The 115,343-nt window shown below is 44.2% G+C and carries 114 protein-coding genes and 1 tRNA gene (2 of these 115 only partly in view); 58 read left to right on the top strand and 57 right to left on the bottom strand.

What is annotated here, in order from left to right:
* From VF412_RS10580 to VF412_RS10555, 6 genes are all read left to right on the top strand, one after another.
* Positions 1-1,049, top strand: partial view of a sigma 54-interacting transcriptional regulator gene (locus VF412_RS10580; RefSeq protein WP_331339211.1) — the 3' portion only. The gene continues 508 nt to the left of window position 1, outside the view; 1,049 of the gene's 1,557 nt are visible here — the last part of the coding sequence; the start codon falls outside the window, past its left edge; its stop codon occupies positions 1,047-1,049.
* 64 nt (positions 1,050-1,113) lie between these two features.
* The gene (locus tag VF412_RS10575; RefSeq protein WP_331339210.1) at positions 1,114-2,616 is read left to right on the top strand and encodes a protein-arginine deiminase family protein; all 1,503 of its coding nucleotides are present in this window, start codon (positions 1,114-1,116) and stop codon (positions 2,614-2,616) included.
* Between the two features lie 9 nt (positions 2,617-2,625).
* Entirely contained in the window at positions 2,626-3,075 is a 450-nt protein-coding gene (locus VF412_RS10570; protein WP_331339209.1) for a hypothetical protein, read from the top strand.
* 171 nt (positions 3,076-3,246) lie between these two features.
* The gene (locus VF412_RS10565) at positions 3,247-4,116 is read left to right on the top strand and encodes a hypothetical protein (RefSeq protein ID WP_331339208.1); all 870 of its coding nucleotides are present in this window, start codon (positions 3,247-3,249) and stop codon (positions 4,114-4,116) included.
* 53 nt (positions 4,117-4,169) lie between these two features.
* Positions 4,170-5,207: an aminoglycoside phosphotransferase family protein gene (locus VF412_RS10560; RefSeq protein ID WP_331339207.1), complete on the top strand. Its 1,038-nt coding sequence runs from the start codon at positions 4,170-4,172 to the stop codon at positions 5,205-5,207.
* Positions 5,204-6,199, top strand: coding sequence for a nucleotidyltransferase family protein (locus tag VF412_RS10555; RefSeq protein WP_331339206.1), 996 nt, complete (start codon positions 5,204-5,206; stop codon positions 6,197-6,199). Before VF412_RS10560 ends, VF412_RS10555 begins: the two co-directional genes overlap by 4 nt.
* Here the strand turns inward: VF412_RS10555 and VF412_RS10550 are convergent, their stop codons facing one another.
* The 4 genes from VF412_RS10550 to VF412_RS10535 form a co-directional block, all read right to left on the bottom strand.
* Positions 6,200-7,396, bottom strand: coding sequence for a DUF1343 domain-containing protein (locus VF412_RS10550; protein WP_331339205.1), 1,197 nt, complete (start codon positions 7,394-7,396; stop codon positions 6,200-6,202). It abuts the gene before it with no gap.
* Positions 7,397-7,517: 121 nt separating this feature from the next.
* Positions 7,518-8,495 (bottom strand): hypothetical protein, encoded by a 978-nt coding sequence (locus tag VF412_RS10545; protein WP_331339204.1) that lies wholly within the window; start codon positions 8,493-8,495, stop codon positions 7,518-7,520.
* Positions 8,496-8,506: 11 nt separating this feature from the next.
* On the bottom strand, positions 8,507-10,030 hold the full coding sequence (locus tag VF412_RS10540; protein WP_331339203.1) for a hypothetical protein: 1,524 nt from the start codon (positions 10,028-10,030) through the stop codon (positions 8,507-8,509).
* An 84-nt stretch (positions 10,031-10,114) separates the two neighbouring features.
* On the bottom strand, positions 10,115-12,346 hold the full coding sequence (locus tag VF412_RS10535; RefSeq protein WP_331339202.1) for a Tad domain-containing protein: 2,232 nt from the start codon (positions 12,344-12,346) through the stop codon (positions 10,115-10,117).
* Between the two features lie 149 nt (positions 12,347-12,495).
* Between VF412_RS10535 and VF412_RS10530 the strand changes: the two genes are divergently transcribed.
* The 3 genes from VF412_RS10530 to VF412_RS10520 all read left to right on the top strand — a co-directional run bounded on the left by VF412_RS10530 (position 12,496) and on the right by VF412_RS10520 (position 16,036).
* Positions 12,496-13,362: a hypothetical protein gene (locus VF412_RS10530; protein ID WP_331339201.1), complete on the top strand. Its 867-nt coding sequence runs from the start codon at positions 12,496-12,498 to the stop codon at positions 13,360-13,362.
* Positions 13,363-13,373: 11 nt separating this feature from the next.
* Positions 13,374-14,486 (top strand): beta-N-acetylhexosaminidase, encoded by a 1,113-nt coding sequence (nagZ, locus tag VF412_RS10525; protein WP_331339200.1) that lies wholly within the window; start codon positions 13,374-13,376, stop codon positions 14,484-14,486.
* 122 nt (positions 14,487-14,608) lie between these two features.
* A complete protein-coding gene (locus VF412_RS10520; protein WP_331339199.1) occupies positions 14,609-16,036 on the top strand; it encodes a TonB family protein in 1,428 nt (475 codons plus the stop codon).
* 104 nt (positions 16,037-16,140) lie between these two features.
* Here VF412_RS10520 and VF412_RS10515 read toward each other — a convergent pair whose 3' ends face one another.
* Entirely contained in the window at positions 16,141-16,269 is a 129-nt protein-coding gene (locus VF412_RS10515) for a hypothetical protein (protein WP_331339198.1), read from the bottom strand.
* Positions 16,270-16,305: 36 nt separating this feature from the next.
* Positions 16,306-17,115: a hypothetical protein gene (locus VF412_RS10510; RefSeq protein WP_331339197.1), complete on the bottom strand. Its 810-nt coding sequence runs from the start codon at positions 17,113-17,115 to the stop codon at positions 16,306-16,308.
* A gap of 10 nt (positions 17,116-17,125) precedes the next feature.
* On the opposite strand from VF412_RS10510, the gene VF412_RS10505 reads away from it, so the two are divergent.
* The gene (locus tag VF412_RS10505) at positions 17,126-18,232 is read left to right on the top strand and encodes a M23 family metallopeptidase (RefSeq protein ID WP_331339196.1); all 1,107 of its coding nucleotides are present in this window, start codon (positions 17,126-17,128) and stop codon (positions 18,230-18,232) included.
* Here the strand turns inward: VF412_RS10505 and VF412_RS10500 are convergent.
* Positions 18,229-19,518, bottom strand: coding sequence for a hypothetical protein (locus tag VF412_RS10500; RefSeq protein ID WP_331339195.1), 1,290 nt, complete (start codon positions 19,516-19,518; stop codon positions 18,229-18,231). The genes VF412_RS10505 and VF412_RS10500 overlap by 4 nt on opposite strands.
* Before the next feature lie 131 nt (positions 19,519-19,649).
* Between VF412_RS10500 and VF412_RS10495 the strand changes: the two genes are divergently transcribed.
* The 5 genes from VF412_RS10495 to VF412_RS10475 are packed head-to-tail and all read left to right on the top strand — an operon-like array spanning position 19,650 to position 25,497.
* Positions 19,650-20,531 (top strand): UTP--glucose-1-phosphate uridylyltransferase, encoded by an 882-nt coding sequence (locus tag VF412_RS10495; RefSeq protein WP_331339194.1) that lies wholly within the window; start codon positions 19,650-19,652, stop codon positions 20,529-20,531.
* Positions 20,532-20,545: 14 nt separating this feature from the next.
* A complete protein-coding gene (locus VF412_RS10490) occupies positions 20,546-21,400 on the top strand; it encodes a hypothetical protein (RefSeq protein ID WP_331339193.1) in 855 nt (284 codons plus the stop codon).
* Positions 21,397-23,433, top strand: a complete 2,037-nt coding sequence (priA, locus tag VF412_RS10485) for a replication restart helicase PriA (protein WP_331339192.1) — start codon at positions 21,397-21,399, stop codon at positions 23,431-23,433. Before VF412_RS10490 ends, priA begins: the two co-directional genes overlap by 4 nt.
* A 41-nt stretch (positions 23,434-23,474) precedes the next feature.
* Positions 23,475-24,308, top strand: a complete 834-nt coding sequence (locus VF412_RS10480) for a CFI-box-CTERM domain-containing protein (protein WP_331339191.1) — start codon at positions 23,475-23,477, stop codon at positions 24,306-24,308.
* 55 nt (positions 24,309-24,363) lie between these two features.
* Positions 24,364-25,497 (top strand): FAD-dependent oxidoreductase, encoded by a 1,134-nt coding sequence (locus tag VF412_RS10475; protein WP_331339190.1) that lies wholly within the window; start codon positions 24,364-24,366, stop codon positions 25,495-25,497.
* A 55-nt stretch (positions 25,498-25,552) separates the two neighbouring features.
* On the opposite strand, the gene VF412_RS10470 is transcribed toward VF412_RS10475, so the two are convergent.
* Both VF412_RS10470 and VF412_RS10465 read right to left on the bottom strand, forming a co-directional pair.
* Complete coding sequence (locus tag VF412_RS10470; RefSeq protein WP_331339189.1) at positions 25,553-26,521, bottom strand: fatty acid desaturase family protein; 969 nt, start codon at positions 26,519-26,521, stop codon at positions 25,553-25,555.
* 145 nt (positions 26,522-26,666) lie between these two features.
* Positions 26,667-28,007, bottom strand: a complete 1,341-nt coding sequence (locus VF412_RS10465) for an ATP-binding protein (protein ID WP_331339188.1) — start codon at positions 28,005-28,007, stop codon at positions 26,667-26,669.
* A 300-nt stretch (positions 28,008-28,307) separates the two neighbouring features.
* Here VF412_RS10465 and rpsB point away from each other — a divergent pair, with 300 nt between their 5' ends.
* The 13 genes from rpsB (at position 28,308) to VF412_RS10400 (ending at position 39,525) form a co-directional block, all read left to right on the top strand.
* On the top strand, positions 28,308-29,237 hold the full coding sequence (gene rpsB, locus VF412_RS10460) for a 30S ribosomal protein S2 (RefSeq protein ID WP_331339187.1): 930 nt from the start codon (positions 28,308-28,310) through the stop codon (positions 29,235-29,237).
* Positions 29,238-29,393: 156 nt separating this feature from the next.
* Positions 29,394-30,323: a translation elongation factor Ts gene (gene tsf / locus VF412_RS10455; protein ID WP_331339186.1), complete on the top strand. Its 930-nt coding sequence runs from the start codon at positions 29,394-29,396 to the stop codon at positions 30,321-30,323.
* Position 30,324: 1 nt separating this feature from the next.
* A complete protein-coding gene (gene pyrH / locus VF412_RS10450) occupies positions 30,325-31,038 on the top strand; it encodes a UMP kinase (RefSeq protein WP_349259003.1) in 714 nt (237 codons plus the stop codon).
* Between the two features lie 13 nt (positions 31,039-31,051).
* A complete protein-coding gene (frr, locus tag VF412_RS10445; RefSeq protein WP_331339184.1) occupies positions 31,052-31,618 on the top strand; it encodes a ribosome recycling factor in 567 nt (188 codons plus the stop codon).
* 13 nt (positions 31,619-31,631) lie between these two features.
* A complete protein-coding gene (locus VF412_RS10440) occupies positions 31,632-32,381 on the top strand; it encodes an isoprenyl transferase (RefSeq protein ID WP_331339183.1) in 750 nt (249 codons plus the stop codon).
* Complete coding sequence (locus VF412_RS10435) at positions 32,335-33,186, top strand: phosphatidate cytidylyltransferase (RefSeq protein ID WP_331339182.1); 852 nt, start codon at positions 32,335-32,337, stop codon at positions 33,184-33,186. Before VF412_RS10440 ends, VF412_RS10435 begins: the two co-directional genes overlap by 47 nt.
* A 76-nt stretch (positions 33,187-33,262) precedes the next feature.
* Entirely contained in the window at positions 33,263-34,939 is a 1,677-nt protein-coding gene (rseP, locus tag VF412_RS10430; protein WP_331339181.1) for an RIP metalloprotease RseP, read from the top strand.
* 11 nt (positions 34,940-34,950) lie between these two features.
* Entirely contained in the window at positions 34,951-35,640 is a 690-nt protein-coding gene (gene tsaB / locus VF412_RS10425) for a tRNA (adenosine(37)-N6)-threonylcarbamoyltransferase complex dimerization subunit type 1 TsaB (RefSeq protein ID WP_331339180.1), read from the top strand.
* Between the two features lie 11 nt (positions 35,641-35,651).
* Positions 35,652-36,623, top strand: coding sequence for a P-loop NTPase (locus VF412_RS10420; protein ID WP_331339179.1), 972 nt, complete (start codon positions 35,652-35,654; stop codon positions 36,621-36,623).
* A gap of 8 nt (positions 36,624-36,631) precedes the next feature.
* Positions 36,632-37,255, top strand: coding sequence for a helix-turn-helix domain-containing protein (locus VF412_RS10415; protein WP_331339178.1), 624 nt, complete (start codon positions 36,632-36,634; stop codon positions 37,253-37,255).
* A 7-nt stretch (positions 37,256-37,262) separates the two neighbouring features.
* Positions 37,263-38,252 carry an RluA family pseudouridine synthase gene (locus VF412_RS10410; RefSeq protein ID WP_331339177.1) on the top strand — a complete coding sequence of 330 codons (990 nt, stop codon included), beginning with the start codon at positions 37,263-37,265 and terminating at the stop codon, positions 38,250-38,252.
* Complete coding sequence (gene pgeF, locus VF412_RS10405; protein WP_331339176.1) at positions 38,252-38,950, top strand: peptidoglycan editing factor PgeF; 699 nt, start codon at positions 38,252-38,254, stop codon at positions 38,948-38,950. Before VF412_RS10410 ends, pgeF begins: the two co-directional genes overlap by 1 nt.
* The gene (locus tag VF412_RS10400) at positions 38,947-39,525 is read left to right on the top strand and encodes a DNA-3-methyladenine glycosylase (RefSeq protein WP_331339175.1); all 579 of its coding nucleotides are present in this window, start codon (positions 38,947-38,949) and stop codon (positions 39,523-39,525) included. The genes pgeF and VF412_RS10400 overlap by 4 nt, the downstream gene beginning before the upstream one ends.
* 26 nt (positions 39,526-39,551) lie before the next feature.
* Here VF412_RS10400 and VF412_RS10395 read toward each other — a convergent pair whose 3' ends face one another.
* On the bottom strand, positions 39,552-40,076 hold the full coding sequence (locus VF412_RS10395; protein ID WP_331339174.1) for a hypothetical protein: 525 nt from the start codon (positions 40,074-40,076) through the stop codon (positions 39,552-39,554).
* 236 nt (positions 40,077-40,312) lie between these two features.
* Between VF412_RS10395 and VF412_RS10390 the strand changes: the two genes are divergently transcribed.
* Positions 40,313-41,548 (top strand): hypothetical protein, encoded by a 1,236-nt coding sequence (locus VF412_RS10390; protein WP_331339173.1) that lies wholly within the window; start codon positions 40,313-40,315, stop codon positions 41,546-41,548.
* Positions 41,549-41,640: 92 nt separating this feature from the next.
* Here VF412_RS10390 and VF412_RS10385 read toward each other — a convergent pair whose 3' ends face one another.
* Together VF412_RS10385 and VF412_RS10380 are read right to left on the bottom strand one after the other, a co-directional pair.
* The gene (locus tag VF412_RS10385) at positions 41,641-42,015 is read right to left on the bottom strand and encodes a DUF333 domain-containing protein (RefSeq protein WP_331339172.1); all 375 of its coding nucleotides are present in this window, start codon (positions 42,013-42,015) and stop codon (positions 41,641-41,643) included.
* 2 nt (positions 42,016-42,017) lie between these two features.
* A complete protein-coding gene (locus VF412_RS10380; protein WP_331339171.1) occupies positions 42,018-43,118 on the bottom strand; it encodes a hypothetical protein in 1,101 nt (366 codons plus the stop codon).
* Between the two features lie 118 nt (positions 43,119-43,236).
* Between VF412_RS10380 and VF412_RS10375 the strand changes: the two genes are divergently transcribed.
* Together VF412_RS10375 and VF412_RS10370 are read left to right on the top strand one after the other, a co-directional pair.
* On the top strand, positions 43,237-45,306 hold the full coding sequence (locus VF412_RS10375) for a hypothetical protein (protein WP_331339170.1): 2,070 nt from the start codon (positions 43,237-43,239) through the stop codon (positions 45,304-45,306).
* Positions 45,275-47,239 carry an adenylate cyclase gene (locus VF412_RS10370; protein ID WP_331339169.1) on the top strand — a complete coding sequence of 655 codons (1,965 nt, stop codon included), beginning with the start codon at positions 45,275-45,277 and terminating at the stop codon, positions 47,237-47,239. Before VF412_RS10375 ends, VF412_RS10370 begins: the two co-directional genes overlap by 32 nt.
* Before the next feature lie 18 nt (positions 47,240-47,257).
* Here the strand turns inward: VF412_RS10370 and VF412_RS10365 are convergent, their stop codons facing one another.
* From VF412_RS10365 to VF412_RS10265, 21 genes are all read right to left on the bottom strand, one after another.
* Positions 47,258-47,488 carry a hypothetical protein gene (locus VF412_RS10365; RefSeq protein ID WP_331339168.1) on the bottom strand — a complete coding sequence of 77 codons (231 nt, stop codon included), beginning with the start codon at positions 47,486-47,488 and terminating at the stop codon, positions 47,258-47,260.
* Positions 47,489-47,497: 9 nt separating this feature from the next.
* The gene (locus VF412_RS10360; protein WP_331339167.1) at positions 47,498-48,130 is read right to left on the bottom strand and encodes a hypothetical protein; all 633 of its coding nucleotides are present in this window, start codon (positions 48,128-48,130) and stop codon (positions 47,498-47,500) included.
* A 20-nt stretch (positions 48,131-48,150) separates the two neighbouring features.
* Complete coding sequence (locus VF412_RS10355; RefSeq protein WP_331339166.1) at positions 48,151-48,588, bottom strand: hypothetical protein; 438 nt, start codon at positions 48,586-48,588, stop codon at positions 48,151-48,153.
* Positions 48,589-48,598: 10 nt separating this feature from the next.
* The gene (locus VF412_RS10350) at positions 48,599-49,519 is read right to left on the bottom strand and encodes a hypothetical protein (protein ID WP_331339165.1); all 921 of its coding nucleotides are present in this window, start codon (positions 49,517-49,519) and stop codon (positions 48,599-48,601) included.
* 21 nt (positions 49,520-49,540) lie between these two features.
* On the bottom strand, positions 49,541-51,145 hold the full coding sequence (locus VF412_RS10345) for a hypothetical protein (RefSeq protein ID WP_331339164.1): 1,605 nt from the start codon (positions 51,143-51,145) through the stop codon (positions 49,541-49,543).
* Positions 51,146-51,312: 167 nt separating this feature from the next.
* A complete protein-coding gene (gene pstB / locus VF412_RS10340; RefSeq protein WP_331339163.1) occupies positions 51,313-52,080 on the bottom strand; it encodes a phosphate ABC transporter ATP-binding protein PstB in 768 nt (255 codons plus the stop codon).
* 4 nt (positions 52,081-52,084) lie between these two features.
* Entirely contained in the window at positions 52,085-52,954 is an 870-nt protein-coding gene (gene pstA / locus VF412_RS10335) for a phosphate ABC transporter permease PstA (protein WP_331339162.1), read from the bottom strand.
* Positions 52,954-53,913, bottom strand: coding sequence for a phosphate ABC transporter permease subunit PstC (pstC, locus tag VF412_RS10330; RefSeq protein ID WP_331339161.1), 960 nt, complete (start codon positions 53,911-53,913; stop codon positions 52,954-52,956). The genes pstA and pstC overlap by 1 nt, the downstream gene beginning before the upstream one ends.
* Before the next feature lie 3 nt (positions 53,914-53,916).
* Positions 53,917-54,927 carry a phosphate ABC transporter substrate-binding protein PstS gene (gene pstS, locus VF412_RS10325; protein ID WP_331339160.1) on the bottom strand — a complete coding sequence of 337 codons (1,011 nt, stop codon included), beginning with the start codon at positions 54,925-54,927 and terminating at the stop codon, positions 53,917-53,919.
* A 282-nt stretch (positions 54,928-55,209) separates the two neighbouring features.
* Positions 55,210-55,285 (bottom strand) — tRNA-Phe (locus tag VF412_RS10320).
* A gap of 57 nt (positions 55,286-55,342) precedes the next feature.
* The gene (locus tag VF412_RS10315; protein WP_331339159.1) at positions 55,343-56,506 is read right to left on the bottom strand and encodes a cystathionine gamma-synthase; all 1,164 of its coding nucleotides are present in this window, start codon (positions 56,504-56,506) and stop codon (positions 55,343-55,345) included.
* A gap of 8 nt (positions 56,507-56,514) precedes the next feature.
* Positions 56,515-57,561, bottom strand: coding sequence for a cysteine synthase family protein (locus VF412_RS10310; RefSeq protein WP_331339158.1), 1,047 nt, complete (start codon positions 57,559-57,561; stop codon positions 56,515-56,517).
* Between the two features lie 6 nt (positions 57,562-57,567).
* Positions 57,568-57,777: a hypothetical protein gene (locus VF412_RS10305; RefSeq protein WP_331339157.1), complete on the bottom strand. Its 210-nt coding sequence runs from the start codon at positions 57,775-57,777 to the stop codon at positions 57,568-57,570.
* Between the two features lie 25 nt (positions 57,778-57,802).
* Positions 57,803-58,240: a hypothetical protein gene (locus VF412_RS10300; RefSeq protein ID WP_331339156.1), complete on the bottom strand. Its 438-nt coding sequence runs from the start codon at positions 58,238-58,240 to the stop codon at positions 57,803-57,805.
* On the bottom strand, positions 58,228-58,965 hold the full coding sequence (locus tag VF412_RS10295; RefSeq protein WP_331339155.1) for a hypothetical protein: 738 nt from the start codon (positions 58,963-58,965) through the stop codon (positions 58,228-58,230). The genes VF412_RS10300 and VF412_RS10295 overlap by 13 nt, the downstream gene beginning before the upstream one ends.
* Before the next feature lie 512 nt (positions 58,966-59,477).
* Positions 59,478-60,131: a hypothetical protein gene (locus tag VF412_RS10290; protein WP_331339154.1), complete on the bottom strand. Its 654-nt coding sequence runs from the start codon at positions 60,129-60,131 to the stop codon at positions 59,478-59,480.
* A 27-nt stretch (positions 60,132-60,158) separates the two neighbouring features.
* Positions 60,159-60,935, bottom strand: a complete 777-nt coding sequence (locus VF412_RS10285) for an MlaD family protein (RefSeq protein ID WP_331339153.1) — start codon at positions 60,933-60,935, stop codon at positions 60,159-60,161.
* Positions 60,936-60,969: 34 nt separating this feature from the next.
* Positions 60,970-61,689 carry an ABC transporter permease gene (locus VF412_RS10280; protein ID WP_331339152.1) on the bottom strand — a complete coding sequence of 240 codons (720 nt, stop codon included), beginning with the start codon at positions 61,687-61,689 and terminating at the stop codon, positions 60,970-60,972.
* Positions 61,686-62,465: an ABC transporter permease gene (locus VF412_RS10275; RefSeq protein ID WP_331339151.1), complete on the bottom strand. Its 780-nt coding sequence runs from the start codon at positions 62,463-62,465 to the stop codon at positions 61,686-61,688. The genes VF412_RS10280 and VF412_RS10275 overlap by 4 nt, the downstream gene beginning before the upstream one ends.
* On the bottom strand, positions 62,462-63,193 hold the full coding sequence (locus tag VF412_RS10270; protein WP_331339150.1) for an ABC transporter ATP-binding protein: 732 nt from the start codon (positions 63,191-63,193) through the stop codon (positions 62,462-62,464). Before VF412_RS10270 ends, VF412_RS10275 begins: the two co-directional genes overlap by 4 nt.
* Positions 63,194-63,588: 395 nt before the next feature.
* Positions 63,589-64,350 carry an ABC transporter ATP-binding protein gene (locus VF412_RS10265; protein ID WP_331339149.1) on the bottom strand — a complete coding sequence of 254 codons (762 nt, stop codon included), beginning with the start codon at positions 64,348-64,350 and terminating at the stop codon, positions 63,589-63,591.
* A 210-nt stretch (positions 64,351-64,560) separates the two neighbouring features.
* On the opposite strand from VF412_RS10265, the gene mdh reads away from it, so the two are divergent.
* The 3 genes from mdh to sucD are packed head-to-tail and all read left to right on the top strand — an operon-like array spanning position 64,561 to position 67,559.
* Positions 64,561-65,505: a malate dehydrogenase gene (gene mdh, locus VF412_RS10260; protein WP_331339148.1), complete on the top strand. Its 945-nt coding sequence runs from the start codon at positions 64,561-64,563 to the stop codon at positions 65,503-65,505.
* Between the two features lie 12 nt (positions 65,506-65,517).
* Positions 65,518-66,681 (top strand): ADP-forming succinate--CoA ligase subunit beta, encoded by a 1,164-nt coding sequence (gene sucC / locus VF412_RS10255; RefSeq protein WP_331339147.1) that lies wholly within the window; start codon positions 65,518-65,520, stop codon positions 66,679-66,681.
* A 5-nt stretch (positions 66,682-66,686) separates the two neighbouring features.
* On the top strand, positions 66,687-67,559 hold the full coding sequence (sucD, locus tag VF412_RS10250) for a succinate--CoA ligase subunit alpha (RefSeq protein ID WP_331339146.1): 873 nt from the start codon (positions 66,687-66,689) through the stop codon (positions 67,557-67,559).
* Between the two features lie 69 nt (positions 67,560-67,628).
* Here the strand turns inward: sucD and VF412_RS10245 are convergent, their stop codons facing one another.
* On the bottom strand, positions 67,629-68,540 hold the full coding sequence (locus tag VF412_RS10245; RefSeq protein ID WP_331339145.1) for a hypothetical protein: 912 nt from the start codon (positions 68,538-68,540) through the stop codon (positions 67,629-67,631).
* A gap of 192 nt (positions 68,541-68,732) precedes the next feature.
* Between VF412_RS10245 and VF412_RS10240 the strand changes: the two genes are divergently transcribed.
* The 4 genes from VF412_RS10240 to VF412_RS10225 all read left to right on the top strand — a co-directional run bounded on the left by VF412_RS10240 (position 68,733) and on the right by VF412_RS10225 (position 71,616).
* Positions 68,733-69,254, top strand: a complete 522-nt coding sequence (locus VF412_RS10240; RefSeq protein WP_331339144.1) for a hypothetical protein — start codon at positions 68,733-68,735, stop codon at positions 69,252-69,254.
* A 152-nt stretch (positions 69,255-69,406) separates the two neighbouring features.
* A complete protein-coding gene (locus VF412_RS10235; RefSeq protein ID WP_331339143.1) occupies positions 69,407-69,895 on the top strand; it encodes an ankyrin repeat domain-containing protein in 489 nt (162 codons plus the stop codon).
* A gap of 11 nt (positions 69,896-69,906) precedes the next feature.
* Positions 69,907-71,352, top strand: coding sequence for a catalase (locus VF412_RS10230; protein WP_331339142.1), 1,446 nt, complete (start codon positions 69,907-69,909; stop codon positions 71,350-71,352).
* Positions 71,353-71,406: 54 nt separating this feature from the next.
* The gene (locus VF412_RS10225) at positions 71,407-71,616 is read left to right on the top strand and encodes a hypothetical protein (protein WP_331339141.1); all 210 of its coding nucleotides are present in this window, start codon (positions 71,407-71,409) and stop codon (positions 71,614-71,616) included.
* On the opposite strand, the gene VF412_RS10220 is transcribed toward VF412_RS10225, so the two are convergent.
* Positions 71,600-72,820, bottom strand: a complete 1,221-nt coding sequence (locus VF412_RS10220) for an MFS transporter (protein ID WP_331339140.1) — start codon at positions 72,818-72,820, stop codon at positions 71,600-71,602. The genes VF412_RS10225 and VF412_RS10220 overlap by 17 nt on opposite strands.
* A 168-nt stretch (positions 72,821-72,988) precedes the next feature.
* Here VF412_RS10220 and VF412_RS10215 point away from each other — a divergent pair, with 168 nt between their 5' ends.
* Positions 72,989-74,146: an AGE family epimerase/isomerase gene (locus tag VF412_RS10215; RefSeq protein ID WP_331339139.1), complete on the top strand. Its 1,158-nt coding sequence runs from the start codon at positions 72,989-72,991 to the stop codon at positions 74,144-74,146.
* Here the strand turns inward: VF412_RS10215 and VF412_RS10210 are convergent.
* Positions 74,143-75,198 (bottom strand): type II secretion system protein, encoded by a 1,056-nt coding sequence (locus VF412_RS10210; RefSeq protein WP_331339138.1) that lies wholly within the window; start codon positions 75,196-75,198, stop codon positions 74,143-74,145. The two genes, VF412_RS10215 and VF412_RS10210, sit on opposite strands and share 4 nt — an antisense overlap.
* A 325-nt stretch (positions 75,199-75,523) precedes the next feature.
* Here VF412_RS10210 and ndk point away from each other — a divergent pair, with 325 nt between their 5' ends.
* The 6 genes from ndk to VF412_RS10180 are packed head-to-tail and all read left to right on the top strand — an operon-like array spanning position 75,524 to position 81,577.
* Positions 75,524-75,949, top strand: coding sequence for a nucleoside-diphosphate kinase (gene ndk / locus VF412_RS10205; RefSeq protein WP_331339137.1), 426 nt, complete (start codon positions 75,524-75,526; stop codon positions 75,947-75,949).
* 3 nt (positions 75,950-75,952) lie between these two features.
* On the top strand, positions 75,953-77,095 hold the full coding sequence (locus VF412_RS10200) for a class I SAM-dependent RNA methyltransferase (RefSeq protein WP_331339136.1): 1,143 nt from the start codon (positions 75,953-75,955) through the stop codon (positions 77,093-77,095).
* A 27-nt stretch (positions 77,096-77,122) separates the two neighbouring features.
* Positions 77,123-77,890, top strand: coding sequence for a tetratricopeptide repeat protein (locus tag VF412_RS10195; RefSeq protein ID WP_331339135.1), 768 nt, complete (start codon positions 77,123-77,125; stop codon positions 77,888-77,890).
* A complete protein-coding gene (locus VF412_RS10190; protein WP_331339134.1) occupies positions 77,890-79,053 on the top strand; it encodes a helix-turn-helix domain-containing protein in 1,164 nt (387 codons plus the stop codon). Before VF412_RS10195 ends, VF412_RS10190 begins: the two co-directional genes overlap by 1 nt.
* A gap of 41 nt (positions 79,054-79,094) precedes the next feature.
* Complete coding sequence (locus VF412_RS10185) at positions 79,095-80,372, top strand: ArnT family glycosyltransferase (RefSeq protein ID WP_331339133.1); 1,278 nt, start codon at positions 79,095-79,097, stop codon at positions 80,370-80,372.
* Positions 80,369-81,577 carry a hypothetical protein gene (locus tag VF412_RS10180; RefSeq protein ID WP_331339132.1) on the top strand — a complete coding sequence of 403 codons (1,209 nt, stop codon included), beginning with the start codon at positions 80,369-80,371 and terminating at the stop codon, positions 81,575-81,577. Before VF412_RS10185 ends, VF412_RS10180 begins: the two co-directional genes overlap by 4 nt.
* Here VF412_RS10180 and VF412_RS10175 read toward each other — a convergent pair.
* Positions 81,567-81,878, bottom strand: coding sequence for a 2Fe-2S iron-sulfur cluster-binding protein (locus VF412_RS10175; protein WP_331339131.1), 312 nt, complete (start codon positions 81,876-81,878; stop codon positions 81,567-81,569). The two genes, VF412_RS10180 and VF412_RS10175, sit on opposite strands and share 11 nt — an antisense overlap.
* A 69-nt stretch (positions 81,879-81,947) precedes the next feature.
* Between VF412_RS10175 and VF412_RS10170 the strand changes: the two genes are divergently transcribed.
* Positions 81,948-82,565, top strand: coding sequence for a 3'-5' exonuclease (locus tag VF412_RS10170; protein ID WP_331339130.1), 618 nt, complete (start codon positions 81,948-81,950; stop codon positions 82,563-82,565).
* A 62-nt stretch (positions 82,566-82,627) separates the two neighbouring features.
* Here the strand turns inward: VF412_RS10170 and VF412_RS10165 are convergent, their stop codons facing one another.
* The 3 genes from VF412_RS10165 to VF412_RS10155 all read right to left on the bottom strand — a co-directional run bounded on the left by VF412_RS10165 (position 82,628) and on the right by VF412_RS10155 (position 85,588).
* Positions 82,628-84,247 carry an NAD+ synthase gene (locus VF412_RS10165; protein WP_331339129.1) on the bottom strand — a complete coding sequence of 540 codons (1,620 nt, stop codon included), beginning with the start codon at positions 84,245-84,247 and terminating at the stop codon, positions 82,628-82,630.
* Positions 84,244-84,597, bottom strand: a complete 354-nt coding sequence (locus VF412_RS10160; protein ID WP_331339275.1) for a DUF2203 domain-containing protein — start codon at positions 84,595-84,597, stop codon at positions 84,244-84,246. Before VF412_RS10160 ends, VF412_RS10165 begins: the two co-directional genes overlap by 4 nt.
* Positions 84,598-84,727: 130 nt before the next feature.
* Complete coding sequence (locus VF412_RS10155; RefSeq protein ID WP_331339128.1) at positions 84,728-85,588, bottom strand: hypothetical protein; 861 nt, start codon at positions 85,586-85,588, stop codon at positions 84,728-84,730.
* Positions 85,589-85,619: 31 nt separating this feature from the next.
* Here VF412_RS10155 and VF412_RS10150 point away from each other — a divergent pair, with 31 nt between their 5' ends.
* Positions 85,620-86,867, top strand: a complete 1,248-nt coding sequence (locus VF412_RS10150; protein ID WP_331339127.1) for an O-linked GlcNAc transferase — start codon at positions 85,620-85,622, stop codon at positions 86,865-86,867.
* Here the strand turns inward: VF412_RS10150 and rimO are convergent.
* The 3 genes from rimO to VF412_RS10135 are packed head-to-tail and all read right to left on the bottom strand — an operon-like array spanning position 86,864 to position 89,440.
* Positions 86,864-88,237, bottom strand: a complete 1,374-nt coding sequence (gene rimO / locus VF412_RS10145; protein ID WP_331339126.1) for a 30S ribosomal protein S12 methylthiotransferase RimO — start codon at positions 88,235-88,237, stop codon at positions 86,864-86,866. The two genes, VF412_RS10150 and rimO, sit on opposite strands and share 4 nt — an antisense overlap.
* Positions 88,234-88,887 carry an outer membrane lipoprotein carrier protein LolA gene (locus VF412_RS10140; RefSeq protein WP_331339125.1) on the bottom strand — a complete coding sequence of 218 codons (654 nt, stop codon included), beginning with the start codon at positions 88,885-88,887 and terminating at the stop codon, positions 88,234-88,236. Before VF412_RS10140 ends, rimO begins: the two co-directional genes overlap by 4 nt.
* Positions 88,888-88,894: 7 nt before the next feature.
* Complete coding sequence (locus VF412_RS10135) at positions 88,895-89,440, bottom strand: hypothetical protein (RefSeq protein ID WP_331339124.1); 546 nt, start codon at positions 89,438-89,440, stop codon at positions 88,895-88,897.
* 209 nt (positions 89,441-89,649) lie between these two features.
* Here VF412_RS10135 and VF412_RS10130 point away from each other — a divergent pair, with 209 nt between their 5' ends.
* On the top strand, positions 89,650-90,450 hold the full coding sequence (locus tag VF412_RS10130; protein WP_331339123.1) for a protein-glutamine glutaminase family protein: 801 nt from the start codon (positions 89,650-89,652) through the stop codon (positions 90,448-90,450).
* Between the two features lie 84 nt (positions 90,451-90,534).
* On the opposite strand, the gene VF412_RS10125 is transcribed toward VF412_RS10130, so the two are convergent.
* From VF412_RS10125 to VF412_RS10095, 7 genes are all read right to left on the bottom strand, one after another.
* Positions 90,535-91,005 (bottom strand): 23S rRNA (pseudouridine(1915)-N(3))-methyltransferase RlmH, encoded by a 471-nt coding sequence (locus VF412_RS10125; protein ID WP_331339122.1) that lies wholly within the window; start codon positions 91,003-91,005, stop codon positions 90,535-90,537.
* A gap of 2 nt (positions 91,006-91,007) precedes the next feature.
* Positions 91,008-92,036 (bottom strand): nicotinate (nicotinamide) nucleotide adenylyltransferase, encoded by a 1,029-nt coding sequence (nadD, locus tag VF412_RS10120; protein ID WP_331339121.1) that lies wholly within the window; start codon positions 92,034-92,036, stop codon positions 91,008-91,010.
* Positions 92,036-93,067, bottom strand: coding sequence for a GTPase ObgE (obgE, locus tag VF412_RS10115; RefSeq protein ID WP_331339120.1), 1,032 nt, complete (start codon positions 93,065-93,067; stop codon positions 92,036-92,038). The genes nadD and obgE overlap by 1 nt, the downstream gene beginning before the upstream one ends.
* A gap of 144 nt (positions 93,068-93,211) precedes the next feature.
* A complete protein-coding gene (rpmA, locus tag VF412_RS10110; RefSeq protein WP_331339119.1) occupies positions 93,212-93,472 on the bottom strand; it encodes a 50S ribosomal protein L27 in 261 nt (86 codons plus the stop codon).
* 29 nt (positions 93,473-93,501) lie between these two features.
* Entirely contained in the window at positions 93,502-94,071 is a 570-nt protein-coding gene (gene rplU, locus VF412_RS10105) for a 50S ribosomal protein L21 (protein ID WP_331339118.1), read from the bottom strand.
* A 207-nt stretch (positions 94,072-94,278) separates the two neighbouring features.
* Positions 94,279-95,913 carry a hypothetical protein gene (locus VF412_RS10100; RefSeq protein WP_331339117.1) on the bottom strand — a complete coding sequence of 545 codons (1,635 nt, stop codon included), beginning with the start codon at positions 95,911-95,913 and terminating at the stop codon, positions 94,279-94,281.
* 57 nt (positions 95,914-95,970) lie between these two features.
* Positions 95,971-97,491 (bottom strand): Rne/Rng family ribonuclease, encoded by a 1,521-nt coding sequence (locus VF412_RS10095; RefSeq protein WP_331339116.1) that lies wholly within the window; start codon positions 97,489-97,491, stop codon positions 95,971-95,973.
* A gap of 237 nt (positions 97,492-97,728) precedes the next feature.
* Here VF412_RS10095 and VF412_RS10090 point away from each other — a divergent pair, with 237 nt between their 5' ends.
* Positions 97,729-98,823 carry a type IV pilus twitching motility protein PilT gene (locus tag VF412_RS10090; RefSeq protein ID WP_331339115.1) on the top strand — a complete coding sequence of 365 codons (1,095 nt, stop codon included), beginning with the start codon at positions 97,729-97,731 and terminating at the stop codon, positions 98,821-98,823.
* Between the two features lie 34 nt (positions 98,824-98,857).
* Here the strand turns inward: VF412_RS10090 and VF412_RS10085 are convergent, their stop codons facing one another.
* Positions 98,858-99,376, bottom strand: coding sequence for a hypothetical protein (locus VF412_RS10085; protein ID WP_331339114.1), 519 nt, complete (start codon positions 99,374-99,376; stop codon positions 98,858-98,860).
* Positions 99,376-99,873, bottom strand: a complete 498-nt coding sequence (locus VF412_RS10080; RefSeq protein ID WP_331339113.1) for a hypothetical protein — start codon at positions 99,871-99,873, stop codon at positions 99,376-99,378. Before VF412_RS10080 ends, VF412_RS10085 begins: the two co-directional genes overlap by 1 nt.
* A gap of 138 nt (positions 99,874-100,011) precedes the next feature.
* Here VF412_RS10080 and deoC point away from each other — a divergent pair, with 138 nt between their 5' ends.
* From deoC to VF412_RS10045, 7 genes are all read left to right on the top strand, one after another.
* Positions 100,012-100,674 (top strand): deoxyribose-phosphate aldolase, encoded by a 663-nt coding sequence (deoC, locus tag VF412_RS10075; RefSeq protein WP_331339112.1) that lies wholly within the window; start codon positions 100,012-100,014, stop codon positions 100,672-100,674.
* A complete protein-coding gene (locus tag VF412_RS10070; RefSeq protein ID WP_331339111.1) occupies positions 100,674-101,993 on the top strand; it encodes a thymidine phosphorylase in 1,320 nt (439 codons plus the stop codon). The genes deoC and VF412_RS10070 overlap by 1 nt, the downstream gene beginning before the upstream one ends.
* A 27-nt stretch (positions 101,994-102,020) precedes the next feature.
* A complete protein-coding gene (locus VF412_RS10065; protein ID WP_331339110.1) occupies positions 102,021-102,836 on the top strand; it encodes a purine-nucleoside phosphorylase in 816 nt (271 codons plus the stop codon).
* A gap of 200 nt (positions 102,837-103,036) precedes the next feature.
* A complete protein-coding gene (locus tag VF412_RS10060) occupies positions 103,037-104,263 on the top strand; it encodes a S8 family peptidase (RefSeq protein ID WP_331339109.1) in 1,227 nt (408 codons plus the stop codon).
* Between the two features lie 221 nt (positions 104,264-104,484).
* Positions 104,485-106,050 (top strand): acyl-CoA carboxylase subunit beta, encoded by a 1,566-nt coding sequence (locus VF412_RS10055; protein ID WP_331339108.1) that lies wholly within the window; start codon positions 104,485-104,487, stop codon positions 106,048-106,050.
* Between the two features lie 15 nt (positions 106,051-106,065).
* Positions 106,066-107,568: an acetyl-CoA carboxylase biotin carboxylase subunit gene (gene accC, locus VF412_RS10050; RefSeq protein WP_331339107.1), complete on the top strand. Its 1,503-nt coding sequence runs from the start codon at positions 106,066-106,068 to the stop codon at positions 107,566-107,568.
* A 1-nt stretch (position 107,569) separates the two neighbouring features.
* The gene (locus VF412_RS10045; RefSeq protein ID WP_331339106.1) at positions 107,570-108,097 is read left to right on the top strand and encodes an acetyl-CoA carboxylase biotin carboxyl carrier protein subunit; all 528 of its coding nucleotides are present in this window, start codon (positions 107,570-107,572) and stop codon (positions 108,095-108,097) included.
* Positions 108,098-108,214: 117 nt separating this feature from the next.
* On the opposite strand, the gene VF412_RS10040 is transcribed toward VF412_RS10045, so the two are convergent.
* The 4 genes from VF412_RS10040 to VF412_RS10025 all read right to left on the bottom strand — a co-directional run bounded on the left by VF412_RS10040 (position 108,215) and on the right by VF412_RS10025 (position 110,507).
* Positions 108,215-108,619, bottom strand: coding sequence for a hypothetical protein (locus VF412_RS10040; protein WP_331339105.1), 405 nt, complete (start codon positions 108,617-108,619; stop codon positions 108,215-108,217).
* A gap of 131 nt (positions 108,620-108,750) precedes the next feature.
* Positions 108,751-109,512 carry a twin-arginine translocase subunit TatC gene (gene tatC, locus VF412_RS10035; protein WP_331339104.1) on the bottom strand — a complete coding sequence of 254 codons (762 nt, stop codon included), beginning with the start codon at positions 109,510-109,512 and terminating at the stop codon, positions 108,751-108,753.
* Positions 109,509-109,856 carry a twin-arginine translocase TatA/TatE family subunit gene (locus VF412_RS10030; RefSeq protein WP_331339103.1) on the bottom strand — a complete coding sequence of 116 codons (348 nt, stop codon included), beginning with the start codon at positions 109,854-109,856 and terminating at the stop codon, positions 109,509-109,511. Before VF412_RS10030 ends, tatC begins: the two co-directional genes overlap by 4 nt.
* 18 nt (positions 109,857-109,874) lie before the next feature.
* Complete coding sequence (locus VF412_RS10025; RefSeq protein ID WP_331339102.1) at positions 109,875-110,507, bottom strand: hypothetical protein; 633 nt, start codon at positions 110,505-110,507, stop codon at positions 109,875-109,877.
* Between the two features lie 286 nt (positions 110,508-110,793).
* On the opposite strand from VF412_RS10025, the gene VF412_RS10020 reads away from it, so the two are divergent.
* The gene (locus tag VF412_RS10020) at positions 110,794-112,155 is read left to right on the top strand and encodes a lytic transglycosylase domain-containing protein (RefSeq protein ID WP_331339101.1); all 1,362 of its coding nucleotides are present in this window, start codon (positions 110,794-110,796) and stop codon (positions 112,153-112,155) included.
* On the opposite strand, the gene VF412_RS10015 is transcribed toward VF412_RS10020, so the two are convergent.
* On the bottom strand, positions 112,152-114,758 hold the full coding sequence (locus tag VF412_RS10015; protein WP_331339100.1) for a pitrilysin family protein: 2,607 nt from the start codon (positions 114,756-114,758) through the stop codon (positions 112,152-112,154). The two genes, VF412_RS10020 and VF412_RS10015, sit on opposite strands and share 4 nt — an antisense overlap.
* 16 nt (positions 114,759-114,774) lie before the next feature.
* Between VF412_RS10015 and hemW the strand changes: the two genes are divergently transcribed.
* Positions 114,775-115,343, top strand: the 5' portion of a protein-coding gene (gene hemW / locus VF412_RS10010; RefSeq protein WP_331339099.1) for a radical SAM family heme chaperone HemW. Its footprint extends 613 nt past the window's final position; 569 of the gene's 1,182 nt are visible here — the first part of the coding sequence; its start codon is at positions 114,775-114,777; its stop codon lies beyond the right edge, outside the window.

Genomic DNA, 115,343 nt, shown 5'->3' with positions numbered 1-115,343 from the left:
AGATCGTGACTCTTCACTTAGAAATCTCTTCTCGTGAAGACCGCATTAAAGAATTGAATAAAGAATTGGGCAACAGATTTAAATACGACAACATGATCGGTAAATCTAAGCCAATGCAATCTTTGTACGCTTTGCTTGATAAAATCAAAGGTGCAGATTCAACAGTTCTAGTTCAAGGGGAAAACGGTACTGGTAAAGAGTTGATCGCGAAATCGATCCACTACAACTCAAACCGTAAAGACAAACCTTTCATCATCCAAAACTGTTCTGCATTCAATGACAACTTGTTGGAATCAGAATTATTCGGTCACATCAAGGGATCGTTCACTGGCGCCTTGAAAGACAAAAAAGGTCTTTTCGAAATGGCCGACAAAGGAACATTCTTCCTGGATGAGATCGGTGATACTTCACCACAAATGCAAGTTAAGCTTCTTCGCGTATTGCAAGAAGGCACTTTCATGCCAGTAGGTGCGACAGAGTCTAGAAAAGTAGACGTGCGTATCGTGGCGGCGACGAACAGAAATCTAAAAGAAATGGTTGAGCAAGGTACATTCCGTGAGGACTTGTACTACCGCTTGAACGTTATCAACATCCGAGTTCCACCTCTTCGTGAAAGAAAAGAAGATATTCCGTTCTTGACGGATTTCTTCCTTAACAAAATTCATGAACAACAAGGTGGTCAAAAACGTCAGTTGACGAAACGTGCCTTGGAAAAATTGTATGATTATCCATGGCCAGGTAACGTGCGTGAATTGCAAAATGAAATCGAAAGACTTTGTGTTCTTTCTGGCGACGAAACAAAATTGATGGCTGAACTTCTTTCACCAAAAGTTTTGGAAGCTGGCGAGAAAAACAAAGTTCAGGGCTCTCGTTTGCAAGGTAAGTTGAAAGATGCGTTGGAAGACCTCGAGCGCGAAATGATTCGCGAAGGCCTTCGTCGCACAGGTTGGAATAAATCCAAGCTTGCAAAAGAACTTGGCATCAGCCGTGCGGGTCTTATCATGAAAGTTGAAAAATACGGCCTTGATAAACGCAAAATCGCTCGCTAACCCGAGCTGATAAATTTAACATCCAGAAGGGGCTTTAAAAGCCCCTTCTTTTTTGGACGTCCTTATGTCGGTACTGAAAATTTTCGTCTCTGCTGCACTTCTTAGCTTCGCGCTTTCCGCCAGGGCTCGCCCTGCGTGTGAAGATATCAACGTCAATGACCCTTCTGTTCCCGAGTGCCCAACAAGTGGTTCGACTCTTCTGCCTGAAACATATCCTTTGATGGCGGCCGTTGTAAGTGACAGTGACGGCGGCTCTGAATGGGTTCGCTCTTATGTGATGAATGTGCTTAAAGCACAATCAAAGAATCCTCCGCAATTTATTCTTCCTGTCAGCGATGAAACTTATAGCTCTGTTGTTGCTGCTATTAAGAAACAAGCGCCGAATGCAGCCACCGCGCAAAAATGGTTGAGTTCTTTAACCCAAGTGCCTGGCGATCGATACAACTGGCAACAGGATTACTTTGAATCTTTCTTTGATAAGAAAACTGGCAAACCTGTCGTACGCAAAGTACAAGGTTATGATCGTGACGGAAACAGCTTCTTGAATCTTTCAACGGGTCTTCAAAAGAACTGCAATATCACGACAGATGGAATTCTGCCGACGCCAGGTGAAGGCGACAATGGAATCCGCCCGGGCTATTATGGCGGTAATATTGAAGCCCTGGGTGACTTCTGTGTTTTAGGCGACGACCACTTCGAGGGTCATGAGTGGGATGACTATCACAAGCAATTTTGCGGCAGCGATAAAAACGTTATTAAAGCTCCGACAAGCTTCTTGATGGTTGGTCACGCTGATGAAATGTTTAAGACTGTTCCAGTTCCAGGCAAAAAAGCTCCGTGCAATATCGCGGTTGCCGTAGCCTCCCCTCGCAAAGCTGTCGATTTAATGAGGGCCAATCCTAGCGAAAAGACCTTTGATTTCATGGGTTCTTTAAAGGGTCACGATCTGACAGATCGCATGCGCTCGACATCTTACGCACGAGCTTGTCATATGATTAACGGTGACGTTCAGCAAATCGATACTCGAGATAACGGTGCTGTTTCTTTGTTCTATTCTTTACTTAATAAAATGGCTTATGCGGGCACTATCATCGGCGGAACAACTGACGAAGACGCCCTTCGCTGCGCTAATATTAAAAATGGCGATTTCGTGAGGGCCTTCGAGCAGGATTCAGAACTCAATCAGTTCAATAAAATTGTTCAATCACAGATGGACTCTTTCATTGCTGACGTTAAAGCCAAGTTTAAAGAAAGAAATCACTGCGAACCACAGATCATTGAACTTCCCTATTTATTCCAAGGCAGTGTCGTCAAAGAAAATGGTAAAGTAACAATCGAGGAAGGAACGGGTCTTTCTATCTTCCCAAATCCTTCCAATGGCGAGGTTGTGGGATCTACCATGATTCTGCCCGATCCTGCGAATTCAACATTTAGAAAATATATTTCTTCTGAATATCAAAAGCTAGGATTGAAGACTTCTTACGTGGATACGCAGTTTGCGCATTCTCTTTACGGAAACCTTCACTGCTCTTCACATGCACTTCGCTATTGCAGGCCGAAGAGATAAAAGGTGCTTATGAAAATCATCTTCTTCGCCTTCTCTTTACTGACTTCCACTTCCGCTTTCGCCAAAGTTATTGTTTGCAATGGAGCAGCTGAAGGACAAACACTGACGATGGAACTTACTTCCAAACGCCAAGGGTTCTTGCTCATTAAAAATGCTCAAGGCGAGAAGACTTCATGCGAGCTTTCAGTGCTCAGCTTGCAAGACAATCGCAAAGGCCTTGTTTCAATAATCATGACTCAGTTCGTGCGCGAATTTCAGTGCACACCGAAGACATCTTTGGAAAGTTCGATCCCGAAGACGCTGGATTTCCGCTTGAACTTTGATCGGCATGGCAAAGTTCACGGCGACTTCAAATGGAAGTCTTACTCGCCTCATGTGAAATGCGAAGTCACTCAACTCGATCTGCAATCAGTCGGAATGCCTGCGGCACCCGGTGCCCTTAAAGGTCCTCCGCCCTAAAGAAATTACCTTGTTGAATTAAAAGTAGCGATGTTTTGAGGTCTAAAATGCCGCTCTTTTTTCGTGCAGGTGCACGACCTATCTATTTGAAATCTTGCGCTATTCCACAAACTCGCCCCAGTTGGCATTGCCTTTGTATATTGGAATCTGTGAGTAAGGGGTGCTTGGTCTATGCAGAACTCAACGTTAGATAGTTCATTCGTGAATCGCTTGAAGCAAATCCTAGCAAGTCGCTATGGGAAGGGGTTGCAGATTCGTCAATTGATGGATCTTTCTGAGCTTGAATCCGAAGAGGAAGTTTTCACGCGGGGGCGTGACCTTCATGTACCTATTAAAGTGAACGGGGCATTTTTAGGTACAGCCGTTGTTCCTTCTGCAGACGACCTGAATTCAGAAAAACGCCAAGGGGTGGCTCAACTTATCCGCATGGTTTTGGAACCTGCGATGTACAAATGGTACCTCGATCAACGCGAGGCCAATCTTGCCGAAATCAGCAAGGCGAATGTGTCTTTGGATAACGTTCATCTGTTCGCCGAAGAAATGCCTTCTATCGAAGAACTTATTGAAGAAAATGAAGACCAGGTCCAAAGCCCAGGTTTTGAATTGATCTCTCAACTGATTCATTTGGAAGGTCATTCAGACACCACAAACAAGAAAGTCGCTTTGCAGCTGCATGAGATGACAGGACGTTGGGCATTCGTTCCGTTCAACGATATTAAAGGCCAACTTCATTCAGCTTTTGATATTTCTAAAATGGGCGGCATGACGATCTTCATCGAAAATGCAGACCAACTGAATGCCGCTGAACAAGAGCTCTTAATGGAATACCTTGCTGAAGAGCGTGGCTCTGAAGAACCTCTAATTATTACGAGCTCTAAGCTGAGTGCTGATGAACTTGAAAACATGGAAGGTCTTTCCTCAGCCTTGGTCGATGAGTTGACTGTGAATGCATTCGAAGTCGATCGCGCTCCGTTGACAATGCAAGGTTTGAAAGAGGTCCTCGAGCTGTTCTTCATTAAAGACGGACCCATCGACGCCTAGTCCATCCAGGGAATCCCAGCGAGGATTTCCTCTTGAAAATCAAATGAGTGTCTGTGAGAATTTTTCTTATGGTCACTCATGATGAATATTTAGTTCCATTCTTAGATCGTTCCCTGGGCTCTAACGCTTACAAAGTTTTCTCTTTGGCGGGGGATGCTTCCAATCGCCGTTATTATCGCGTCGTCCTTGATCATCAGTCTTGGGTATTGATGCGTTGGGAACCATTCGATCCCAAGAATTATCCGTTCATCAGTGTTTTGAATCACTTTGCAAAAAACGGTGTTCATGTTCCAGAGATCATCTCGATGTCTCCCGAAGAGGGCCTAGTTCTTCTTGAAGATCTTGGCGATTTGACCTTGGAAAGAAAATTCTGGGAAAGCCAACAACAAGAAGCCTCCATGGATTTCTATAAAATGGCCGTCGATGAAATTGTTAAGATTCATCACCCTGCTACTTTGGACCGATCTGACGATTGCATAGCATTCAAGATGCAGTTTGATACAGAAAAATTCCTCTGGGAAATGAACTACGGCAAAGACAATCTTCTTTCTGGGGTTTTGAAATTTCCATTTTCAGAAAAAAGCAATAAGGAAATCTCTGACATCTTCCTTGATATCTGTTCGAAACTTCATCAAGAACCAAAACGCATCGCTCATCGCGACTATCACTCTCGAAATCTGATGATCAAGCTTGATCAAATGGAAGTGATTGATTTCCAAGATGCTCGCCTGGGTCCTATTCAGTATGACCTTGTCAGCCTCATGCGTGACTCTTATGTCGACATGAATGACTCGATGGCAAAGACTTTGATCAATTATTATCTTGATCAGTCGAAACCCTACTTACCAAAAGACTTCTCGCGCGAGCACTTTGATCGCATCTACGAATTGCAATCAATTCAACGTTGTTTTAAGGCTTGTGGAAGTTTTGCTAGCTTCTATCACCTTCGCCAAGACAAACGTTATTTAAAATATCTTTCCGGAACTCTTCGTCGTGTGATGAAAGCCATCAATGAATTTCCTGAATACAAAGTATTTGCGGATATCTTGATTGATTCAGGTGCGTTGGAAAGAAAGTACGAATCTTTATGAATGTAATGCTATTGGCGGCAGGCGAAGGCACCCGTCTTCGTCCTTACACGAATCAGTTGCCGAAACCGGCTATTCCTTTTTTGAATCTGCCACTAGCTTCACACTCTTTGGGCTTCTTGCGTGATCTCGAGATCAATAAGCTCGTCGTTAATACATTTCATCTTCCTGAAAAAGTTCACACTCTTTTCCACAAGATTCCCCACAATGCGAAGTCCCTGCATTTTTCTGACGAGGTCGGAGAAATTTTAGGGAACGGCGGTGGCCTTGGAAAAGCTCGTGAACATTTCCAGGGAGATGGCGATTTTATCATGATGAACTCGGATGAAGTGATTCTTCCGAAAGATTCTGAATGTGTGAAAAAAGCGATTGCCCAACACAAAGCTAGTGGTGCCATTGCTACGATCATGGTTATGGATCATCCAGGCGTAGGCACTCAGTTCGGCGGCGTTTGGGTTGATGAAAAGAATCAAGTAAAAGGCTTCGGCAAAACTGCTATCGAAGGAGCTAAAAAAGCTTGGCACTTTATTGGTGTACAGATTCTTTCCGAGCGCATTTTTCAATATATTCCCACTCAAGGTGCTTCGAATATTCTGTATGACGTTGTGGCCGTTGCTATTGCAAACGGCGAAAAAGTGGAATGCTATCCTTTTGAAGCCACGTGGTTCGAAACGGGAAATCCTAAGGATTTCTTGGAAGCCTCTGAAAAGTGTCTGAATTATTTGATGGATGCAGAAAATATTCTTGAACGCTCTGCCCTAGAGTGGACACTGAAACGTTATTCAAATTCGAAAATGATCTCGCAAAACTTTGAAGGTGCTCACTTGCACTTTTCAAGTGAGGCACGCATTGATACAACTTCTAAGTTTTCTGGATTTGTTTGTATGGCAGAAGGCAGTCGTTTGCCGTACGGATGCAACCTGAAGAATGTCGTTGTTGGCGAGGGCGTTCATGTCGCCCCCGGCACGCAAGCAGAAAACACTCTGCTTTTATAATTACTTATAAAGAAGATATTTCTTACTTTCTTTCACCCAAGATTTTTCATCTTTGGCTAGCTGCTTATCCAAATCAGCCGGCTTGGAATTTTTATTTTCAATCCAATCTTTAAGCGCAGGTCCACCATTGATCACATTGAAAGCCAATTTATCTTTCACGTATTCATAAGCGAAATCTCGATAGATTGGATAGTCAGGATAAAGCTCTCGAATCACTTTCAGCATCAATGCCACCAAACGGAATGGTTTAAACTGCGCATGATTGTAAGCATCGCAATCTGTGTGGAATTGAAATCCGTGACACAGTTTTCCTTGATGCTTGTGGAAAGTGGGCTCAAAGAAGCACTCCCGCAAGATAACACCCTTGTGCCATTGCGGAGCTTTCTTTTTCATCTCTTTCAAAACTTTTCCGAAGTCGATGTCAGAGGCACCGATGATTTCCAATGCCCTTGTTGTTCCACGACCTTCTGATAAAGTTGTTCCTTCGATAAGGACAGTGCCCGGATATGCGCGAGCCATGTTCAATGATGCCGCATTTGGTGATGGATTTACCCAAGGACGTTTGATGTCCCAGCCAAAACCTGGCGCTTTATTTGGCGCATAACCTTTCATCTTGATGATGTCGAGCTCAAGGCTTAGTTGATAATGATCTTTGAAGTAAAGTGCCAGCTCGCCCACAGTCAGACCGTGACGCATAGGAATTGGAGCAGCCCCAACGAAAGACTCCCAGCCTGGAAGCATGCGGAAACCTTCAATCACGCGACCCGCCGGATTCGGACGATCCAGAATGATCATTCTTTTATTCAATTTTGAACACTCTTCCATCATGTAAAGCAACGTCGTGATGAAAGTGTAGATACGACAACCCAAATCTTGAAGGTCGAAAAGAACAACATCGAAGTGTGACATCATCTCAGCTGTCGGCCTTCTGACTTCACCGTACAAGCTGAAGATAGGGATTTTTAAAACAGGATCTACGAAGTCAGGGCTTTCCACCATGTTGTCTTGCTTATCGCCACGAACTCCGTGCTGAGGTCCGAAGGCGCATGTGATGTTCAGCTTTTTTGAAAGAAGATCTAGGCTGTGCCGAAGTTCAGAATCAACACTAGCAGGATGGCAGATCAAGCCAACTCGTTTGCCTTTTAAAGATTTCAAACGTTTCGCATCAGATAAGAGAACTTCAAGACCCAATTTCATAACTAGCAATTCCTTTTCGTTATTAGTCTAACGAGAAATTGCTCATTGGGTATTATTTTTTAAAAATTTCGACTGAGGATTGTGAACTGAGTGTTTTGTTATACTCACTCAGCCCATAGATTTACTTTTGAAGGGCAAGGTCTGCAGCACCAAAGAAAGAGTCTTGGCTTTCTTTCACTTTATAACGACGACTCATCATCAAGAAAATGCTATCAGCGGCCACACCAATTGGTTCGCCGTTATAATTCTTCGACATACCTGAAAAGCTTGAAGGATCACGACCGCTGTTTTTTCCAAGTCCAGTTCCCGCCATACGACCACCACCCATTCCTGGATCGCCGCTGCTTGAGGATGAGCCACTACTCCCACCGCCGCCAGCGCCACCGCCATCTTCATAGCCGTTTTCTTTAGTGGCCGCCGCGATGTTTGGATTTACTTTTTCGAGTTTTGCCAGAGCTTTCTTTTCAGCTTCGGCATTGGCAGCCATTGCGCCAGCGATAGCGCCCTGAGGAATGCCGGCAGCGGCCATATTGCTCGCCGATGAAAGATCCGATGCTGAATATGTTTTATCGCCAACAGTAAAGGCACCTGTTTTGGGATTATAAATACCCTGTGCCTCAAGAGTTTTTAACGTAGAGCCCACTGCCTGATAGTTTGGATCTTTAACCGCCGCAGATACATAGGGATTAGAGGAGTCTGTTCCACCAGAGGGATTCAACCCACCGAATCCGTCCGTCGCAAAGCCTGTGGCGTCCGCAGTCCCAGCGGCTGATCCATGCTCGTTACCTTGGGCAATGTTAGTAAGACCCATACTTACCATCAATACTCCCGCAGCCACTTCGCCCCAGTTTTCGCTTGAACTACCTGCCTTAATCATCATCCCACCCATGACAACTTCAGCACCGCCAGTCACATAGTTCAACGCCTGAGCCATCCCATTGCCGCTACTAGACTGATTTGCACCTTGATTCACCGTTGGTTGAGAATCTTGTGTGGCTGTCGTGGTTGTACCCGTTGCGAGACCACCGGCCGCGCCTGCCTCATAGGAACTTATAAGAATGCTGACAACACAAAGAGTTGATACTATTTTTTTATTCATAAGAACCAACCTTAGTTATTAAGAAGAGTCGCATTATTATCACGGTAACGATCTTTAACTTTTTCCCAGTTCGATTTGCCGCCTTGGCCAGTAACCTCTTTGGTCCAAGCCTGTGCGCCTGCGGCTTTATTCGGGTCTTTTTCTCCTCCAGGAAGATACGGACGATACTGAGAACTAGAGGATCCAGATCCTCCACCAATTCCCCAGCTTCCACCGCCACCGCCGCCTCCAGCGCCACCTAGAATATTCGCATTCAATGCTTTTTTCGCATTGGAACTATCAGCAGCAGATCCACTGCCTGTTCCACCGCTGCCGCCACTTAATGCGCCACTACCACCGCCGACTGGCGCTCCAGCCCCTTGAGCCGACGAATCACCCGTATTAGTGTTTGTAAGACCATCTGTTCCTGTTGAGGCAAGGTCGGCAGATGTCAGGCCACCAGTAGAGCTCGTCGTTCCTGCATTCGGAGAAGAAACTGCCTGCATAGCTGCGGTTGTACTTTGTCCTGATTTTTGAAGAGTGTTATCACAACCCGCCAATCGAGGATTTGCTTTACAAATACACTCTGGCAACTGTGCATTCGCCGCAATTGAACAGGTATCAGTATTTGTCGCAGTCGCCGAAGCCGTGCCGTTCGTATTGCTATCACATTTATTACTTTGCGCGAGTGATTTTGCCATAGACGCTAAACCAGCGACCGCCGAGAAAGCAAGCTCCGCATATTTTCCCTGACATACCTTCGCTTTTCCAGCTACCGACTTATTATTGGCTTCTTTAATCTCTGCTTCGATAGCATCTTTAAGAGGCTGAAGGTGGGCATTATAATTAGCCAAAGCACTATTGCAGGTCGTATCGGACGGATTTGCACATATTGGCTTGGCCGTTTCTAATTGTTTTTTCATATCTGCTACTGCATCGCGAGCTTGGACACAAGAATATCCACATCCCGCTTTCATCGCGCCGCAAACTGCTGTGTACGCAGTCATAGCATCCTGTGCGATACCAAGTGCTTTTGAGAAAGTACTGCAGGAATCATTTACTGCAATACCAGCCAAAGATGCTAACGGATTAATTGTTGTAATCGCTTTCTGAATAAGTGGACTGAAGTTTTCCAAACATGCGCAGGCAGCATAATGCTGTCTATCAATACAGTTTCCTATATTTTCAGCGAAGGCAATGCTGTCTTTTTCTATTGCTGCGCTTATAGCCGCAACAGATGGAATTTGCTTCCCAGCTTTTGCAAGAGCATTTGCAGGACCTGTGATGTCTGCACCATTTTTATCAATAGCTTCACCGGCTCCGTCTATCCCTCCTGTATCGCATAACTGTGCTCCCCCGGAGTCGACCTGAGAATCCATTTGCGAATACTGAGAAGGATCTGTTGCTGGTACCGGAGTAGCGCCGTAACTTACATCGTCACCCATTTTCGTAGCGCCTACTTCAGCAAAAGAAAGAGAACTCGTCGCTGTTATCGTGACGAACATACCAAAAATAGCAGTAAAAGTAGTGAGTCTAAACACACTTAACTTTTTCATAAGATTCCCCTATGCCCTAACTAATCGGCCAAAGGTCTTACAATCTTAAAGAATTTCTCAACAATCTCAGAACGAGACGTTTAATTAGAAGTCGTCCGGTGGAGGGTTAAGTAAACCACCTGTAGTATTATCGCCGCCAAGATGCAGATTTGTAGCTTTTAAAAAATCAGAAGAGACCATCTTCACAGAATAGCCGGTACTTCCTCCCACCACACAGTTCCCCGGCGTAGGCACACCGTCAGCGGGCTGAGTCGCACATTTCCCAAAATGATCCGTGTTGAGTGAGTAATCAACCAAGTCCTTACCTGTCCAGCCCGTTAGCACATTTGCCCAATCAAGAATCGTGTAAGTAAACTTTGACGTTATCGGTAACAAGGGTTGGGTAGTCTCTGAAGTCTTTGCGAAATTTTGAACCTCCGCAATCTGGTCTTTCACAGAAAAAGTTTTGAAATTATAAGATCCTTTATTAAAGTTAGCGTGAAAGCCAATATCAGGTCGCAAGCTCGCACGAATTGATGATGCTTTCTTCGACATGAATCCCGGACCAAGTTTAGCAAAGTAGTTATTGTAGTAATCAGGTTCAATAGAGTAGTAAGTCGCATCGAATGCATTTGGTACTACTGCTGACATTTCGAGTTCTCTCATTGTTGAAGGAGCATCATTTGTCGCATTCCAAGCCAAAATGTCGCCTGTTCCCTGGGTAAATTTAAATGGAAGAGCATCCCAGTCCGCAAAGCTGGGGGCACTGTCTCCTTGATATAATCCGTTAGCGCCGAAACTTATATTTCCATTTCTCCATGACGGATCTAATTGATAAATTGAGCGCGAATAGTAACCGATCATCATGGCCGACTTCAATCCATATGGATCACCAACATAACGGCTGTAATTAGCAGCTCGCACGGCTTTATCTTTAGCCGTAGTCAAACCACCAATATTAGCAATATCAGTGACCCGCGGTGGAACAAGTGCATCTGTTTTTTCTGCACCGGATGCTGATTGTGACTCTGTCGGATTCCATTGATTTGTATACCACGGGCCGACTCTTCCCCCGAACGGTTTGAAAAATGCTCTTGCAGAAAGAGTCACTTTATCAAAAGGACTGAATGGGATTTTCGGCTGGGTTGATGCGCTGACACCAAAATAGGCTACGCACCATGGATTCTTCTCAACACCTAGCGAGAAGTTGTAGGTGTCTGTTAATGTTTTCGTATATCCAACATATGGAAGAAGTTGTTTTATTGCCGCAGTCAATTCGGCAATGTAAGGATCGCCATAGTGGAACGGAACGCCAGAAGTCGCAGCCGGATTGTTCGCAGCATTTTCATCGCCATTAAATTCTTTTCCTACTGGTTTGATTTCCAGATGATTGCATTGAGTATCAATATAATTAAAACCAGGATAAATTTTTATCGGCCTCAGCCACTTGGTAGGACTGTTGTCATCTCCAGTAGACCCACAACTCGAATGAGCCAACGAATTATAAACTTTAAATTTTGTAATGCCTTCTCTATTTGGTGCAGTTAAATTATTTTGAAAAGTAGTTTGAGTTCCTGCCGCTACGCTATCACCGTTAATATCAGAAAAATCATCAGTGCTTGAACTCATATCTTTCGATATCGCATTCATCACGAGCATGCGATCCCTCTGGTCCGCATTATAAGCCACCACAAATTTAGCCAGCATCATGTAATTATAAGAACCAAAAACCTTGCAGCGATTTGTCGCGTCCTCTAAAAGCTTTGTCGAAACTGCATTCATCGTGGCAGAGACCTGCAAGAAACCAAAAACTCTAGGCGGACTAAAGAGCTTTACTCCGCTCATCGTAGCCATATCACGACAGGTATTTTCTTTCGGTGGCATGGGTTTAAAAGGAATGTAAGTAACGCAGAATGAGGGGGCCTCTTGATAATCATCCATCGTAGGTTCCGAAGTATACACAGTGTCGATAGCCCTTTGATCATTTAAGTGCCCCGACGATCCACCCTCAGTTCCCGTCTTCTGCCATGGATTATAATTCCACTCCCCCGCACTGCCCAACATACGATAGCGCCATGCGAGCAGCTTCCAGCTTTGGCGAATTTGATAATTCATGTGCGCAATCGCATTTAAATTTTCGGCTTGTTTTGAAGCACCATAATAGGCAGCAAGGTCCACAGAGTTTTGTAGATTGATTTTGTGATGAACCAAAAGACCGACGTTAACGACCATCGCGAAAAATAAAAACAAAACTTGAAATACCAAAGCAACAAACAAAGCGACTTGGCCGTTGCGATTTTTAAAACGTAAAAAAGGAGAGCGATGGTTTTTCTGCATTGCGCTTTCTACTTTGGTGAAGCCAAAGTGTAGATAAACATTGTCTCTTATCGTCTAATGAGAGGCAATAACTCGACCTCGAAAACTTTGACTTGTTCTATAGTGAGATGACAGACTTTTAGCCATAGTTCTAAGGAAGGAACTCGACCATGGTCCGTGCGTATGCTGTCATTCTTTTAGCCATTCTTATTGTGCCTTTAAACTCCCACGCAGAAATTCTTTTCGAAGGATATTCCAAGATTCTTTCGGGGGACCAGCACATTGGTTACGTAGTTAGTCGTTATGAATTTGATTCAAAAAAGAAGCAATTCATCTCTACTTATCTTTTGAAAACGGGAAAAGGAAATGGCGAAGTCACCGAAAGCCTTCATGCTGTTGCTGACTCTGAGCTCGCTCCTATTTCCTACGAGTACACAACTCTTGCAGGTAAAGATGCAAAGACAATCGATGCACGCTTTAAAGCCGGCACTTTAAGCGCTGTCATCAAAACTGGTGGAAAAATTCAACGCATTGAAAAGAAAATTCCAAAAGGAACTTTCCTTTCAACTTTCCTTGTGTACCTGATGCTAAAAAGTAAAGATGGATTAAAATCAGAAACAAATTATGAGTATCAGGCCATCGCCGAAGAAGATGCTGCCATTTACAAAGGGCAAGCACTTGTAGGTAAGGAAGAAAATCACAACGGCTTTAAAGCTTTCAAAATTTTAAATACGTTTAAAGACAGCAAATTTTTAAGCTTCGTCAACGAGCGCGGTGAGGTTCTTGGAACAAATGCCATGGGCCAAAACATCACAACAGAACTTGTCGCAGATCCGAGCGATGCAACGACAGGCCAAAGTTTCAGCAGCACAATCCTGAAAACTCTATTTGGAAATGTGCCTGCTGGAACAACTAACGTGGTCTCTCGAAATGAAAAAATAAAATCCACACCAAGTGCAGCTCCATCAAAGCAATCTGGAGTTCCACAAGGCGAAGGCACAAATCTTAAAGCTCAACCTCAGAAAAGCGGTCAGTAAAGGAATCTTGCATGAGCATTAAAGCAACGATTGGTCAGCATTTATTCATTGGCATTTCTGGCCATGCGCTGACAAAAGACGAAAAAAAATTCATCGTAGAAAATAATATCGGTGGCATTTGCCTCTTCGGCCGTAATGTTGCCGAACCAAAACAAGTTCGTGAGTTGTGTGCGGAAATTCAATCACTGCGCCATCTTCAAGCCGACAAAGCTCCCCTATTTATCGGTATCGACATGGAGGGTGGACGGGTTCATCGCCTGAAGCCACCTTTTACCGTATGGCCACCCCTTAGAAAACTTGGCGACTTGGATGCACCGACAGCCTCTTTCCATTTCGCAAATCGCATGGGCCAAGAGATGAAAGCCGTGGGGATTAACTTGGACTTCGCTCCATCCGTAGATGTTTTCACAAATCCAGCCAACACGGTCATCGGAGATCGCTCTATTAGTGATGATCCCGAAAAAGTTGCTCGTCACGTTTCCGCTTTAGTTCGTGGCTATATCAAGTCCGAGATCATTACCTGCGCAAAGCACTTCCCTGGGCATGGCAATACCATCGTGGACAGTCACTATGATTTGCCGGTGGAAGATCTAGATATGCAAAGATTGGAAAGCCTCGAGCTGATTCCGTTTAAAAAGGCATTCAAGGCTCGAGTCGACATGGTCATGACATCACATATTAAATTTCCGAAAATTGATCCCGAATGGCCAGTCACTTTATCAGAAGTTTTTATTAAAAAGATCATTCGCGATGAATGTCGTTATCGAGGGTTTGTCATCACAGACGATCTTGGAATGAAAGCTATGGCCAGCCACTTTGGTATTGAAGAAATTCCCGTTCGCGCCCTGAAAGCTGGAGCCGAACTTCTTCTTTACTGCAACGAGCCGGAGGTTCCTCCCCAAGCTTTGGAAGCAATTTTAGGCGCCACAGCACAAGGAGTCCTAGATCAGGCCGAGCTGGAAGCAACTCACAAAAAGATTTTGGATTTCAAAAAAATAAAAATTCCGAATCCAGATCCATTATCTTTGGAAGAAGTGAATCAAATCGTCGGTAGTCCTGAAAACATCAAGATCGCCACGGCTATTGCTAACGGCACAATGCCTGAAGGTCTACTGCCAGAATAGGCTGACAAGCGCGCGAACATCCCTGAATTAATTACCCTCCCCTAGTGGTTCAACTGGAACTAGGGGCTTCTCGAGATGGCCTGGGAATTGATAATGCTTCCCTTGATGCCAGAGGAGTATTTATGGGTTTTGACGCAAAAAGTGGTGAAGAAAACCACGAAAATCAGTTGAGTCTTTTCGAGTTGCCGCAAATGCAATTCGTAGAAGAAAAGGCCGTTTCGACAGAAACGACTGAAGTCACTCCAATCACTTCTGCTTCGGCGAAATCTTCGATGAGCGAAGGTTCTAGCGCCATCGATTACAATTCTTGGGTTCTAGCTCATAGCGAACCTGAACAAAGCAAAACTTCAAAATTCATGACGATGTCTATGGCTCTGCATGCCGCAGCCATCTTAGGCATTGCGATAATGAGCGTTCCGCTAGTAGAGCAAGCCAAGACTGAAACAATCACCATTGAAATCGCTGAGCCTGCCAAGCCTATTCGTCAAGCTCGAGGCGCTGACGTGATTCCTACCAAAGGCGGTACTCCTGTTCGGCAAGAAAAGATGATCCAGCCAGCTCCTGCCAAAGACGTCGGCGGGCCTGGAGATGTAGTTGTCGCGGCAAAGCATGGGAAAACTGTTAAAGTTGCGAAGGCCGTGAAAGCACACAAAGCAGCTGCCCCGAGAATGAAAGCGGCTGCTAAATCCGCGCACAGTGTTGCCGCGAAGACAAACTTCAAAGCCGTTCCTATGACGATCGATGATATCTCTGCTCCAGAGTTGGATCAGGGCGAACTTGCAAAAACGAACGTGAAGTCTGAGTTGAACGAGGACTTCAACGACGACTTTGCCTCTGTAGATCGTAAGCACAAAAAAGCCATTGCTGCTGAAGAAGACAATTTAAACGCAATGACTTCTGCATTAGCTGCAGAACAAGACGACGAGTTGAAGTCCGTCGAAGAAGAAAATAAAGCAGATGCTGCTCGCCTTGCAGCACTTCAAGATTCCATAAAAAAGAATAATGCTCAGGCGATCGCTTCCGCTGTTGCTTCTGAAAAAGCTGCGGCCGCTGCGGCTGCAAAAGAAGCGGCCGCTCGTGATGCTGCCGCAAGAGCGTCAGCCCTTGCCGCCGCGAAAGCGAAAAAAGCTGGCATCGGCCACGGTGGAAGCGGAACTGGAAATGGAGAAGGCAGTGGTGCTGGCAAAGCAGGTGCTGTTGGTCCAAGCTCCCAAGTCGCGGGTGCTCCAACAGGAGTACGCAGCCTTGATCAGCTTCGCCAAATGCCAGGAAACCCACGTCCTCAATATGATCGCGACGAGCGCAAGCGCGGCGATGCCGGTGAAATCGTATTCCATGCTTACGTAAGCAAAGATGGATATGTCTCCCAATTCCGTATGATGAGATCTACGGGGTTCCGCAACCTTGATGCAAAAACTTTGAATGCATTAAGAAAATGGAGATTCTATCCAGGCCAAGAAGGCTGGGTGGAGCTTCCGTTCCGTTGGGATATTAAAGGTGGAATGCAAGAAGACGGCGGTCGCCTAAGAACTTCGGTCAGCCAAAGATAGGCTGACTGATCACCCAAAAAAGCGACAAAGAACAAAAGGAAAAAGCCTTTGGCCAGATGACCAAAGGCTTTTTTATTATCTAAATGCCTAAAATTACTAAAGAACTAGTCTTTGAAAAGAGTCTTAGCAGATTTAGTAGAGCCTTTTGTGCGAAGAGCAGCCTTACGTTTTTTACCGCTAGTAGATTTTTTCTTTTCGCGAATGTACTCAGTTTTCTTTGTTTTAGAAGCCATCGTTAACCCCTTATTATTGACAGAACGAGTTAGTTATCAAAACGGAATGATCAAGTCAATCGAATGCCTATAATCTCCCGATTTTTCGGTATTAGCCTGATAAGCATAGTTAATTTGGAAGCGAGGACCATTAAAACCGAGCCCCGCAGTCACTAGCTGCCTTTCATCATCCGTGTCATCCGAGTACCCCATGCGCCCAATAAAGAACCTATTGAAGTACATCTCCAAACCGGCCTCGTAAACCGACTCTGAGGTGACGTCTAAACGGAATCGCGTAGAATCGTGATAAATATAGTTAAGGCCCCCGGCTGCCGATGTTTTTGGGCGGAATTCTTTTGGAATCGAGTCTTTCTCACCAAAAACATTGTAAACCACCAGGCCGAATCCCAGATTATCTCGCGGAGTATACAAAAAACCTAAATCCGCATTCGTCTGGCTATAGTTTGCAGTCGGAACATTCATTGTTAGATAATGACCCGTCAAACCTACCGTCCACTTTGCGAAGAAAAATTCTGCAAAAGTCACAGCAAGATCTTGTTGTTTCAAATCGCCCATCGAGCTTGTTGATTTCTTTTGTACGAACGAGAATCCAGCTGGGATCGTGCTTTCTTCAGTGTTGTCACTCAAGCTTGCAGCCAATTCATCTTTTGCAAATGAAGTGAATAGAAAACGACCTTTGAGATGTGGCACAGCTGCGGGATTTAACAATAAAGAATCACCAGGTTCTATGGCCGCACGTCCAGTTCCTCCCGTCGCTGCCGAGATTGAAGACGTATAAACTTGGGCGAAGGCCATGTTCACGCTAAGATAAACAAGTAGAAAAACAGGAAGTTTAATTAAGCTCAAAGGACGGAGCATGATGAATCACCTCGCACAAATTCTGTGTGCATTTGTTTTTGCATCGATATTCTATCCATCGGTCCAGGCGTCAGCCAACACATTTACTGCAAAACCTGTTCGTTCCGGTGACACACTGATTTCAATTTTGGCTAAAAATGGATTTTCAATGCGTGATCGCGAGGTTGTTTTGCGCTCAAGTGCGGGCTTGCGCACTTTATTTCTGACTTTGGATACTCAATACTTAGTACGCCGGGAAAAAGGCGAAACCGAGTTGCGCGTTTTTGACTCGCAAACTTCGGCGGCTTTCAAAATCCTGAAAAACGCAGACAAAGTTTCCGCAGTGAGCTATCGCCCCGATTATAAAATCACTCTTCAACGTATTGAGGGACGAATTTACGGCTCTGTTTTAGGAAGTGTTCTTTCTAAAGTGAACAGCAATTTTGTGGCGAGTCGTTTTACTGATGCCTATGCGTTCGATTTGAAATCGGGAAAACATTTAAAGCGCGGAGCCCGCTATTGGTTCAACGTGCAAAAGAAATACGAGTCCGGTCATTTCATTAAATACGGTGAAATTCTTCAGACTTCTTTAGAGGTCGATGGGCAGGATCTTCGCAAACGTTTCGTGCGTAACAATGACGGCGGAGTTTTCTTCAATGCTGACGATTTGCTTGAGAAACGGCCGCTCTATGCCCCAGTGAACTATATCAAAATCGCCAGTGCCTTTCAGCCAAACCGTGTGCATCCTATTACAGGCCGAAGACAGCCTCACTTAGGTGTCGATTTTGAATTGCCTGCAGGTGAGCCAGTTCTGGCTGCTCGCAAAGGAGTCGTTGTTCGGTATGGAAACAATCACGCGGCGGGAAATTACATTGTGCTTCAGCACTCGAACGGCATGGAGACAGCCTACGATCATCTCTATAAGATCGATAGAAAGATTCATCAAGGGTTGCGGGTAAATGCCGGCGAGAAGATTGCTGAGGTCGGTTGCACAGGATACTGCACTCGTGCGCATCTGCACTTTGCAGTAAAGAAAAAGGGCCGAATGGTCGACCCTCTTTTTTATATCAAATCATATCCGTATCATATGGAAGAACAGCTTGAAGCTCGCGTTGCTCAGAACTAGTAGCGCGTGCAAATTGTGATGTACTGAGCACATCTCGCAGTTGGGATGACTCCACCGGTGTAGCCACTTGCGCCGACTAATGGGTTATAGCATTGTTGGCTTGGGTCGTAATTTACACCCACTGCCGTGCCGTTCAAAGTTTCTTCGTCATAGCAAGACACTGAACCTTTAGGAACTACACAGCCGTAAGAGGGGTTCACATCCCAATCAGTTGCATTCAATACGTGACGTGCAATTTCCACTTCACGACGAACTGTCGCATCAGAAATTTGAGCCCACGTTAAAGCCGGACAATAAGTTGCACGGTCAGCCGCACGAACCACTTTGTACTTGCGATTGCAATTCCAATTATAAGTTATTGAAGATGATGAAAGATCAATCTCTTGTAGGGTGCCGATTGTATTTGCTGGAAGAACTGAACTCGAAGTGCTTGATACGCCGCTTGGCCATGTAAATGTCGTTTTATAAGCGCGACCGTAAGCTGTTTTTACCGGGGTCGTCGTACTTGCAGCACGGATCAAGTTTGGATCCGAAGTACTTTGCAAATAAGTTAAACTCAACTCGCCGTCATTATTAAGCACGTTACGGAATCCAGCCGCAGTTCCCTCATCCGCATTAAATGTCAAAGTGCCTTCCAAGGTTCTGTTGCCAGCCGAGAACGGGAAATAGCTATAGTAAGAAGCATAAGGCGAAGCTGTTCCTGTTTTAACGACATACGTGTCCATCACCAAGGGATCTGTCAAACTGCTCACCATACTGATCACATCAGTACCCAGAGTTACTGACGATGATGATGAGTAAACATTAAAGAGATTTGCTTTCGAGCGGATTGCCATATTTGGCACAGCCGCAGAGTTCGCTGGCGAATCACCAAGATATTGTGAATATTGATCAGAACTTAAAGTCGTCGCTGGATAATTCGGATGGAAGTTTGCATCCATGTAAGTAAAAAAGCCATCAGCCAGTTTAACACCCATAGTTTCGTATGCACCCGCTTTGATTGAATAAAAGGCGCTGTTTCCGGTCAAACTAGAGTTTGCACATGAGTTATAAGAAATCGTGTCAAAGCCCGAGTCAAATGCGAAGGGAATTGCAGATACGAGTGCAGCGACAGTGTCACCATATTTGGCTGAAAGCGCCGCATCGGTACTGGTCACATTTATACCATTATCCAGTGAGGAGTCGAAACCGGCTTTACCGCAGTTTTGAAACGACACAACAAGAACGCAGCATGCCGCAACGGCACCTAACGTACGCCACGTCGTTTTATGAAAACGTACTTTCATGGACTGATCCCCCGAACTCTAGGCTAACATGCTCATCGGAGTTTTGTTGATAAATTACAGTCTCATTCTCAAGTTAAGACGGCACTCATTATGGCTTGTCTTAGAATGAAACGTTTGAGATTTATATAGGGATGCCAAAAATTAAAAAAGCCATTATCCCAGCCGCAGGTCTAGGAACACGATTCCTCCCTGCCACCAAAACAGTCCCGAAGGAGATGCTCACGATCGTTGACGCTCCGATCATTCTTTACGTTGTTGAAGAAGCCGTGAAAGCAGGCATCGAAGACATTGTATTGATCGCGGGACGCGGTAAGCATGCTATCGAGGATTTCTTTGATACCTCTTATGAGCTTGAAGACAAGCTTGCAAAAGATGGCAAAGATAAGTTGCTCGAGCGCGTAACTAGAATCCGCGATAAAGCCAATATTATCAGTATTCGTCAAAAGCATGCTTTAGGTTTGGGTCATGCCGTACTTTGTGGTCTTCCAATTATTGGCAAAGAACCTTTTGCAGTTCTTTTGGGTGACGAAATTACGATGGAAGCTAATGGCGAACCTAACGTTACGGAACAGTTGGTGAAGTCTTTTGAACAAACAAGCATCTCGACAATTTCCGTGATGAAAGTAGCTGATAAAGATGTTTCGAAATACGGTATTGCCGAAGTTCAAGAAAAGTCCCCTGGATTTTTCAAGGTAACTTCTTTAGTGGAAAAACCAAAACCGTCAGAGACAACGAGTCGTTGGGCCTTGCCGGGTCGCTATGTATTCGATAATGCCATCATGGATATCTTGCTTAATGCAAAGTCCACTTTGAACGGCGAAATTCAGTTAACTGATAGCATGAAGCTTTTGTGTCAGCTTCAAGGTCTAAATGCGATGACTTTCACGGCGGATCGTTACGATGCCGGTGACAAGTTGGGATACTTGCAAGCGAATATAGAGCTCGCTTTAAAAAATCCAGAGTTGGGCCCCGAGCTTTCTGCTTATATTAAAGAACTCGTAAAACGTTTTTAAGGATGAAGACTGTTATGAAAAAAATGTTGGTTACTTCTTTCTCCTTCTTCCTAGTGCCGCTGATGGCCTCTGCTTACATCATTCCCACAAGAATGATTTTGCAGAGAACATCTGAAAACGCAGGCTCTGGCATTTACGCTATTGAACAAGAAGTTCAATTTGCAAATGGTGAAGACACAATCCACTTAAAAGAAACTTGGCTGATCGACAGCGATCGCACCATGCGTCTGACAGTGACCGGCACTAAAGAGCTGCAAAATACTTTCAAATTACAATTCGTCTACGCTGGTGGCCAGCGTTGGAGCTTGGTGAACAACAACCGTCACTCGGATCGAATGTCAGAAGATTTCTTAGAGAAATTTCTGAACTTCAGAAGTCCGGAAGTGATGGCGCAGTCTTTAGCGCACTATAAAATGATTCCTGCGACTGCATACAACCGCAAGCCTTCCGCCAAAACAGGTGCTGAATTTAAATATGAACCCGAGTCTTGGGTTCGTTATTCCCGCACAGGCGGAGTTCCAAACTATGCTTTGGGTATTGCAACTCCGGTAGATCAAACGGCAGGCAATCCTGGTATATGGATCGAACAAGACCAATTTGTTATTCGTAAATTACGTTTACCAAACCAGGTGGAAATGACAGCGGACAATTATAACCAGTTCGCAAAAGGTTTATACTATCCTCGTCAGCAGACGATTCGTTGGGGTAACAACACTGTGAATATCCGTCTCATCAGCGCCTCAGCCCGTCCCGCTTCCGCGAATAGTTTGTTCCAGCCTTCTTCACTGGATTCCAATCTAAAACTTGATGGCCTTGAAGGTTTGCCCGCAAAAGAAGCCATTATTGAATTTTATTCGAGGTATCGATGAGTGATACGCTTTGGAAGGTCGCAGTTGATGCTCCCCTTCCTGAAGCCCTCACCTATAAATTTTCTGAGTCTTTGCAACGTGGTCAGCTAGTTGATGTTCCCCTCGGAAAACGCAAGGTCAAAGGCCTTGCACTGGGAACAACAACTGAAGTTCCTGCCTTTGAAATCAAAAGCATTGCATCCATTGATGAAGAATATCGCCCACTTCCTGAGCCGTTTGTAAAATGGCTTGAGTGGTTGGCCTCTTATTATCTGCACCCAGTCGGACAAGTTGTTCAGTCTGCTTTTCCGCCGCTCAAGAAAACGGACAAGCAACGCGCAAGCAAACGCGCACCGGTTATTCCACAACTGTCAGCGGATTCAGAATTGGATTTAACTCCGGAACAAAAGACATGCTTTGAGTCGATCTCACAGCATTCGGGATTTTCTACGCACTTACTTTTCGGTGTTACGGGTTCCGGTAAAACCGAAGTATATCTGCGTCTTCTTGACAAGGTTTTGAAGGAAGGAAAGCGCGGTTTAGTTCTCGTGCCCGAGATTTCTTTGACTCCGCAGTTGGTGCAGCGCTTTGCTAGACGCTTTGGTGACAAGATCGCAGCAATGCATTCACAACTTACGGACCGTGAACGCACGAATCAGTGGTGGGACATTGTCGATGGAAAGAAATCTATTCTGATCGGAGCACGCTCTGCCCTATTCTGCCCTATTGAAGATTTGGGTCTCATCATTGTCGATGAAGAGCACGAACCAAGCTTTAAGCAAGATGAGAAATTAAAATACAACGGCCGCGATGCCGCTGTGATGCTTGGAAAAATGATGAACTGCCCTGTGGTTTTAGGCTCGGCGACTCCAAGCCTTGAAACCTGGAAGAATGCTCAAGAGGGAAAATATCACCTTCACACCTTAAAAAACCGTGTGGCCGGTCGTTCGCTTCCGACAATTGAAGTGATCGATCTGCGCGAACAAAAGGCAGACGACGATCAACAGAAATTGATGGTTCACAAGTACTCTCATCTGCCATTCTGGTTAAGTCCGCAACTTTATGAAAAAATGAATGTGGTTTTAGAGCAAGGCGATCAAGCCGCCTTATTTTTAAATCGTCGCGGAATTGCACAGATGGTGGTCTGTCCTTCTTGCGGCCATACTCGCGAATGTCCAAACTGTGATATCTCGCTGACATTACATGCTGGATCACATCTGATTTGCCATTACTGCGACTATCACGAGAATTTTAAAACACGCTGTCCTGACTGCAAAGAAGGTGAATTAGAAGCCATCGGCCTTGGCACTGAACTTTTAGAAACAGACCTAACAAGACTTTTCCCAGGAAAGACAATTGCTCGCGCTGATCGGGATGAAATTCAAAATCGGGCTGATCTTGAAGATCTGATTTCAAAAATGGAGACCGGTGAAATTGATATCCTAGTAGGTACACAGATGATCGCGAAAGGTTTGGATTTTCCAAAACTAAAACTTGTGGGACTAGTTCTTGCGGATGTGGGCTTCAATCTTCCTGATTTCCGTGCGACTGAAAGAAGTTTTCAGCTCATCACACAGATGAGCGGTCGCAGCGGTCGTCACGTGAAAGAAGGCGAAAGTCCAGGCTACGTCATCATTCAGACTTTCAATGCGGAACATGAAAGTATCACTTTCGCACGAAATCACGACTATGAAGGCTTCGCGCAATATGAACTCAATAACAGAGCAGCACTCAGTTATCCTCCAATGGGGCGTTTGGTGAGCTTCCGAATTCAGGGTACTCATCTCGGAAAAGTCGAAGAAACCGCACGACTTTTAGCGAGAAGAGCACACAGTTTGAAGGCTCAATTCCCTCAATACGCGCCTATGGAGATTCTAGGACCTGCAGAAGCAGCACTCGCAAAACTTCGAGGACAATTCCGGTATCATCTACTGCTGAAGACGAACCAAGGCTCTATTGCCAATCCATTTTCGAGACAGCTTCTTGGAGATCAAGAGTGGGTTCCTTCGGGAATTAAAATTTTGGTCGACATAGATCCAATGAATTTGCTTTAAATCCAAAGCTTTCCTAGAATGAAGGCTTGAGGATTTAGTTCATGATTCAATGCCCGCGATGCGGAATACAAGTAACCGAGCTTCACCCTGTAGATCCTGATTTAGTTGAAAAGCTACAGGCTGCCGGTGAATCCAATTTGCCACCCCAAGTGTGTGCCGGTTGTATTTCCGATTTGCGCAGAACCGTAGCAACAAGCAGCGGTGGCGTATTGATGGCGCAAGAGCGCGCTCGCGAGCAACATCGTTTAACACTTTGGAAAAGCCGTGTGCAGCTCATTAAAAAAGCTCGCATGTGCATGAACTCGAAACTTTATTCTGAAGCTGCCATTGCTTACGAAAAATATCTAAAAATTCTTGATATCGTTTTTGAGGTTAAAAAAGGTGATCGCCTTCGACCTGAGGCTTTCAAAGAAAGTGCACGTACGACAGAGCTAACGGTTGTAGCGTCGGTGTATTGGGATTTGATGCGCATCTATGACACTCACGAAAAATATCAAGATCGTATGTTGAATGCGGCAAAGCAACTGGCAATTTTCATTCAATTTACACCGATTTATCCAGATATCATCAAGAAGGCCGAATCGTTCGTTCGCTCTGCCAATAATCCAGGTGTTGTTAAACAATTCTTGAAAATGTCGGATAAAGAGCGTCCTCGTTGCTTCATCGCAACTTCCGCTTTTGGTCCCCAAGCTTTAGAAGTTCAAGAGCTTCGCGTGTTCCGCGACTTCACTTTGAAAAGCTCGGTGGCTGGTCGCAAGTTTATTTACGCATACTACAAAATCTCTCCCAGCATTGCTTGCTTATTGGATAAGCAACCTTGGCTCAAACCCGCAGTGCGAGCAGCTCTCCGTCTTTTGATTAAATGCGTTAGCTAAGTTTTCTGTCCTTTGAGGCTTGCAAAGATCCGCTCTTATGAGGGAAGGTATTTGCATGGCTCAACATATCTACGACTATGCAATCATCGGAAGCGGACTTACAGGACTTAGCATCGCAGCGGCACTTAGCCGCGAAACAAGCAATATCGTTTTGCTTGAAGGCGCTGACGTTGCTGGTGGCGTGAACAAACAAATCAATTTCCCAACTGGCTCAATCAATAATGGCCTGCGTTTTGTTCCTGACTCTGTCCTTTCAGAAAAAGCGATGAGATTCTTGGAAAGCTTGCTTGAAACAAAAGTTGTTGCTGATGTTTCAGAAGAAGCCCCGATCACTTATGACTCAGGCAATTTTAAAACATTCCTTGGTTTCGGCGAAAACCCGCCTGCATTCTATGAAGAGTTGAACTACTTCACGTCTTCAAAGAAATTGGATCTTGCGGTGGAACCTTACCAGTGGACTCAGATGTTGTTACAAAAATTCACAGGCGACTTCATGCCACGTTCTTACGTGACCAAGTTCCACCAAGAAAACGACAAAGTGACCAGCATCACAATCAATGGTTCCAAAACTTTACATGCTCACAACTTTATCTTTGCGGGAACAGTGAAAGATCTTGCGATCCTATTGCCTGAAGACGCTGTCTCTGTTCGTGCTCGTTCCAAACTTGCAAAAAATAATTACTGGACAGCTTTGTGCTTGGATCTTTGCCATGGCAAGGCTGTGACCGAATCAACAGCGATGCACGTATTGAATGGAACAACTCAAGACGAAATCGGACCTTGTGCAGGTCGCTTCCTGCCTGCTGTTGAAGTGGAAGGTCAAACCTTGCAAGCATCTCAATGGATCACATTCATCGAGTCGGAAGTAACAGACGATAGCGAATCTGTGGGTCTTGCTTTGAAGAAGATCAAGCGCCAAGTAAAACGCGCTTATCCTGAGGCGCTGGATGATTTGAAGCTTGAAAGAATTTTCGTTTCTCCGATCATTGCGGGCAATGGTGATTTGAAATTGAGTGCGAACATGACAATCCCAAGCCTTGAAAATCTTTGGATTGCTTCTGCGACTGTGAATGAACAAAAGAATCTTGTGGGCTCTTTATTACAAGCGGAAATGATCGTGGCTTCATTGGGATTCAAAGTTCAAGAAGTTGAACACTTGGAAACTGATTTTCAAGAAGCTTCAATGTAAGCAAATTCAAAATTAAAAAAAGAAAAAGGGTGAAGTTGTCTTCACCCTTTTTCTTTTATACCGCCATCTTCTGTTCGGGACTTGGGGTATAACCTTCTTCCCGCAGATTCTTCACGACCGAATTTCCGAAAAATATATAAGATGTATTATTGTGTGAGTATTTTGCATAGGTTGGATGGTCCATCAATATTTGATGAAGCCTGCCCAAATTGTACTGAGGCACCGTCGGAAACATGTGATGCGCCAGATGCAAACGTACATTGTGCGGGCCAAAGAGGAAGCTTTGCACAGGGCCCGACATTACATTTCTTGTCCCGTTCATCTCATGTTCATATTTCAATCCGAAATGTTCGGCGATACTGCGAATGCGTTGAATTGTTGGAAACAACGTCAACATTGGAACCATCCAATAAAGAAGAAAGCCTTTCCCATATCCCGTCATCACAACTGCGGTTGCCACCACAGCCCAATAAGCCATTTTCTTTTTATCATTCTTAGAGATCATATAAGCCAAGACCATCCACTCAAGACCACCGACCATGAGTTGACGACCTAAAACTTTCGCCATCGTCAGTGGACGTTGTGGATACTGCCATTCAGCCTTAGGAATTTTACGAGCCCAATCAGGATCTTTCTCGGTATTCGTAGCACTGTGATGAGCCGAGTGATTTCGACGATATGCCTCTGTCGTCATAAAGGTCGGATAAGCACAGACGAAATCAACAATCATGTCACCCCAAGTGACATTCTTAAAGACCCGCAAGTGAGCCGCCTCATGCATTAACACCAGAAGCGCATGCTGACGAGATGCAATCACCACTACAGTCAACGCATACAACCACCAACTAAAATATGTAGAGCACACGGCAATCGCCGCGGCAATAACGGCCCAGTCAAAAATGACTGGAATAAACTGTCGAGCCGGATTTACCTTGGAAAATTCATTCACGACTTTTCTAACGCTGGGATCTTTTTTAAAAGCATCGATTTCGGATTGAATCTGCGGGTTCTTTATCATGATCATTCTTCCTTTTGCCTAGTACTTTTCGACACAAACAAGATCACGCTGAAGACTCAAAGAACAATTTTTTATTTAGTTCAATTTGAAGCACCTTTACTATTTTTTGTTCGCGAATGTTTGGGAGACAAAGATTACATCTGTGCAGAACTTAAGTTTCGAATGGAAGTGTAAAAGAAAATGTCGAACCTTCGCCCAATTGGCTTTCCAAAAATATTTTACCGCCCATAAGCTCAATCAGATTTTTCGAAATCATCAGACCCAATCCTGATCCGCCATAACGACGCGAGATGGATGGAGTGGCTTGAGTGAAATTCCCAAATAATTTTTGCTGGTGCTCTTTCGCGATACCAACTCCGGTGTCTACAATCTTCCAGTGAAATGACGAAGGCACGTTCATATCTCGAGTGACGTGGATTGAAATGCCTCCTCGCTCTGTGAACTTCACGGCGTTACCGACTAGATTTATAAGAATCTGCTTAATACGATGAGAATCACCCACAGCAAGTTGCGGCAAATCTTGATCTAAAACCACCTCGAACTCGAGGCCCTTTTCGCGACAACGAACCAAAAACATGTTCCTCACATCGTGATGAAGTTGATGCAAGTCAAATTGATGTCGATCGATTTGCATCAATCCATTTTCGATTTTTGAAAAATCCAGAATATCATCGATCAAAACTTGCAGGGATTCCGAGCAGCGATGGATGGTTTCAGTATACTGTTTTTGATCTGAATTTAACTCGGTGTCGCGCAGAACATCCGTGAATCCAATAATGCTATTTAATGGAGTGCGAATCTCGTGGCTCATATTGCTCAGGAATGTGGATTTTAACGTGGATATTCGCACGGCTTCCTCTTTAGCGACTGTCAGCTCGTACTTCGAACGCGCCATATCCCAAAGTTCTTCACGAATTTTGTGAATCCCCATGAATAAGACGACATCTTCAAAGATCACCCACAACGTATGTTCGACCCACCGATGATGGGCATCTGTATCGGTTCCATAGATGGACATCGGAATCCAAAAGCCGCGCAGATAGTGATCTGAAGCCACAATAAACGACGCAATTACCAAAAGCCCAAAGTCTTTATAAAAAGCCAAGAGAGCCAATGACACGAAAATATGAAAGTGGGTTTCGATCCGCCCTCCCGAAAGATGAATAAATAAGGACGAAAATAGAACCTGGCAGATCGCGATCGTGTAACGTGTGATCTTCTCGCCCGGCGCGCTCCACGCCAGAAACATCGGAGGGAGTGCGAAAACTCCCCCCAAAACAAACCCTAAAATAAGTCCTTCTTGTGCATGATTGGCAGGCCCCAGCCACGTTGATGGCGAAATTAGCCAAGCCGTCAGAATGGCTCCAAACCATTGAATTCCCATCAAAAATGCGAATGCCTGATCTACACGAATGCAGATTTCTGTGGATTGTTCTTCAAAGATCTTCCTGATCTCGGGGTTGCCTTTAGCAAGCGCGAGTTGACGATCCATACCCTTCCGATCAACGTGAAAATTAGGGATAAAAAGGTCGCTTCAGCTAGTATGCTTCACAACGCAATACGTCTAAACAATCTTTAATACGGGTCGTGAATTTGTAACGAAACTCGATCAAGACGAGACAGGTCAAAGACTTCTTGCTCTGCATGAGTCGCTATGATATCCCGTGAGTCCAACAATAACACACTCTCGAGCATTAACTGGTCCCCCAAGTACTGAAAAAGGGGGTCTTCCGGCGAAAAAAAGAAGCTGGCTCTGCACGAGAGGAGGAATAACCAGAAAGGAAGTACTACCATGGCACAAGTTACCATGAAAGAAATGCTAGACGCTGGCGTCCACTTCGGACATCAAACACAGCGTTGGAACCCAAAAATGAAACCTTACGTTTACACAGCTAGAGGCGGTATTCATATTATCGACCTTCAAAAAACTGTTGTTCGTGCGAACAAAGCTGCTGACTACGTAAAAGAGATCGCTGCTAACGGCGGCCGTATGATCTTCGTTGGTACTAAAAAACAAGCTATCGAGCCTGTTCAAGAAGCTGCTGCAAAATGCGGTCAGTACTATGTTACTAAACGTTGGTTGGGTGGCATGATGACTAACTTCGAAACGATCAAATCATCTATCGATCGTCTTCGTAAAGTTGATCAAATGAAAGAAAAAGGCGAATTCAACTACCTTACTAAAAAAGAACGCGCAAAAATCGAAAAAGAATACCTTCGTTTGTCTGAGTTCTTGAACGGTATCCGTGACATGAAGGAAATGCCTTCTGTTATGTTCGTAGTAGATCTTCCAAAAGAACACATCGCAGTTGCTGAAGCAAAACGCTTGGGCATGTCTGTAGTTGGTATCGCTGATACAAACTCTGACCCAGAATCTATTGATTACCCAATTCCAGGTAACGACGATGCGATCCGTTCTATCAAATTGTTCGCGAACCTAGTTGCTGAAGCCTACTTGGAAGGTGCAAAAGTTTGGGAACAAAAACTTCGCACAATGACTGACAAACAATCTGACGTTGCTAAAGAAGCTAAAGGCGAAGAAAAAGCTGATGCTCCTAAACGTCGCGCTCCTGCAAAAGCTGGTGCTAAAGAAGCTCCTAAAAAAGCTGCTGGTCCAGCGGTTGTTAAAGCCAACAAAGGTCGTAAACTTGTTGCTGCTGGTACAGCAGAAGAAGTTGAGATCCAAGCTGAGCTTGAAAACAAAGACGAATCTGCTGAGTAGCCTCCTACGCCAAGGCTACGGCGACCAAGTCCCCGTAGCCGCATAGGTAATGGCCTGTCCGCCGAAGCTTCAGCGACGGCGGAACCACCCCCGGGCATCACCGGGGGATTTTTATAAAGATCTTTATTACTGTTCTTATTATAAGGAGTCTTCCTAATGTCTATTTCCGCTACTCTTGTTAAAGAGCTAAGAGAAAAAACCAACGCAGGTATGATGGATTGCAAAAAGGCGCTTGAGGCGACTTCTGGCGATTTCCAAGCTGCTGTTGAATGGTTGCGCGTAAAAGGTCTTGGCGCTGCTGCGAAAAAAGCTGATCGTATCGCTGCTGAAGGCACTGTATTCGCACAAGTTGTTGGTAACACAGGTGTGATCCTTGAGATCAACTCTGAAACTGACTTCGTTGCTCGTAATGATGGTTTCAAAAACCTAGTTACTGACGTTGCTCACCACGTATTGAACGCTGTCAACGCAGTGGGCGACATCTTGGAACAAGCATTCCACAAAAACCCAACTAAAAAAGTTGGCGACATGTTGAAAGAAGCTATCGCAACTATCGGTGAAAACATCGTTATCCGTCGTTTCGAAAAATACACTGCTTCTGCAAACACATTGGTTCACACTTACATCCATGGTGAAGGTAAAATCGGCGTGATGATCGAAGTTGCTGCTGCAAACCCAGCTGCTGTTTCTAATCCTGCTTTGAAAACTTTCGCTCAAGACGTTTCTTTGCACATCGCTGCAATGAACCCAATGGCTATCTCTTCAGATCAAATCCCTGCGGATGTTGTTGCTAAAGAGAAAGAGATTTTGACTGCGAAAAACATCGAATCAGGCAAAAAACCAGAAATGATCGAAAAGATCGTTGATGGTCAAATCCGTAAGTTCTTGGCTGAGAACTGCTTGATGGACCAAGCTTTCGTTAAAAATCCAGACATGAAAGTTTCTGATTTGGCGAAACAAGTTGGTAAAGAGCTTGGCACTGACGTTACAGTAAAACGTTTTGTACGTTTTGAATTGGGCGCTGGTATCGAGAAGAAGTCTAACGACTTCGCAGCTGAAGTTGCTGCTCAAATGAAAGGACACTAATTTGAAAGAGCCTGTTTATAAGCGCGTATTGCTAAAGTTAAGTGGTGAGGCTCTTGCTGGAAAGCAGGGGACTGGAATCAACACTGCGACGATCACACAGATCGCGCAGGACGTGGCGGCGGCTTACAAAGCAGGCGTTCAAATCGGTCTCGTCATCGGTGGCGGCAATATCTATCGTGGTGTTGCCGCTTCTGCTGAAGGCATGGATCGCGCAAGTGCAGATTATATGGGTATGCTTGCGACTTGTATCAATGCTCTGGCTCTTCAAGATGCTCTTGAAAAAGCTGGCGTTCCTACCCGTGTGCAAACAGCTATTGAAATGGCTGAAATTGCTGAACCTTATATTCGTCGCAGAGCTATCCGCCATCTGGAAAAAGGTCGTCTTGTTATTTTCGGTGCAGGCACTGGAAATCCATTCTTCACTACAGACACTGCCGCTTCCCTTCGCGCGATGGAAATCAATGCTCAAGTTATTATGAAAGCGACAAAGGTTGACGGTATCTACGATAAAGATCCGGCAAAACACGCTGATGCGAAGAAATTCGACAAGATCAGCTACATCGACGTATTGAACCGCGGTTTGCAAGTCATGGACTCGACTGCGATCAGTATGTGTATGGATAACAAACTTCCAATTATTACTTTTGACCTTATGGTTCCAGGAAATATTCTGAAAGCCGTTCAAGGTGAAAACATCGGTACACTCGTACAATAAACAGGAGTCATCTATGTCAATCGCTGATGTGAAAAAGAATGCTCAAGCCAAAATGGAAAAATCTTTGGCATCATTGGGCGAAGAACTTAAAAAGATCCGTACAGGTCGTGCGCAAGTTTCTATGCTTGATAACGTGCGCGTAAATTACTACGGCAATCCGTCTCCACTTTCTCAAGTTGCATCTATCTCTACACCAGATGCTAAATCTTTCCTTATCGCTCCTTGGGAAGTTTCTATTCTTAAAGATATCGAACAAGCGATCATCAAGTCTGAATTGGGCATGGCTCCAATGAACGACGGTAAAGTGATTCGTTTGAAAGTTCCAGATTTGACTGAAGAACGTCGTAAAGACTTGGCAAAACAAGTTAAGAAGATCGCAGAAGAAGCTCGCGTTGCTGTTCGCATGGCTCGTCGTGATGCCAATGACGAAATCAAAAAGATGAAGGCTGATAAAAAGACACCATTGAGCGAAGACGAAGCTAAAAAAGCGGAAACAGACATTCAAAAAGCGACAGACGATATGATTAAGAAAGTTGATCAAGTAGCTGACGAAAAAGAAAAGTCGATCTTGACGATCTAGGTCCTAGGAGCCCATGACTCTACCTAAGCATATTGCAATCATTATGGATGGTAACGGTCGTTGGGCTCAGCTCAAACGAAGACCTCGCACATATGGTCACATCAAAGGGACACGCGTTGCTAAGAAGATTATCACTGCGTGCTCTCGCAAGGGCATTAAGAACCTGACTCTTTATGCTTTCTCTACCGAAAATTGGTTCCGTCCTCAGACTGAAGTGTCTTTCCTGATGAAACTTCTTCGTCGTTATTTGAAACGTGAAACTGAAAACCTTGTGAAGGAAAACATTCGCTTTTCTGTGATCGGTGATCTGACTCGCGTGCCAGGTGACGTCTATCAAGCTATTGAACAGGCTCGCGAAGCTACAGCTCAATGCACAGGCCTGAACTTGGTCTTTGCCTTGAGCTATGGTTCTCGACAAGAAATCACCCTCGCTGTTCGCGAAATCGCCGAACGAGTTGCTAAAGGTGAAATTTCTGCGGACGATATTGATGAGGCGATGATTAGCACGTCATTGAGCACTTATCCGACTCCTGATCCGGATTTGATTGTTAGAACAAGCGGCGAACAACGTTTGTCGAATTTCCTAATGTGGCAAGCTGCTTATTCTGAATTCTACTTCACGGAAGTTCTGTGGCCTAATTTCACGGAATCTCATCTCGATGAAGCGCTCAGTGCGTTTTCCGTGAGACAACGCCGTTATGGCAAGGTTTCTGTAAATGACAACTCCATCGACAAAAACAACTTGGAAAAGCTTCCTAACTAGAGCGATCTCTGCGATCGTTGCATTAGGGCTTATCATTGGTCTTTATTTTTACTATGGTATCAATGGCCTTAAGATCATCATTGGCGCAGTTGTTTTGATTGGCGCGTGGGAACTTCTCGGTATTCTTTTTAAAAATGAATCTTCTGTTTTTCTAAAAATCTCTTTCTTCGTTCTTTCTGTTTTGACGTTTGCGATTTCTGCGGTGGCTTTAAATGCCGGAGTTTTAGTCTTCGCGATCTCTTTGATTCTTCTTTGCATCTTCAGTCTTCTGGCACTTAACAAATCCGGGGAGCTTCAACGCATTGGTGATTTCCAGGCAAAGTCTTCGCTAGGTTTAGTATACATTGGTCTTTTGCCTGCGTTTGCATTCCGCCTTCTTGACCTTGAGCAAGGGCTTTCATGGTTTGTGTTCTTATTGGGCGTTGTCTTTGCGGGCGATACCTTTGCCTATGTATTTGGTGTGTTGCTTGGCAAACATAAGGTGATGCCTTCTGTATCCCCGAAGAAAACATGGCAGGGCTCTGTGGGCGGTATTTTGGGATCTATCGTCGCCGGTTACTTGTGCTGGAATTATCTTCTGGGTAACTTCAACGTGGGTTTCATTTTAGGACTTTCGGCTGTCTCAGGATTTGTCGGTCAATTTGGAGATTTTTTCGAATCGCTTCTAAAACGTATCGCAGATGTTAAGGACTCCGGAAAGATTATGCCGGGCCATGGCGGCGTATTAGATCGAATTGACGCTGTCCTCTTCGCAAGTCCTGTAGTTCTATTTGGCGTTGTGATCGTGTCTCATCTTTTGTCGTAAGAGAAAAGTCGAGAGCGTCAGCATAAATTATGTAATTTCCTAGCTCCTCACATCCTGTGCCCGTTACAATGGGCGGATGGATATGCTTCTAAATTTCTTACATCAAGGTCTTTCTGCTATTGTCCCGTTCGTAGTACTTCTTGGAGTGCTCATTTTTATTCACGAATTGGGTCACTTCCTCGTTGCTCGCTGGTGCGGCGTACGTGTCGAAGTTTTCAGTCTTGGATTCGGTAAGAAAATTTTAAAATATAAAAAAGGCGATACGACTTATGCTCTTTCAATCATCCCTTTAGGTGGTTACGTCAAAATGTTTGGCGAACAACCAGGCGATCATATTTCGGAAGAAGATAAGAAGTATTCATTCACTCACAAAAATGTATGGCAAAGAATTGCTGTCGTTCTTGCGGGTCCTTTGATGAACTTCTTCTTTGCGATCTTCATTTTCTTTTCGGTAGCAATGATCGGTGAAGATGCGAAGACGCCAGTTCTTGGCGATGTGCCCGTTAAGTCTGCGGCTTACAATGCAGGCTTCAGATCTGGTGACCGTTTGGTTTCTGTGAATAATAAGCCAATCAACACATGGGAAGATTTCCAACGCGTTCTAAATCAAAAGGAAAACCGCGACCTTCATTTGGACGCTGTGGTTCTTCATGAAGGTTCAAAAGAGCAAACTAAAGTTTCTGTTGATGCGAAATCAGAGCCGAATCCAAATGTTCTAAGCAGCTACGACTACGTAGCAAATGTCGATGGTTTGAGTCCAATGTCTGCAGGCACTACTGTGGGCGTGCAAAACACCTCTCCGCTGTATGCGATGGGTTTGCGCACGGGTGACACTCTAACCGCAATCAACGGTCAGAAGATCACTTATTGGAGAGAGCTAGAACCTTTGTTCGCAAAGCTTTCACCAAAGGAAACTCTTACTTTGGAAGTTCTAGGTGTTCGTGAAGGTGATAAGACTGAAAAGCCAATCACAATCACGATGGCTCCGATTGAATCTATTAAGTCTTATTCTATGCAAAGCTTGGGTCTTGAAAGCTCAGAGCTTTACTTGAGCAAAGTCATCCCAGAGTCCCCTGCCGCAGCCGCAGGTCTTCGTGAAATGGATCGTTTGGTTTCGATCAACAATATCACTTTGACGAAGTGGGAAGATGTTTTAAATAACATCCGTTCTTTCGATGGCAAAAATCCGGTCAGCTTATCTGTTCTTCGCGATGGTCAGACGATCAATCTGAAAATCACTCCGAAGATGACGACTCAGATGACTGCGAATGGTGCTGAGGAAAAGCGCTACACTATCGGTATCGCTCCTGTTGTGAACTTGGCAAATCCAGAATTGATGACTGTGAAGATGACAAACCCAATCGACGCTTTGGTTCGTGGAACTCAAAGAACTTGGGAAGTCTCTGTCATGACAGTTATGAGTTTCGTTCGCTTGTTCGAAGCGAAGATCTCGCCAAAAAATATCGGTGGCGTTTTGTCTATCGGCCAAGCTGCTAGCGAGACATTCAAGATCGGTATGACTCAGTTCTTGCAAATGATGGCGATCATTTCAGTGAACCTGTTTATTTTGAACCTTCTGCCTGTTCCCGTGCTTGATGGTGGACACTTAGTGTTCTATGTCATTGAGCTTGTGAAGGGGGCGCCTTTAAGTATGAGGAAGATGGAAGTTGCACAGCAAGTGGGTCTGGCTCTGTTAATGAGCCTGATGATCTTTGCTTTGTTCAACGACTTTACGCGTTTACTTGGCCTATGAAAATTCTAGCAATGGAAACCAGCACCCAGCTTGGCGGGGTCGCTGTCGTTATCGATGGTCGCGTTGTCGCAGAGGAGTCTTCTCTGCGACAAAAATCACATACCGAAATTATCTCTCCTTACGTTGATGAGTGCCTCAAAAAAGCCAGTTTAAAACTTGAAGATATCGATGCCTTTGCCGTTGGCCAAGGTCCTGGAAGTTTTACCGGAATTCGTGTTGCCGCCAACGCCGGAAAAACCTTTTCATACAGTTTCAACAAGCCCCTTGTAACAATAGATTCTTTAGTGTTGCTTGCCGAACAAGCTCGCGGCTCTTCCTATCCGGTTCTTTCTATCATTAATGCCTATAAGAATATGGTGTATCTAGGATTGTTTGATATGAACGGCGATGAACCGACATACGTCAAAGGTCCGGAGGCTATCCCAGTGCGCGATCTTTCCAAGCACATTGACTGTGATGTCACAGTTGTCGGCGATGGTTGGGAGACTTATCACGAATATTTCCCAGAAGAACTTGCGAAGAAAATGCACCGCCCGACAGAGCCTCGTGACTATCCCGAGGCAAAAACTCTGGCATTGATGTCGGAAAAGCGCGCCTTGAGTAAACAAACTTTGGACTGGAAATCATTTATCCCCCTTTATATTCGAGCCTCTGAAGCCGAAGAGACAAAAAAGGGAATTCTTATTTCCCCACTAAAGTAATCAGAGGAATCATGGAAAGAGACTTTGAGAACGACAACGTAGAAGCGCTTACATTTAAAAACTCTTCTGATAAGCCCCATCAAGCCAAACTTTGGGTTGTGGCTTCTGGAAAAGGCGGCGTTGGTAAAACGTTTGTCTCTTCAAGTCTCGGTCTGACACTTTCTAAATTGGGCCATTCAGTTGTTGTAGTGGATTTAGATCTCAGCGGTGCGAATGTGCACACAGTATACGGAATGAATCCATCACACATGAACATTCGCCACTTCTTTGAAGGTGTTAAAACTCTTCAAGAGCTGGTGATTCCAACTCAATTTTCCAGACTGTCTTATGTTCAAGGGTTCTGGGATTCTTGGACACCGATTGATTTCTCGATGGCGCAAATCGAAAACCTGGTGCCACAGTTGAAATCTCTTCGCGCTGATTATGTGATCGTTGATTTAGGTGCGGGCGCTTTGGAACCACATTTAAATTTATTCAGAGCTGCTGATGAAAAGTTTTTGGTAACCACACCAGAACCAACAAGCATTGAAAAGACGTATCGCTTTATTGAGTCTTACGTTTGTCATTCTTTGAAAGAGAATGCGACGCCAGATGCTTACGGCAATATGATTTCCACTTTGCGCAGTCATCGCCAAAGAACTTTGGCAAAACCATTTTCGTTCCGCTCTTATTTGAAGGATCAAACAGGCATTCACTACGACTTCTTTGAAAATCTAACAACGTCACCAGTTCGCCTGATCGTGAACTCAGCTCGAAGCCAGACAGAATGCGACTTGGGTCACTCAATGAAAAGTGTTTGCAATAAGTATTACGACCTTGGTCTAGACTTCCTCAGCTCCATCGATTACGACAATGCAGTGTGGCAGTCCGTTAAAGGCCGTGAGCATGTGTTAATTGCCCAACCGTTCACGCCACTTGCGGGACAATTTTTGGCCACATGCAAACAACTTATTGCTCCAGAGGAACTTAGAGCCGTAGTATAATACCTACGATGCAAGCGGCTCGATATAATTATTATGAAATTCTAGAACTAACGTCCGGTGCACCTCAACACGAGGTCACTGCGGCTTATGAGCGCGCCCGCAGCACGTATTCAGGCGATAATCCCGCGATCTATACAATTTTCTCTGAACAAGAAGCCCGTGAACTTCTTGTGATGATCGAGGAAGCCTATCAAATTCTTGGAAACAAAATCCTTCGCAATATTTACGATCAACGTTTGTTAAGTGGTCGTGCCTCTTTGAACGACCTTACTTACAATTCGATCGTTGAAGCGAGCAAGCAACTTTTCCCTGAAACTAAAACAGAGAAAAAAGAAGCTGCTTATACGAAGGACCCTGCATTCGAAAAAGAAATTTCGTCGCAAGAAAATTGGACAGGCGAATTCCTTAAAAAGGTTCGCGAATACAAGCAGATCTCTGTTGAGCGCATGAGCGAAATCACAAAGATCAATTCTTGGTATGTCACTGCGATTGAAAGAGTCGAACCAGCAAATCTTCCAGCTGTGGTTTTTGTACGCGGATACGTTGTACAGATTGCCAGAGCTTTGAATCTTGACGACAAAAAAGTCGCCGATTCCTATATGAAGATTTTCAAAAACTCCCTTGGAAAATAACACCCCTGTGACAACTTTAAAAGTAACTGCCAGCGAAGAGATGGCCGGGCTTCGCCTTGATAAAGCTTTGTCTTTGATTCCTGAAATCGAAACCCGCTCTCGAGCTAGCCATCTTATTGATAATTCACATGTTCTTGTAAACGGCAAAACGGAAAAAGCTTCTTTGAAAATTAAAGCTGGCGATCTGATTGAAATTCAAATGCCAGAGCCGACTCCGTCAGAGCTTCAACCCTATGATCTAAAGTTGGATGTTCTGTTTGAAGATCAAGACGTCATTGTAATTAATAAGCCCGCGGGCCTTGTTGTCCACCCCGCTGCAGGCCACGCGCATGACACCTTAGTGAATGCTTTGATTTCACATACGGATGATTTGTCGATGAAGTTTGGTGAAGAACGTCCTGGCATCGTTCACCGATTGGATAAAGAAACGAGCGGCATTATTGTCGTCGCAAAAAACGACAAAGCTCATGAATCTTTGACCGCTCAATTTAAGGAACGCAGCACACACAGAATTTATTATGCAGTTTGCATTGGCACCGCTCGCACAATGACTGGAACTATTCGCAGCTATCTGGCTCGCCATCCAGTTGATCGCAAACGCTATGCTTCTGTTCGTAATGACGAAGGCCAAATTTGGACAGATCCCGATGACCCACCAATGATTGGCAAATGGGCTTCGACACATTACGAGGTTCTTAGTCGGAAAAGCAATTTGAGCTACTTGAAATTGAAACTTGAAACAGGTCGCACACATCAAATCCGTGTGCATTTGTCTGAAAATAATTTGCCAATTGCCGGTGATAATCTATATGGAGCCGACAAAAAAATAAAATCCGTTGAGCAAAGGGTTATTCAGGAAGATCTTAGAGCTCTTCCAAGATTTCTTCTTCATGCGGCAGAGCTTGGGTTTACACATCCTAGGACGGATGAAAGAATGTTCTTCAAGAAGGATTGGCCTGAAGACATTCTAAGCCTCATCAAGAAATGGGGACTGTAGTGAATATCGAACAAACAAAGCTGGGATATGAAATTCGCACGCCTCATCTCGTGATGCTTTTCGGTGCTAAAGAATCACAATTAGATAATTTGAAATTGGCCTATCCTGATTTTGATTTCACTCGCGTAAAGCAAATTCACAGCGATGCTGTCGTTGAATCGAAGGACTCTTCTCAAGACTACCAGCAGATCGCTGATGCTCATTTTACTCGTACAAAAAATTTGGCTTTGTGTGTAGTCACTGCCGACTGCGTTCCTGTGATGTTCTATCATCATAAGACTGGCTTGATTGCAGGAGTTCATGCTGGATGGCGCGGCGTTGCCAATAAGATTGTTCTTAAGACAATTGATCAATTAGCTGCGCAGGGTGCACCCACTAATGAATTAGACGTTATTATCGGGCCGCATATTCAAAAGAAAAGTTTTGAAGTGGGCTTTGATGTCCGCGATCAAATTCTTAATACACTTGGCTCTTTAACTGAATTACAAAAGGCTTCTTACACAGAAAAGATTTCTGACGACAAAGCTTTGGTGGATTTGAACCAAGTCGTCAAAGCACAGCTACAAGCTGCCGGTGTTGAAGCAGATCGTGCCTTTGACTTACATATCGACACATTTACGAACGAGGATTTTCATTCGTACCGACGAGATAAAGAAAAATCTGGACGGCAGATCAGCTTCATCTGCCGAATCTCATGATCCTGCCTCAGGAATTCTATTTCGAGGACACTGAATCCGTTGCGAAAGCTCTGCTGGGAAAAGTTTTACATATCAATATCACTGGCAAAGAATCTCGCGCACGCATTGTTGAGGTCGAAGCTTACCTCGATGTCGACGATCCGGCTGCACACACTTTCGGTGACAGAAAAACCCCTCGCACTAAATCGATGTATTTGGATGGCGGACATTCCTATGTTTATTTAATCTATGGTATGTACAACTGTTTGAATGTAGTGACTCGCACTATCGATCATCCCGAGGCCATACTCATTCGTGGAGTAGAACCGCTGCCTCATCATACAGATATTAAGAAAAAAGATCTAAAAACGAACGGGCCCGGCAAGCTTTGCAAACACTATGGCATCACTCGCGAACACGATGGCCTTCGCTTGTGGAAAAAGAAATCTGCTTTGTATATAAGTGATGATAGCTTTGAAGTTTCAAAGAAGCAGATCGAAATAAAGCCTCGAATAGGAGTCGATTATGCTGGCGAGGCCGCCAAGTGGCCCCTGCGATTTTATTTAAAAGATAATCCTTTTGTTTCGCGAAAATAAAAAAGGCTCCTTATCGGAGCCTTTTTTTAGTTTCTAAATGTACATTCATCCGGACCGAAGCTCATTGGCATATCATAAGACATTCCATCTAGAATGAATGAAAAGTTCACTTCGTTTGTTGTCATCGTGTATTCATAAACTTTTGTCGTCACAACTCGAGTCACGAAACCGATTCCTCCGACTTTAACACCATTTATTTCAACATCGTCTCCGTGCCCGCAAGAGAACAATTGATCTCCGTGTTTTTCACACTCTACTTTTTTAAATCTCACAGTGAATGTGTTGCCGAGTTTTTTCATGACATCCGCCTTCTCTTTCAACATCGGAAAATCATGAGCAGTAACAACTCCAGAAAAGATCGGAGCATTTTGCGCACCAAAATGATGCTCAACTTTGAATTCAACAAGTTCATCACCATCCTGGTTCTTAATAGGCTTCGAATAGAATGCCGTCGTTGGCAATTCGTTCATACACGTGAAATCAGGAGTTACATTAGGACCTGCAAATGCAAAACAAGGAAACGCCAATACTGAAAGAATGAAAAATCTCACGAAAACCTCCACAGCCTTTATGCTCCAGGAGGTATCGTATTGAAGCTTTGAATTCTTGCCTAGAGGATTTCGAAAGCAGGTGCCGCGTTATTTTCGCGGAAAACATAACGAACAGACCGCAGGGGAACCCCCGTCTTACACTTGTTCGGCCTTATAATTATTCCCTGTCAAAATCTCTGACAGTGGCAAAATGCGCCCTCATTAGGGTATAAATCAACTTCCATTTGGAGGTCTCCGTGAGAGGTATAACAATAGTAGTCGTTTTTGCCCTCAGTTTAGGTGCATGCTCCTTTAAAAAAGACTCTGATAAATCCTCTCCAGCCGCACAGCAGGACGTCTTACAGACCCTTCAAAATGAGCAAGAAAAGCAAGCCGCCAATGGCAACTTAAACGATAAAAATGTTGCCGTTAAATTTACGGAGGATGAACCTGGTTATTACATCATGCACATTACTTGGCCTTCCAATATTTTCAGAGTGAAACTACAAATAAATAATCGCTCACAGCAAATTTTTACGCGTGTTTCTTCTTATGAAGAGAAGGTTGAAAATAAACGGAAATTCAAAATTGTACTAACCTCTACAGATCAAATCGGCAGTGACGTTTCTAGTTTAGAAATAAATAAAGCTGCGCCGACTGATTATTTTGTACAAGGCGACCAGGATTTAGAAGCCAATCTCAATATTGAAGCCAATCGAGTATTTTTTGATTCAACGTCTCGTTTGAATTTGAATGGATTTACATTAAGTATTTCTACGAATTATCTCTTTATGGCGAACAAAAATGTTGGCTCTGACATTTTTGCGACATCTGCAAATATCATTTCAAATATTCCAAACACGGCCGCAAAAGATCTATCTCAACTAATCGGTTCTTCAATCGCTATCAAGGCTGCTCATGCCGAAGGACTTCTTCGAGTCGCCCTAGTAGGTGCAGATGGTATCAATGGTCGTAATGGTTCTGATTTAGAAAAAGCCCAAGGAATTACACGTGATCGCAATCCTGCTCTTGCCGGCGCGAATGGTGCCGATGGAAAGTTGGGAATTATTGGCCACGCATGCTCTCGAGCTAATATAGATAGTGGCTGTCAAGGAGCTGAAGCTCTGTCATGCGTAAAGAAGCCTGAAAATGGCCTCGATGGCAAGCAAGGTCCTGCGGGCATTGATGGCGAAAACGGATCAGACGGTGGAAACTCCGGTTCGCTTTCTTTGGTCATCGATGATTCAAAGAATTTTTCCGTAGAAATTGGACAACATGTTGGACGCCCTGGAAAAGGTGGGGTTGGCGGAGCTGGTTTCCCCGGTGGAGTTGGTGGAAAAGCCGGAAGTTTTCCTGGCGAACCGTGCATTCGCGCTAACGATGGCAAAGAAGGCGCTCCAGGTATTGCTGGAAAAAATGGAGCTGACGGTCAACCTGGCAAAACAGGCACGATATTGACCGGCTCAGTAAAAACTACCATCAAAGACATCTAATTTTTATTGAAAGCATTTTGACTGAATGACTTGCTAACGAAGCTTTTCTTGAATCTATTAGATGTTTGCGGATTCTCTACAAAGATATCGCGTTATTTCCGCGGAAAGTGCTTATAGTAAAGATCCCACGCATCGATCATAGAACCGTCGTCGAAAATGCAATAGTCGTATTCTTTATTATCGGATGACTTCAAGATTCTATTCTTTGCACCAACATCCCAACAGTAATGAGCCGCCGGATCACCCGCAAGTGGCGTGTTCGCTTTAGTATTTTCTTTCGGTTTTCCACTGTATGTAGCCCAGGCCTGACAGTTTGGTTTTCCGGATTTTATGCAGTCTGAACCAAGATGTACCTTTTGAAACTCTGTAATCTTGATGTCTTTATATTTTTCGTTTTCGAAAAGCTTAAGTGATGTTTGAGCAAATGCCGAGGTCGAGAAAAGTGATATCAGTAAAAATGACTTCATAACTACTTCCTGTCACTCAACCAAACTAGCGAAGCATCCTGATATTGAGTTCTATCTAAGAGTTCTTTGGCATCCACCCAACCCTGACTGTTTTGGTCTTGCCAAGATTGACCCCAACTATTAACGACCTTGACAGCATCATAGCATCGAGATGGGTTGCAGACATTTCGATATCCGGCAATCACTAAAGAATGTACATTGCCACAATTATTTGAGACCTTTTGATCCAAGCATATATTATTTAAAGCCAACGGTCGTTTTTGCTTTAGGACTTCATGAATCTTATCGATAGCTACTTGATATTTTGTTTTTTTCTTATCTTCGTCAGAGATCGGCTTACTACTATCAGGATATACTTCGACGTTAACTTTATTTTTTCCATCAAAATTAACCATAGCAGATAACTTATTGCATTCTACTGGAAGAAATAATTGCCCTAAAAATTCTCTATAGCTATCTTGTGCAAATGCCCTTACGATTTCATCGTTAGTTTTATTTATATCGAAATTTTCAGTGATATCATTTTTTTCTTTACCCGCCGCCCACATCTCAGAAGCGCAAGTTGGACAGCTCTTTGCCTTTTCATGATACTGATCGTAATATGATTTCAGACGATCCCATAGAGCCTCCTGCATGTGATTTGCATCTTTAGCTCCACCGACTTTATCTAAAATTTTATCTAGAGAAAGACATTGTTCAGACGGCGCTCTTCCAGCACTGTAGGCAACTTTCTGTAGAACTAGAGAAGTGCTTCCGCCAATATTTGAACCTACATGCTGAGCAGAACTATTCGTTGTTTCGGAGCCCTCTGCAAACCTTACTAGACCGATAGGAGAAAATATCTGGCTCGGAGGCAATGACGAACAATCTGTTCCTTTTGCTCTGCAATTTTCTGCTGTTAAAATCGTCGAGGCAGCGAATCCAAAGCAAATCCCTAAAGTATCTTGTGACATTACTGGGGGAAGATTATTTACCAACTGTTCTTCACCTTTTGGAATGTCTTTACTTCCAATAGGCTTCAACCCATAAAGTTGGTCGTCATTTGCATTGGCTGCTATCGCAACAGTCAGCGTAAGGGCAAAGAAAAACAATGATTTATTCATAATATTTATGGTGCTGAATACTCGACCGTTCTGAAAGTCCTGAATTAAATCCGAGCCCTATGTCCAGTATCCACTTGAACCTCTTAAACGAAAGCAACTTTGTACCGAAAAAGAAGCTGTGTTTAAAGTACTTCTAGGCACTTTATTTCTATTTCAAAACTCTTGGGCTGTTCCATACAAACAGTCGTCCGCAGCCATTATCAACCCAGGAAAAGCATTTGTAAAAAATGAAGTCGGCAAATCGATAGTTTCTTATCGAGATTATGCTGACACCAGAATTGATTCAGATCTTGATGGCAAGGTGGATTATTGGTTACTTAAGAAAGGTCCGCTTGAAGTAGCCGTAAGATATGTACATGGAACGCCTTCATTTATGAAAATAAAAAAGGTTCTCCCACATCAAATCCTTGAAGCGATTTATCAGCCCTCTAAATTAAAAGACAGATCATGGGAGCTTTTGGTAGCCGCTAAACGCAAACCACTTTTAATGCATGGAGATCTGTCGAATACTGATGGATTTAATGATCCTAAACTCTGCCCAATTACCAAATCTAATAATAAAAATGATCTCATTTCTCTCGCAAAAAAAATGCAAAAAGAAGATGTAGCTACAAATATCGAAAAATACGATTATATTGACTCAGCTTCGTGTGCCGATCAATTCATAGACATCGAAAGTGCTTTGGCTGATCTCACATTTACAGATGCATTTAATCAATCCGACGATATTCCAAGTCCTGTTTCAAATTGCATCGAGAAGAATGGCGACACTTTCTTTGGCAAATCTGAAGATGGAAAACTTGCAGCACAATCCGCTTCCGCCAGTTATCAGACAGAAATTGCATCTTTGGCAATTGGTGATACCGGTTTCAAAAAAGGGATCACCTGTGAAGTGTCTGACAAAGCTACCGAACCAACTGCCGTACACCAAGAAGGCGGAGGAATCAGGATTACATTTCCCAGGGTGGTTGACGGACAAGAGAATAAATTAAAGGACCTTTTGCTACATGAGCTTCTTCATAGAACAAATCTTAAAGACGAGACAACTGTTAAAAAAATTGTGCACGAATGCACTATAAATAAAAATCGAGCTATCATTAAACATGGAGATGAGGGATCCTCTTTTAATTTTGGAAAAAATTCGGTTCAAAATGCCGCAGATAAAATCGCCGCGAAAGGTTCCACAGAAGAAGTTCAAAAATTGGCCAATGCGAAAACGTCAACATTCGGACTTCCTGTATCAAAAGAATTCGCTGTTCAAGAGCTGAAGACACCTGAAAATACCCCGGTCGATATGGCGAAAGAAATTGCCACTGCAACGCCAATTCCATCCGCCGAAACTCTAGCCCAGACTACAGTTCAGAAAACTCCAGAAGGAATTTCCGATGCTGTTAACAATAGCTACTCGGAAGGCGCGCCTGTTTTAAGAATGGCGAATCAAGTGATGGGCACAATGAATACGCCTGCACTTGCTGACACATCGACTGGAAGTTCAAGTGACAGCTATGTCTCTTCTTCGGACTCGTACACGGATTCTTCAAGATCTACTTCACCTTCTAGAACAATCGCTTCAACTAGCAACGGTCGAGTTGCTAATATCACGTCTAGAAATACGTTGAAGGCAGACGAAAAAGTTGTTGAACAGATTGATCTTTCAAACTCAAATTCCGCGATGGCACCGGCTGCCACCACTGTTTCTGACAATAACAACACATCTTCTACTACATCTGCTTCACCTCCATCGAATGACTCTGCGATGGCAAAAAGAGCAGCCTCTGTCAGCAGAAGACCTGCATCTAGTGGAAGCGGAAGCGATCTAGCGGCGGCGGGAGTTTCAAATCCAACAGTAGGATCACTAAGTTCTGGGATAGCAAGTGCAGACTCTTCTGGTCCAAGCGCTCAAGCACAAGCTAGAACGGCTACTTCAGGAAGGAAAGCGGCATCAACAGCATCCTCGGGGACCCCTAGTAACTCTTCATCCACTGGGGCATCAAAGGATGAAGTCGTCACATTCATATCCAATGCGAACTACGACACTTCGAAAAACAAGCTCAAGGATCCGACTTTCGTAAATACTTTAAAAGTTAACAAAGTCACCATCGTCGATCTTTACGGGAACTCTTACGGGGCTGATAAAGGCGATGTTATTTTCTTAGATGAAGGGAATCGTTTTGTCCGTCAAAAATAAACGCAACAAATCGATTGTCCTTTTAATCGTGGCAACCTTTTGGTTTTGCTATGTAGGTCTGACTTTAGGTCAATTTTATTATAATGTTTCTGGAATGGTTGCTGACATTATTCACGACAAGCAATCGCAGATGATCTATGTGGAAGACAATCAAGTCCCACAACTTGTGACTGAAAATACAAGTTTAATCACGCAGAACTTAATGAAAGCTAAGGACCTGGGTCTTATTCACTTCTTTATCCTTCAAAAAAATGCCGAGGTTATTAGTTCTTACAGTACCAACGGAGATGTCGGTTCTTTAAACGCGGATTTTAAGGTTTTTAATCAAATCCTAGAGACAAAGAATATCTCTTTTAGAACAATCAAAATTTTCAACTATCGTCTCACCGTAGGGATTTTCCAAAACCGCAACGACATTATTTTGCAAACCTTGAAAGATCTTAAAGGCCCCATTCTGCGCGACATTTTAATGGTGACTTTGTTTCTGTCATTTATCGTCTATGTTTTCCTAAAAGATATCATCGATCTCAGCAAAATATTGTCTGCTAAAAATCGTTCTGAAATGAAAAACGTAAAAGCTGTTTCTAAAGAAGCACATACCCTGCTGCAAGCAGCAAAGTCTTACGAGACGACTAAGAAAACGTTGGAGTACGAAAACAAAGTTTATACTGAGTCTCTGACCCCAGCTATCGTTCACGAAATGAGGTCAGGCAAAAAAGCCCCCTACTCATTCCAAACATCCATGATTCGTGTCGATTTAAATGGCTACACGCAAATCTTCCTTGATAAGAAGGACGAATACGTCACAGATATGATGAATACCTATTTCGTGCGCGCCCGTGAAATCATTGAACGTTATAACGGTTTAGTATATCAATACGTCGGGGACGAAATTGTTTTCCACATTAAAGAGGGAAAAGCGAACTCACAAGCCATGGCCGTCGCTTGTCTGCGTAGTATCTTTGAAATCGCACAAGACATCGAAGATCATCTGCCCGCTGGAGCCGACCACTATTTCAAAGTAAAAGGCAGTTTTGTATTAGGAAAAATTAGATTTGTACCACAGGATTCGGGATTTGGTCTTTCGGGTTTGCCGCTAATCGAATCCGCACGTCTTTTAAGTCAAGTTGAAGATAAGAAGCATAGTTCTATTACATTCTATACTGACAGTATCGAGCAGGTTCAAAATTTAGCCAAGATCGGCGAGTCGAAAGAAGTCCTACTCAAGGGATTCGACCATCCAATCAGTATTTCGAAATCCACAGAGTTTTACACAGTAAACGATGTTATCAATAACGGCTCCATCAAGCTCCTGGACTACTTCCGTGGTGATAAAGATCTGATTCATATCTATTCTTACCTTGAGGAATGCTTAAGCAAAAATGACGAAGTCTCTTTCTTCAGCGTTTTCGCAATTCTTAAGCATTTTAAAGTTCGTCACACTACGGGCGACCAGGTTTATGCATTTGAAAAGCTTTTATCTCGCGGAATCCAAGCGAACCGCACCGCTGGGCTTAGCGAAAAAGTCTTAGCCTCAATCATTTCACTTTGCTCGAATCTAGTTCCACCTAACTTTGTCCAAGAATCGCTCATCGACATGTTGACGGCGTGCTTAGATCATCAAGATCCTCGCACGCAGGCGAATACGATTATTGTTCTTGGTGATTTGGCGAAAGACACTCGCTTCCTAAGAAAATATATCTATGCTAAGCACAACCGTGTCTCTGCCGATGCATTGCTTGTATCTGGCAAAGAGAACTTCGACTCTGAACTAGCCGGTAAACTAAATGAGTTCTTAGATTCAAAAAATCCACTATTCCAAGCCAGTGGATCTTTTGTAGTAAAGCATTTAGCCGAATACTATAAATCCACAGATCCAGTATTCTTCGAAACAAATCCGGATCTTAAAGAACTTCTCAAAAAGGCCGCTTAAATTATAGCCACATGGTATCTATCGAACAATCGCTGTGATTTGCTCTTCGGAATAGCCACATGATTTGATCCTATACCCTGCCTCGATGGCTTCCTCTAGATTCTGAATCGAGGAAAGTCCTTGTAGACATTTTTCTATTTCAGACCTTTCAGCTCCTTTTCCACCGGCACCTCCAGAAGATCCGCCACCACCCTGGCTACAAGCACACAACGAAAGCATCAGACCACTGATTAATATTAATTTTTTCATCGGGCATTCCTATCTTTTCACAATCAGATCAAAGTATCGCGTACCTTTAAGAAGTACGTTTTGGTATCGAACCTCGACAACAATCATTAACGTTTTTTGTAGCTCACACACTTCCAAAGAACTTGCCTTATTTTTATATGAAATATGAATGCCCTCTTCATCCGAAGTCATCGTCAGATTGCCCAAGAGGTCGTCTCGCTTCGCTCCCATCAGATAGACGCCACTGATTTCATAATCTCTGATCTTAAAGCCACCCATATGAGGGCCGATAAGATCCTTGAAATCATAAGCATCAATATCCCATTTTATATCTTGGTTAAATCTTGCAGTCGTCCAAGCTTCACTAGAAAGGCTTTCTACTTTTTTCGCATTTTCTGAAATACGATCTGCAAGAGCTCTAATTTCATCTTCCTTAGTATTCAGCTTTTCATCCGAAAGAATTCCCAAGATGCGATCTGTATCCTTTTTGATCCTGGCCAACAGCTCGAAGATATTTCCTTGTGCTTTCATATCAATGCAATCTTGTACCAATGTCTTTTTATCATCCGCAGTCATATCAATGCTTGATTGACTGGATGACTTGGTCTTAAGACATCCCGTAAGACTAAACAAAACCAACAAAGCCAAAATCCAGTATTTCATAAGTTCCTTCTTTGCAAAAATCAGTTTCGTTCAAGCTCGCGATCAATCAGAAGATGATGAAGGGCCGTATTGATGCGAATGATTTGCGCCAAGTCCCTTCTTTCGATTTGCGAAATTCTTCCTGAGTTGGCCTTTTCATACAGATCGCGACTTTCTGCGATTTGAGATACACGAACGATTTCGGCTCGAAGCTCTGACTCGCTCAAAGTTCGATACTGATCCATAATGCTATTTACCGTAGGCAACCCAGAAAATGAATCTTCATGGGCTAAACCGATTTCATGCAAACTCGCAGAATTTCCCACCACAGTACTTGTAGAATTCGAAAGAGGACCACTCGAATCGACTGTCTTCTTGAATAGTTCTGCCGAGCCCGAAAGCTTTAATTCTTCATTTGCTTTAAAAGCTAGAATGACAATTCCCATAATTAATACACCAGCTATTAGTTTTGTCTTCATAAGATCACCCTTAGTTTAGAAGCTCGACCGTCACAGGTTCTTTAACCGAGGTTCCAAATACAACTAGGCTGTTCTTTCCGTCGAATCGGCTCCACACAAAAGATGGCTCTAAAGTATTTTCACCAAAAAGAAGTTTGAATAAAGCCAATGTACTTTTCTCTACTTCAACGGAATAACCACTTGTTGGCGAAATCAACTGACTTAGCCTGAATCCCAATCTGGCTGCTTTAGAAAATTTGCCTTCGTCTAAAGACAAAACGCTGAGACTTTGGCTCTCTACCGAACTATAAAACTCGTTCAAAGCAATCTGGCTTTTTTGTGGCAATTGAACTTGGACCGTCCCTTGAGCACGAATGATTGTCGCATGATTGACAATATCACAAGCGGTATCTCGACCATCTACTTTGAGCGCTACCTTTCCGGCAACATAGATCAGGTGAATGGGTAAAATTTGAAGGCCCAAAGAAGCACTAACCGCCTGCAAAGAGCCCGCACCATACGAACTTTTAAATCCGAATAAAGATGAGGTAATAACCTCGGAATGAGAGCTGGTCTGATTATAATAAGGAATAGATGACAAAGCAGTGGTAGGAATGTCAGCAACAAGATCTGTTGCCACTGAATTTCCCAAAATAAATACCGCAGAGAATGAATCTTCCATGGAATCATCCGAAGAAAGCTGCCTTAAAGTATCCGCACTATTGGCCGATACTTTCACTGAACCATCAGCAGCAAAGATGTCCTTTTTGAACTCCTCACACTCTTTGATTAAAGAGCTTTTAGGATTGATCAGGCTTACCTGCATCGAAGTCCTAAATGGAGCCTGCCAGAAACTAGATTTAGCGATGGCGATGTCATCTGCGTGAGCTTGTAGGCTCACGCACGCAATTACAGAGGCAAGAATCATTTTTTTATTGTTTAAGTAATTCATAGCTCGATCCCTTTTATATCTTTACTGATATGAAGTGATTGCAGGTTTGTAGACAACTTTAGAACGCGAATAGCTTTCCGTCAGATCGGCATCATACGTCTGTAGATATGAAGATGTTGCAGAGCTGCTACCGAAGATAGCGTCTAGAACATTCATCGCAATCGAGGCGCCGATGCAATATGCATTTCCTGGACATGTTTTCATCAATGAATCTGCTAGTACTAGAGAGCCATGCTTCGGAGCGCCCACAGCTTGAATGATTCCGTTTCTGTCCGGGCTTTGAGGAATCACCAAATTCGCTATGCGATCAAAAATCCCTTTTCGCATTTCTGCTTCGATGTCTGCTTTCTGTTCGTCTGACAACGAAAAACTTGGATCTTGTTCATCCCACTTCACCGTGAATGAATCTTTGAACATGTTTTTTTCTTCCACGTTCGTCCAAGATCTTGAGCTAAAGAATCCACCGCTAGAGCCACTGGATACAATTTTTTGATACATCTTGTACATGTTGTAGTGAGCAACGGCACTTACCGTGAAAGTCGTCGGATATTCATAACTAATAGTCAGACCGTATTTCATTTGATCTGTGGCCGTTGATTGAGTATCAGGAATTTCGTACCAGTCTTTGTGCAATACCGGGCACGCGCCAACTAGGCTAAGAACAACATTGCCTGACAATGATTCCGGATAACTTGAAAGTTTTAAAACTCCATTGACATTTTGTCCGCCTACTTCATAAGCCAAAACAGCTTCTGCACCAGGGAGGTTTTCGATTGTCAGGCTCGATAGCACCTGAGCATTCTGTGTCGGTATTTTTTCGAATTCGATGCCCGGATTACTAGCTTTTAGATTTGCTACGTTTTGATTCCAATCACTCTTAAACGAAAGGGATGCTCTTGCGCCTTCCATCTTTGCAAAGGAAGAGTACATATCTAGAAAGTCATTGCGAACCTGTTTCACGCGAGTGCTGATTTTTTGCCAAGAACTAGTCAGATCATCCAGGTTTTCTTGGAGAGCCTGTACTTGAGCTTGGTATTTTTCGTAAGTGCGCATGTCCGCCGCATGAGTTTGCACCAGCGTTCTGCGATTTTTCATAAGCTCTGCTTTATTTTTAACCAAGTCATCAATCTCTTGATTGATTTCATCGCAAGTCGTTTTACAGCTATTGGCTTGATTATATAAATCCGAAAGACGCGATTCGTTTGTCGCGATATTTGAATCAAGATCTGCTAAATCTTGAAGCCTAGCTTGGATCGTGAATTTCGCCGCTTCTTCTTTTGCTGCAAATAATTTTTGGCGGACAACATCGGCGTCTTTTTTTGCGTCCGTTTCTTGTAAAGTTAGATCTTTGATTTTCCTGGCAAGAGCTGCCGAGTAGTCTTTGTCATCAGCCATCTCGCGGCAGAATCCCAGGTTCGCACTGAGTGTATGAAGTCCACCGATTTGAGAAACGGCCACGGACGGTGGCATGACGTAAATATGTTTTGAATCCACAGAGTCAGCCACGATATTAGACGTCGTGTTGTTCGTGATACTAGAAAGCGTCGTCACAGATGTCGGAAAAATCGTCGGAGCCGCGAAAGCCTGTCCGCTAATAAGTAACAGTAGGGCGGTTTGTTTATACATGGGTTTTCCTTTGTCAGCGAATCGAGCCATTCGATCGCGACTATTCCCATGAGCAACGCTTGGGCCATAACAAATGTTAATTCATATCGATTTTAGAAGACCTGAAGACATTTTTCGGATTCCAATCCTCTTTTCCGGACCGGAATCCAAGATTAGACAGAGAGGCCTTACCCGAAGCGACCCGTGATGTAGTTTTCTGTGCGCTTGTCTTTCGGATTCGTGAAGATTGTATTCGTCTGACCGAACTCGACAAGATCCCCCATGTACATAAACGCAGTTTCATCAGAGATGCGTGCCGCCTGATGCATATTATGAGTCACGATAACGATAGTGATCGTCTTTTTAAGCTCGATGATTAACTCTTCAATCTTCGCTGTAGAAATTGGATCAAGGGCAGAGGTCGGTTCATCCATCAAAATCACTGGAGGATTGATGGCCAATGCTCTGGCGATGCAAAGACGTTGTTGCTGACCACCAGATAAACTTAAGCCTGGGGCTTTCAATTTATCTTTTACTTCTTTCCATAATGCTGCTTTTTTCAAAGACTCTTCGACAACTTCGGCGATGTAGCTTTTCTTACGAACGCCACGCAAAGTAAGGCCCGCTGCTACGTTTTCATAAATAGACATGCCTGGAAATGGATTTGGTTTTTGAAAAACCATTCCAACATGGGAACGCACATCGACAGGATCTAAAGAGTAGATATCTTTTCCCTGAAGAAGAACTTCACCCTTTACGTGTGCACCTGGTGTTTCTTCATGAAGACGATTCAAACAACGAAGAAACGTCGATTTGCCGCAACCAGAAGGACCAATCAGCGCAACCACGTGATTAGGCAACACGTCGATAGTCATGCCATTCACAATGCGAGTTGACCCAAAGTAAGCCTGAAGATCGCGCGCAGCTAAAATAGGTGTTTGTTCTAAAACTTCCATACGATTACTTTCCAGATCCCGATTTACGATCACGTAAAATCATACGTGCAGTGATATTAATAACAAAAACCAATGTCACCAAGACAAAGGCTCCGCCCCAGGCCTGCTGTTGCCAATCCTCATAGGGACTGATCGCGTAGTTGTAAATCTGTACAGGCAAGGACGCCGTAGGTTGTGAAAGTGATTGGGGCCAGTTTCTATTACCGAATGCGGTGATTAACAAAGGAGCTGTCTCCCCCGCGATACGGGCAATTGCAAGAACAACACCTGTAATCACGCCAGAAACGCTTCCGCGCAAAACGATAGAAACAATCACGCGCCAACGGGGAATTCCTAAAGCAAGTCCCGCTTCACGCACGTGTTGCGGTAAAAGCTTTAAAACTTCTTCTGTTGTTTTGATAATGATTGGAATCATCAGAATGAAAAGTGCGACGGCACCACCATAGGCAGAAAAGCCTTTCATTGGAACAACTGCAATCACATAAACGAAAAGACCGACAACGATACTTGGAAGACTGGCAAGCAAGTCCACGACCATGCGGAAGACTTTCGGCAAGTTTCCGGTTGGATATTCGGCTAAGTAAACTCCCCCGAAAACACCCACAGGCACACCGATAATTGTTGCCATACAAATCATGATCAAGCTTCCTAGAATGGCATTCCCCATACCACCACCCGTTTCACCTGTCGGTGCCGGTAGATGAGTAAAGAAGTTCCAATTCAAAGCCGGCGCACCTTTTTGCAAAACATAGATGAACACGGCAAACAAAGGTACTACCGCAACAGCAGCCGCCAAGCCGATCAAGCTTTGCATAATATAGTTTTTGATTTTGCGACGTCGTGAAACGACGTGCTCGAGGCGACGCAGTTCCATTAGTGCCTCATTTTCTTTTCAAAGCGATACACGATGGTGCGTGCAAGTAAGTTCACGATCAAAGAAACCAGGAACAAGCTCATGCCGATGGCAGTTAATGCCGAAAGATACATCTTCGTGCTGGCTTCAGGATATTCATTGGCAATCACACTGGCCATTGTAGCGCCCGGGCTAAAAAGTGAAGCCGTGATGTCGGCGCGATTGCCGATCACCATTGTCACAGCCATGGTTTCACCCATCGCACGACCCAGACCAAGAACTACAGCACCAAAAATACCTGGAGTTCCCGCTTTCAATACAGACATTCGAATCGTTTCCCAACGACTCGCGCCTAAAGTTAGCGCGGCCTCGCGATTCAATTGAGGAATAGATGTAAACACCTCACGCGACATAGACGTGATAGTGGGAAGAATCATAATAGAAAGAATGATACTTGCTGAAAGAATCCCGATACCAAATTGCGGGCCTTCGAAAAACGGCAAGAATCCAAAATGCGAAGACAAGAATGGCTGCACATACATGCGAACAATGGGAATTAATACAAAAATTCCCCATAGACCGTAAACAACGCTTGGAATGGCAGCTAACATTTCGATCAAAAAGCTTAATGGAGCTTTCAACCAACGAGGGCTTATTTCAGTGATGAACAAGGCACATCCCACAGAAACAGGAATTGAAATAACCAATGCAACCAATGAGGTCACAACAGTTCCATAGATAAATGGCAGCGCCCCATAAACTTCTGCTACGGGATTCCATTCGCTATGCCATAAGAAGCTCACGCCATCGCGCAAGAAGATCTCTTTTGATTCGACCATCAAAAAAACTAAGACTGACAAAAGCAGAATGATAATAAGACTCGCTAGAACCTTAAGCGAAATAAAAAAAACGAAGTCAGATTTTCTGACTCCGTTTTTTAGTTGTGTTTGAGTTTTAGTATTCGCCACTAACCCCAACATAACCTATTTTGTTTCGATTTTCTCGATCTTTTTAAGGACTGCCGCTCTTAGGTCTTTTGGCACAGGAGCATAGTTAATTTTGCTAGTAAGGCCTTGAGCCGCTTCGCCTTGTGTCCAAGCTGCAAATTTCTTAACCGCAGCGCCTTTTTCTTTATCCATTTTGTTGTAAACAAGCATCCAAGTGAATGAAGAAATTGGGTACGCTTCTTTACCTTTTGCATCAGTGATAGAGATTTTGAAATCTTGAGCTACTGCTTCTTTAGTTGTACCAGCTGCGGCATCAGAGACTGATTTCGCTGATGCAGTAATGTATTTGCCAGCTTTATTTTGGATTTCAGCGAAAGGAAGTTTGTTTTCCAAAGCATAAACTAACTCAACGTAGCCGATGGCGCCTGGAGCTTGTTTTACAAGACCCGCAACACCCGCATTACCTTTGCCGCCAAGGCTGCCTTTGAACCAGTTCACAGTTTTGCCGTCTTTACCAACCCACTCAGGGCTTACTTTTGCAAGGTACTCTGTAAATACAGCAGTTGTACCAGAGCCATCGGAACGAGTCGCAACCGCAATTGACTGGTCAGGAAGAGCAACACCTTTGTTCAAAGCTACGATTTTAGCATCATTCCATTTAGTGATTTTACCATTGAAGATTTCAGCCAATACAGGACCCGTCAATTTCAAAGGAGCTGTCAGGTTCAAGTTGTAAGTTACAACCACGGCACCCATCGCGATTGGGATGTGCAAAACTGGAGCTTTCGCCTGAGACGATTCTTCTTTATTCATTGGAACATCAGAACCTGCAAAATCAACCGTACCAGCAAGCAATTGTTTGATACCCGCGCCGCTACCAATACCTTGATAGTTGAATTGAGCACCTTTTTCAGATTGTTGATACTCACCAAACCATTTTGTGTAAACAGGTTCTGCGAAAGTAGATCCTGCGCCGTTAACCAAAGTTGCTGCAGAAGCAGAAACCGCAAAAGCCAATGTAAGCAATGAACCTAAGATGATTCTCATGTAGATATTCCTCCCAATGAAGCCGAATCTAGCATTAATAGAAAATCGCAATTGTTAGTATTTGGTTAGGGTCCTGTCGCTTTGAGACAAGAAATCTAATACATCCAGGTTATAGAGCTATTACTTGTGACGGTTGACACCTCTGCCGAAGCTCTATCACTTAAAAATATGTCGGCTATCGACTCAAAAAATCACGTCGAGAATTGTTCAAAACCAAAAAATCCAAACCAATTGGAGTCGTTAATATCTTGAGATTTTATAGGGAATTTTTAGGGAGAAAAATGGTGGCTTGAGACGGAATTGAACCGCCGACACAAGGATTTTCAATCCTCTGCTCTACCAACTGAGCTACCAAGCCACTGGATACGTTCAAAGAGACCAAAGGTTTATCTTTTGGCCTCTTTGATGTCAACACTTAGGCTTTATCAAATGCAGATTTTAAATCGCCAAGTAAGTCATTGATGTCTTCAATACCCACAGAAAGGCGGATAAGAGAGTCATCAATGCCCAGAGCCTTGCGATTTTCCGGAGGAACGGAGGCGTGCGTCATGATTGCTGGATGCTCGATCAAGCTTTCCACGCCGCCCAAACTTTCCGCAAGAGCAAAAACATTCACGTTTTCTAGGAACTTACGGGCCGATTCCAATCCACCCTTAATATAGAACGTAATCATCCCACCGAAACCATGCATCTGTTCCCTCGCCAAAGCATGTTGCGGATGGCTTTCCAAGCCTGGATAGATAACTTTTTCAACTTTGGGATGAGATTCCAAAAATCTAGCAATCGCCATCGCATTTTCCTGGTGTGCCTTCATACGCAAAGGCAACGTTTTCAAGCTTCTCAAGCACATGAAGGAATCAAATGGACCTTGAACTCCTCCCATAGAATTACTTAGAAACTGTAACTTTTCCGCGAGGTCCTGACGGGATGTCACTGCAATGCCACCAACCACGTCACTGTGACCGCCGATATATTTAGTGGCAGAGTGAACAACGATATCCGCACCTAATTCCAAAGGTCTTTGAAAATAAGGGCTCATGAAAGTGTTGTCTACAGCGACTAAGATACCTTTCGCTTTCGCGATAGCCGCGATTTTTTTGATATCAACCAATTTTAAAGTAGGATTTGTCGGAGTTTCCAACCACACCAACTTGGTATTTGGCTTGATCGCCTTCTCGAAGTTTTCAACCTTCGTCAAATCAGTGAAAGTGAATTCCATACCGTCATGGCGCAAAACCTTATCGAACAAACGGAAAGTACCGCCGTACATATCATCCATCGCTATGACATGCTCGCCACCTTTAATAAGATGCAAAATAGTAGTTGTAGCCGCGCAACCAGAGGCAAACGCAAAACCGAATTTTCCGCCTTCAAGATTTGCTAAGCAATTTTCGTAAGCCTTACGAGTTGGATTATGTGTACGAGAATACTCCCACCCTTTATGAACACCCGGAGATTCTTGTACATAAGTCGAGGTCATATAAACCGGCGTCATGATAGCGCCTGTTGTTGGAGCGGGAGTTTGCCCTGCGTGAATAGCTCTTGTTGAGAAACCCAAGTTATCGTTCATTTTTTTCATAAAAATTCCTATTTTGAATATAATTTCAAAGCATCTTCAGCAGACATCACGCGATTGAAAGCGTCTTTGATCTGCTCTTCTTTAAGAAGGCCGTTTTCAACCATCCAACGATCGTTGAAGGCCTTGCTTAGATACTGACGACCGCTATCCGGGAACACCACAACGATGTTTATTGGCTTTTCGATTTTTTCAGAGAACTTCAAGGCGCCGATTAAAGCTGTTGCGCTTGATGGACCTACCAAAAGACCCTCTTCTGAAACCAATCTTCGAGTCATATCGAAAGCTTCCTGATCATTCACGCGAACAAAGCCATCGTAAATATCCAAATGGACGTTACCAGGCAGCATATCTTCGCCAATTCCTTCAACTTTATACGAACCCGGTGGATCAACGATCTTCTTGTGATAGTACAAATCGTAAAGAATACTTCCTACCGGATCGGCACAAACCACTTTGATATCTGCGCGCTTTTCTTTGAGGAATTTCGCGCAACCCGAAAGTGTTCCACCCGTTCCTGCACCGCCAACAAGCATGTCGACTTTGCCATCCATTTGTTTCCAAATTTCTGGTCCAGTTGTTTCATAGTGTTGCTTTACGTTGTCAGGATTGAAGAATTGATTCGCCAAGAATGAACCCGGGATTTCCGATACGATCCGTTTAGAGACATTATAATGGCTCATCGGATGTTCTGGCTCAACCATCGGAGTGATCACAACCTGTGCGCCATAAGCACGTAATAGAGAGCGTTTTTCTTCGCTCATCTTTTCAGGCATCACGATAATGCACTTATATCCTTTAACTGCCGCAGCCAGTGCCAAACCAACACCCGTGTTACCGGAAGTGGCTTCAACGATTGTTCCACCCGGCTTCAATTCACCGCGCTTTTCGGCTTCTTCGATGATTTTGATCGCAACGCGGTCTTTAATGCTGCCGCCGGGATTAAAATATTCGATTTTTGCGAAAAATTTATGTTTCGAACCTTTAGTGACGTTATGAAGAGCCACGATCGGCGTATCGCCGACAGTTTCCAAGATGGAATCAAGAATATGTGACATGAAAAACTAGCTTTCTAAGTCTCGTCTTCTGTTGGAAGGAAGATAGACTGAATTCATCGACTGCAGAACTGTATTCATTTGAGTCAACGGGTCCACGGAATAAGCCAAGCCTAGTTCGGTAGTCAGTTTCTTGATTGTTTGACGGCTTGGTTGATCTTTCATCAACTCGTCCACCAATTTCTCAAGCGCAACCTTCTTTTCTTGAGCTTCAGCCATGGTTACCTCCAACAGGGCCACTCTATCACCCGCCTCCGAAAGAGTGAAAAAAATTTTTCAGCAGCGGTCCAAAAAGGAGCAAGAGAAATGCTGGAAATTGAAATAAAAGCAGCGGAACCAGCAGAATAAAGGGAAGGCGCGCCAATTTATTCGTAAGTTCTTCATGACATGCCTCTAAAATCTCCTCTTCAAGGTTGAGGAGGATGTTGTAAATCGCCTCACCGCGCATACCGCGCTCCAAAAGCTGCAAAAGAACCTGGCGATGTTGCGATGATAAGCCGGAAATCAGCTCCTGCGTCTCTTTTCCTTGCTGCAATAATGCCAACCACCGCGCCACTTGCGCCGGAAATTCCCCCTCATATCGTTTTAAATATAAATGGACGCCGTGTTTTGCGGGTTGTCCTTTTTCCAAAGTACGCTTCACCGCCAATAAAAGTTCCAGTGGTGGTGCTACACCTTCCATTTCATCCTCCGACCGACATTAAAGATCCAAAAAAGACCCGTAAAGAAAATCAAAACTGATGCCAAGATTAATTTTCGGTGTTCAAAAAAGCCAAATTGCGCAATTACAAAAGAAAGAAGGGCGAAATAAAGGGCGGTGACAATTATCGCCTGCATTTTTATTTGCTGTGTGACCTGTCCAGACCTACGTCGAAAATTTTCTTGAAGCTTTAGGTGCCTTCGCAGCGCGCGCACCTGATCAATCGTGCGATTTTGCGAGCGATCTATTTCCGCAAGCTCTGCCAGCAAATCCTTGAGCAGAGCGGATTTCACAGAGGTGGATACTTCCGAAGTGATCAGCGAGTTGTAAATTTCGCGCATCTGATTTCTGCGCCAACCGTTTTGATTCTCGATCGCTGCCTGAAGTGAAATGCGGAAAGATTTTCCTGATTGAAGACCCAAAATCACGCTATCAAGCATCGGAATCAGCGCGCTCGAAAGTCTTCGCATCAGAAAAAAACGCAAAATCGGTGAAAAAAACTTTAAAGATATTAAAAGAATGCCGATGAAAAGCCAGAGCGCGACTGGTGATGAGTGAAAACTCACAAGAACCGACGTCAGCAGCACATTGAAGATCATCAACGACCTCAATGTGTGTTGAGAGATCGCAAATTCTTGCGCAATCACCGAAAGAATTCGATGAACGAGCATTTGTCCGAGCATCGAAATCGAAAAAAGCATCAACATCAGCCGCCTCCATGGACCGCGATGCTCGCAAAAAATATGCAAGCAATTTTTTTGTTGACGTCGATGGTCGAATTAGGAAGACTTAGGGTAAGTTAAGTTTTTTTATAACGTAAGTAACAACAACAACGTTTGCATCCTAGGAGGAGCACATGGCAAAGAAAGCAGCAAAAAAAGCTACTAAGAAAGCAGCTAAAAAAACTACTAAAAAAGTAGCAAAAAAAGCGACTAAAAAAGCTACTAAAAAAGCTTCTAAGAAGTAATTCTTAGGTACTAGCTTAGTACTTAAAACCCCAGAGGCAACTCTGGGGTTTTTTTTTGCTTAAACACTTCTTCCTCTGTGAAACCCTTAATAGACGCGGATTTCATAGCCTGCCATTTAAAACCCTTGCCAGATTTTCCCGATAAATTTGATTTTAAATTTTACAGCGATAAAGAATTTCTGATGAGCGCTTTGGAAATGAAAAAAGGAGCCCTGAAGCTCCTCTTTTTTTCATTATTTTTTGCCGAAAATTTTAGAAGTAATAGATCGTTCCAACCGCGCCTGTTGGGATCAATTGCGCGCGTTTCACTTCATACATTCCCATCACTTCAGCAAAGCATGAGAAACCAAAAAAAGTGCCGGAAAGTTGGTTATATTGAAGTCCCAACGCCGCATTTACGAAATCTGTACCAAATCTGCCCGTATTTTTTTCGTCATCTGTCAAAACTCGGTCCAGGATGCTGGAATCTTTGAAAGCATCGCTGTGACCGCGAGAATTATACCAACGAGAATATCCCGCAGTGACGTATGGGGCGAGATAATCGCCTTCAAAGGCATGTTTCCACGCCAATTGAACTGAATTATAACCCGGTCCCGTTCCAAAACCAGCGATCACACTATTTTCGTCTTCGAAATTAAATTCAGCATTGATACCTGCCAGGCCAAGAGCACCGCCCACTGTGACTCCAGCGCCCATGCGTAGATCTTGGCGCATCTTCAAAGTGGAATCGTAGCTCATTGAAGTGGTGTTGCGCTCGTCGCGCATGTCCTGACTGTAGGCTTTTTCAATGGAAATTGCCTTAGTGGAGACAGTGTTCGAATCCGCACTTAAAGATTGAGCTTTCGCGTTGATTGCGAATGCGCTGATAAGCAAAACGGCAGCAAAATGCGCAGTTGTGTTTAACATGGGACCTCCCCGTTTATGCTGAGACCGCTAGAACACACGAGCTCGGACCCCTTCTTCTTGAAAAAACTTTTTAAGCAAAGGGCCGTCAACCGGCTCAAGTCGAAACAGAAGCTTATGAACTAGATCGTAAGTTTCTTCTGCCTTCTTGGATCTCAGGTTGTTGGTTAAGTAAGCCAAGTCATCGCTGATTTTGATGGCATTATCAAGCAATCTTGCCATTTCGCGATTCTTCGTCGTTTTATCCAGCAGAATGAGCGTTTTATTGAAGTTGGTGGTCAGGTGATCCAATTGCTGGATGACGTTTGTCACAGATCCTTCATTTTTTTCGACAATCTGAATCAGTTTTCCGGCTAATCCGTATCCTTGAGAAATCAATTGGTCAATTCTTGGAGGATCTTCTCCACGGACGTAGTCTCCGTTAGAAAATTCTCCCGCATCGACTGATCCCGCAGAGATTTCCAGAAACTTCTCCCCAATAACGCCAGCCAAATTGATATAAAAGCGTGAATCCTTACGGACACTAGTCCAGGCTTTTTTATCAATTGTGACCGTAAGGCGAAGTTTCGCTTCTTCACCATTTGGCATTTTATATCCGGGATCAAAAGTGATGGCTTTTACTTTGCCCACTTTGATACCCATAACTCGAACAGGTGAACCCTCTTCAATGCCACCCGCGTAATTGTACATAACGTTTAGTTCTTTGCTGTTTGAAAATGGCGAAATGAAACCCATAAGGTAAGCAAATATGGCGATGAGAAATATACTTACCAACGCTAACAAACCAACCTTGGTTTCAACCTTCATAAACGCTCCAAATGCTCTTCAATCCGTGAAGAGCTCAGTAAAGATGACTAAAAGTATAAGATAAAACGAAATCAATCACAATAATTGCGATAGAGGCGATAACAACTGTGTTAGTCGTAGCTTTTCCCACGCCTTCAGCACCTTGCTCGCAGTTAAATCCAAAGTAGCATGCAACGAGGGGAATCACGGCTCCGAAACAAGCACCTTTGATCATCGCAAAAATAATATCTTTAAATTGAATAAATCGATGCATCGAGGACAAGAACATTCCCGTCGTGTAGCCAAGATAGCTTTGACTGATCAGCATCGCTGAAAACAGACACGTCATATTCGCGACTACAGTTAAAATGGTTGCACCAACGATACACGCAAGCAGTCTTGGCACCACAAGGTAATTAATGGGATCAATTCCTAGCATTTTTAGTGCGTCGATTTGTTCGGTGATCCGCATCGTTCCCACTTCAGATGCATATCCTGCACCCACTCTGGAAGCCAGAAGTAGCGCCATTACCACCGCAGCCAATTCCCGCAAAATCAGAACAGCAGCAAAACCTGGAACCATCGAATCATTTTGAATGACGAGTTTCATGTGGAAGGAAGATTCAAGAATGGTGACGACCGCTGCGAAACACACACAGAACACGATAATAACAAGGCTGCGATTCGCTACAAAGTATGTCTGCTGAAGGAATTCTTTCCTACGAAATGGAGGCGAAAAAATGCCGAAAAAAGTATCCGCTAAAAGATGAATCATGAGCGATACCCTCTGAGAACTTGTAAAATAATATCGCCAATGAAACTTGTGAACCAGTCCATTACTACGATGCAAATCATGGTCATAACGGCTGTTGAAACAACTGATCTGCCAACGCCCTTCGCACCGCCTGTCGTCGAGTATCCTTTAAATGTACACACTGTTGCCAGAACCACCGCAAAAGTGCCGCACTTAAAAAGTCCGCTTAAAATCGAGACGGGACTTACAATTGTAGGAATGTGCCGAAAGTATTCTTCGAAACTCACCCCAGCAAAAAGGCTTCCTAAAAGAGCGCCTCCGAAAACAGACATAATCAAGCCGCTGCCAAGAAGGAAAAAGCTTGCGATAATAATGCCAATAAAACGAGGGGCGATGATTTCCTGCAAGGGATCGGCTCCCAAACAGCGAACGGCGTCGATTTGTTCGGTGACCCGCATTGTACCTAGTTCTGCCGAAGTATAAGCGCCCACTTTTCCACTGAGCATAAATGCAATTAATAAAGGACCGACCTCTCGGAAAGTCGCGCTGGAAGCGAGCCCCCCGAGATAACCCAAGGCTCCAAATTCTTTCATAAGCATTGCGAATTGCACGCTCATGATCGCGCCAACAAAAAATCCCGCCATCGCTGTCGTTGCAAAACTCTCTACGGTGACTTTCCAAATTTGTTCGAAAACGTCGTGGGATTTTGGGCTTTTTTTAAATAAAGTTCCCAGTATTTTTTTAAGAAATAAAAGAGTTCCCCCGACTTCATCGAGAACGGAAATAAAATAAGTCATGAGCTTAAGGTCTCCGCAAGGAAATCTTTGACTAGCGGGTGATTCGATTCTTTCAGCTCATCTGGTGTTCCTGAGGCGACAATTTGTCCTTTATCAAGAACGACGATGCGATCCGCGATCGTCAATGCACAATTCATATCATGACTGACAACCACCGATGTTGTTTTCAATTCGCGTGAAAGACCTTGAATTAACTGGTTCACGGCCGTTGTCGTCACCGGGTCCAGCCCTGTCGTGGGTTCGTCAAAAAGTAGGATTTTTGGTTGTAAAGCGATGGTACGCGCAAGGCTTACGCGCTTTTGCATGCCGTACGAAATTTGTGCGGGTTTTTTCGCGCCGATATTATGCAAGTGAACTAAGCCTAGTGCTTTTTGCACTTTTTCGACGACTTCCTCTTCGGGAAGTTGAAAATGACGACGCAATCCAAATGCAACATTCTCAAAGATAGTTAAAGAATCGAACAGAGCTGGGTGTTGAAAGACCATCCCGCATTTTTTTCGGATGGGAAGATATTGTTCTTCGGTGAATTTAGAGACTTCTTCGTCGTCGATCCAAATTTCGCCTTCATCAGGACTTAAAAGACCGACAAGATTTTTAAGTAAGACAGATTTTCCGGTGCCCGATGTCCCCAGAATAAAGATGATTTCTCCCTCGAGGATTTTCAAACTCAACCCATTAAGTACAGTGCGAGTGCCGAATCTTTTTACGAGGTTCTTAAATTCAATCACAACTCATCGTAGGGTCGGCACCTCAGAGGGTCAATCATATAAACCGTCGTCGGAGCTGCACGAACATTGCGATACCGGTTTAAAAAATGCAACGGCGACTCTTGCTTTTGCAGGGTCGCCGTTAAGATGGAACTCCCTTCCAATTTTCCGGAAGGAGGTCCGATATGAATCCTCGTTATGATTCTATTCGGCAGGTTTTGAAAATAATTAAGCAAAATTCTGTTGTTAACTTGGTTGCCTATCAAAATTATTCGCGAAATCTTTTGAAATAAGATTGCGTGAAACCTCTGGAACGTTCTTGCGCTGATAACCTCAGCAAAACAGGACCATGGACGGGACTGAAAATCCCTCGAAAGGGAAACAGGTCGATCCTGCAAGAGCGCCATCCCGCATTTTTATACTGTGGTGAGTGGGCCTTCCGTCAGACCGCGCACGAATTGATGGACTCGTGGATCGCGATGATTTTTTGTCTGCTCTGGAGTTCCGGTGATCAGAACTTTTTCATCGACAACCATCGCAATGCGATCTGCAAGTTGATATGCGCGATTCATATCATTCGTTACTGCAATCACTGTTGAGCCTTTTTGCTTTTTCAACTTGATGATGAGCTCGATTATTTTTTTCGACGTGATGGGATCAAGTCCCGCCGTAGGATCATCGTAAAAAATTATTTCTGGATCTAGAGCCAGGGCTCTAGCGATCCCCAGGCGCTTTTGCATTCCGCCGCTGATTTCGTCAGGAAATAAATCGCGCGCGTGAGAAATTCCTACGGCTTCCAAGAAATACTCAGCCTTTTTTGTGATTTCAGATTCTTCGAGATCCGTGGTTTCGCGCAAAGGAAACGCAATATTCTCGATACAAGTCAGTGAGTCGAAGAGAGCATTTTTCTGAAATAGAATTCCCATCTTTTTCAGTAGCGGCAAGCGCTGCTTTGGGCTTAGCGTCAACCAGTCCTGCTGTTCAACAAAAACTTTGCCATTCTGCGGAGTTATCAACCCCGACAAAGTTTTCAACAGAACAGTTTTACCTTGTCCGCTTGGCCCTACGATAACAAAGGATTCCCCTGCTTTGATTTCCAAATCAACGGACTTCAAAACTGTTTGCGAATCAAAAGTCACAGTCACATCTTGCAGACGTATAATGCTCACGTGTTCCATTCTGAAGGTGGCTATTTTCCTAAGTCCTGCGCCAAGCAGTATCCCTTGTCACTGTTTACGATTTGATATTGAATGGGTCATCGACGCAAGTTTTAATTTTTTTCATTCATTTTAGTACGTTGTAGCGTTGATTTTATTCGCACGCATCCCCCCGAGGTGACGAAGATAAAAACAAGGCTACAACGTACTGATGCCTTAAGGAGATTCATCATGGCACATAAGAGAAATAAAATCGCCGTTATCGGTGCAGGTTTCGTAGGTTCAACTACTGCTCACTGGGCAGCTCAAAAAGAACTTGGCGATGTTGTCGTTCTTGACGTGAACGAAGGCGCTGCAATCGGAAAAGCCTTGGACTTGGCTCAAGCATCTGCAATCGAAATGTTCGATACAAATGTAAAAGGTACTAGCAAGTACGAAGACATCGCTGATGCTGATGTTGTCATCATCACTGCAGGTATGCCACGCAAGCCAGGTATGAGCCGCGATGAACTAGTTGGTATCAACGCGAAAATCGTAAAAGACGTTTGTGAAGGCGTTAAAAAATACGCTCCGAACTCTTTCGTTATCGTTGTTTGTAATCCTATGGACGTTATGGCTGTTTACGCGAAACAAATTTTGGGCTTCCCTCGTGAGCGCGTCATCGGTATGGGCGGTTGCTTGGATTCTGCTCGCTTCCGTACATTCATCGCTGAAGCATTGAATGTTTCTGTTAAAGACGTAACTGGTGTTGTTCTTGGTAACCACGGTGATGCGATGGTTCCAATGGTTCGCCACGCTTCTGTATCTGGCATCCCTTTGACTGAACTATTGCCTGCAGACAAAATCGCAGCCATCGTTGCTCGTACAAAACAAGCTGGCGCTGAAATCGGCGGTCACTTGAAAACGGGCTCTGCTTACTACGCTCCTTCACGTGGCGCAGTTGAAATGGCTGAAGCAATCTTGAAAGACCAAAAACGCGTTCTTCCAGTTGCAGTTGAGTTGACTGGTGAGTTCGGTGTTAACGAAGGTTTGATGGTCGGCGTTCTTGCTACTATCGGTGGCAAAGGTGTTGAGAAAGTTCACAAATTCGAATTGAACCCAGCTGAACAAGAAGAGTTCAAAAAATCAGTAGATGCAGTTCGCACTCTAGTATCAGCTCTTAAAACTGTTCAGTAGTAAGGAATTAAAATGAATATTCATGAGTATCAGGCCAAAGAAGTCTTGAGAAAGTTCGGAGTAGCAACGCTTAAAGGTAAGCTTGCTCACTCTCCAGAAGAGGCTGTTGCAGCTGCGAAAGAAATCGGTGGATCCGTATGGGTTGTTAAAGCTCAAATCCACGCTGGTGGTCGCGGCAAAGGCGGCGGTGTTAAAGTTGCGAAGTCTTTGGACGAAGTTGCTGACTACACTAAAAAAATGATCGGCATGACTTTGGTGACTCACCAAACAGGCCCTCACGGTAAAGTTGTTCAGAAAGTTTTCATCGAACAAGGTTGCAACATCGCGAAAGAATACTACGTTGCCTGCTTGATCGATCGTGCTACTGGAAGAGCTGCAATGATGGCTTCTTCTGAAGGCGGTATGGATATCGAGGAAGTCGCTGAACACAATCCCAACGCAATCAAAAAAGTAGACATCGATCCAACTGTTGGTTTGATGCCTTTCCAAGCTCGCGAGTTGGCTTTCGCTATCGGCATGGATGCAGCTCTAGTTGGTAAAGCAACTAAGTTCTTCCAGGGTCTTTACAATGCATTCATCGCAACTGATTGCTCTATCGCAGAGATCAACCCACTTGTTGTGACTAAAGAAGGCGATGTTTTCGCTCTAGATGCAAAAATGAACTTCGATTCAAATGCATTATTCAGACATCCAGATATCGTTGAAATGCGCGACTTGAACGAAGAAGAACCTTCTGAAATTGAAGCTTCTAAATTCGATCTAGCTTTCATCAAACTTGATGGTAACATCGGTTGCTTGGTGAACGGTGCTGGTCTTGCAATGGCGACTTTGGACATCATTAAATTGCACGGTGCTGAGCCTGCAAACTTCTTGGACGTTGGCGGTGGCGCTAATAAAGAGAAGGTGACTGAGGCGTTCAAAATCATCCTTAAAGATCCAAACGTAAAAGGCATCTTGGTAAACATCTTCGGTGGTATCATGAAATGTGACATCATCGCAGAAGGCGTTATCGCTGCCTCTAAAGAGCTTGGTTTGAAAGTTCCACTTGTTTGCCGCCTTGAAGGTACAAACGTAGAACTTGGTAAGAAAATGTTGAGAGAGTCTGGCTTGAACATCACTCCAGCTGACGACCTTACAGATGCAGCTAAAAAGATCGTTGCTGCGATTAAAGGATAATCCACATGTCAATTTTGATAAACAAAAACACAAAAGTTATCTGCCAAGGTTTCACTGGTGCTCAAGGTACTTTCCACTCTGAGCAAGCATTGGCCTACGGAACTAAAATGGTTGGTGGTGTGACTCCGGGTAAAGGTGGCACAACTCACATCGGTCTTCCAGTGTTCAACACTGTGAAAGAAGCTAAAGCAGCTACTGGTTGCAACGCTTCTGTAATTTTCGTTCCCCCTCCATTCGCTGCCGACTCTATCATGGAAGCTGTTGACGCTGATTTGGATCTAGTGATTTGTATCACTGAAGGTATCCCTGTATTGGATATGGTTAAAGTTAAGAAGTACATGCAAGGCAAACGTACTCGCTTGATCGGTCCTAACTGCCCAGGCGTTATCACTCCAGGCGAATGCAAAATCGGTATCATGCCAGGTTCAATCCACAAACCAGGTCGCATCGGCGTTCTTTCACGCTCTGGGACTTTGACTTACGAAGCTGTGGGCCAATTGACTGCACTTGGTTTGGGCCAATCTACTGCGGTAGGTATCGGCGGAGACCCTGTGAACGGAACAAACTTCATCGACATCTTGAAGATGTTCAATGAAGATCCAGACACTGACGGTGTTATCATGATCGGTGAAATCGGTGGTTCTGCAGAAGAAGAAGCCGCTGAATACATCAAACACAACTTCAAAAAACCAGTCACAGTGTTCATCGCGGGTGCAGCTGCTCCTGCTGGTAAACGTATGGGTCACGCGGGCGCGATCATCAGCGGTGGTAAAGGTACTGCCGAAGCGAAGTTCGAAGCTCTTGAGGCTGCCGGTTGCAAAATTTCTCGTTCACCAGCTGACATGGGAAAAACAATGCAATCCATGTTGAAAAAATAAAAGGTACGCCGTACCTTTTTGCGATGTTGCGCGTTGAATGGCGGGTCTGTGAAAGCAGGCCCGCTTTTTTTATAGGTCGTAATCAGGATCGTTTCGATAGTTTTGGAAGGGATCGAAGTCTCCGGCGCGAAGTGCTTTTTTCTTTTTATATTTCTCTAAGCGTTCGGCGATTTGATATGGATTTTTTAGATTGTCGGCGTCCAGTAGCGTGTCTGTTAAATTAGATGCCGTAGGTTTTTCACTGGTTGCGCGTTTGAAGACCAAAACTGGTTTTCCGAATTCCTTTTGTTTTTTGGAGTTTACTGAACTATCCCCGTATAGAAATTCGAACTTTGCTTGAAGGACAGCAATTTTTCCCGAAGGATTCCATTTCGCCTTCACGAAAGATTCTTTTAAACCTTTTCTAAGTGCACGAATCACATGCACCTTCAAAATGGGATCATCAGCTTTGGCTCTTAAAGCCGTCTCTACAAAGTGGCCCTCAGCATCGACTTCGAATTCTAGGAAGACGCTGCCGAAGTGGTTATACTGCGCAAGAATTGAATCAAACATCAACTGACTGTCGATACGCTCAAAAATCTGGTGATAGAACTCCCACTGATCTGTATCAGCAAGCATGTTGTGGCTATCGAATATATAGGTGTCTGAACTTTTGAAGTCTGATTTCGCAACGGGATTGCCATCTCCAAGGCCTTCTCCATCCGCTGATTCATAGTGATATTGTGGGCCAAAAAGATTTATTCCCTTAAGAGAAACATCTTTTCCTCTACCATTTTGTCCATTCTTTGCGGAATGACTTATCGATGCAGATGTAGCGCTTATAGATTTCGTTGTGGAAGAGGTTTCTGTATGGGTTGCTTCTGCTATTTCGATTTCAACAACCCGCGAAGAGCTTTTCTGCGCTTTCATTCCAAAGACAACTCCTAAGAGCAAGCCTCCGTGAAGAATCGTTGAATAACTCAGCCATTTTGAAATTCTCATGGGAAAAGCCTATGAAAGCGCGCTTTTCATTTCAAGGGAAAATATCGATTTCCTATTTTGACACCGCGGCCTGCGGACTGGGTGCGGCCTGACTTCGAATAATCGCAGAGAAAGATGAAAGGTTGCCCATGAATTTCACATGATTCACGAAACTTTGACAAATCTTTCAAGGCCGACATAAGTTAGCAACAAATGAAAGCATCTTCTTTTACCAAAAAATACTTATCAAACGTTCCTTTTGCCGAAGAGGCGAAACATCACCTGTCGGTCATTGATCAAAATTTCGATGCCGACTTTTCAACTTCGGGCCGCGGGTACTTTTCGTATGAAGATCAGGAAAAGATTCAAGAACAGGCTTGTCGCCTTTTAAAGGAAAAACTAGCAGAGCAAGCAACGCCAATCCTTGGCGACGTTCTTCGTGAAGCTTGGGCTGAAGTCGTCGCAGATTTTCATCGACAGGAATTCTGGGGCTTCCAAGTGCAGAAATATAAATCCAAAAAGCCATTAACGGAAGAACAAAAGACCTTTCGCGAATTGGGTACTTATATCGGTGTTCTTATTGGATCAATGCTTATATTAAAGACAGCATTTTTCTATTTCGGAATGCACGCATCAAGTAACCCTACTGACGAAAACATAGTTTCCTTTGTCGTAACGTTGATATTATTCTTGAGTATTTTGGGTGTTTTCCTATGGAGAAAGACTCGCCGATAGACCTTTGCGGACTTAATTCGCTTTTATCTCTATAGATCTCATTAATGATCTTTAGATATATTATAGTTATTTTCTATATCATCCATCAATATTGAATATTGGATACATACGCAAAAATGACCGATCCTTATGCCACAAGGAGATACTGTTTTATGCGTTCTTATTCTGAGTATCTTAAAAGCAAACAAGATGAACCACTGCTATTGCAAGCCGCTCGCGTTGGAGACATTGGAACGATCGCCAGAGAAATTCTAGCTGGCGCTAACGTGAATGAAAAAAATCACCGCGGATATTCGGCGTTAATGCTAACCGCCTATAACGATCACTATGACGCCGCCGTTTTGCTTATTGAATCTGGGGCTGACGTTAATACCTGCGATAAGGGCGGAAACACAGTCCTCATGGGGGCTGCCTTCAAAGGACATTTTGAAATCTTGCAGCTTCTTTTAAAAGAGGGCGCTGACATTCACCTTCGCAATTTCGCAAATCAGACAGCATTGGATTTTGCAAAAACATTTGGGCGAAAGGAAATCATTCCACTTCTGGAAAGACACGGCAAAGTTCCCAACATCTTTCAGCGCATCGGTCATTTCATTTCATTCTTCCTCAATCAACTCACATACAAAATTAAGAATACTTAGGAGAAATCATTATGTCTAAAATTAAAACGTTAACAACTTCTGCTGGCGCACCCGTTTCTGAAAATCAGCACTCTTTGTCTGCGGGACCTCGTGGTCCTCTTCTTCTCCAAGATATGCATTTAATTGAAAAACTTGCTCACTTTGCCCGGGAAAGAATTCCTGAACGCGTAGTGCATGCAAAGGGCTCAGGTGCCTACGGAACTTTGACGATCACTCACGATATTTCCAAATATACAAAGGCAGAAGTTTTCTCTGAAGTTGGCAAAAAAACAGATTTATTTCTGCGCTTCTCGACTGTAGCTGGAGAAAAGGGCAGTGCTGATACCGAACGCGATCCACGTGGATTTGCGGTCAAGTTCTATACAGAACAAGGAAATTGGGATCTCGTTGGCAATAATACTCCGGTGTTCTTTGAGCGCGATCCTTTGAAATTTTCGGATTTTATCCATTCGCAAAAGCGAGACCCGCAAACAGGTTATAAAAATGCGACAAGAATGTGGGACTACTGGCAATATGCTCCGGAAGCTCTTCATCAGATTACAATTCTATTTAGTGATCGCGGTACCCCTGATGGTTATCGCTTCATGAACGGATACGGCAGCCATACCTATAGCTTTATTAATTCTAAAAACGAACGCTATTGGGTCAAGTTTCACTTCAAAACCTTGCAGGGAATTAAAAACTTAAGTGCTGAGCGCGCGCAAGAGCTGGCGGGCACTGACCCCGACTATGCAGGTCGCGATCTTTTCGAAGCGATTGAGAGAAATCAGTATCCTCGTTGGGCTCTGAAGATTCAGGTTATGTCAGAGACAGATGCCGACCATTATAAAGTGAATCCCTTTGATCTTACAAAAATTTGGTCACACAAAGACTATCCTTTGATAGACGTCGGCGTGATGGAGCTGAATCGCAATCCTGAAAACTATTTTGCTGAGGTTGAACAAGCCGCATTCTCTCCGGCCAATGTTGTTCCTGGCATTGGATTTTCTCCTGATAAAATGTTGCAAGCTCGTCTATTTAGTTATCCAGATGCGCAACGATATCGACTCGGAGTCAATTATCAGTCTCTTCCCGTAAACCGCCCCCGTTCTGAGGTGAACACTTACCATCGCGATGGTTCCATGCGATTCGATGGCAATGCCGGAAGACAGACGAACTATGAGCCGAATGGCTTTGAAGGTCCAGCTCAGAACGCGGATTTTGCTGAGCCTCCATTGAAAATTTCCGGAGATGTTGATCGTCACAATGCTCACTTAGGTAATGATGATTTCTCGCAGGCGGGTGATCTGTACCGCTTGTTAACCCCTGCCGAGCGTGATCGTTTAACAACTAATATCGCAAATGCCATGAAAGGCGTCCCGTCTGACATAGTGCAAGCCAATATTCAGCATTTCCTTCAATGCGACCCAGAGTATGGTCAGTCCATCGCCAAAAAGACAGGTGTTCCACTAGAATAAGATAACGAAGAAAGGGGGATTATCTTCCCCCTTTTCCCTATTGCCGAGGTATTTATGAAAGCGCTAGCATTAAAGCATGAATCAAGTTCTTTCCCGGGACTTCACATGCTGAAAGAAATCAAAGCAACCTACAAAAAAAGCGGCTTCAGGGGCCTGCGCAAAAAATACGGCTGGAAAGTCTTTGCTGCTGTAATTGCTTACTATTTGATTCGTGACCTTACAATTTACGTAATTATCCCCTATTTAATTATCGATCACGTTTAAAAGGAAATGCGCCATAAATAAATATAATAACTTGTAAGCAAGTCGCAATTATTCCACTGATCGAAAGAACATCCTTAACATCAATTATAGACGACAACATTCCTGTCATAAATCCCCCGAGGGCCATTCCTCCCTGAAGAGACAACTGAAATAAACTAATTATCTTCCCACGAATCTGATTTTGAGCCCTTTTCTGCAAAAGGGAATTCACAACTGTATTACTGGCCGTCAAAAAGAGACCAAGACAAAAAAGCATCAAAAATAATAGAGAAACCGACGATACAAACCTCACCAGCAATAACAAAATCCCTGTCAATATAGCAATGCCGTGGGCTGCCAATCTCAATCGATTGTCCCTTTCGCTCAATATTGCAGGAAAGATCGCGTCAATAACTCCTCCAAAGCCAAAGCAAGCCATGGCCCAACCTAACTGAGAAGCATCTCCGTGAAATATATTTTTTATCAGCACTGGTGCAAATGTCATCATCGGCGCACATAGGGCCATCGTTACAAACACCGTCATCAGTGGCGTGTTGAAATCCGGATCTTTCAAAAAAAGAAGGTACTGAGTTGGTTTCGTTGAGACGACAGGCTCTTTTTGAAAGCCTGATTTTGGATATATCCAATAAAGTGAAAGGAAAAATGGAATATATGAAACGAGATTTGCGCCATAGCATGCAGTCACGCCATATTTCGAAATTATCAGCCCGGCAAGTGAAGGACCCAAAGTTCTAGAAAGATTAAACTGAGTAGAATTAAATGAAATCGCCTTGGGAATTTCATTCTGCTCAACCATTGATGGAATAATTGATTGGAATGATGGCATCGAAAGAGAATCCGTGCTTCCAATAATGAAAGAGCAAACTAAAATTATCCAAATTTGTGCACGGTTCGAGAGAATCAGAATGAATAGAATCAAAACACATAAACATTGAATTGACTGACACACTAGAACTATTTTCTTTCGATCGAATCTATCAGCTATGTAGCCTCCCCATAAAGTGAGAATCCAGCCTGGAGCATTAAGCATGAAGCTATCCACACCAACCCAGAAGGAGGAATGGCTGATCGTTAAAATAACCCAGGGTTGTGCCACCTGCTGCATCCAGGTTCCTATATTGGAAAAAAGACTTGAGATCCAAAATAGAAAATATCTTTTGGTTCTAAGGAATGACGATTTTTTTTCGAGCTGAACTTCCCTCATTCTTCGAAGCTATACACCCTCCACAATAAACGCGACTTATATTTTAAACATTCATGCAGTTCTTTGCGCCGTTACAAGGTGCCTATCAAAGGAGCCTGAATCTGGTTGCTTGACCATATGCCCTGATAATATGCTGAAGCCGATTGGCAGGATTGGAGTGGAACTAGAATGGGAAACACAGCGGCTCAAAATATTGAAAAATGCAAAAACTGGCTTTCAAGGGACGTGTATCCTTTGTGGAGCGCAAAAGGTATCGACAAATCAAATGGAGGTTTCGTTGAGAGCCTAACATTTGAAGGCCAGCCAATGGATGTTCCACGCAGAGCCATGGTGCAATCTCGCCAGATTTATTCTTTCCTGACTGGCGCTCGTCTCGGTTGTGTTTCAAAAGACTTTGCTCATTCGGCGGCTCTTGCAGGAACTCGCTATATGATTAAGAATTTCATGCAGCCCTCTGGAGCTTTCATTTACTCCATTAATCCAGATGGAAGTGTGAAAAGCGCAAATCCTGATCTTTATACTCAAGCTTTTGCATTGTTCGCATTGGCGCAAGCTTATTCGATTTCTCCAACTGCAGAATTTAAAGATCCAGCAAAAGCGTTGGTGAAATATCTTTACCGCGAACGCAAAGTTCAAGCCGGTGGCTTCACGGAGCTTGATGAAAAAGGCACCATTTCCTACAAGTCAAATCCCCACATGCACATGTTCGAGTCTGCAGTCGCATGGATGCAAGTAGATCAAGATCAGGAATGGAAAGACCTTGGCCATGAGCTTGTAACTTTAGCTTTAGAAAAATTCATAGATCCTAAGACTCATGTTCTTGGTGAATATTTCGACAGCCACTGGAATCATAAGATGGAAAACGGAAAATTTATCTATGAGCCCGGTCATCAATACGAATGGGCTTGGTTGATGTTCCTTTATCAAGAACTCACAGGTCGTGATTTGAAAGCTGTTCGTCACAACCTCTTTCAACTTGCAGACAAGTACGGAACTTCACCATCACGTAAAATCGCTTTTGACGAAATGTGGAGTGATTACACTCCGAAACTTCAGTCATCTCGCTTCTGGCCACAGTGCGAGCGCATCAAGGCTGCGGCACGATTGGGAACTGAGGCCTCTGCCGATCAAAAAGTCACTTATGCAAAAGCTGCCGATGACGCTTTGGAAACACTTTTCAAATTTTTTGAAACTCCGATGAAAGGTCTTTGGTACGACCAGTTGTCAGCTGAGGATACCTTCAATTCAACAACGGCAAAGGCAAGTTCGCTTTATCATATCGTTAATGCCATTGAAGAATATGTTCTGTATCGTCCGAGACTTTAGCTGCAACAAATCGCATACGTTCGGCAAACTCCCGAATTACCTTCTGAGCAGGTCATGGTTTGGCCGCTAGGCACGCAACTGCGCGTGCCTATGACACGGCCATCGCCACCCCTTTGCATTTCACAGCTTCCACCAGTTAAAATTTTCCCTGCCGGGCATGTCGCGGAGGCTGAAGCCCCCCAGCCGCTTGGCACAATCGTGCAAGATGAAATTCCACCCATGCCTTTCCAGGCACTCGTGTTATCGCAAAATTCCATGGTCCCTGTGGCATTGGGGTTGTATCGAATCGCCCCAGGTGAACACGTGTTCGAATAGCCCATCTTGATGGCACCATTCACTTCCAAAGTTGCTTGAGGCGTTGTCGTCCCCACTCCGACATTGAGTGTTGCCGGATCCTGATAAATATTACTGTTCTTCATTGAGGTGCTGCTTTCCCACAGCGGAACATAGTTCGGCGAGCCACTTCCATTGGTCATTGCACAACTAGATATTGAGGTATTTGCATTCGCTCCTGACGTTTGCAAGAGCATTGGGTAAGAAAGATCTGGAACCACGCGCACTGTTCTCGCAGGATCAAATGATACGTTCAATGTTGCTAAATAGTGATTAGCATCAACCTTTTGTACGACATTCACATAAATCGAGTTCACATAGAGTGAATTCGAAGATGCCGATGCCTGTTGATTGATCTGAGCGATCGGAGCCGACGAGCCTCCACGAAGAGGAATCTGATTTAAAGTGAAGGCATTTTTCTTCGGAAGAGTCGAAGCATCAAAAGTTGCATTGACCGGCGAGAGACCGACGGAAGATCCGTTGGCAAACATAAAGCTGCAGATCGTTCCATCCGCAAAAACAGAAATAAGGTTCTTATCCAATTCTGATTTTGCCAATTGCTCGCTGAGCGCTTTCACCTCTTTAGACTGGTGGCTCTGTAAGGTCATCATTCCACCCATAATGATTCCCATGACTCCGACGACAACCAGAGTCTCTACAAGGGAAAAGCCACTTCGGGATCGAATAGGGGCAAGGATCGATTTACATGGTTGAATCATCTGCATATTCCAGTGCTAGATATGGTCATTACTTTATTTATGATAAGGTCTCGACCAACTCAAAACCACTGGTTTACCATCGATAGATTCAATATGGGACAATGCCAGAAAGTTCCAACAAGTGAGTTTGTTTACTAATATAAATATTTAAAATCACTTGTGAATTATAATACAAAGAGGATTTTTTCGACATCTAAGACTCGAGTCTCGCTCCAAAATATGCGCGGGAAAAATAACGAAAAGTAGACAGGCTTCCCGCCTTTCGCTACAACCTCTAGGATTCATTAAATTTTAATACTGTTTGTAATAAACAAGGAGATATCTAATGGCTATCGAACAAACATTCTCAATCATCAAGCCAAACGCAATGAAGAAAAATGCTATCGGTGACATCGTAAGCATGTTTGAAGCAAACGGTTTGAAAATCGCTGCTGCAAAAATCACTGTTTTGACTGCTGATAAAGCTGGCGAATTCTATGCTGAACACAAAGCTCGCCCATTCTTCGGCGAACTAGTTTCTTTCATGACTTCTGGCCCAGTTATGTTGATGTGCTTGCAAGGTGAAGGCGCCGTTTTGAAAAACCGCGAAATCATGGGTGCAACTGATCCTAAAAAAGCCGCTCCAGGCACAATCCGTTCTAAATTCGGCGACAACGTAGGCGAAAACGCAGTTCACGGTTCTGACTCTGTTGAATCTGCGGCTCGTGAACTTGCTTTGTTCTTCGAAAAACGCGAAATCTGCAACACATAGTTAATGGTTTCCTCTTCTCAGATCAAAATTAAGATCGAGAAATTGGCCATCGGAGGCGCGGGCATCGCCCGCCACGATGGCCTTGTTATTTTTGTACCGCTTGCTGCTCCTGGCGATGAACTTCTCGTCGAACTCACGACTCAAAAGAAAAACTTTGCTGAAGCTCGTATCATCGAGATTCTAAAACCCGGTCCCGCACGTCGTGAGCCCCCATGCCCTGTTGCGCTTGTTTGCGGTGGCTGCAACTGGCAACAAATCACTGAAGAAGAGCAACGCAGGCAAAAGGAATCTCTAGTTCTTGAGACCATCAAGAAGTTTAATCCTTCTTTGGATTTTGACTATCTTCCTTTGAAAGAAAGCCCCCGCGTTTTTCGTTATCGCAACCGCATTCAACCAAAATTCAAAACCGGCAAATTCGGTTTTTTTGCTAGAAACTCTCACGAGATCGTGGAAATCACAGATTGCCCAATCACTGAAGAAGCTTTGACTCAAAAGTTTCCCGAAGTGAAGGCTTGGGTGGCTGCCAAAAACTCGAAAGACCTTTTGCGCCTTGAGATGTATATCTCGGATCAAGAAGAAGTTCGTTATGGACTTATCACTGATGAAGACGACGGCGTTGGGTTTTCGCAAGTCAATCGCTTCCAAAACGAGGATTTGCTCAAGACCGCTTTAGAGTGTGCCGGCGACTCGACTTACAAACAGATTTTTGATCTGTACGCCGGTTCTGGAAACTTCACCTTCCCGCTTTTGAATAAGTATAAAAACTCTCCTGTAACCGCGGTGGAGCTCAATCCAAAATTGGTGGAACGCGGTCGGGCGCAAAACAAAGACAAGCGCCTTCGCTACTTCTTGTCCGATGTTGAGAGCTTTATGAAGCGCGCAACAATCACAAACCAGGACCTTGTTCTACTAGACCCCCCTCGCGCCGGTGCTAGCGAATATATTATGCGTGCCCTTGCCGCAGGAAAACCCGAAAAAATCATCTACATCAGTTGCCATCCCGTTTCACTCGCAAGAGATCTGAAGTGGTTCTTCGAATGGTCACAGAAATTGGGTCACAAATACCGCCTTTCGCGGGTTCAAGCCTTCGAGATGTTCCCGCAGACAGATCACGTAGAGACTATTGCAGAGCTGAGGGTTGACTAATCCCCCTCGAGTGATACCTTTTTATTCATGCGTAAATGGATTATCGCTCTTTGCGCGTTGACCTCGTTCAGCACATTGCTAACAGGCTGCGCAAGTTGGAATCAAGACAAGGACAAAGCCGAGCTTTATATTCGAATGGGAAGTTCCCTTATCGAAGAGGGTAACTATCCCGGAGCTCTGACTGCGTTGTTAAAAGCAAAAGAAATGGATCCAAGCAACCCACTTGTCTATAACGAGTTGGGCCAGGTCTATTTCATGCGCGAACGTTACGAGACTGCTGAACAGCAATTTCGCAAAGCCGTTTCGCTTCAAAAAGAATACACCGATGCTCGCAACAACTTGGCCCGCGTTTTGATCGAAGAAGGTAAATACGCTGAGGCCGAAAAAGAGATCAACACCGTTTTAGCAGATCTTACATACGGTTCTACGGATCGCGCCTACGTCAATTTGGGTTTGGCAAAATTCAATCAGAAGCAATACCCACAAGCTGAAGATGCATTTTTTAAGGTTTTGAAAATCAAGCCCGATGATTGCGTTGCGAGTGACTATTACGGCCGTTCTATCTTCGAACAAAAAGATTATGGACGTGCCGTCGAGGCTTTAGACCGCGCCATTGGCTTTTGTCAAAAAAATCTATTTGATGAGCCTCATTTTTACAGCGCTCTCGCATACTATCGTTTAGGTGATAAATCCAAATCAGCCGCTCGCTTCTCAGAAATTATCAAATATTACCCTGAAGGGAAATATCGCGAGAAGGCCAAGGGCATGTTGGATTTGATTCGAAAGGGAAATTGATGAAAAAGACTGGTGAAATCCTCAAAAAAGCCCGTGAAGAAAAAGGACTTTCCCTTAACGAAGTTGGCCTTTCGCTTAAAATCAGCAGCAAGGTTCTAAAAGCTATCGAAGAGGGGGATGAAAAAAATCTTCCTGCAAAAACGTTTCTTCGTGGTTTCGTGAAAAGCTATGCGACATATTTGCGTCTTGATGCTGACAAAGTTCTAGAAACTTTTTACGAAGAGGTCGGATCAACTCGACCTCAGCCTTACATCCGTCAAGGCGAACATGCCAAAGAAATTGCTGAGGATAAAATTTCTGAACCAGTGACAGCTACATCTCTGCAATCTACAACATCTGAGCCTGCTGAACCCGAAGCGACAGTGACACCAATTCGTCAAACTCGCCCCGAGCCTGTGCAAGCTGCTCCGACCCCCGCTGCGCAGCCTTCTCGGGCACAGCCTTACAATCCACTGAACGAAAAGAAGAATACAAAAACTATTGCTGTTGTTGTGGTTCTTGCGATTCTTGTGGGCTTAATCATCTTCACAAAGAAAATGATCGACAAATATTCTAAAGAAGCTGAAGTCCCGACTTCTCAGGTGGCACAAACGATGGAAGGTGCAACTCCGGTTGCAACTGCGTCCGGCGCACCTGGCACCTCAGAGACCCCTGCACCTGTTGAGTCCATGACCCCATCCGCTAATGCGGCAACAGAGGCGACACCTGAGCCTTCTCCATTAAGTACTTTGACAAAGCCCGCCCACACTTCAGTTCCCGCGACGATGGCAACACCTTCCGCAAGTCATGTGACAACTCCCTCTATAGCCGCGACATCTCCAACACCTACTGCGAAGCCAACCGCAAGTGCCACTCCGACGGAAAAACACGCTGAAGAAGCGGCCGCGACTCCAACAGCTTCGCCGAGCCCAACTCCGAAGGAAGAAAAAAATAAACCTGTCGAACTGATCGTAGAGGCTTTAGATACGGTTGATATCGAATACTCGGCACCAAATGGAAAGCCACAGAAAATTAAGCTGTCCGCCGAACAGGTGCATACATTCAAAAGCCGCAGCGGTCTTCGTATCAGCTTCTCTAACGGTGGAGCTGTGAATTTGATCGTGAACGGTAAGGATGTCGGCATCCCAGGCGATCTTGGTAAGCCTATTAAATTGAGCTATTAGTCTTGAAAGATTTAAAACGCATTTGGTTCATAAGCCTTCTTGTGAAGCTAGTTTTATCCGCGCTTATTCCGTTAAGTGCGGATGAGGCTTATTACTGGGTCTGGTCACACAAGCTACAATTGAGTTATTTCGATCACCCACCTATGGTGGCTTGGCTTTTCTATGCGGGACATTTTTTAGAGCCTTTCATGAATGCCGTTCGCTGGCCCGCAGTTCTTCTTGGGCACTGCACACTGGGAATCGGCGCTCTTCTTTTGAAAGAACATTTTCCCCTCGAAAAAATTCGCTGGTGGATGTATTTGGTTTTATTCTCTCCTCTATTGGGGTTTGGCTCAATGATCGTCACGCCGGATTTGCCGGTAGTGTTCTTCTGGGTTCTTTCGCTCTATATTTTTCAAAATGTTTTGGAAAGGAAAGATGCCTCGAGCTACGCAGCTTTGGGAGCAGCACTAGGCCTTGGTTTCTGCGCAAAATATCACATCATCTTGTTCGTCCCGTGTTTGATCACTTATCTTCTATTCGAAAGAAAATGGAAAGAAGTCCAATGGCGTTGGGTTCCGCTTACAATCATCACGGGTATTTTGTTCTGCACTCCTGTGCTTTTGTGGAATTATCAAAATGATTTCGCTTCTTTCACCTTTCAGTTGAAACACGGTCTGCAACGCGATTCTTACGAGTTCAATTGGACGAGCTCTTACGTGCTGGGACAAATTGGAATCATCTTTCCTTGGGTGTTATGGGCCGCTTTAAAAGCAAAACTTCCAGAGAAAATACGCTATTTGTACTACTTTGCGTGGTTTCCTTTGATTTTCTTCTTCCTCACTTCATTCCGCGCTTTGGTTGAAGCGAATTGGCCGATCGTCGCTCTGCCAGCAGTATGTATGTTGGCGGCCTATCATCCAAAAATTCAGAAATGGCTGCGCTATTACGTCGGATTTTGGAGTGTCATCATTGTAGTTGTTTTAACTGCTCTGTTTGTCCCAACTATTCGTAATTCAAATCCAAAAATCAGCGAACCATTTCAGTTTCAAGAACTAAGCACTTTAGCGCATGAATATTCACCGCTGTATGCGTCGTCTTACCAAATGGCATCATCGCTTTGGTATTTCAGCAAGATTCCGGTGTTTAAACTTCAAGGTATCAGCCGTTTTGACTTCTTTGACACACTTAAAGAGTCCATACCCGCCGGAAATCATTTTTATTTGGTGGAACATGAGACAAATGGTTTACCTGAGTGGCTTTCTCAACAACAATGGACTCATCGGGAAATCAAAAGGATTGCCCCAGATTTTGTGTTGTTGGAATTCACTCGCCCATGAAGTCATTACTAGTTGCCGCATTTTTATTAGTCGCTTATTTCTTGTACGGGTTTTATATTAACCAGTACGAAGTCAGCACTATTCCAAAGCAGCTTACTGCTGAACACGCACCGAACTATTACGACTACAAAGGCGTTATCAATGTTCATACCGAATTGAGTTCCGGTTCTGCACCAGCAAGTTTCGTTATCACTTCAGCAAAGCTTGCGAATCTTGATTTCCTGATGTTCACCGACGTGAATATGTTCAATATGCCAACGACGTTTGAATCTTATCATGGCAATTTGTTAGTTTTCTCTGCGGGCAAGTACAGCTATCTTGATTCACGTCTGATTTATTATTCTCTTAATCAGGAAAGCATCGGCAACAACTTGGGCGAGGCCCAAGTAAAACTTGCCGATCTTCTTTCCCAAAATACGGGTGCAAGCAAAGACACATTGACGATCTTAGCTCACCCCTACAAAGCAGGATACAGCTGGAACGGAGAAATTCCTTCCGGCCTTGACGGATTTGAACTTTGGAATCAAAAAAGTTTATCTAACCGCGCTTGGGCTGAATCAAAGCTTTCAGTGGTGTGGTCTCTACTCACTTATCCATTCAATCCAAAATTGGCTTTACTTCGTCTATATACAGAACCAACAGATGAAATCGCGTTGCTTGATAAAATGAGCACTCAGCGTAAAATCAATATTTACGCAGGAACAGAGGCTTCGGCCCGCGCAATTCCACTTGCGAATTATTTAATTCGTTTTCCGAGCTATAAAAGAACTTTCGAAGTCATGAGCAATCACGTTTTGCTTAAGTCCGAACTTACTGGAAGCTTTAATAGCGATCGGATGAAAATTTTTTCAGCTCTTAAGAACGGAAACTTTTATATCGCGATGGACATGTTGGGTGATCCCAAAGGTTTTGTTGCGACGATGGATGAGGGCAATCATTCTTATTTGATTGGCTCGGAAGTGAAGTTCAAAAAAGGAATGCAGCTGAAAGTAAAACTTCCTGCGACTCCGAAAGATTTTTTTGAGATTGTGATTTATAAAAATGGCGAATCCGTTGCGAAGATCAACAAACCGGAAACAAGTTACGACGTGACCGAGCCCGGAACTTATCGCGTGCAAGTGCGCGTAAGCCCCATGATGCCTTTGCCTGACGCGAAAAAATGGATCACTTGGATTTACACAAATCCTTTTTACGTTAAACCTTAGATTCAGGAATTTCCAAAACCAGGCCGTCGATGGGTTCCATCTGACAGCACAGACGTTCTTCATCGGAAAATCCACGATCAGAAGCTAACTCGGCCTCGATTTCATTTCGCGGCGGCAGCTTCTCTAAACCTTTTCGCACAAAAACCATGCAGGTTCCGCAGGTTCCAAACCCTCCACAAGTATGATTTAAAGGCAAACCCACGCGCAGAGCCAACTCCAAGACGCTTTGATCTTTATGACTCACCTGGACAATTACGTCGTCCGGCAAAAAGGTAATAGATTTTCCAGACTTAGAAACCACGTCCGAGAACTCCTTGAAAAGGACAGTCTTTAGTTGAATCAACCCCTCCCATTTTGTATCAATGAATTCATGAGATTCATAGCTTTTGACTTCGAAACTACAGGTACAGTTCCAGGCGTCGATCAAATCGTAGAGATCGGTGCTGTTCGCTTCGTTAACGGTGAGCCCGAGGCCGTATTTTCTACCCTTGTAGATCCTCTTCGCCCCATCCCGCCAGGCGCTTCAAATGTGAACGGTATCTTTGACCACATGGTTAAAGGCAAACCAACAATCGATACTCTTCTAGAGTCATTTGCAGAGTTCTGCGGTGACGACGTGATGGTCGCCCACAATGCGCCATTCGATGCTCAGTTTCTAACCGCTGACATCAAGAAGCACGAATCTTCTGCTCCGAAGGGTTTGGTATTGGATTCTCTTCCGATCGCTAGAAAAGTATTCCCAGGTCTTCCAAACTACAAATTGGGAACTTTGGTTCAGCACTTGAAAATTCCAACAGCCGAATTCCATAGAGCGGAAGCCGATGCGACTTATCTAGGTCACATGTTCACGGCGATGGTAAAAAGAATTTCTATTGGCGGCCAAGCTCCGCAAATTGCGAATCTTGTCGCTTTGACTGGTAAACCCGAATTGCGTTTTCCACAAATCGTGCGTCAACCAAAACAAATGGATCTTTTCGGCGCATTCTAATTTCTTTGAATTCTAAGAAATAAAAAAGGACTGGCAGTGATGTCAGTCCTTTTTTTATGTCTTTACTCTTTCGCCTTATGAGCAATCGGATATCTGCGCCCGCGCCCGAAGGAATGCCCAGACACTTTCAAAATCGGTGGAGCTTGCCAGCGCTTAAATTCAGTTCGCATCAAGATCGGCATCAGCCACTTATCAGTTGCTGTTTTCACAGCTCCTTCTATTTCAACCAAGTTTGTCACGGCCTTATCTAAATCAGGATAAGGCGGTAACGAGTCTTGGTCCTTCTGATTCGGGCGAAGCTCTGCCGAAGGCGCACGATCGATAATCTCTGTCGGGATTACTTCGCCTTCTTTGTTGTAGTGACGAGCTAATGCATAGACTTGTGCTTTCGTAAGATCCGCAATCGGAGCCAAACCACCGCACATATCACCGTACATTGTCGAATAGCCCGTGGCATATTCACTCTTATTTCCGGTCGTTAAAAGCATGCTGCCGTCTTTGTTCGAGAACGCCATCAAAGTCATTCCGCGAAGACGCGCTTGAAGATTTTCATTTACGAGTGAGAACCCTTCAATCTGAATTCCCTTCGTCAAGGCCTTCACCGCTTCGTCATACATCGGACCAATTTCAACAATTTTAAAATCAATTCCCAAATTTTTCGCGAGTTCATGCGCCAGTGACAGGCTTTCTGGAGCGTTGAAGGGACCCGGCAAACCAATGCCTGTCACATTTGCGGGACCCAAGGCATCCACCGCCAATGCCGCTACCACGGCGGAATCAATACCGCCACTCAGGCCCAAATGAACTCTCTTCATACCAATCTTCGCACAGAAATCACGAAGACCTAAAACAAGGGCACGACGAAGCTCTTCGTTCACATCAATTTTCGGAGTTTTATTCCAAACTTCCAGGGTATTTAAATCGATCACGTTCATGTCCTCTTCAAATGGAAGACATGTCATCAACTTCTTACCTTTTTTATCCATGATATAACTTGCGCCATCAAAGATGATTTCGTCCTGAGCACCTACAAGATTTGCATACAAGATCGGAGCGTTAAAGTAAGCCGCTGTTTTCGCCGTCACGTACTCACGCTGTTTCATTTTTCCGATGAAGTAAGGTGAGGCGCTTAAATTGATAACCATATCAACTTTCTGCTTCTTCACCTTCGCCAACGGGTTCATTTTGTATGGAGAGTTCCCTTTAGCATCAGGCCAAGCCCAAATATCTTCACAGATCGTCAGGAAAAACTTTTTGCCATTGAACGAAAAATAATTTTTAGAAAAATCTCCGCTTTCGATAAAGCGTGCTTCATCGAATACGTCCCCGGTTGGCAAAAGTTGCTTGTGGAACATGCGAGGCTTCTGCCCCTTAACTAACAATGCCGCAGAGTTGTAGTAAGGACGACCCATCTTGCTAGGATTCTTAGTAATCAAACCGATGATAACGCCGATACCCTTAGGAATTTTCTTAATGAGGTCTTTGAATTCGGCTTCTTGTTTTTTAACGAGCTCGGTGCGCTCTAAAAGATCAAACGGATGATATCCAAAAAGAGTGCACTCTGGGAAAACCACAAGTTCGCACTTCTTCTGTTGCGCTTGATGAACAAAATCTAAGATTTTTTCTTTATTAAATTTAAAATCAGCTAAAGTTGGATTTACTTGTGCTAGGGCGATTCTCATTCAATGACTATACGCCCAGAAAATCCGTCTTGGTAGCCATGGCAATGATTTATTTCAGTCTCTGGGTATTTCCAGCAGAAATAGCCCTTACCATTGTCGAAATCGGCCATCCAAAGACCCTTAGGCTCGCCGCCCAATTTCTGGATTTTGACCTGCCAACGCTCAATGATGGCATTGATTTGGGCTTCGATCACGGTCACCGATGGGTGGGATTTATCCGAGAACGCTTCGATTCTGTTGACGTGGGCTCTTACCTCACGGCTGGACTCTTCTGTGAGACGGTACACTATGGGAAGCAATTGACGTGCTTCCACCAAAGTAAAAGTTTTCTTGCGATTGATCTCAATCACAGTCTCCAAAGAATCCCCCTCAAAATCTGTACGCGATTCTGTATGTATGAATAACCAGGGGGTTTCAAGAGAATCTGTTCCGTGTAAGAGAAGTTAAGAAATTGTATGGAAAAATTCTAAACGCGCGCAGTTAATTTTTCGCATCTTTCGACATTGAAAGTGCCTGACCACCAATGAAAATCACCAATGCAATAATCAAAGCGGCGATGAATAAGTAACGTATAAAATTTCCAATCGTAAACGGCTTATCCTCTTCCTCAACAGCTGCTTTCGGCGGAGGAGGTTTCACGCCAATCTTCTTCGGAGCAGGGCCCAAATCCCCCGTCGCCACAGAGGTCGTGCGACCTGTATCATTCGCACGCTCGAGCTTTTTCTTCTCAGCATCCGTCCAGCCCGCCATATTCACAGCACTTTTCTTATTTTGTCTTTGAATGCCGTAACTCGCGGCGATTTTTGTGTTAAAGAAACCGTTCCCAGCACCTAATTGTTCCACTTGAATTTCGGTAACTTTATTATTGGCCCCCGAATCACCAATTCCAGCAGCGGCCCGACGTTGTCTTAGGAACGATGATCTGCCTCCGCGGCTTGGAGTCTGTGATGAGGAAGAAGATGACGAACTAGAGCCGGAACTAGAACCACTCGAAGAACTCGAAGACTTATCAGAAGAACTGCTATCAGAGCTGCTAGAAGACGATGAATTACTTTTCGAGCCTGAAGAATTGCTTCCGCCGACCGAGGCCATCTGTCCCATTTTACAACCCAAATCGGCGGCGGAGGTGTCATCACCACCCAACGATGGCAAAGCACCTGTTTCCAACAAGCAGGCTGTATAGTCACCAATTGTCGACTGCAAGTAATTTTGCAGAGGAGTAAAAAGTTGTGTCACCAATAAAGTCAGAATTGCCACCGACACAACCAATAGCAAAACATACTCAATGGCCGCCTGGCCTTGATGATTGAATAGTCTAGCTGAGGATATTGGACTCTTCACTCGAGAGGGCATTTAAGTCATACTACAACATATGAATAACAGACTGAATTTCAATCGCAGCGTGTTTGCCTTGTTCTTGGCTTTTGTCTCATTTTCGAACGTTTCTTTGGCTGCCTCCTCGACTTCCGATGGGGAGTTGGATCTAGACACCCCAGTCAAGGTCATCGGAACAATTAAAACAAATGATTCTGCCTCGTCAGCAAAACCTTCCAGTGAGTCGGATTCCTCTGCAAGTGGCGGAGGTGCGACCATGGCAGCCCCACCGTTACCTTCGGCGGCGGCTTCAAAACCTGCGACCACGACCTCTGTCACTGATAACGATCCAAAGATCGAAAAGATGAAGGAAGAAATAAGAAAGAATCCACGCAACATCAAACTGATCGTGGCTTTGGCTGAGGAGTTTTATAAAAAAGGCGATTACGAAAAGACCACTCTTCTTTTGTGGAAGCAAATCGACAAATTAGATCGCAATGCCATTATTCTTTTAATCAAAGCCCATCAGAAAAAGAACGAGCCTGGCGAAATGATCCGCGCTGCCAATATTCTAGTTGGCAAGAATGAAAAGGATTTTCAAGCTTATACCTATCTGGGCGATGCCTATCACATGCAAAAGAAGCACAAGGAAACTCTTGAAAATTACAAAAAAGCCCTCGAGATTAATGAAAAATACGAACCCGCCTATTACGGCCTTGCCGTTTTCTATGACAAAGACAAGCCGAACTCTTACGAGTTGCGCACTCTCTATTCAGACATGATTGAAAAAATAGGTTCGAAACCAGAGTATTGGCAAAGGCTTTGTGAAATTGACTCCCGCGATATGGCAGAGGCCTCTGTGGATTCATGCAAGCAAGCTACAATCAAAGATCCCACACACGCCGACGCCTTTGTTTATTTAGGTAAAGGCTTGCGCGCTTCAGGCAAAGAGGAAGAGGGCATAGCGGTACTTAAGAAAGCCGCAAAAGATTTCCCTAAGTCAGAATTAGCGCAATACACATATGGCAAAATCCTAGAGGACGACAAGAACACGGTCGATGCCATGAAGTTCTATAAAACCGGCGTCGAGGCTGATGATAAAGCTGCACGCAGCTGGTTGGGGCTTGCTTCAACATCATTTGACTTAAAAAAATACGAGGTATCGCTGATCGCTTATAAGAATGCCTGCAAGTACGACAAAAAAAATGCGGCTGCCTTTAGAAAAGCAACCGCCATTTTAAGAAACAATCACGTGAAAGACTGGATCGACAAATTCGAAGCCGCGTCTGACAATTGTACGTTCTAGTTTTCTGTTACGATCTCTCCTAGAAGGTCGTACTCCATGCTGTCGGTGATGTGAACTTTAACCATGTCACCTACCTGAGCTTCACCGTCATTGATCAACACAACACCATCAATATCGGGAGCTTGACCCCAGAAACGACCTTGCAACAACAAGTCAGTCTCTTCAGAGAAACCTTCAACGATCACGTCGATAGTTTTGCCAACAAAATCACGGTGTTTTTCGCGAGAGATATTTTGCTGAACTTCCATCACAGCATCATGACGGTACTGCTTAACGTCTTCATCAATTTGATTTTCCATACGTCCACCTGGAGTGTTCTCTTCAGGAGAGTATTTGAAGCAGCCAACACGGTCGAATTGTTGTTCAGCTATAAACGCCAACAACTCTTCGAATTGTTCTTCAGTTTCACCAGGGAAACCAACAATGAATTGAGTTCTGATCACAGCCTCTGGAATGTGTTCGCGGATGTTCATCAAAGCCGTTTCAATTTCATCACGAGTCATTTTACGATTCATTGACTTAAGAACCGCATCGTTGATGTGTTGCAAAGGCATATCGAAGTACTTCACGATCTTTTTGCTGTTCTTGATCAATTGAACCATCTCTTGAGTGATTCCATCTGGATATAAGTACATCAAACGAATCCATTGAAGGCCTTCAACTTGATCAAGGGCTTTCAACAATTCAACAGGACTTTCTTTGCGAGTGGGATCTTTACGACGGATATCGAAACCATAATCAGTGAAGTCATGGCTGATGATGATCAGCTCCTTCACGCCGCCAGCAACCAAAAGGCGCGCTTCTGCAACAATGGCGTCGATTGAACGAGATTGCAGGTTTCCGCGAATCAAAGGAATCGCACAGAATGCACAACGCTTCATGCAACCTTCGGAAATTTTCAAATACGCTCGGTGACCCGGCTGAGAGTTCACACGCGGAGTTTCTTCTTGCTGCAGGTAAGTTGGCAAATTGAAGAATGTCTTCTGCTTTTCACCAGCGTCAGAGTTTTTCAAAATTTTAGAGATGTTTTGGAATTCACCAGAACCTACGAACAAGTCGGCCTCTGGCAAACCTTCTACTAGTTCGTCTTTGTATCGTTGAGTCAGACAGCCGGCTACAACGACTTTCTTAATTTTACCTTCAGCTTTAAGATCGCTCATATCCAAAATGCGTTGGATAGATTCTTTCTTTGAATCTTCGATGAAACCACAGGTGTTTACGATAACTGTGTCGGCTTGATCCGCTTCACCAACAACTTGGTAACCGTCTTTCATTAAAGTACCGGCCATAATCTCACTATCAACGAGATTTTTGGGGCAACCCAAGCTGATAAAATGAACTTTGTTATTTTGAGTTGTTTCTTGCTTCATAGGTCCGTCACCTGTGCGTCTTTAGGCACTTGAAATTTGAACTTACTGTTATCTGCTTTTTTTGAAAATTTGATGTCAGAAAACTTCATTGTTGTGAGGTTTCCGATATCGTCTTGATACGAAATCTCTGTCAGCTGTTTCTTCTTCGTATCGATCACGAGATTCAAAGACTTCACTTGAAGGTCTCCGCCCTGAGGCTCGACTTGAATCTTAGATGTGTCACCGGATTTATCTTCCTTCACAACTTTAAAGCTTTTCTCGATGTCGCCACCAAGAAGTGAGGAAATCAAAATTTGAGATTTTGTTTTCTTATCAACTTTGCCGCGAGCTACTTGCGGAGCTCCGCCAAATTCTTTCGGAGGATACTGAACACTCCAGATTGTTGTGCCGTCGAAGATCAAAAGCGTGTTTTCAGGCTTCGTGTTTTCCCAACGGAACTTTCCGTTAGCAACAAAGATAGTGCCTTCGTACTTTGTCTCGCGGCCCTGAAGTTCAAGCTTCACGGTTTTTTCCACAGACATTTCAACAAGCTTAGCTGTGCGGTAATTTTTTGATAGTTTCTGAAGTGTCTCGTTTGCTTTAGGTTTAGCCGCAAATCCCGAAACGGAAATGCCCAGAACTAAAAGCAAAGTTCCCATAGTCTTAATCATTCGGGCGTTATAGCAGATCGATGGACGCTCCGCAAGAGAGGCTCCTTCGTCCTAAGACCCACACCTCAAAGTGAGGGGGACTTCCAAGAGCCTCATAAGCGGCGTGCGCCGTAGCGCCCGTAGTGAGGATGTCATCAGCGAAGATCCACAGGCAGCTCGACCAATCATTAGACAGGTCTGAATAATTTTCACTTACGTTCAAGCGCAGGCGCCGCCTCTGGTCACGAGAGGCCCCCCTTTGATGTTTCGGGGCCCGTTTTACCAGGCAATTTGCAAACTCCCCTTGAAGAGTATCGGCTAAGGATTCAGCCCAGAAGTATGCATGGTCCTTTCGACCTGTCGATGACGGCGCAGGCACGATTCGCACAGGTCGATCCTCCCACATTGGTTGTGCCAAACGCTTTCCTAAAAAGTTGGAGGCAAAACTTTGCCATCGATTTTTCCCAGCTGTTCCTTTCATAGAAAGAAACAATTTCGAGAGCATGTCGGACTCACTAGGACGCCAATCATACAATGCATAGATCGGATATGGAGCTTCATGAATCTCGTGCAAGGGATCTCCTACAAAGCGTTTTAATGAATTCAAACATGGCTGACAAAGGCCAACGTTGCTGCTGCGGAAAGATCCGCAATAAAGACATGGAAAAAGAAAGGGACGAATGTATTTTGAAATGGACTGCATTCCTTAGGGACTACGCAAAATCCCCGCCATCTTTCTTTGACAAGCCTATGGCCTCATCCTAAAAAGTTTTAGAGGGGTTTATGAAATTTTTTATCGTTGTCTTTTTCACATCTCTAGCGCCGTTCGCGGTTTCGGCTCATGGGCTTTCAGCCCATCGTTCTAGCAACGAAACCTATCAAGACGCTTATCAAAGAGTTCATGGCGATCGCATCGAAGACGCAGACAACCAAGATGATGAAGCTCAAATTGAAAAAGCCACAAGCCCTGACCATGTTAAAAAGAATATGAATAGCTTGAATTTGAAAGAGATCCCAGATGTTGGTTCTTTGGCAGATTTGATGACTCAGTTCCAGTACGTACGTGACACTCGCTTCTTGCAAACGGATGACCCTAACTTTCCTCGCCGTCTGACTTGGTTATTTCCAGACGATGGTTGCTATGCTCGTGCAGAGATGGCTTCTCAAGAATTAATTGCTCACAATTTCACTGCTCCTAAGAAAATTTTTGTTTTTGGAAACTTGAGTGCTGATACAACCAACGCACCAGGCGGCTCTGTTCAGTGGTGGTATCACGTTGCCGTGATCTACCGTGTCGGCGATACGCCTTACGTCGTAGATCCCGCCTTGAATCCAAAAGCCCCAATGACGTTGGTTCAGTGGAATAAAGCTGTAGGTGGAGAAAAAACAAACGTACAGTATTCAATCTGTTCTAAAGACACTTTTGATCCAGATGCCGACTGCTACAAACCAACTCCAACAGATGCGGCTCAAGCAGAGTCTGAACAAAAAGGTTTCCTTCAAGACGAATGGGATCGCCTGTTAGAGCTAAACCGCAATCCATCCAAAGAGCTAGGCGATTCGCCACCTTGGTTGAATAACTAAGAAATAATAAAGGCTCCACTTCGGAGCCTTTTTCTTTTTGACAGCAATCTATCATTCGACGAACACACACAACTATGTTGCCTGCTAAATATTGTGATAAGGAATTTTCTTAATGATCGTGAAGGCGCGATAGATTTGCTCTAGGCTCATCGCTTGGGCCATCAAGTGATTCATTACCATTGGCGACAAAGCCACTTTCAAATCCGCACGTTTTCGCACGTCTTCGTTAACTCCGAAGGCACCACCGATAATGAAGATCGCACGCTTTTTAGAGCTACCTAAAATTCCTTCCACTTTTTTTGAAAATTGAATGGAATCAAGAACAGAACCACGTTCATCGAATAAGACAACATAGTCGTCACTGTTGATGTTTTTCAGAATGAGTTCAGATTCTTCGTTGCGTTTAAAGTCTGCGTCTTCACGAGCGGACTTCTTTGCTTTGAGAGATTGGATCTCGAATGGCATAAAGAACGAGATTTTTTTCTTGTACAACTCGCTGACCTCATCAGCCCAAGCTTCTTTAGCCGTGGCGAGGTTGTACAAGATGAATTTCATGACTACTGTCCTGGCTTGCCGGCGTAAGGATCTTTCAAGCCAAGGTCTTTACCTTGCTTCCAAAGAGTCTCTAGATTGTATTCCTGACGAACAAAATCATAGAACAAGTGAATGATCAAAGAACCATAATCCACTAGAACCCAACGACCTTCATCAATACCCTCAACACTTTGGGGGTGAAGATTGTATTCTTCTTTAACCGCCATCACGACGTTCTCAGCCATAGCAGCTGCGTGACGAGTTGAAGTACCGGAAGCGATCAATGTGTATTCGCTTGGAGCTGCAACACCCGTCAAATCAAAACCACGAACATTGATACCTTTTTTCGAGAACAAAACGTCAGCGCAAAATTCAGTGAATTGCTTGAAGTCACCAATGCGCTCGCCAAGGTTACGATAAAGCTTGTGCTCTTTGATGTAGGATTCGACAGAAAGTGGAAGATACTTTTCAACTGGCTTACCAGTGCGAAGCCATTTTCTTACTTCCGAAGAGGAAACTTCGATATCACGCAAGGTGATGAACTGGATATTACGGCCCGTCGTCAAATCAATGAAATTGAAATCAAAGTCAGAAACAAGAGGCTTCAAGTAGCCAGGCATTTCCTCTAAAGATTCAGGAACATCGTAACCAGGACGAGTTGTAACAACCAAGTTCGTCTCAGCCAAAAGCTTTTGATAGTCTTTCCATTGGCTCAACTCTTCAAACTTGTCGGCACCAACGATTAAATACAAATCAGAAGCATCATAGGTCTTGCGAAGACTCATCACTGTATCGATTGTGTAGCTCAATCCGCCGCGAGTAAGCTCTTGATCATCAACAAAGTAAGTATCGCCATATTGAGCAAATGCAAGTTTCGTCAATTCAAGACGCTGTTCTGACGTTGGACCTTCTACTGGAGTCTTCAAAGGATTTTGTGCCGCAGGAACGATGTGAACTTTGTTTAAGCCCATTTTCTTTGCCACTGTCTGAATGGCATTGATGTGTCCCATATGAGGAGGATTAAAACTTCCGCCAAAAATACCGATTTTCATTATTCTTCTTCCTCTTTCAAAATTTGACGACCCAACTCAATAACAAGTTCATTAATGTTTTTGCCTGTCACTGCGGAAATAGCCAGCGGAGCAGTACCCGTTACTTTTTTGAACGAGTTGATAAGCTTCTGCAGTTGATCAGTGCTGAGTGTGTCGATTTTATTCAGAACAACAAATTGAGGACGCGTGGATAGAGGGAAAAAGCCCTCTTTGTCCTGGTTGTTCTCGTCGTACATTTTTAATTCAAAGTTAATGTCTTCATAGTCTTGGAGTGGATCGCGACCTGACATACCCGAAGCATCCACCAAGTGAATGAAAACGCGTGTACGTTCAACGTGTTTCAAGAACTGAATACCAAGGCCTACACCTTCGTGAGCACCTTTCACAAGACCTGGAATGTCAGCTACAACGAATGAACTGTAATCACCCGCTTTAACGACACCAAGATTCGGAGTCAAAGTTGTGAAAGGATAATCCGCGATCTTTGGCTTTGCAGCCGAGATACGAGAAATCAAAGTAGATTTACCAGCATTTGGGAAACCAATGATGCCGACATCAGCGATAAGCTTTAATTCAAGCTTCACTTCGATCTCTTCACCTTCTTCCCCCGGCTGAGCATGTTCAGGAGCTTGGTTCACGCTGGTCTTAAAGAATTCATTCCCTTTTCCACCACGGCCACCTTTAAGAAGAAGGTGTTCGTCGATACCCGTCATGTCCACAATGATCTCGCCTTCAAGATTGCGAATGATTGTTCCTTCAGGAACGATCATGACAAGATCTTCGCCATCATGGCCGGCCTTTTGGCGACCGAAACCCATCTCACCGTTTTGAGCGGCGTAACGTTTGTTTTGTCTTAAATCTACAAGGGAGTTGATGTGGCGAGAAGTGCGAATGTAAACATCGCCTCCTTTGCCGCCGTCACCGCCATCCGGACCGCCACGAGGCATACCAGATTCTCTGCGGAAACTGACGCAACCAGGGCCGCCACGACCCGAGGCAATTGTGATTTTAACTTCGTCGATGAATTTCATTTCAGCACCATTTAGGTCAGGACATATACAACAAAAAAGGAGCCCGCGACGGCTCCTTTTTTATGTATTGAAAATTTGTCTTGGTGCTTATCGTAGCAGGAGGTCTACAGGCAACTTCCTAGAGGGAAATCGCCGAGGCGTAGACTAAACAGCTTTAGGATAAACACTAACTTTGAAACGCTCTTTAGAGAAACGTTCAAATTTAACAAGACCATCAATTACAGAATAGATCGTATAGTCGCGACCCATTTTAACATTGTTACCCAAGTGGAATTTTGTTCCACGTTGACGAACGATGATTGTTCCTGGAAGAACTTTTTCACCACCGAAGCGTTTTACGCCAAGGCGTTTACTCTGTGAATCACGTCCGTTCTTTGTACTACCACCGGCCTTCTTACTTGCCATGACTAACCTCTCTTAAAAAATAAATTTAATTACGCTTTTTTAGAAGTTTTTTTAGCTGCTTTTTTCTTCGCGCCAGTTTTAGTCGCTTTTTTTGCAGTCTTTTTAACTGCTTTCTTAGCAACTTTCTTTTTCGCTACTTTTTTAGCTGCAGCTTTAACAACTTCTCCGCCTTTTGTTTTGTTAGCAGCGCGTTCTTTGCGAGCAGCGATACGGCCTTGTTCAGCCTCAGCGCGTTTTGCAGCAACGTCTACTACATTTGGCGTAGCATCTGTTTTAGTTACTTTACCGTCTGGAGAAGTAATTGCTTTCACGAAAAGTTCTGTGAACTCTTGTTTGTGAGTCGCAAATTTTCTGTATCCTTGACGACGTTTCTTTTTGAAAACGATTTCTTTTTTAGTTCGTGCTTGTTTAGTAACTACAACAGTTACTTTCGCACCTTTTACTAGAGGTTGACCAACATGAGTGGACTCACCACCAACCATCAAGATTTCGTTGATATCAAACTCTGAACCAAGCTTGTGTTCAACTTTATCAACTTGAACAACATCACCAGCTTGTACTTTATATTGTTTACCGCCTGTACGAATAATCGCGTACATGTCTAACCTCCAGCTACCCGAATTAAGCCAATGGTAAATGCCACCTCGCACTAGGCTTTGTCAACCTATTACATGCTATTTTTTTCAGCTTTTAGGGAGAAGAAAGAGGTTAGCTTTCTGACTGAGGGTTGGCAATAAAAAAGAAAGCTTTTTTAAGATTCTAGATGTTCTTTAAAAAAGCCCTTTTTCTATACACTTAGCTCTAAGCTAGGGCTTCAAAAGTTCGCGCTTGATCGCATCACTCGTTCTGAACTGAGGATTGTTCAGCACGGCCTCAATGAGCTTACGTTGGTTCTCATAATTTTGTTGGGCGGCGGCGTTGCCGGGGTTTTGGAAAGCAATAACGCGTAGCTCGTCTTTTTCTCGGCGGAGAGCCTCGAAAACGGCATCTACTTTGTCGTTATCCCGCATCTGTCCATAACTCTTCAGATAGTAATCTGCAGCCTTATCAAAGCGGCCTGCAGAGCGATTGATACTCGCGCCGACGGCGTAATCCCTTGAAGACTTAGGGTATTTTGGATCTTTCATTACCACTTCATAGGAATCGGCCGAAGACTTATATATAGAGTCTGCCTGTTTCACATCGCCAGAGGCGCTAATTTTTTCGGCTTGCAAGCGAAGAGTGTTGTATGTGGTCTTCGCTTTTTGCGTATCGCTTAAACTTCCTGCGAGTCCTTGGCGCATCAATGTACTTCTTTCAGTATCACTGAAACCCGCCGTCTTAAGAATGTCTGCTTTCTGCTTCAAATCAGTGGCGCTGTAAGTGCCGTAACCGCGACCCGTGTCAGCCGCGACATTATGGGCATCAATCAACGCCTGCTTTTCAGCCGTCGTTAAAGGACGCCCCAATGCTGACTGTGCAGCGGCGATGCGATCTGCGTTTGATAAAGCCGCCGCTTTTTCGAGATCTGCGGCGCTTGCGACAAAACGACCGCCAGCCGCTGCGGCTACACCCGCTTTTTCAGCGTCAGCAGCAACACCTGCAATCTCGAGAATGTTTTTTACTTTTGCTGCTTTCAAAGCTGCACCTGCCGGCCCTGCCGCCAGAGATGCAACTTCAGCAACTGCTTCACAAATCATCGCGGCACGTTCTTGGGTGTTATAACATTCTAGTTTGACGCCAATGTCTTTGATCTTTTCTTTCGCCATGGCAATCAGATCAACATTTGATTTTGGAATTTTCGACTCATTCCAAGCTTTCAATTCTTGCTCCTGTGGAGTTAAGGGAGCGTTCTTGGAAAGAGTGACCTTACGAATTAATTTACTGTTGGCTTCTTGCTCTTTATTAAGCTGGATCAGCTTGAGTGTGGATTTAATATTCGCGCACTTCAAAGATTTGATCATTTCATCTGGCGGAACAGTCGTTTGCAAAAGTGTTGGGACACTATCGTTATAAATTTTAAACAGGCCTTTTTTTATGTTGAAATCTGCATCACAGGCATCGTTTTCAGCCTTTGCATTTTTGGCATCGATCACGATCTTCGCGGCACCCTCGCCGATTGCTGTACCAATGCTGACGAACGTATCTTTGATAAAGTTCCAGCCACCAATGGCACAGCCCACGCGGAAATCGAAATCATTTTCGAAAGCTTCTGCTAGAGCACTTCTGTCATAGCATTTTAAAGCCTTGTCTTCTGGCTTTTCACCGGCAGCTCGCATCTTAGAGAATAGATCTTGGCACTCTTTAGATTTGAGAGTGTCTTGGCAACTTTGCTTTGAGATAGACGCCAAACCCGAAAATGGAGAGTTCGGCTGAGTCATGCACACTGGAGTGTCGGCGTAAGCAGTTTTGCTTAACACAAACACAATTAGTAATGAAAGAATCCATGCGACACGATTCATATCTTACTAATCGGCGGTGAGCTAGGCTACTAAACAGGTCCTTGGTCACGATATGGATCAGACAAAGAAAATCTCGTATTGTTCAATGTGGTAATTTGGCTCAATTTTAAACGCTACAGACCGGCCCAGCTTCTTCTCGATGCCTTCCAGGCTTTCGCCTTCCACTTCGTAGATCCAATCGACCACTTCACTATGACAGTGAACAACGACGTTTGTCTTTTTATTCGTCAACATGTCGGCATCACGTTCAAGTTCGCGGAAGATTTCATTTGCCACAGTCGATTTGCGTTTGATGTAACCTTTGCCATCGCAGTAGGAGCACGGTTCGCACAATGTCTTAATCAGACTTGGGCGAATGCGTTTGCGAGTCATCTCGACCAAACCCAATTGAGACATCGAGACCACATTTGTCCGTGCTCGGTCTTTTGAAAGCTCTTCAGACAATGCCTCCATCACTTTTTCACGGTGGGATTCTTTTTCCATGTCAATAAAGTCGATAATGATAATACCGCCACAGTTACGAATACGCAGTTGATGAGCCGCCTCGCGAACAGCTTCAAGATTTGTTTTTAAAATTGTTTCTTCCAAATCCTTTTTGCCGACGAATTTACCTGTGTTCACGTCAATCACCACCAAAGCTTCCGCTTCGTCGATGACGATGTAGCCACCCGATTTCAACCAGATCTTTCTTTCCATTGAACGAGAGATCTCGATATCAATGTCATAGAGATCAAACAATGGTTTGCGCTCTTCATAAAGAACAATGTTTTGCTTATACTTTGGCATGAATTGAGATACGAACTTCACGACTTTTTTGTGAATTTCTAGATCGTCAACCCAAACGCTGGTCACATTTTCACTCATCAAATCGCGAAGGGCTCGAAGTTCCACATCAAGCTCGGTGTGCAATGCACCTGGCGTTTTCTTCTTTTCGTAGTTTTTAAAAATTTCTTTGCTTAAGCGATCTAGATATTCGATGTCGGCTTTCAACATCTCTTCCGAAGCGCCATCCCCCGCAGTTCTTACGATCACTCCACCTGACGGATTGATTTTTTGAACTAGCTTGCGAAGACGCTCACGTTCACCTTCATCTTCGATTCTTCTAGAGATTCCTAAGTGACGAACTGTTGGCAAGAACACCACGAAACGACCTGGCAACGAAATGTGCGTCGTTAAACGCGCCCCTTTTGTGCCCAATGGATCTTTCGCTACTTGCACAAGAATGGATTGGCCCTCTTTAAGCAAATCCTGAATCGGAGTTTTATTGTGATGAGTTGGTGGCTTGTCATCATCGCCTTCCATTTCAAGAGGCTCGTCACGGTCTACGTTAGAAAGGAAGTTGTCATCGACATCCTCACGAATATCTCCCACGTAAAGGAATGCCGCTTTCTCTAGACCAATGTCTACGAAGGCTGCTTGCATGCCAGGAAGAACGCGAATCACCGTCCCGCGATGAATGGAACCTACTAAGGTCGGGGAAGTTTTTCTTTCGATTTTTAAATCCGATAAGATTCCCGTATCCACATAGGCTACGCGGGTTTCTTGAGGTCTGACGTTGATTAGGATTTCTGCTGACACACTTCCTCCGAAGCTCCTGGACGAAACCGGATCACATTCATAGGTCCAGAAACAAGACTCATAACAAATAATATTCAATATTGAAACACAACTTGCCGAAAAGATCACTGATTTCGAACTCATTTAGAAGCTCAGCCGCAAGGCACGAGGAGGATGGCGTACAATTTGTGCGCTGACGACGAAGTAACGCCGTGGGTGATTTTTTAAATGAGTTCTAGCATCTTTATGGAGTGAGTGATGGCTACAATTGATGAACTGTTCAAACTCATGGTTGAGCAAGGAGCTTCCGACTTGCACGTGACAAGCGGTGCCGCACCTTTTCTTCGCCTCCATGGTAACATGGTGCCACTCAACTATCGCGAACTGTCGAATCAAGATGTGCAAGGATTGATCTTCGAGATCCTTTCTGAAAAGCAAAAGAAAGCCTTCGTTGAAAAATGGGAACTTGATTTTGCCTACACTCTTGCTGGCATTGGTCGTTTCCGTTGCAACATCTTCATGCAGCGTAAGGGCTTAGGCGCGGTATTCCGTATCATCCCAGAAAAAATTAAAACAGCTCAAGAATTGGGATTGCCTCCGGCGATCATGGACATGATCGACTGTGATCGTGGTTTGATTCTAGTAACAGGTCCAACAGGTTCTGGTAAATCAACAACGCTTGCAGCGATGATCCATCAGATCAACGCGACTCGCGAAGCTCACATCATCACTGTCGAGGATCCGATCGAGTTCGTTCATCCAAATATTCGTTCCCTGGTGAATCAACGTGAAGTTGGTAGTCACACAAAAAGTTTCGGCAATGCCTTAAAAGCAGCTCTGCGTGAAGACCCGGATATCTTGCTTGTGGGTGAGTTGCGTGACTTGGAGACGATCTCTTTGGCGCTGACTGCCGCTGAAACAGGTCACATCGTATTTGGTACTTTGCATACGAACTCTGCTTCGAAAACAATCGATCGTATCATCGACGTTTTCCCTGCGGGACAACAAGCGCAGATCCGTACAATGCTTGCAGAAAGCTTGCGTGGAGTTGTAGCGCAAACTCTGTTCTCGCGTGCGGATGGCCAAGGTCGTGTCGCCGCTTATGAGATCATGAGAAACTCAAAGGCGATTGCCAACTTGATTCGTGAAGGTAAAGTCCATCAAATTGCTTCGGCAATGCAAACGGGCGCAAACCAAGGTATGATCTTGTTCGAGAAATACATCGAAGATCTTGTTAAAAAAGGAAAAGTTTCCGCAGCAGATGCGAAAACGTTCTTGGGTCAAGCCGGTGGCGGCGGTGACACTGTAGCGGGTACAATGGCTGGCGGTGTGGCTGGAAAAAAAGTCGGATAAGACTCACTCCGACTTCGTCGGAGTGTAGCTCGGTCTAGCGGAGGGTATCCCAGAACTTGTGGATGCTCTCTTGATCAGAATTATTTGATTTTTTAGAAAGTCTAAAAACCAACGCAAGAGGTTTCGCATTCAAAAAACCCGCGATCACTCTGCGTTCCGGGATTTTCGCTTCTTTATCTGCATCGTCGATTTTGGCATCACAAGTCTTTCCCGTGTGCGAAGTGTAGATATCGATATGACTTACTTTCAAAGATATTTTATCTAAATCACCGAAAATTCGAGTTAGCATTTTCTTGCAAACAGCCTCATTCATCGGCACTGCTTCGATATTTTTAAATTCATATACATCGACAAGTTTTTTGTCGCCGACCTCGTGATTGCGCGTGACGACTCCGGAAAAATCATCGGTCTTTGCGAAGTCCAAAAGTTTTTGGTCACCTTTAGCCGTGAAATCAATCATTTCGGAAGATGTAAACGGAGCAGACGTTAAGTTTTTCGCAAGTGCTGTGATGTTAAAACAGAGAAAAATTCCTAGCGCGATCACCTTCAACATTAGTTCACCCCTGCGTTGCCAGAACTTCCACTCCCGACACCCGTTTTCTTTTCAATCGCTCCTTTTACTTTCTCTATAATGCCTGCGAATTTTGCGTCCGAGGATTTTTCGAAAGTGATTCCTTGAATGGATACGGATTTATCGCCTTTGATTTTGGCGGCGTATGATTTCCCGTTTTCAAGCGTGACATTGAAGTTTACGCCATCGAAGCAGGCCTGTTTGATATACGCATCGTCAGTGTAAATGTCGCCGGGCTTCCAAACGTAGCCTTCCATTTTCAATTTATCCCCTGCCGCTCGAATTTTCAGACCTGCAGTAACCAAAAAACCATCCGTCGTCAGCATTGTGGGAAGTTGTTGAACTACGGAGGGAAGATTCTTAGCCTGAGCAGCAAATTCTGCGGTGTTCGAGACGCACACATCGGCAGCAAGAAGTTTGGTGGATAAAAGGACTCCACCAAGAAGTAATGATCCGGATAGGAATTTGCATTTATTCATATTTCTATGATGCCGTTACGGGGTTAGAAAGTAAACCCATTCCCGTCTAGCGGCCATTAGTGCGCCTAATAAAGCCCTAGTGACAGAGGTCTCGATCTGAGATAGACTTTTTCTTTACATCAAACCAGGGGTAAGTCCGTGGAATTAAGTCGTTATATCGATCACACGCTTTTGAAGCCGGAAGCACAAACTGCACAGATTGAAAAATTGTGCCTCGAAGCTCGCGAGAATAGTTTTTTCAGTGTTTGCGTGAACACGTCTTATGTGAAGACATGCGCAGAGATCTTGAAGGGTTCAAACGTTAAAGTATGTTGCGTGGTTGGCTTCCCTCTGGGTGCTATGGCCACGGTTTCAAAAGCATTTGAAACAAAGACAGCCATCACAAACGGCGCACAAGAAATCGACATGGTTATACAAATAGGCGCATTGAAAGATCGTCGTTTGGATTACGTTCGTGATGATATCAAGGCTGTCGTTCAAGCAGCTCACGGTCACACTGTGAAAGTGATCATCGAAACTTCTTTGTTGAATGAAGAAGATAAAATTCTTGCATGCAAAGCGGCCCTAGAAGCTGGTGCGCATTTTGTGAAAACATCCACTGGATTCGGCGGAGGCGGAGCGACGGTTGATGATGTGAAGTTGATGAAGTCTGTTGTTGGCTCACAAATGGAAGTGAAAGCTTCCGGTGGAATTAAAGATATCGAAACAGCAAAGGCAATGATTGCCGCTGGTGCGACTCGCTTGGGAACTAGTTCTGGCGTTGCACTGGTTCAAGGTCAGAAAGTTCAAGGCGGTTACTAATGGCGTTTCTTCCAGCAGAGATTATTAAAACAAAGCGCAATGGCGGAGCATTGACGCCGGATGAAATTAATGAATTCATCTTAGGTTATGCGCGTGGCTCTATTCCTGATTACCAAATGGCAGCTTTACTGATGGCAACATTCTTTCGCGGAATGACGAAGGATGAAACTTTGTCGCTGACAAAAGCGATGCTTCACTCGGGTGAGGTTGTGGATTTCTCTTCAGTACCTGGCTTTAAAGTTGATAAACATTCCACAGGTGGCGTGGGCGATAAAACAAGTTTGATCTTGGGTCCTATCGTTGCGGCAGCGGGTGTTCCCGTGCCGATGATTTCCGGTCGTGGTTTGGGGCATACGGGCGGAACTTTGGATAAGTTGGAATCTATTCCCGGATTTAATACTCAAAAACCGTTGAATGAATTCGTTGATCTTGTTCGCAAACATGCGATCTGCTTCATCGGTCAAACGAAAGAGATCTGCCCTGCTGATAAAAAAATCTATGCTCTTCGTGATGTGACAGCAACGGTTGAAAGCTTGCCTTTGATTTGTGCTTCTATCATGTCGAAAAAATTAGCTGAGGGTATAGACGGTCTTGTTCTAGACGTGAAATACGGTTCAGGTGCGTTTATGAAAACACCTGCATTGGCAGAAGAACTTGCGGTCAACTTGATGTCAATTGCCCGTGGTTACGGCAAGAAGGTCACTGCCCTTTTGACGAACATGGATCAACCCCTTGGCCGCTACGCAGGAAACTCTGTTGAAGTGGAAGAGTGTGTGGCCATCATGAAAAATGAAAAATTCATCGGTGCTCACGGATATGATCTTTACGAGGACACTCGCGAGTTAAGCCTTCGCCTTTCTGCTCATATGTTGCTTTTAGCGGGTGTAGGAAAAAATGAGGAAGAATCTTACAAAATCGCGACGGACATTCTTGTGTCTGGCAAGGCCATGGCGAAATTTGAAGAGCTTTGCTCAATCCACGGTGGTAACCTGAAAGCCTTGCCAAAACCGAAGCACAGCGTCGTTATCAAAGCTGATAAGTCAGGTTTTATTCATGATTTCCATACAGAAAGCATCGGTGTGGCTGGTATTTTGATTAAAGCTGGCCGAGCACAGACAACGGATATAATCGCCCCGACTGCGGGAATTGAGTTCCACGCGAAGGTGGGAGATGAAGTTCATGCGGGCGATCCGTTATTTACTTTGTGTGGCGATGATAAAGATTTGCTTGAATCAGCAGTGCCTATGTTGAAATCAGCGATCAATATTTCCTTGCCAAAAATTACAAAGCCTAGTTTGATACTCAAAGTTTTGAGCTAAAGCTCGAGGACAAAAAAGGGGAGCGTTTTGGTACTAAATAAACTTCAGGAATCTGTAAGCTATATTCGCACAAAGACTTCGGCAAAGCCGAAGATTGGCGTTGTATTGGGCTCAGGCTTGGGTTCATTCGTAAAAGACGTCGAAGTTGAAACAACAATCCCTTACAAAGATATTCCTCACTTCTCTCCACCAACAGTTGAAGGCCACTCTGGAAATTTGATTTTCGGTAAAGTGGGTGGTCAATCGATTGTGATCCTTCAAGGTCGCAATCACTACTATGAAGGTCACAGCATGGAAAGTGTTGTGCACCCGACTCGTACATTGGCTTTATTGGGTGTGGAAAGTTTGATCCTGACAAACTCTGCAGGTGGCTTTGGTGAAAATATGTCGGCCGGTGATTTCATGATCATCGAAGATCATATCAATTTGATGGGCACGAATCCTTTGATGGGACCGAACATCAAGGAACTAGGTCCTCGCTTCCCTGATATGACTGAAGCCTACGACAAACGTTTAATTACAGTGATGGAGCAGGTTCTGCAAAAACAAGGAACTCGTTACCACAAAGGTATTTATTGTGGCGTAAGCGGTCCAACTTACGAAACTCCAGCGGAAGTACGCTATTTGAAATTGATTGGCGGAAAAGCTGTAGGCATGAGTACGGTTCCAGAAACCATCGCGGCGAACCATTTGGGTCTTCGTGTAGCGGCTTTGAGCTGTATTACAAACTTGGCGGCGGGAATTTCTTCACAAAAACTTTCCCACGACGAAGTGACTGAAACTGCAAAACGCGTCGAGATGCAGTTCACATCTTTCCTTAAAGAATTCATCACAAACATTTAATTGGTTTTAAACCTTAAAGCGTTCTGAAAGCCGCTCTAGCAGCGGCTTTTGTCGTTTTACTAGACCTTGTTCTGGGTCTTTCTTACAGCTTAAGAAATCTAGCCTCACAATAAGACACATTTTTTCCGAAGAGCTAACCGGTGCGGGTGTTTTAACACGTCCTTAGGATGGGACCGTTGTGGCCCGCACAGGGAGTGAACATGGATGTTCAAAAATTTCTGTCGGCGGTCGCCTGCGTCTTTGTACTTTCAGCTTGTGGCGCGAAGTCAGCAGATTCAGTTTTTTCAGATAGCTCTTTAGATTCTGCAGCCTGTATGGGCGAGGCAGTCAAAAGCAAGTTCATCGTTCAATGGGAAGACGGACATTTTTCCGTCGAATCCGCAAAGGACGCTGACGAATTCAAAGAGAAATTCATCAAGCCAAATTTAGAGAGCATCAAACAAGTCGAATATGATCGTTTGATTCAATTGGATAATTCGACCACTGTGACTCCTTCGACGACAAGTGATAGCTGGGGTCAGTATATGATCCATGCAGATGCTTTGTGGTCACAAGGTATCTACGGTCAGAATATCCCTGTGGCCGTTGTTGATGCGTATGTTGATGTGACTCATCCGCAGATTGCTCCGCGTATTTTGATTAACTACGGCGAGGTTCCTAACAATGGAATCGATGACGATAAGAATGGTTACGTTGACGATTATTACGGGAAAAGTTTCGTTTCAAATCCCGGCACGACAACAACTCCAAGTCCTCACGGAACGCACGTCTCAGGTATTATTGCCGCGGACCCAGGTTATGGAAGTATTAATGGAACGGCTCCTCGTGCACAGATTATTCCTGCACAATTTATTTCGAATGATGGTGGCGGTTCTTTGGGTGATGCAGTTCTAGCTCTGCAATATGCGGCGGCTCGCGGTGCGAAGATCATCAATGCGAGCTGGGGTGGTGCTCCGTGTGTAGCCTCGTTGCGAAGCGCTTTTCAGCAACTTGAGGCCAAAGGTATTTTGATCGTGGTTGCTGCCGGCAATGATGGCCAAGATATCGACGTGAATCCGCAATTCCCCGCTTCGTTCAATTTGACGAATCAAATTACTGTAGCGGCTTCTTCTCGCACAGACTTTATGACTTCATGGTCGAACAGTGGTTTTACTTCGGTTCATGTGGCAGCTCCTGGCGAACAGATCTTAAGTACAATTCCAGGTGGCGGGACTGCGTATATGGATGGAACAAGCATGGCGACGCCGTTTGTTTCAGGTGTTGCGGCACTGCTTTGGAGTGCAAAACCGAACGCAACAGCAGTGCAAATTAAACAGGCAATCATGCAGTCAGTGGATGTCACATCAGGACACGAATTTAAAGTAAGTACTCGAGGTCGCGTGAACGTACAAAAAGCGCTTCAAGTACTGAACCAGTTAGTCCCCTAATTTTCATTGAATTCAATAAGATACATTCTTAGACGCAGAGCCTTAAAGTATGCTCTGCGTCTGTCGTTTTAAGGTGCTTCCTCATTCCCTCGCGGGTAAAAATAATGCCTTGATGATCACGAACATTTTTCGTCTCGTTTTGCCTTATGCCTCGAAAACTCGGCGCAGGTAAAAGATCATCGTTTGATCTTATTTTTGTAGGAATTAGGAAAAGGATTTTTATGAGCGAATTATCTACAGGGATTCAAGCGAAGCTCGCTGACCTTGAAAAAAGAAATGAAGCTGCAATGGCGGGTGGCGGAGCTTCTCGTATTGCGAAACACAAACAAGGTGGTCGCCTGACTGCTCGTGAGCGTTTGGATGTCCTTCTTGATCCAGGCAGCTTTGTTGAAATGGATCGTTTCGTAGTTCACCGTAACACGAACTTCGGCATGGATAAAAACGTTGTACCAGGTGACGGCGTTGTGACTGGTTACGGTCGCATCAACGGAAAGCTTGTGTACGTTTCTTCTCAAGACTTTACAGTGATCGGCGGATCTATGTCTCGCACTCAAGCGAACAAGATTTGCAAAGTGATGGATCTTGCGATGAAAAACGGTGCCCCTTTCATTTCTTTAAATGACTCTGGTGGTGCTCGTATTCAAGAAGGTATCGAATCACTTGGTGGTTACGCGGATATCTTCACTCGCAACACAATGGCTTCTGGCTTGATCCCACAAATCACGGCGATCATGGGCCCATGCGCTGGTGGTGCGGTTTACTCTCCTTCAATCACTGACTTCGTATTCATGGTTAAAAATTCGAGCTACATGTTCGTAACAGGTCCTGATGTTATCAAGACCGTAACTCATGAAGAGGTAACTAAAGAAGATCTTGGTGGTGCGACGACTCACTCTGCGAAATCAGGTGTGGCGCACTTTGCCGCTGAAGATGATAAGCACTGCTTGTTGTTGATCCGCGAGATGATGAATTTCCTTCCTTCGAACAACTTGGATGACGTTCCTGTTCTTCCGAACACAGACCGTCCTGATCGTTTGACTGAGGCGATTGCGACCATCATCCCCGACAACCCTAAGAAGCCTTACGACATGCTTTCTGTTATCACAGAGTGCGTGGATGAAGGTTACTTCCTAGAAGTTCACAAACACTACGCTCAAAACATTATTGTCGGTTTCGCACGTTTCAACGGTCGTCCTGTTGGTATCGTTGCCAATCAACCAAATAACTTGGCTGGTTGCTTGAACATTGAAGCTTCACGCAAAGGTGCTCGCTTCATTCGTTTCTGTGATGCTTTCAATATCCCAGTTGTTTCATTCGTTGACGTTCCTGGTTTCTTGCCTGGTAAAGATCAAGAGTGGAATGGCATTATCACTCACGGCGCAAAACTATTGTACGCTTACGCTGAAGCGACTGTGCCCAAAATCACAGTTATCACTCGTAAAGCCTACGGTGGTGCTTACATCGTGATGGGCTCTAAACTTCTTCGTTCGGATGTGAACTTGGCTTACCCGTCTGCTGAAATCGCAGTGATGGGTGCTGATGGTGCTGTGAGCATCATCAGCCGTGAAGAAATCTCGAAAGCAAAAGATCCAGCAGCAGAAAGAGCTCGCTTAACTGCAGAGTACGAAGCGAAATTCAGCAATCCATATGTATCTGCTGAACTTGGCTATACAGATGAAGTTATCGAGCCGGCTTTGACTCGTAAACGCATCATCGACTCTCTAGAGATGTTGAAAAATAAACGTGAAGTTCCGCCGGCGAAAAAACACGGCAACATTCCGTTGTAAGATTGGGGCGAACACATGGCTGTTTTTAAAAAAATCCTGATCGCGAACCGTGGAGAAATCGCAATTCGTATCACTCGCGCTTGTCGCGAGCTTGGTATCGCGTCAGTTGCTGTATTCTCGGACGCGGATCGCGATAGCTTGCACGTTTTCTTGGCGGACGAGGCTTATCACATTGGGCCTTCTCCATCGAAAGAAAGTTATTTGAATTACGCAAAAATTATCGAAGTGGCTTTGAAAGCAGGCGCCGATGCTATCCATCCTGGATACGGCTTCTTGTCTGAGAATACAAACTTCGCTGAAGCCTGCGAAAAAGCTGGCATCACTTTCATCGGACCAACAGTGGCAAACATCAAAGCGATGGGAGATAAAATCTCTGCAAAGACTTTGATGAAAAAATCTGGCGTCCCAACCGTTCCTGGTTCTGACGGCGGTGTTGAAACTGTCGAAGAAGCCATCAAGATCGCAGAAAAAATCGGTCTTCCTGTCATCATCAAAGCCTCTGCAGGTGGTGGTGGTAAAGGGATGCGCGTTGTGCGTAAGATGGACGAGTTTGAAAGTGCATTCCGCGCTTGCCGCTCTGAAGGTCAGAACTATTTCGCAGATCCGACTGTTTACATCGAGAAATTTATCAACGACCCAAAGCACATCGAGATCCAAGTCTTCGGCGATAAACACGGTAACCACGTCCACTTGTTCGAACGTGAATGTTCTGTGCAACGTCGTAACCAAAAGATCATCGAGGAATCTCCGTCACCGTCTGTTCCACACGAAGTTCGTCTTCGCATGGGTGAAGCTTCTGTTCGCGCAGCAAAGCAGATCAATTACGTCGGTGCTGGTACAATCGAATACATCTTCGACAACACAACTAAAGAATTCTATTTCATGGAGATGAACACTCGTCTTCAAGTAGAACATCCAATCACAGAAATCGTGACTGGCTTTGACTTGGTTCGTGAACAAATCATGGTTGCTGCCGGCAAACCGTTGAGCTTTAAACAAGAAGATATCAAACAAAAAGGTCACGCGATCGAAGCACGTATCTGTGCGGAAGATCCAGTGACTTACAAACCAAGCCCAGGCGTTATCCGCGCGTGCCGTCACCCGCAAGGTCCGTTCATGCGCGTGGATTCTTACGCTTACCCTGGTTACAACGTTCCTATCTTCTACGATCCAATGATCTCTAAATTGATCACTTGGGGTGAAACTCGTGAAGAAGCTATCAACCGTATGCAACGTGCTTTGTCCGAGTTCGTATTGACGGGTATCAAAACTAATATCGTTCTTCACAAAACGATCTTGGACCACCCGACTTTCCGTGACGGTACTTACACAACACAATTCATCGAGAAAAACTTCGAAGTTATCGAGCCAGAGATGTTCAAGCAAGTTGAAGATCCTGTGTTCTTGATCGCCGCGGCTATCGAGGCCTACAACGATCGTAAATCGAAGGATATCCGTCAGCTCAACGTTAGCTCTACTTGGAGACGTTTGGGCCGCAAAATGCAGTTGAGGACGTAACATGTATTTCGAAGCAGAACTTAGAGGCAAAAAATATAAGGTGGATGTAACTGAAGGTCGTCAGTCTTGGAAAGTTTCTTTACAAGCTGAAGGCAAAGACTGGGTCCACTATGACGTTTCCAAAAACGATTATAAAGAGGCTGAGGAATACATCAGCTTCCTTTTCCAAGGTAAGTCTTACCTTGTAGACGTGGTTGGATCTGACACGGAATACACTGTTTTCACTCGTAACTCGTTCCGCTCTATCAAAATATTCAATGACGAAATGCTTTTGCATGAATCACTGAAAAAAGGTGGCGGCTTCGGCGGTGACATGGAACTGAAATCGGGTATGCCTGGTAAGATCATCGAGATCTTTGCGAAGGAAGGCGAAGTCGTTAAGGCCAACAAGCCGCTCCTAATTATGGAAGCGATGAAAATGGAAAACGAAATGCGCGCAACTCGCGACGTGAAGATTAAAGAGATTAAAGTGAAACAAGGGGACTCTGTTGAATCAGGTGCCGTATTGATCAAATTCGAAGAGCCTTAAACAGCTTTCGACATAGTTTGCATAAAAAAAGGAAGCTGAAACCCAGCTTCCTTTTTTTATGGCGATGAAGAGGGAGAAATCATCACCATTTTTGGGAATTCATTTAATTCACTAGTTCTATTGGCGAACGCAAGTCATTTCAAATGTATGATAGACCGTCGACTCATCGGCTTCAGCCGCAGAGAAAACCGCACGGAAAGACGACTTAGAAAGATCCGAGCGAAGGATGTTCAGACCAAAACCTCTTTGCTCTAAGCTCGCAGTTTCTTCGTTATTTAAAACCAACCATTTTGGATCTACGCCTTCACGAACCGCAGTTAGAACGGCTTTCTCGCCTACCTTTGGATAAACAACGTCACCTGGTTGTGCTGGTGATTGCAGAACCTTAACCACTGCAGAGCTAGCATTAGCCTGAACATCGATTGTTAATGAAGAGAATTTCCCAGCGTTACAGACGAGGTGGTCTGCGAATGAAGAAGACACTGCAAGAGAAACAACAGCAAAAGCGATAAGTTTTTTCATAAACGTTTCCTTTGAAAGATGGAACGAAAGATAATCCATCCTGAAGGAAAAATCCAAAATACAAACGTGTCATGATTGATGATCTGAACTAAATTCTTGAACGTCCAAACTTTAGACAGCTGAGATCGAACCTATTCGCGTTCGTTCACGCGGTAAGTTTGCTCACGCTTCTTTTCGACGATCTTAACAACGAAAACACCGATTTCAAAAAGTGCCAGCATCGGGATCAGCATCATAATCATGCTCATCAAATCAGGCGGTGAAAGCACTGCTGAAACGACAGCCAGTCCCATTACAGCGTAACGACGTTTTGCCGTCAAAAAAGCATGGCTTACGATACCAAGCATACCCAAGATCGAAATAACCAGTGGCAATTCGAACGCTACACCAAACATCAAGCATGTTTGCGTAAAGAAACCAAGATATTGATCTATAGAGATCATCGGTTTATCGATACTACCACCGAAATTCATCAGGAAGTGGAATGCCATTGGCAAAACCACCCAATACGAGAACGCCGCACCTAGAAGGAACAGCACAGAGCCCGACACAATAAATGCTAAAGAATATTTTCTTTCTTTCTGATAAAGGCCCGGCGCTACAAACTTCCAAACCTGGTATAGCCATAGAGGACACGAAATCAAAACGCCACATACGAAAGAAATTTTAATATGCGCGATGAATTTATCCAGAGGACCCGTATAGATCAAACCGCCGCCTGGAAGGTAAGGTTGAATCGGCGCACGGATGAAGTTGAAGATTCTTTCGCTGAAAGCATAGGACAAGCCCGTTGCCACAATTAAAATGTAGGCGCAGTTGATAAGTCTTACGCGAAGCTCGGCAAGATGCTCAAACAATGATTGGCCTTTGGAGTCAGCTTGCTCTTCACTCATGATTTCTTAGTTTCGTTCGCAGAAGAATCTGCTACTGAGTTTTGCACTGGCAACTCCATTTGTTCAGGAGCCACGTCGCTTCTAGCAGATTCAGTTGAAAGTGTTGTAGTAGGTTCAACGGCAGCACCCGCATGAGAGGTTGGCTTTTTCGGTGCCTCGTACAAATCTATGCGATCAATACGAGCTTGTTGCTTAAGCTCATTCGTCAAACCAGAAGTACTTCTTTTAAGTTCGTTAAGAAAGCGCCCGATCGTACGCGCGACCTCAGGAAGCTCTTTGGGACCGATCACGATCAGCGCCAAACCAGCTAAGAAAAGAATCTCGAAAATGCTTAAGCCAAACATGGCCGCAGAATAGTGGAACTAGCCCTGTTTGCCAAGCTTTACCTGGTCATGCGGCAGAGGTACAACGCCCATCTCCTCAAGCTTTTCGCGGGCCAATTCCGAGCCAGTTCGCATATAACGGTCGTACAGGCGCAGAATGCTTTCGTCGCTCTTCACAAATGAGTGATGACTAATGTAGGTAAGCACATCCACGAAATCCAGAAAGCGAGCGGAAAAGATCGAATAGACCTTTGCCATCGTATCTTCTCGGGTGCAGTGCGCGAGAGATGCATAAGCAGCACCACCAATTTCCGCGTAATAGTCAATATCCACTATTTTTCTTTGAAGAGAGTCACCAAAGAAGCCACTGATGTACAAAGTTCGATCGCCCAATTTACGCAGCAATTCTATTTTCATAGAGGCCTCGGCGCTTTGTGCAATCAAGAAAGTTTCAGCCAGTGTTTGCGGATTTTTCTGACCTGATTCAGTTGCGTATTCAGGATCAAAAAGATTGCGAGCATCAAGATAGTGATGAAGAAGTTTGACGAGATAACTTTCCACGAGAGGAGGCGTTTGAATCCTTCTCTGTGTTAAACCCTTCTGAACGAGCTCTTTGAAATAGTCTTCAGGACTAACAAAAAGCTCCACTGTCGACGTAGGTTTTTCCCTCATTCTTAGTGGCTCCCCGAGCGTCTCCGAACGAGAAACTCTAGTTCTCCTTCTATCTAGTTTAACAGTTTCCTGGCCCAAAATGGTTAATGTTTTAAGGATTTCTGGGCCTACGTGGAGGGGTCAAATCAGCCTAATTTGTTATCTTCCGACTAATTTTTATACAAAAAATCGGCCTCTTCGCTGTTAAAGAGCTCTTAACCGTGGCACCCCCATTGCTCTTTATCATGATATGCAAGTAGTTAATAAGTTTAGCAAAATAGTCTCAAAACGAAGCACCAAAGGAATTGTGGCCACTTTATTGGTTTCAACTCTAGCGATTGCCTTGTTCAACTCTGCTAGCTTCGAAACTCCTGAAGTGAAGGTTGAAGTGCAAAAGATCAAAGCGCTTTTATTAAGCGAGATGACTTTGCAGAAGGACCCAAACGTCGTCTACAACCGCGAAAACATTCTGAAAGACTATCAAAATAAGATCTCTGAAGACTTTAAAATTCCTGAAAACATGCGTGATCGCGTGAGTTTTTGGTTTGATGTTTACACTCGCTATGACAACAACAATCGATTGATCCATCACTCGTTGTATCCGTGGATTGTGTATAAAGTTGTGGATGTATCTCCGATTATCAATGCAGAACTTCCAAAACATCGTTGGCTCCGCAATTTGAAAGCAGATGATTTTGTAAAAGGCGAAGTTGAAAAAATCCGTGCAGCTTTGAAATCTCTTTCAAAAAGAAAAAATTTGGACAATCTGGACGAATACGAAACTCTCGTCGCAAAGGCGTTGAATTCCTTGCCTGGTGAACCTCAAAAGAACGCGGCTGTTGCACTAAAAAATCTTCGTGTGCAAACAGGTCAAAAGAACTTCTTCGAAGAAGGTCTTGAGGTGTCTCCATTATACCTAAATGGTATGGAGGAAATCTTTAAACAGCACAAGGTCCCTGTCGAGTTAACACGCATTCCTTTCGTGGAAAGCAGCTTTAACAAGCACGCAGTCAGCAAAGTGGGTGCATCTGGCGTATGGCAATTCATGGGTAATACAGGTCGTAGCTTCATGATCGTGAATCATCACATTGATGAAAGACACTCGCCGTTCAAAGCGACAGAGGCTGCTGCAAAACTTTTAAAAGAAAACCACCTGATCCTTCATAAGTCATGGCCATTAGCTGTAACGGCTTGGAATCACGGTCCTCCGGGTATGCGTAAGGCTATGCGTGCGGTTGGTTCCGATGATCTTGGTGATATCGTTGCTGAATACCGCTCTAAATCTTTCGATTTTGCTTCTTCGAATTTCTACTCTGAATTCTTAGCGGCTCTGTATGCGGAAAGGTACCAAGCTGACATCTTTAAGGGTTTAAATTATGAAAAATCTTTGGATGTTCACTCAGTAAAACTAGCGCGATCGATTTCAGCGAAAGAGCTTCTTCGCGTGAGTGGTTTGACACAAGATGATTTCATTCTCTACAACCCAGATTTAAAGACTGTGGTTGAGAAAAATATGTCTGTGCCGTCTGGATTTAAATTGATGGTGAATGATTCTGCCAAGGCCGTTCTTAAGAACTTGCTGACCCAGGAATCGCGCAAGACCGGGAAAACCAAGCTGAGCCGCAACGAAGTTTCGCTCAACCTGGATTCCGTCAATGCTTCGAACTAAAGATCTACTGTACTAGGCCCTACAAGACTGACAATCGCTGGCTGAGAAAATATCTTCTCGGCCACGCGACGAACGTCATCCGCCGTCACGGCGAAATAGTGCCTTGCTACATCTAAACTGTCTTCGTAATTTAAACCATAGATATCATCGAAAAGAATCGCATTGCAGATCGTGCCTTTGCGTTGCAGTTCGATATCATGACGACCAATCAGATATCTCTGGGCACGAGTCAGCTCTTCCTCTCCCACTCTTGTCGTTGCGAGCTTTTGGAATTCCGTTTTCAGCATTGAAATGGCTTTTTCGGATTTCTCTGGCGAACAGCCGATATATCCACCGAAATATCCACATTCAATTCCTTCCATGTGCATTGGGGAAACTGAATACGCGAGAGAATTCTTGTCGCGAAGCTCTAGGAACAGACGACCACCTTGACCACTTAAGATCGACTGAATGATCTCAAGCGCATAGCGGTCTTTACTATCCAACGTCAAACCTTGATAGCCCACGATGATGTGGCTTTGTTCTTTCTTAAGCTCTTGGAAAATGTATTTTGTCTTGGTAATTACAGGAGCTTGGAATGAATTCTTAATTCTTCCGCCCTTAGGTAATTGCGCCGTCATTTTTTCGAGAGCATCTACCCATTTTTCAACCTTAACATCACCGACCACACACAATGTCAGGTTGTTCGCTTGTGCTACTTTGTTGTAGTAAGCCTTTAGCACCTCTGGAGTGATTTTGTTAATGCTGTCATTCGTGCCCAATAAATCTCGAGAGTACGGATGATTCTTGAAAATTTCTTTCATGAACGCCATCACGCAAAGCTGTGCCGGATTGTCACTGCGTGCTTTGATTTGATTTCTTTGTACGACTTTTTCACGCTCTAGAATCTGTGACGGGAATTCTGGGTGAAGCAATGAATCTTGGAAGATTTCAAACATCTTATCTTCAAATGGTGAAAGATAGTCCATTGAAAGACCTACGGAATTTCTGCCACCAAAGGCACTGATCCCCGCCGCCAGCTCATCCACACGAAGGTTGATGTCGTCTTCGCTGAAGTTTTTAGAACCGGACAGCCAGTTGCGCGAGAATATTTCCGTCAAACCTTCTTGATTTGCTTCTTCAACGCGAACTCCACCTAAGAAGGCGGCCTTCATCGCTACATACGGAGTGTCTTTTTGATCACGGATCAACAATGTCGCACCCGATTTCAATTCAATTTTCTGCGTTGTCGGTGCAGATGCGTCGGCGCCCGACTTGATGATGAATTTTTTCGCTGCAAATTTTTTAGGTTTTTCTTTTTTTATTTTAGCTGCCGCCAAAGCTTTCTTTAAATTTTTAGCGAACGTCTTAAGAATCGCATCAGCTTCTTTCTTAGGCATATTCGTTAATAATGACAGACCAAAGGCGTCGGCTTTGAAGTATTTTTTTGCAGCCTTTTGAATATCTTCCGGCTTTAAAGCGTAAACTTCCTTCATGTATTTGCGATAGTGATCATGGTCGCCATAATAGAATTCGTCACCGCCCGCTTTACGAGCGATATTATCCACGGTTTCCATAGAGTAAACTTCATGGCTTGCGAAGTTCGTAATGGCCTTTTGCACTTCTGCCGCAGTCGGTGGCTCTTCAATCAAACGCACGATTTCCGGGATCATTGTCGATAAGGCTCTTTCCAAATTTTCTTTCTCTAGATTGAAAGAAACTGCAAATAAGCCGTCGTCCTGCATGGAATAGCTGAAGCAACCTACCGAATTTGTCAGTGGTTCTTTAATTCGCAGCGTTTGCATCAGGCGAGATGAATCGCCTTGCCCAAAGATCGCGGATAACACTTCGAGAGCCGCGATGTCTTTGTGTTTTACATTGGGAATACGCCAAGTCAGATAACCCGTCGTTGATTCAAACTTAGCTTCTTCCACCTTGATGCGAATGTTTGTTTGAGCTGGCTCTTTAGTTCTGGTGACTTTACGAAGCTTGAACGGTTGAAAGCCCCCAAACATCAGCTCCACTTTTTTCTTCATCTCGGCCGTATCAAAATCCCCTGCGATAACTAGGAACATATTCGAGGGAACATAGCGGCTGTGATAATAATCTTTGATTTTTTTCACCGAAACATTGCGCACTACTTTGTCGAAACCAATCACAGGACGACCGTAAGGATGTTTGCGGAAAGTGTTTGTGAATAAAAGCTGGCTTGCGCGGCGGCCCGGACTGTCCTGACCGCGTTTGATTTCTTCGATCACGACTTCACGTTCGTTGTCGATTTCAGTTTTATCGAATGTTGGGAAGCCCATCATCTCGCTGATAACATCCATCGCTACGTCAGAAAATTGCTTTGAAATAGTGACATAAAAGACTGTTTGGTCGAACGAGGTGTAGGCGTTTAACTCCCCGCCGGAACCTTCTACTGTTGAGGCAATTTGGCCAACACCGTACTTGTGAGTGCCTTTAAAGACCAAATGCTCGATAAAGTGAGAAATCCCCTCTTCGCCTTTTCGTTCGTCGGCAGAGCCTGTTTTCACCCACATTTGAACAGAGACCACGGGGGATTTATGACTAGGCAATAAAAGGACTTTTAGACCGTTTTTTAGTTGAAATTTTTTAGACATACTCTAGATAACTCCCATGGCTTTTGGCGTTTACGTTCATATCCCTTACTGCATTCAGCGCTGCACTTATTGTGACTTCGCGACTTACGAGCAAAGCAAGATTTTGCCACCGGATCAGTACGTCGAACTTCTTTTTGAGGAGATTCGCCAAAAGCACCGCTATTACAAACCTCAAAGTTTAGACACCATCTATTTCGGTGGTGGAACTCCGAGCCTGATCCCCGCTCATCTTATTGTAGCTGTTATCAAAGAGCTGGGTAGATTTGGCTTCACAACTAGACCTGATACTGAAATCACCATCGAGATCAATCCGGCAACTGTCAGTGAAGAAAAACTGAAAATTTATCTGGATGCTGGGATCAATCGCTTCAGCGTAGGCGCACAAACTTTCGATGATCGTTTGTTGAAGATGGTTCATCGCGAACATTCGGCAAAACAAACCCTTGAAACGCTGGACCTTTTGCGAAAGCACAATCTGAACTTCAGCTTCGATATTCTCTTCGCACTTCCTTCGCAAACTTTAGAGGGTTTGAAGAACGACGTGCGCATTGCTGTCGAACAGGGTGCTAAGCATATCAGTCCCTA

It is taken from the genome of Bdellovibrio sp., from assembly GCF_036384735.1.
Taxonomy (GTDB): domain Bacteria; phylum Bdellovibrionota; class Bdellovibrionia; order Bdellovibrionales; family Bdellovibrionaceae; genus Bdellovibrio.
Note: the sequence above shows the minus strand (reverse complement) of the source record. Positions and strands in the feature narration are given on the sequence as shown.

Excerpts from the sequence above, each read along its gene's own strand:
- VF412_RS10575 (WP_331339210.1), top strand. The coding sequence starts at position 1,114 with ATGTCGGTACTGAAAATTTTCGTCTCTGCTGCACTTCTTAGCTTCGCG.
- VF412_RS10570 (WP_331339209.1), top strand. The coding sequence starts at position 2,626 with ATGAAAATCATCTTCTTCGCCTTCTCTTTACTGACTTCCACTTCCGCT.
- VF412_RS10565 (WP_331339208.1), top strand. The coding sequence starts at position 3,247 with ATGCAGAACTCAACGTTAGATAGTTCATTCGTGAATCGCTTGAAGCAA.
- VF412_RS10555 (WP_331339206.1), top strand. The coding sequence starts at position 5,204 with ATGAATGTAATGCTATTGGCGGCAGGCGAAGGCACCCGTCTTCGTCCT.
- VF412_RS10550 (WP_331339205.1), bottom strand. The coding sequence starts at position 7,396 with ATGAAATTGGGTCTTGAAGTTCTCTTATCTGATGCGAAACGTTTGAAA.
- VF412_RS10545 (WP_331339204.1), bottom strand. The coding sequence starts at position 8,495 with ATGAATAAAAAAATAGTATCAACTCTTTGTGTTGTCAGCATTCTTATA.
- VF412_RS10540 (WP_331339203.1), bottom strand. The coding sequence starts at position 10,030 with ATGAAAAAGTTAAGTGTGTTTAGACTCACTACTTTTACTGCTATTTTT.
- VF412_RS10535 (WP_331339202.1), bottom strand. The coding sequence starts at position 12,346 with ATGCAGAAAAACCATCGCTCTCCTTTTTTACGTTTTAAAAATCGCAAC.
- VF412_RS10530 (WP_331339201.1), top strand. The coding sequence starts at position 12,496 with ATGGTCCGTGCGTATGCTGTCATTCTTTTAGCCATTCTTATTGTGCCT.
- nagZ (WP_331339200.1), top strand. The coding sequence starts at position 13,374 with ATGAGCATTAAAGCAACGATTGGTCAGCATTTATTCATTGGCATTTCT.
- VF412_RS10520 (WP_331339199.1), top strand. The coding sequence starts at position 14,609 with ATGGGTTTTGACGCAAAAAGTGGTGAAGAAAACCACGAAAATCAGTTG.
- VF412_RS10515 (WP_331339198.1), bottom strand. The coding sequence starts at position 16,269 with ATGGCTTCTAAAACAAAGAAAACTGAGTACATTCGCGAAAAGAAAAAA.
- VF412_RS10505 (WP_331339196.1), top strand. The coding sequence starts at position 17,126 with ATGATGAATCACCTCGCACAAATTCTGTGTGCATTTGTTTTTGCATCG.
- VF412_RS10500 (WP_331339195.1), bottom strand. The coding sequence starts at position 19,518 with ATGAAAGTACGTTTTCATAAAACGACGTGGCGTACGTTAGGTGCCGTT.
- VF412_RS10495 (WP_331339194.1), top strand. The coding sequence starts at position 19,650 with ATGCCAAAAATTAAAAAAGCCATTATCCCAGCCGCAGGTCTAGGAACA.
- VF412_RS10490 (WP_331339193.1), top strand. The coding sequence starts at position 20,546 with ATGAAAAAAATGTTGGTTACTTCTTTCTCCTTCTTCCTAGTGCCGCTG.
- priA (WP_331339192.1), top strand. The coding sequence starts at position 21,397 with ATGAGTGATACGCTTTGGAAGGTCGCAGTTGATGCTCCCCTTCCTGAA.
- VF412_RS10480 (WP_331339191.1), top strand. The coding sequence starts at position 23,475 with ATGATTCAATGCCCGCGATGCGGAATACAAGTAACCGAGCTTCACCCT.
- VF412_RS10475 (WP_331339190.1), top strand. The coding sequence starts at position 24,364 with ATGGCTCAACATATCTACGACTATGCAATCATCGGAAGCGGACTTACA.
- VF412_RS10470 (WP_331339189.1), bottom strand. The coding sequence starts at position 26,521 with ATGATCATGATAAAGAACCCGCAGATTCAATCCGAAATCGATGCTTTT.
- VF412_RS10465 (WP_331339188.1), bottom strand. The coding sequence starts at position 28,007 with ATGGATCGTCAACTCGCGCTTGCTAAAGGCAACCCCGAGATCAGGAAG.
- rpsB (WP_331339187.1), top strand. The coding sequence starts at position 28,308 with ATGGCACAAGTTACCATGAAAGAAATGCTAGACGCTGGCGTCCACTTC.
- tsf (WP_331339186.1), top strand. The coding sequence starts at position 29,394 with ATGTCTATTTCCGCTACTCTTGTTAAAGAGCTAAGAGAAAAAACCAAC.
- frr (WP_331339184.1), top strand. The coding sequence starts at position 31,052 with ATGTCAATCGCTGATGTGAAAAAGAATGCTCAAGCCAAAATGGAAAAA.
- VF412_RS10440 (WP_331339183.1), top strand. The coding sequence starts at position 31,632 with ATGACTCTACCTAAGCATATTGCAATCATTATGGATGGTAACGGTCGT.
- VF412_RS10435 (WP_331339182.1), top strand. The coding sequence starts at position 32,335 with ATGACAACTCCATCGACAAAAACAACTTGGAAAAGCTTCCTAACTAGA.
- rseP (WP_331339181.1), top strand. The coding sequence starts at position 33,263 with ATGGATATGCTTCTAAATTTCTTACATCAAGGTCTTTCTGCTATTGTC.
- tsaB (WP_331339180.1), top strand. The coding sequence starts at position 34,951 with ATGGAAACCAGCACCCAGCTTGGCGGGGTCGCTGTCGTTATCGATGGT.
- VF412_RS10420 (WP_331339179.1), top strand. The coding sequence starts at position 35,652 with ATGGAAAGAGACTTTGAGAACGACAACGTAGAAGCGCTTACATTTAAA.
- VF412_RS10415 (WP_331339178.1), top strand. The coding sequence starts at position 36,632 with ATGCAAGCGGCTCGATATAATTATTATGAAATTCTAGAACTAACGTCC.
- VF412_RS10400 (WP_331339175.1), top strand. The coding sequence starts at position 38,947 with ATGATCCTGCCTCAGGAATTCTATTTCGAGGACACTGAATCCGTTGCG.
- VF412_RS10385 (WP_331339172.1), bottom strand. The coding sequence starts at position 42,015 with ATGAAGTCATTTTTACTGATATCACTTTTCTCGACCTCGGCATTTGCT.
- VF412_RS10380 (WP_331339171.1), bottom strand. The coding sequence starts at position 43,118 with ATGAATAAATCATTGTTTTTCTTTGCCCTTACGCTGACTGTTGCGATA.
- VF412_RS10370 (WP_331339169.1), top strand. The coding sequence starts at position 45,275 with ATGAAGGGAATCGTTTTGTCCGTCAAAAATAAACGCAACAAATCGATT.
- VF412_RS10365 (WP_331339168.1), bottom strand. The coding sequence starts at position 47,488 with ATGAAAAAATTAATATTAATCAGTGGTCTGATGCTTTCGTTGTGTGCT.
- VF412_RS10360 (WP_331339167.1), bottom strand. The coding sequence starts at position 48,130 with ATGAAATACTGGATTTTGGCTTTGTTGGTTTTGTTTAGTCTTACGGGA.
- VF412_RS10355 (WP_331339166.1), bottom strand. The coding sequence starts at position 48,588 with ATGAAGACAAAACTAATAGCTGGTGTATTAATTATGGGAATTGTCATT.
- VF412_RS10350 (WP_331339165.1), bottom strand. The coding sequence starts at position 49,519 with ATGAATTACTTAAACAATAAAAAAATGATTCTTGCCTCTGTAATTGCG.
- VF412_RS10345 (WP_331339164.1), bottom strand. The coding sequence starts at position 51,145 with ATGTATAAACAAACCGCCCTACTGTTACTTATTAGCGGACAGGCTTTC.
- pstB (WP_331339163.1), bottom strand. The coding sequence starts at position 52,080 with ATGGAAGTTTTAGAACAAACACCTATTTTAGCTGCGCGCGATCTTCAG.
- pstA (WP_331339162.1), bottom strand. The coding sequence starts at position 52,954 with ATGGAACTGCGTCGCCTCGAGCACGTCGTTTCACGACGTCGCAAAATC.
- pstC (WP_331339161.1), bottom strand. The coding sequence starts at position 53,913 with ATGTTGGGGTTAGTGGCGAATACTAAAACTCAAACACAACTAAAAAAC.
- pstS (WP_331339160.1), bottom strand. The coding sequence starts at position 54,927 with ATGAGAATCATCTTAGGTTCATTGCTTACATTGGCTTTTGCGGTTTCT.
- VF412_RS10315 (WP_331339159.1), bottom strand. The coding sequence starts at position 56,506 with ATGAAAAAAATGAACGATAACTTGGGTTTCTCAACAAGAGCTATTCAC.
- VF412_RS10310 (WP_331339158.1), bottom strand. The coding sequence starts at position 57,561 with ATGTCACATATTCTTGATTCCATCTTGGAAACTGTCGGCGATACGCCG.
- VF412_RS10305 (WP_331339157.1), bottom strand. The coding sequence starts at position 57,777 with ATGGCTGAAGCTCAAGAAAAGAAGGTTGCGCTTGAGAAATTGGTGGAC.
- VF412_RS10300 (WP_331339156.1), bottom strand. The coding sequence starts at position 58,240 with ATGGAAGGTGTAGCACCACCACTGGAACTTTTATTGGCGGTGAAGCGT.
- VF412_RS10295 (WP_331339155.1), bottom strand. The coding sequence starts at position 58,965 with ATGTTGATGCTTTTTTCGATTTCGATGCTCGGACAAATGCTCGTTCAT.
- VF412_RS10290 (WP_331339154.1), bottom strand. The coding sequence starts at position 60,131 with ATGTTAAACACAACTGCGCATTTTGCTGCCGTTTTGCTTATCAGCGCA.
- VF412_RS10285 (WP_331339153.1), bottom strand. The coding sequence starts at position 60,935 with ATGAAGGTTGAAACCAAGGTTGGTTTGTTAGCGTTGGTAAGTATATTT.
- VF412_RS10280 (WP_331339152.1), bottom strand. The coding sequence starts at position 61,689 with ATGATTCATCTTTTAGCGGATACTTTTTTCGGCATTTTTTCGCCTCCA.
- VF412_RS10275 (WP_331339151.1), bottom strand. The coding sequence starts at position 62,465 with ATGACTTATTTTATTTCCGTTCTCGATGAAGTCGGGGGAACTCTTTTA.
- VF412_RS10265 (WP_331339149.1), bottom strand. The coding sequence starts at position 64,350 with ATGGAACACGTGAGCATTATACGTCTGCAAGATGTGACTGTGACTTTT.
- mdh (WP_331339148.1), top strand. The coding sequence starts at position 64,561 with ATGGCACATAAGAGAAATAAAATCGCCGTTATCGGTGCAGGTTTCGTA.
- sucC (WP_331339147.1), top strand. The coding sequence starts at position 65,518 with ATGAATATTCATGAGTATCAGGCCAAAGAAGTCTTGAGAAAGTTCGGA.
- sucD (WP_331339146.1), top strand. The coding sequence starts at position 66,687 with ATGTCAATTTTGATAAACAAAAACACAAAAGTTATCTGCCAAGGTTTC.
- VF412_RS10245 (WP_331339145.1), bottom strand. The coding sequence starts at position 68,540 with ATGAGAATTTCAAAATGGCTGAGTTATTCAACGATTCTTCACGGAGGC.
- VF412_RS10240 (WP_331339144.1), top strand. The coding sequence starts at position 68,733 with ATGAAAGCATCTTCTTTTACCAAAAAATACTTATCAAACGTTCCTTTT.
- VF412_RS10235 (WP_331339143.1), top strand. The coding sequence starts at position 69,407 with ATGCGTTCTTATTCTGAGTATCTTAAAAGCAAACAAGATGAACCACTG.
- VF412_RS10230 (WP_331339142.1), top strand. The coding sequence starts at position 69,907 with ATGTCTAAAATTAAAACGTTAACAACTTCTGCTGGCGCACCCGTTTCT.
- VF412_RS10225 (WP_331339141.1), top strand. The coding sequence starts at position 71,407 with ATGAAAGCGCTAGCATTAAAGCATGAATCAAGTTCTTTCCCGGGACTT.
- VF412_RS10220 (WP_331339140.1), bottom strand. The coding sequence starts at position 72,820 with ATGAGGGAAGTTCAGCTCGAAAAAAAATCGTCATTCCTTAGAACCAAA.
- VF412_RS10215 (WP_331339139.1), top strand. The coding sequence starts at position 72,989 with ATGGGAAACACAGCGGCTCAAAATATTGAAAAATGCAAAAACTGGCTT.
- VF412_RS10210 (WP_331339138.1), bottom strand. The coding sequence starts at position 75,198 with ATGATTCAACCATGTAAATCGATCCTTGCCCCTATTCGATCCCGAAGT.
- ndk (WP_331339137.1), top strand. The coding sequence starts at position 75,524 with ATGGCTATCGAACAAACATTCTCAATCATCAAGCCAAACGCAATGAAG.
- VF412_RS10200 (WP_331339136.1), top strand. The coding sequence starts at position 75,953 with ATGGTTTCCTCTTCTCAGATCAAAATTAAGATCGAGAAATTGGCCATC.
- VF412_RS10195 (WP_331339135.1), top strand. The coding sequence starts at position 77,123 with ATGCGTAAATGGATTATCGCTCTTTGCGCGTTGACCTCGTTCAGCACA.
- VF412_RS10190 (WP_331339134.1), top strand. The coding sequence starts at position 77,890 with ATGAAAAAGACTGGTGAAATCCTCAAAAAAGCCCGTGAAGAAAAAGGA.
- VF412_RS10180 (WP_331339132.1), top strand. The coding sequence starts at position 80,369 with ATGAAGTCATTACTAGTTGCCGCATTTTTATTAGTCGCTTATTTCTTG.
- VF412_RS10170 (WP_331339130.1), top strand. The coding sequence starts at position 81,948 with ATGAGATTCATAGCTTTTGACTTCGAAACTACAGGTACAGTTCCAGGC.
- VF412_RS10165 (WP_331339129.1), bottom strand. The coding sequence starts at position 84,247 with ATGAGAATCGCCCTAGCACAAGTAAATCCAACTTTAGCTGATTTTAAA.
- VF412_RS10150 (WP_331339127.1), top strand. The coding sequence starts at position 85,620 with ATGAATAACAGACTGAATTTCAATCGCAGCGTGTTTGCCTTGTTCTTG.
- rimO (WP_331339126.1), bottom strand. The coding sequence starts at position 88,237 with ATGAAGCAAGAAACAACTCAAAATAACAAAGTTCATTTTATCAGCTTG.
- VF412_RS10140 (WP_331339125.1), bottom strand. The coding sequence starts at position 88,887 with ATGATTAAGACTATGGGAACTTTGCTTTTAGTTCTGGGCATTTCCGTT.
- VF412_RS10130 (WP_331339123.1), top strand. The coding sequence starts at position 89,650 with ATGAAATTTTTTATCGTTGTCTTTTTCACATCTCTAGCGCCGTTCGCG.
- VF412_RS10125 (WP_331339122.1), bottom strand. The coding sequence starts at position 91,005 with ATGAAATTCATCTTGTACAACCTCGCCACGGCTAAAGAAGCTTGGGCT.
- nadD (WP_331339121.1), bottom strand. The coding sequence starts at position 92,036 with ATGAAAATCGGTATTTTTGGCGGAAGTTTTAATCCTCCTCATATGGGA.
- obgE (WP_331339120.1), bottom strand. The coding sequence starts at position 93,067 with ATGAAATTCATCGACGAAGTTAAAATCACAATTGCCTCGGGTCGTGGC.
- rpmA (WP_331339119.1), bottom strand. The coding sequence starts at position 93,472 with ATGGCAAGTAAGAAGGCCGGTGGTAGTACAAAGAACGGACGTGATTCA.
- rplU (WP_331339118.1), bottom strand. The coding sequence starts at position 94,071 with ATGTACGCGATTATTCGTACAGGCGGTAAACAATATAAAGTACAAGCT.
- VF412_RS10100 (WP_331339117.1), bottom strand. The coding sequence starts at position 95,913 with ATGAATCGTGTCGCATGGATTCTTTCATTACTAATTGTGTTTGTGTTA.
- VF412_RS10090 (WP_331339115.1), top strand. The coding sequence starts at position 97,729 with ATGGCTACAATTGATGAACTGTTCAAACTCATGGTTGAGCAAGGAGCT.
- VF412_RS10085 (WP_331339114.1), bottom strand. The coding sequence starts at position 99,376 with ATGTTGAAGGTGATCGCGCTAGGAATTTTTCTCTGTTTTAACATCACA.
- VF412_RS10080 (WP_331339113.1), bottom strand. The coding sequence starts at position 99,873 with ATGAATAAATGCAAATTCCTATCCGGATCATTACTTCTTGGTGGAGTC.
- VF412_RS10070 (WP_331339111.1), top strand. The coding sequence starts at position 100,674 with ATGGCGTTTCTTCCAGCAGAGATTATTAAAACAAAGCGCAATGGCGGA.
- VF412_RS10060 (WP_331339109.1), top strand. The coding sequence starts at position 103,037 with ATGGATGTTCAAAAATTTCTGTCGGCGGTCGCCTGCGTCTTTGTACTT.
- VF412_RS10055 (WP_331339108.1), top strand. The coding sequence starts at position 104,485 with ATGAGCGAATTATCTACAGGGATTCAAGCGAAGCTCGCTGACCTTGAA.
- accC (WP_331339107.1), top strand. The coding sequence starts at position 106,066 with ATGGCTGTTTTTAAAAAAATCCTGATCGCGAACCGTGGAGAAATCGCA.
- VF412_RS10045 (WP_331339106.1), top strand. The coding sequence starts at position 107,570 with ATGTATTTCGAAGCAGAACTTAGAGGCAAAAAATATAAGGTGGATGTA.
- VF412_RS10040 (WP_331339105.1), bottom strand. The coding sequence starts at position 108,619 with ATGAAAAAACTTATCGCTTTTGCTGTTGTTTCTCTTGCAGTGTCTTCT.
- tatC (WP_331339104.1), bottom strand. The coding sequence starts at position 109,512 with ATGAGTGAAGAGCAAGCTGACTCCAAAGGCCAATCATTGTTTGAGCAT.
- VF412_RS10030 (WP_331339103.1), bottom strand. The coding sequence starts at position 109,856 with ATGTTTGGCTTAAGCATTTTCGAGATTCTTTTCTTAGCTGGTTTGGCG.
- VF412_RS10025 (WP_331339102.1), bottom strand. The coding sequence starts at position 110,507 with ATGAGGGAAAAACCTACGTCGACAGTGGAGCTTTTTGTTAGTCCTGAA.
- VF412_RS10015 (WP_331339100.1), bottom strand. The coding sequence starts at position 114,758 with ATGTCTAAAAAATTTCAACTAAAAAACGGTCTAAAAGTCCTTTTATTG.